The 98,198-nt window shown below is 37.6% G+C and carries 100 protein-coding genes, 1 tRNA gene, 1 other RNA gene, 3 pseudogenes and 2 riboswitches (1 of these 107 cut by a window edge); of the genes and pseudogenes, 84 read left to right on the top strand and 21 right to left on the bottom strand.

What is annotated here, in order from left to right:
• The 10 genes from BLS02_RS12940 to BLS02_RS12985 all read left to right on the top strand — a co-directional run.
• A protein-coding gene (locus BLS02_RS12940) for a hypothetical protein (protein WP_092493450.1) crosses the window boundary here: on the top strand, nucleotides 1-56 show its final stretch. The gene continues 301 nt to the left of window position 1, outside the view; the window shows 56 of its 357 coding nt (coding positions 302-357); the start codon falls outside the window, past its left edge; its stop codon occupies nucleotides 54-56.
• Nucleotides 57-597: 541 nt separating this feature from the next.
• Complete coding sequence (locus tag BLS02_RS12945; RefSeq protein ID WP_092493451.1) at nucleotides 598-1,293, top strand: VOC family protein; 696 nt, start codon at nucleotides 598-600, stop codon at nucleotides 1,291-1,293.
• Nucleotides 1,294-1,630: 337 nt separating this feature from the next.
• A complete protein-coding gene (locus tag BLS02_RS12950) occupies nucleotides 1,631-2,113 on the top strand; it encodes a DUF2975 domain-containing protein (protein ID WP_092493452.1) in 483 nt (160 codons plus the stop codon).
• 10 nt (nucleotides 2,114-2,123) lie between these two features.
• Nucleotides 2,124-2,345, top strand: coding sequence for a helix-turn-helix domain-containing protein (locus tag BLS02_RS12955; RefSeq protein WP_092493453.1), 222 nt, complete (start codon nucleotides 2,124-2,126; stop codon nucleotides 2,343-2,345).
• A gap of 95 nt (nucleotides 2,346-2,440) precedes the next feature.
• Nucleotides 2,441-2,863 (top strand): VOC family protein, encoded by a 423-nt coding sequence (locus BLS02_RS12960; RefSeq protein WP_092493454.1) that lies wholly within the window; start codon nucleotides 2,441-2,443, stop codon nucleotides 2,861-2,863.
• Nucleotides 2,864-3,095: 232 nt separating this feature from the next.
• Nucleotides 3,096-3,620: a hypothetical protein gene (locus tag BLS02_RS12965; protein WP_092493455.1), complete on the top strand. Its 525-nt coding sequence runs from the start codon at nucleotides 3,096-3,098 to the stop codon at nucleotides 3,618-3,620.
• 168 nt (nucleotides 3,621-3,788) lie between these two features.
• Nucleotides 3,789-4,100, top strand: a complete 312-nt coding sequence (locus BLS02_RS12970; protein ID WP_092493456.1) for a hypothetical protein — start codon at nucleotides 3,789-3,791, stop codon at nucleotides 4,098-4,100.
• A 102-nt stretch (nucleotides 4,101-4,202) separates the two neighbouring features.
• On the top strand, nucleotides 4,203-4,760 hold the full coding sequence (locus BLS02_RS12975) for an isochorismatase family protein (RefSeq protein ID WP_092493457.1): 558 nt from the start codon (nucleotides 4,203-4,205) through the stop codon (nucleotides 4,758-4,760).
• Between the two features lie 21 nt (nucleotides 4,761-4,781).
• Nucleotides 4,782-5,075 carry a DUF5316 domain-containing protein gene (locus BLS02_RS12980; protein WP_092493458.1) on the top strand — a complete coding sequence of 98 codons (294 nt, stop codon included), beginning with the start codon at nucleotides 4,782-4,784 and terminating at the stop codon, nucleotides 5,073-5,075.
• Nucleotides 5,076-5,393: 318 nt separating this feature from the next.
• Nucleotides 5,394-5,951 (top strand): hypothetical protein, encoded by a 558-nt coding sequence (locus BLS02_RS12985; protein ID WP_092493459.1) that lies wholly within the window; start codon nucleotides 5,394-5,396, stop codon nucleotides 5,949-5,951.
• 46 nt (nucleotides 5,952-5,997) lie between these two features.
• Here the strand turns inward: BLS02_RS12985 and BLS02_RS12990 are convergent, their stop codons facing one another.
• Together BLS02_RS12990 and BLS02_RS12995 are read right to left on the bottom strand one after the other, a co-directional pair.
• The gene (locus BLS02_RS12990) at nucleotides 5,998-7,191 is read right to left on the bottom strand and encodes an aminotransferase class I/II-fold pyridoxal phosphate-dependent enzyme (RefSeq protein ID WP_092493460.1); all 1,194 of its coding nucleotides are present in this window, start codon (nucleotides 7,189-7,191) and stop codon (nucleotides 5,998-6,000) included.
• A complete protein-coding gene (locus BLS02_RS12995; RefSeq protein WP_092493461.1) occupies nucleotides 7,188-8,309 on the bottom strand; it encodes a methionine biosynthesis PLP-dependent protein in 1,122 nt (373 codons plus the stop codon). Before BLS02_RS12995 ends, BLS02_RS12990 begins: the two co-directional genes overlap by 4 nt.
• Nucleotides 8,310-8,383: 74 nt before the next feature.
• Nucleotides 8,384-8,489, bottom strand: a riboswitch (SAM riboswitch).
• Nucleotides 8,490-8,689: 200 nt separating this feature from the next.
• Here BLS02_RS12995 and BLS02_RS13000 point away from each other — a divergent pair.
• The 3 genes from BLS02_RS13000 (at nucleotide 8,690) to BLS02_RS13010 (ending at nucleotide 10,837) form a co-directional block, all read left to right on the top strand.
• Nucleotides 8,690-9,481 (top strand): helix-turn-helix domain-containing protein, encoded by a 792-nt coding sequence (locus tag BLS02_RS13000; protein ID WP_092493462.1) that lies wholly within the window; start codon nucleotides 8,690-8,692, stop codon nucleotides 9,479-9,481.
• A 92-nt stretch (nucleotides 9,482-9,573) separates the two neighbouring features.
• The gene (locus BLS02_RS13005) at nucleotides 9,574-10,125 is read left to right on the top strand and encodes an alpha/beta fold hydrolase (RefSeq protein ID WP_092493463.1); all 552 of its coding nucleotides are present in this window, start codon (nucleotides 9,574-9,576) and stop codon (nucleotides 10,123-10,125) included.
• Between the two features lie 274 nt (nucleotides 10,126-10,399).
• Nucleotides 10,400-10,837 carry an RDD family protein gene (locus BLS02_RS13010; RefSeq protein WP_092493464.1) on the top strand — a complete coding sequence of 146 codons (438 nt, stop codon included), beginning with the start codon at nucleotides 10,400-10,402 and terminating at the stop codon, nucleotides 10,835-10,837.
• Here BLS02_RS13010 and BLS02_RS13015 read toward each other — a convergent pair.
• On the bottom strand, nucleotides 10,834-11,205 hold the full coding sequence (locus BLS02_RS13015) for a YuzC family spore coat inner layer protein (RefSeq protein ID WP_092493465.1): 372 nt from the start codon (nucleotides 11,203-11,205) through the stop codon (nucleotides 10,834-10,836). The genes BLS02_RS13010 and BLS02_RS13015 overlap by 4 nt on opposite strands.
• Nucleotides 11,206-11,301: 96 nt before the next feature.
• Between BLS02_RS13015 and BLS02_RS13020 the strand changes: the two genes are divergently transcribed.
• The 12 genes and pseudogenes from BLS02_RS13020 (at nucleotide 11,302) to BLS02_RS13080 (ending at nucleotide 21,474) form a co-directional block, all read left to right on the top strand.
• Nucleotides 11,302-12,081, top strand: coding sequence for an HAD family hydrolase (locus tag BLS02_RS13020; protein WP_092493466.1), 780 nt, complete (start codon nucleotides 11,302-11,304; stop codon nucleotides 12,079-12,081).
• 93 nt (nucleotides 12,082-12,174) lie between these two features.
• Nucleotides 12,175-12,375 (top strand): annotated as a pseudogene (locus BLS02_RS19210) (YnfA family protein); the annotation flags it as partial.
• 152 nt (nucleotides 12,376-12,527) lie between these two features.
• Entirely contained in the window at nucleotides 12,528-13,136 is a 609-nt protein-coding gene (locus BLS02_RS13030; protein ID WP_092493468.1) for a class I SAM-dependent methyltransferase, read from the top strand.
• A 396-nt stretch (nucleotides 13,137-13,532) separates the two neighbouring features.
• On the top strand, nucleotides 13,533-14,414 hold the full coding sequence (locus BLS02_RS13035) for a phosphotransferase (RefSeq protein ID WP_092493469.1): 882 nt from the start codon (nucleotides 13,533-13,535) through the stop codon (nucleotides 14,412-14,414).
• A 163-nt stretch (nucleotides 14,415-14,577) separates the two neighbouring features.
• Nucleotides 14,578-15,249: a 5'-methylthioadenosine/S-adenosylhomocysteine nucleosidase family protein gene (locus tag BLS02_RS13040; protein ID WP_092493470.1), complete on the top strand. Its 672-nt coding sequence runs from the start codon at nucleotides 14,578-14,580 to the stop codon at nucleotides 15,247-15,249.
• A gap of 193 nt (nucleotides 15,250-15,442) precedes the next feature.
• Nucleotides 15,443-15,976, top strand: a pseudogene (locus BLS02_RS13045) (GNAT family N-acetyltransferase).
• A 450-nt stretch (nucleotides 15,977-16,426) separates the two neighbouring features.
• Nucleotides 16,427-16,969 carry a GNAT family N-acetyltransferase gene (locus tag BLS02_RS13050; RefSeq protein WP_092493471.1) on the top strand — a complete coding sequence of 181 codons (543 nt, stop codon included), beginning with the start codon at nucleotides 16,427-16,429 and terminating at the stop codon, nucleotides 16,967-16,969.
• Nucleotides 16,970-16,999: 30 nt separating this feature from the next.
• Nucleotides 17,000-17,536, top strand: a complete 537-nt coding sequence (locus tag BLS02_RS13055; RefSeq protein WP_254788774.1) for a fructose-bisphosphate aldolase — start codon at nucleotides 17,000-17,002, stop codon at nucleotides 17,534-17,536.
• 418 nt (nucleotides 17,537-17,954) lie between these two features.
• Entirely contained in the window at nucleotides 17,955-18,143 is a 189-nt protein-coding gene (locus tag BLS02_RS13060) for a hypothetical protein (RefSeq protein ID WP_092493473.1), read from the top strand.
• A 52-nt stretch (nucleotides 18,144-18,195) separates the two neighbouring features.
• Nucleotides 18,196-18,615, top strand: a complete 420-nt coding sequence (locus tag BLS02_RS13065) for a hypothetical protein (protein WP_092493474.1) — start codon at nucleotides 18,196-18,198, stop codon at nucleotides 18,613-18,615.
• A gap of 608 nt (nucleotides 18,616-19,223) precedes the next feature.
• Complete coding sequence (locus BLS02_RS13075) at nucleotides 19,224-20,000, top strand: DUF899 family protein (RefSeq protein WP_092493476.1); 777 nt, start codon at nucleotides 19,224-19,226, stop codon at nucleotides 19,998-20,000.
• Nucleotides 20,001-20,655: 655 nt separating this feature from the next.
• Nucleotides 20,656-21,474, top strand: coding sequence for a cupin domain-containing protein (locus tag BLS02_RS13080; protein WP_439144723.1), 819 nt, complete (start codon nucleotides 20,656-20,658; stop codon nucleotides 21,472-21,474).
• Nucleotides 21,475-21,933: 459 nt separating this feature from the next.
• Here BLS02_RS13080 and serA read toward each other — a convergent pair whose 3' ends face one another.
• The 4 genes from serA to BLS02_RS13100 form a co-directional block, all read right to left on the bottom strand.
• Complete coding sequence (gene serA / locus BLS02_RS13085; protein ID WP_092493477.1) at nucleotides 21,934-23,520, bottom strand: phosphoglycerate dehydrogenase; 1,587 nt, start codon at nucleotides 23,518-23,520, stop codon at nucleotides 21,934-21,936.
• Nucleotides 23,521-23,530: 10 nt separating this feature from the next.
• Nucleotides 23,531-24,676, bottom strand: coding sequence for a pyridoxal-phosphate-dependent aminotransferase family protein (locus tag BLS02_RS13090; protein WP_092493478.1), 1,146 nt, complete (start codon nucleotides 24,674-24,676; stop codon nucleotides 23,531-23,533).
• Nucleotides 24,676-25,452, bottom strand: coding sequence for an NRDE family protein (locus BLS02_RS13095; protein ID WP_092493479.1), 777 nt, complete (start codon nucleotides 25,450-25,452; stop codon nucleotides 24,676-24,678). The genes BLS02_RS13090 and BLS02_RS13095 overlap by 1 nt, the downstream gene beginning before the upstream one ends.
• A 102-nt stretch (nucleotides 25,453-25,554) precedes the next feature.
• Entirely contained in the window at nucleotides 25,555-25,974 is a 420-nt protein-coding gene (locus BLS02_RS13100; RefSeq protein WP_092493480.1) for a general stress protein, read from the bottom strand.
• Between the two features lie 262 nt (nucleotides 25,975-26,236).
• Between BLS02_RS13100 and BLS02_RS13105 the strand changes: the two are divergent.
• From BLS02_RS13105 to BLS02_RS13120, 4 genes and pseudogenes are all read left to right on the top strand, one after another.
• Nucleotides 26,237-26,698 (top strand): annotated as a pseudogene (locus BLS02_RS13105) (GNAT family N-acetyltransferase).
• A gap of 26 nt (nucleotides 26,699-26,724) precedes the next feature.
• On the top strand, nucleotides 26,725-27,141 hold the full coding sequence (locus BLS02_RS13110) for a GNAT family N-acetyltransferase (RefSeq protein WP_092493481.1): 417 nt from the start codon (nucleotides 26,725-26,727) through the stop codon (nucleotides 27,139-27,141).
• A gap of 14 nt (nucleotides 27,142-27,155) precedes the next feature.
• Nucleotides 27,156-27,728, top strand: coding sequence for an NUDIX hydrolase (locus tag BLS02_RS13115; RefSeq protein WP_092493482.1), 573 nt, complete (start codon nucleotides 27,156-27,158; stop codon nucleotides 27,726-27,728).
• Nucleotides 27,729-27,760: 32 nt separating this feature from the next.
• Nucleotides 27,761-28,603 carry a DNA alkylation repair protein gene (locus tag BLS02_RS13120; RefSeq protein ID WP_092493483.1) on the top strand — a complete coding sequence of 281 codons (843 nt, stop codon included), beginning with the start codon at nucleotides 27,761-27,763 and terminating at the stop codon, nucleotides 28,601-28,603.
• A 9-nt stretch (nucleotides 28,604-28,612) separates the two neighbouring features.
• Here the strand turns inward: BLS02_RS13120 and BLS02_RS13125 are convergent, their stop codons facing one another.
• Nucleotides 28,613-29,212 carry a class I SAM-dependent methyltransferase gene (locus BLS02_RS13125; protein ID WP_092493484.1) on the bottom strand — a complete coding sequence of 200 codons (600 nt, stop codon included), beginning with the start codon at nucleotides 29,210-29,212 and terminating at the stop codon, nucleotides 28,613-28,615.
• 364 nt (nucleotides 29,213-29,576) lie between these two features.
• On the opposite strand from BLS02_RS13125, the gene BLS02_RS13130 reads away from it, so the two are divergent.
• Nucleotides 29,577-30,224: a transcriptional regulator gene (locus BLS02_RS13130; protein ID WP_092493485.1), complete on the top strand. Its 648-nt coding sequence runs from the start codon at nucleotides 29,577-29,579 to the stop codon at nucleotides 30,222-30,224.
• Between the two features lie 358 nt (nucleotides 30,225-30,582).
• Here BLS02_RS13130 and BLS02_RS13135 read toward each other — a convergent pair whose 3' ends face one another.
• The gene (locus tag BLS02_RS13135; RefSeq protein WP_092493486.1) at nucleotides 30,583-31,563 is read right to left on the bottom strand and encodes a S8 family peptidase; all 981 of its coding nucleotides are present in this window, start codon (nucleotides 31,561-31,563) and stop codon (nucleotides 30,583-30,585) included.
• 220 nt (nucleotides 31,564-31,783) lie between these two features.
• On the opposite strand from BLS02_RS13135, the gene BLS02_RS13140 reads away from it, so the two are divergent.
• The gene (locus tag BLS02_RS13140; RefSeq protein ID WP_092493487.1) at nucleotides 31,784-33,199 is read left to right on the top strand and encodes an MDR family MFS transporter; all 1,416 of its coding nucleotides are present in this window, start codon (nucleotides 31,784-31,786) and stop codon (nucleotides 33,197-33,199) included.
• A gap of 705 nt (nucleotides 33,200-33,904) precedes the next feature.
• Here the strand turns inward: BLS02_RS13140 and BLS02_RS13150 are convergent.
• Entirely contained in the window at nucleotides 33,905-34,471 is a 567-nt protein-coding gene (locus BLS02_RS13150) for a TetR/AcrR family transcriptional regulator (RefSeq protein WP_092493489.1), read from the bottom strand.
• Between the two features lie 305 nt (nucleotides 34,472-34,776).
• Here BLS02_RS13150 and BLS02_RS13155 point away from each other — a divergent pair, with 305 nt between their 5' ends.
• The 15 genes from BLS02_RS13155 (at nucleotide 34,777) to BLS02_RS13220 (ending at nucleotide 47,995) form a co-directional block, all read left to right on the top strand.
• On the top strand, nucleotides 34,777-36,723 hold the full coding sequence (locus tag BLS02_RS13155) for an efflux RND transporter permease subunit (protein WP_092493944.1): 1,947 nt from the start codon (nucleotides 34,777-34,779) through the stop codon (nucleotides 36,721-36,723).
• Between the two features lie 2 nt (nucleotides 36,724-36,725).
• The gene (locus tag BLS02_RS13160; RefSeq protein ID WP_092493945.1) at nucleotides 36,726-38,528 is read left to right on the top strand and encodes a hypothetical protein; all 1,803 of its coding nucleotides are present in this window, start codon (nucleotides 36,726-36,728) and stop codon (nucleotides 38,526-38,528) included.
• Nucleotides 38,529-38,879: 351 nt separating this feature from the next.
• Complete coding sequence (locus BLS02_RS13165; protein WP_092493490.1) at nucleotides 38,880-39,833, top strand: alpha/beta hydrolase; 954 nt, start codon at nucleotides 38,880-38,882, stop codon at nucleotides 39,831-39,833.
• A gap of 122 nt (nucleotides 39,834-39,955) precedes the next feature.
• Nucleotides 39,956-40,711, top strand: a complete 756-nt coding sequence (locus tag BLS02_RS13170; RefSeq protein ID WP_092493491.1) for an aminoglycoside phosphotransferase family protein — start codon at nucleotides 39,956-39,958, stop codon at nucleotides 40,709-40,711.
• Nucleotides 40,712-40,756: 45 nt separating this feature from the next.
• Nucleotides 40,757-41,221, top strand: coding sequence for an NUDIX hydrolase (locus tag BLS02_RS13175; RefSeq protein WP_092493492.1), 465 nt, complete (start codon nucleotides 40,757-40,759; stop codon nucleotides 41,219-41,221).
• A gap of 42 nt (nucleotides 41,222-41,263) precedes the next feature.
• Nucleotides 41,264-41,389, top strand: coding sequence for a hypothetical protein (locus BLS02_RS19340; protein ID WP_302846743.1), 126 nt, complete (start codon nucleotides 41,264-41,266; stop codon nucleotides 41,387-41,389).
• Nucleotides 41,390-42,103: 714 nt separating this feature from the next.
• Complete coding sequence (locus BLS02_RS13185; RefSeq protein ID WP_092493494.1) at nucleotides 42,104-42,646, top strand: DinB family protein; 543 nt, start codon at nucleotides 42,104-42,106, stop codon at nucleotides 42,644-42,646.
• Between the two features lie 82 nt (nucleotides 42,647-42,728).
• Nucleotides 42,729-43,259, top strand: a complete 531-nt coding sequence (locus tag BLS02_RS13190) for a 2'-5' RNA ligase family protein (RefSeq protein WP_175559495.1) — start codon at nucleotides 42,729-42,731, stop codon at nucleotides 43,257-43,259.
• Between the two features lie 38 nt (nucleotides 43,260-43,297).
• Nucleotides 43,298-43,831 (top strand): AAA family ATPase, encoded by a 534-nt coding sequence (locus BLS02_RS13195; protein ID WP_092493495.1) that lies wholly within the window; start codon nucleotides 43,298-43,300, stop codon nucleotides 43,829-43,831.
• 24 nt (nucleotides 43,832-43,855) lie between these two features.
• Complete coding sequence (locus BLS02_RS19345) at nucleotides 43,856-43,984, top strand: hypothetical protein (RefSeq protein WP_281243687.1); 129 nt, start codon at nucleotides 43,856-43,858, stop codon at nucleotides 43,982-43,984.
• 43 nt (nucleotides 43,985-44,027) lie between these two features.
• The gene (locus BLS02_RS13200; RefSeq protein ID WP_175559496.1) at nucleotides 44,028-44,468 is read left to right on the top strand and encodes a pyridoxamine 5'-phosphate oxidase family protein; all 441 of its coding nucleotides are present in this window, start codon (nucleotides 44,028-44,030) and stop codon (nucleotides 44,466-44,468) included.
• Between the two features lie 53 nt (nucleotides 44,469-44,521).
• A complete protein-coding gene (locus BLS02_RS13205) occupies nucleotides 44,522-45,784 on the top strand; it encodes a S41 family peptidase (RefSeq protein WP_092493496.1) in 1,263 nt (420 codons plus the stop codon).
• A 17-nt stretch (nucleotides 45,785-45,801) separates the two neighbouring features.
• The gene (locus BLS02_RS13210; protein WP_092493497.1) at nucleotides 45,802-46,467 is read left to right on the top strand and encodes a Type 1 glutamine amidotransferase-like domain-containing protein; all 666 of its coding nucleotides are present in this window, start codon (nucleotides 45,802-45,804) and stop codon (nucleotides 46,465-46,467) included.
• A gap of 42 nt (nucleotides 46,468-46,509) precedes the next feature.
• Nucleotides 46,510-47,262 carry a metallophosphoesterase family protein gene (locus tag BLS02_RS13215; protein ID WP_092493498.1) on the top strand — a complete coding sequence of 251 codons (753 nt, stop codon included), beginning with the start codon at nucleotides 46,510-46,512 and terminating at the stop codon, nucleotides 47,260-47,262.
• 511 nt (nucleotides 47,263-47,773) lie between these two features.
• The gene (locus BLS02_RS13220; protein WP_092493499.1) at nucleotides 47,774-47,995 is read left to right on the top strand and encodes a hypothetical protein; all 222 of its coding nucleotides are present in this window, start codon (nucleotides 47,774-47,776) and stop codon (nucleotides 47,993-47,995) included.
• Between the two features lie 138 nt (nucleotides 47,996-48,133).
• Here BLS02_RS13220 and BLS02_RS13225 read toward each other — a convergent pair whose 3' ends face one another.
• Both BLS02_RS13225 and BLS02_RS13230 read right to left on the bottom strand, forming a co-directional pair.
• Nucleotides 48,134-49,252, bottom strand: a complete 1,119-nt coding sequence (locus BLS02_RS13225) for a 5-methyltetrahydropteroyltriglutamate--homocysteine S-methyltransferase (protein ID WP_092493500.1) — start codon at nucleotides 49,250-49,252, stop codon at nucleotides 48,134-48,136.
• A 45-nt stretch (nucleotides 49,253-49,297) separates the two neighbouring features.
• A complete protein-coding gene (locus tag BLS02_RS13230) occupies nucleotides 49,298-50,347 on the bottom strand; it encodes a homocysteine S-methyltransferase family protein (protein WP_092493501.1) in 1,050 nt (349 codons plus the stop codon).
• A gap of 79 nt (nucleotides 50,348-50,426) precedes the next feature.
• Nucleotides 50,427-50,533: riboswitch (SAM riboswitch) on the bottom strand.
• A 541-nt stretch (nucleotides 50,534-51,074) separates the two neighbouring features.
• On the opposite strand from BLS02_RS13230, the gene BLS02_RS13235 reads away from it, so the two are divergent.
• The 21 genes from BLS02_RS13235 (at nucleotide 51,075) to BLS02_RS13335 (ending at nucleotide 68,832) form a co-directional block, all read left to right on the top strand.
• Nucleotides 51,075-51,686: a 3'-5' exonuclease gene (locus BLS02_RS13235; protein WP_092493502.1), complete on the top strand. Its 612-nt coding sequence runs from the start codon at nucleotides 51,075-51,077 to the stop codon at nucleotides 51,684-51,686.
• A 27-nt stretch (nucleotides 51,687-51,713) separates the two neighbouring features.
• Entirely contained in the window at nucleotides 51,714-52,313 is a 600-nt protein-coding gene (locus tag BLS02_RS13240; protein WP_092493503.1) for a short chain dehydrogenase, read from the top strand.
• 12 nt (nucleotides 52,314-52,325) lie between these two features.
• The gene (locus BLS02_RS13245) at nucleotides 52,326-52,544 is read left to right on the top strand and encodes a YdbC family protein (protein WP_092493504.1); all 219 of its coding nucleotides are present in this window, start codon (nucleotides 52,326-52,328) and stop codon (nucleotides 52,542-52,544) included.
• A gap of 157 nt (nucleotides 52,545-52,701) precedes the next feature.
• Nucleotides 52,702-53,700 (top strand): signal peptide peptidase SppA, encoded by a 999-nt coding sequence (sppA, locus tag BLS02_RS13250; protein WP_092493505.1) that lies wholly within the window; start codon nucleotides 52,702-52,704, stop codon nucleotides 53,698-53,700.
• A gap of 12 nt (nucleotides 53,701-53,712) precedes the next feature.
• Nucleotides 53,713-54,171, top strand: a complete 459-nt coding sequence (locus BLS02_RS13255) for an RDD family protein (protein WP_092493506.1) — start codon at nucleotides 53,713-53,715, stop codon at nucleotides 54,169-54,171.
• A 73-nt stretch (nucleotides 54,172-54,244) separates the two neighbouring features.
• On the top strand, nucleotides 54,245-54,730 hold the full coding sequence (locus BLS02_RS13260) for a hypothetical protein (protein ID WP_092493507.1): 486 nt from the start codon (nucleotides 54,245-54,247) through the stop codon (nucleotides 54,728-54,730).
• Between the two features lie 182 nt (nucleotides 54,731-54,912).
• Complete coding sequence (locus tag BLS02_RS13265) at nucleotides 54,913-55,407, top strand: PTS sugar transporter subunit IIA (protein ID WP_092493508.1); 495 nt, start codon at nucleotides 54,913-54,915, stop codon at nucleotides 55,405-55,407.
• A 41-nt stretch (nucleotides 55,408-55,448) separates the two neighbouring features.
• A complete protein-coding gene (locus BLS02_RS13270) occupies nucleotides 55,449-56,267 on the top strand; it encodes a PRD domain-containing protein (protein WP_092493509.1) in 819 nt (272 codons plus the stop codon).
• A gap of 112 nt (nucleotides 56,268-56,379) precedes the next feature.
• Nucleotides 56,380-57,846: an N-acetylglucosamine-specific PTS transporter subunit IIBC gene (gene nagE, locus BLS02_RS13275; RefSeq protein WP_092493510.1), complete on the top strand. Its 1,467-nt coding sequence runs from the start codon at nucleotides 56,380-56,382 to the stop codon at nucleotides 57,844-57,846.
• Between the two features lie 367 nt (nucleotides 57,847-58,213).
• On the top strand, nucleotides 58,214-59,200 hold the full coding sequence (locus BLS02_RS13280; RefSeq protein WP_092493511.1) for a LacI family DNA-binding transcriptional regulator: 987 nt from the start codon (nucleotides 58,214-58,216) through the stop codon (nucleotides 59,198-59,200).
• 4 nt (nucleotides 59,201-59,204) lie between these two features.
• Nucleotides 59,205-60,101 (top strand): ribokinase, encoded by an 897-nt coding sequence (gene rbsK, locus BLS02_RS13285; protein ID WP_092493512.1) that lies wholly within the window; start codon nucleotides 59,205-59,207, stop codon nucleotides 60,099-60,101.
• The gene (gene rbsD, locus BLS02_RS13290) at nucleotides 60,098-60,493 is read left to right on the top strand and encodes a D-ribose pyranase (RefSeq protein WP_092493513.1); all 396 of its coding nucleotides are present in this window, start codon (nucleotides 60,098-60,100) and stop codon (nucleotides 60,491-60,493) included. Before rbsK ends, rbsD begins: the two co-directional genes overlap by 4 nt.
• Nucleotides 60,494-60,511: 18 nt before the next feature.
• Nucleotides 60,512-62,014, top strand: coding sequence for a sugar ABC transporter ATP-binding protein (locus BLS02_RS13295; RefSeq protein WP_092493514.1), 1,503 nt, complete (start codon nucleotides 60,512-60,514; stop codon nucleotides 62,012-62,014).
• Entirely contained in the window at nucleotides 62,011-62,949 is a 939-nt protein-coding gene (locus BLS02_RS13300; protein WP_425445150.1) for an ABC transporter permease subunit, read from the top strand. Before BLS02_RS13295 ends, BLS02_RS13300 begins: the two co-directional genes overlap by 4 nt.
• A gap of 26 nt (nucleotides 62,950-62,975) precedes the next feature.
• Nucleotides 62,976-63,926, top strand: a complete 951-nt coding sequence (gene rbsB, locus BLS02_RS13305) for a ribose ABC transporter substrate-binding protein RbsB (RefSeq protein WP_092493515.1) — start codon at nucleotides 62,976-62,978, stop codon at nucleotides 63,924-63,926.
• A gap of 271 nt (nucleotides 63,927-64,197) precedes the next feature.
• Nucleotides 64,198-65,802 (top strand): acyl-CoA synthetase, encoded by a 1,605-nt coding sequence (locus tag BLS02_RS13310; RefSeq protein WP_254788775.1) that lies wholly within the window; start codon nucleotides 64,198-64,200, stop codon nucleotides 65,800-65,802.
• Nucleotides 65,803-65,992: 190 nt separating this feature from the next.
• Nucleotides 65,993-66,130 (top strand): small, acid-soluble spore protein L, encoded by a 138-nt coding sequence (sspL, locus tag BLS02_RS13315; protein WP_092493516.1) that lies wholly within the window; start codon nucleotides 65,993-65,995, stop codon nucleotides 66,128-66,130.
• A gap of 4 nt (nucleotides 66,131-66,134) precedes the next feature.
• Nucleotides 66,135-66,392, top strand: coding sequence for a sporulation protein (locus tag BLS02_RS13320; protein ID WP_439144721.1), 258 nt, complete (start codon nucleotides 66,135-66,137; stop codon nucleotides 66,390-66,392).
• Nucleotides 66,393-66,456: 64 nt separating this feature from the next.
• A non-coding RNA gene (gene ssrS, locus BLS02_RS13325) (6S RNA) lies at nucleotides 66,457-66,637 on the top strand.
• A gap of 220 nt (nucleotides 66,638-66,857) precedes the next feature.
• Entirely contained in the window at nucleotides 66,858-68,261 is a 1,404-nt protein-coding gene (locus BLS02_RS13330; protein ID WP_092493518.1) for a S8 family serine peptidase, read from the top strand.
• Nucleotides 68,262-68,460: 199 nt separating this feature from the next.
• Complete coding sequence (locus BLS02_RS13335; protein WP_092493519.1) at nucleotides 68,461-68,832, top strand: VOC family protein; 372 nt, start codon at nucleotides 68,461-68,463, stop codon at nucleotides 68,830-68,832.
• 61 nt (nucleotides 68,833-68,893) lie between these two features.
• Here BLS02_RS13335 and BLS02_RS13340 read toward each other — a convergent pair whose 3' ends face one another.
• Together BLS02_RS13340 and BLS02_RS13345 are read right to left on the bottom strand one after the other, a co-directional pair.
• On the bottom strand, nucleotides 68,894-70,309 hold the full coding sequence (locus BLS02_RS13340) for a DUF4179 domain-containing protein (RefSeq protein WP_092493520.1): 1,416 nt from the start codon (nucleotides 70,307-70,309) through the stop codon (nucleotides 68,894-68,896).
• Complete coding sequence (locus BLS02_RS13345; protein ID WP_092493521.1) at nucleotides 70,287-70,826, bottom strand: sigma-70 family RNA polymerase sigma factor; 540 nt, start codon at nucleotides 70,824-70,826, stop codon at nucleotides 70,287-70,289. Before BLS02_RS13345 ends, BLS02_RS13340 begins: the two co-directional genes overlap by 23 nt.
• Nucleotides 70,827-70,967: 141 nt before the next feature.
• On the opposite strand from BLS02_RS13345, the gene BLS02_RS13350 reads away from it, so the two are divergent.
• Nucleotides 70,968-72,116, top strand: coding sequence for an AI-2E family transporter (locus tag BLS02_RS13350; protein ID WP_092493522.1), 1,149 nt, complete (start codon nucleotides 70,968-70,970; stop codon nucleotides 72,114-72,116).
• 368 nt (nucleotides 72,117-72,484) lie between these two features.
• Here BLS02_RS13350 and BLS02_RS13355 read toward each other — a convergent pair whose 3' ends face one another.
• Nucleotides 72,485-73,051: a nucleotidyltransferase family protein gene (locus BLS02_RS13355; protein WP_439144724.1), complete on the bottom strand. Its 567-nt coding sequence runs from the start codon at nucleotides 73,049-73,051 to the stop codon at nucleotides 72,485-72,487.
• Nucleotides 73,052-73,159: 108 nt separating this feature from the next.
• On the opposite strand from BLS02_RS13355, the gene BLS02_RS13360 reads away from it, so the two are divergent.
• Nucleotides 73,160-74,605, top strand: coding sequence for an MDR family MFS transporter (locus tag BLS02_RS13360; RefSeq protein ID WP_092493524.1), 1,446 nt, complete (start codon nucleotides 73,160-73,162; stop codon nucleotides 74,603-74,605).
• 94 nt (nucleotides 74,606-74,699) lie between these two features.
• Here the strand turns inward: BLS02_RS13360 and BLS02_RS13365 are convergent, their stop codons facing one another.
• A complete protein-coding gene (locus tag BLS02_RS13365) occupies nucleotides 74,700-75,647 on the bottom strand; it encodes a DMT family transporter (RefSeq protein WP_092493525.1) in 948 nt (315 codons plus the stop codon).
• A 383-nt stretch (nucleotides 75,648-76,030) separates the two neighbouring features.
• Between BLS02_RS13365 and BLS02_RS13375 the strand changes: the two genes are divergently transcribed.
• The 3 genes from BLS02_RS13375 to BLS02_RS13385 are packed head-to-tail and all read left to right on the top strand — an operon-like array spanning nucleotide 76,031 to nucleotide 77,869.
• A complete protein-coding gene (locus BLS02_RS13375) occupies nucleotides 76,031-76,531 on the top strand; it encodes a GNAT family N-acetyltransferase (RefSeq protein ID WP_092493527.1) in 501 nt (166 codons plus the stop codon).
• 49 nt (nucleotides 76,532-76,580) lie between these two features.
• Complete coding sequence (locus tag BLS02_RS13380; protein ID WP_175559497.1) at nucleotides 76,581-77,543, top strand: phosphotransferase enzyme family protein; 963 nt, start codon at nucleotides 76,581-76,583, stop codon at nucleotides 77,541-77,543.
• Nucleotides 77,540-77,869 (top strand): hypothetical protein, encoded by a 330-nt coding sequence (locus tag BLS02_RS13385; protein WP_092493529.1) that lies wholly within the window; start codon nucleotides 77,540-77,542, stop codon nucleotides 77,867-77,869. Before BLS02_RS13380 ends, BLS02_RS13385 begins: the two co-directional genes overlap by 4 nt.
• A gap of 123 nt (nucleotides 77,870-77,992) precedes the next feature.
• Here BLS02_RS13385 and BLS02_RS13390 read toward each other — a convergent pair whose 3' ends face one another.
• Nucleotides 77,993-78,403: an RDD family protein gene (locus BLS02_RS13390; RefSeq protein ID WP_245736082.1), complete on the bottom strand. Its 411-nt coding sequence runs from the start codon at nucleotides 78,401-78,403 to the stop codon at nucleotides 77,993-77,995.
• 355 nt (nucleotides 78,404-78,758) lie between these two features.
• Nucleotides 78,759-79,694 carry an NADP-dependent oxidoreductase gene (locus tag BLS02_RS13395; protein WP_092493531.1) on the bottom strand — a complete coding sequence of 312 codons (936 nt, stop codon included), beginning with the start codon at nucleotides 79,692-79,694 and terminating at the stop codon, nucleotides 78,759-78,761.
• Between the two features lie 125 nt (nucleotides 79,695-79,819).
• On the opposite strand from BLS02_RS13395, the gene BLS02_RS13400 reads away from it, so the two are divergent.
• On the top strand, nucleotides 79,820-80,314 hold the full coding sequence (locus BLS02_RS13400) for a DNA-deoxyinosine glycosylase (RefSeq protein WP_092493532.1): 495 nt from the start codon (nucleotides 79,820-79,822) through the stop codon (nucleotides 80,312-80,314).
• A gap of 581 nt (nucleotides 80,315-80,895) precedes the next feature.
• On the opposite strand, the gene BLS02_RS13405 is transcribed toward BLS02_RS13400, so the two are convergent.
• Nucleotides 80,896-81,996, bottom strand: a complete 1,101-nt coding sequence (locus BLS02_RS13405; RefSeq protein WP_092493533.1) for an SDR family oxidoreductase — start codon at nucleotides 81,994-81,996, stop codon at nucleotides 80,896-80,898.
• Between the two features lie 218 nt (nucleotides 81,997-82,214).
• Between BLS02_RS13405 and BLS02_RS13410 the strand changes: the two genes are divergently transcribed.
• Nucleotides 82,215-82,709 carry a DinB family protein gene (locus BLS02_RS13410; protein ID WP_245736083.1) on the top strand — a complete coding sequence of 165 codons (495 nt, stop codon included), beginning with the start codon at nucleotides 82,215-82,217 and terminating at the stop codon, nucleotides 82,707-82,709.
• Between the two features lie 126 nt (nucleotides 82,710-82,835).
• Nucleotides 82,836-83,795: an alpha/beta hydrolase gene (locus tag BLS02_RS13415; protein WP_092493535.1), complete on the top strand. Its 960-nt coding sequence runs from the start codon at nucleotides 82,836-82,838 to the stop codon at nucleotides 83,793-83,795.
• Nucleotides 83,796-83,888: 93 nt separating this feature from the next.
• Here BLS02_RS13415 and BLS02_RS13420 read toward each other — a convergent pair whose 3' ends face one another.
• Nucleotides 83,889-85,886 carry a S9 family peptidase gene (locus BLS02_RS13420; protein WP_092493536.1) on the bottom strand — a complete coding sequence of 666 codons (1,998 nt, stop codon included), beginning with the start codon at nucleotides 85,884-85,886 and terminating at the stop codon, nucleotides 83,889-83,891.
• A gap of 60 nt (nucleotides 85,887-85,946) precedes the next feature.
• A complete protein-coding gene (gene dat / locus BLS02_RS13425) occupies nucleotides 85,947-86,810 on the bottom strand; it encodes a D-amino-acid transaminase (RefSeq protein ID WP_092493537.1) in 864 nt (287 codons plus the stop codon).
• A gap of 159 nt (nucleotides 86,811-86,969) precedes the next feature.
• Between dat and BLS02_RS13430 the strand changes: the two genes are divergently transcribed.
• From BLS02_RS13430 to odhB, 9 genes are all read left to right on the top strand, one after another.
• Nucleotides 86,970-87,650, top strand: coding sequence for a Crp/Fnr family transcriptional regulator (locus BLS02_RS13430; RefSeq protein ID WP_254788792.1), 681 nt, complete (start codon nucleotides 86,970-86,972; stop codon nucleotides 87,648-87,650).
• 447 nt (nucleotides 87,651-88,097) lie between these two features.
• Nucleotides 88,098-88,171: transfer RNA gene (locus tag BLS02_RS13435), tRNA-Gly, on the top strand.
• 130 nt (nucleotides 88,172-88,301) lie between these two features.
• Nucleotides 88,302-90,005 (top strand): ABC-ATPase domain-containing protein, encoded by a 1,704-nt coding sequence (locus tag BLS02_RS13440; RefSeq protein ID WP_092493539.1) that lies wholly within the window; start codon nucleotides 88,302-88,304, stop codon nucleotides 90,003-90,005.
• A 15-nt stretch (nucleotides 90,006-90,020) separates the two neighbouring features.
• Nucleotides 90,021-91,166 carry a tRNA epoxyqueuosine(34) reductase QueG gene (gene queG / locus BLS02_RS13445; protein WP_092493540.1) on the top strand — a complete coding sequence of 382 codons (1,146 nt, stop codon included), beginning with the start codon at nucleotides 90,021-90,023 and terminating at the stop codon, nucleotides 91,164-91,166.
• 258 nt (nucleotides 91,167-91,424) lie between these two features.
• Nucleotides 91,425-91,931, top strand: coding sequence for a methylated-DNA--[protein]-cysteine S-methyltransferase (locus BLS02_RS13450; protein ID WP_092493541.1), 507 nt, complete (start codon nucleotides 91,425-91,427; stop codon nucleotides 91,929-91,931).
• Nucleotides 91,932-91,995: 64 nt separating this feature from the next.
• The gene (locus tag BLS02_RS13455) at nucleotides 91,996-92,841 is read left to right on the top strand and encodes an amidase domain-containing protein (protein WP_092493542.1); all 846 of its coding nucleotides are present in this window, start codon (nucleotides 91,996-91,998) and stop codon (nucleotides 92,839-92,841) included.
• Between the two features lie 42 nt (nucleotides 92,842-92,883).
• The gene (gene trmL / locus BLS02_RS13460) at nucleotides 92,884-93,357 is read left to right on the top strand and encodes a tRNA (uridine(34)/cytosine(34)/5-carboxymethylaminomethyluridine(34)-2'-O)-methyltransferase TrmL (protein WP_092493543.1); all 474 of its coding nucleotides are present in this window, start codon (nucleotides 92,884-92,886) and stop codon (nucleotides 93,355-93,357) included.
• Nucleotides 93,358-93,824: 467 nt separating this feature from the next.
• On the top strand, nucleotides 93,825-96,689 hold the full coding sequence (locus BLS02_RS13465) for a 2-oxoglutarate dehydrogenase E1 component (RefSeq protein ID WP_092493544.1): 2,865 nt from the start codon (nucleotides 93,825-93,827) through the stop codon (nucleotides 96,687-96,689).
• The gene (gene odhB, locus BLS02_RS13470) at nucleotides 96,676-97,926 is read left to right on the top strand and encodes a 2-oxoglutarate dehydrogenase complex dihydrolipoyllysine-residue succinyltransferase (protein ID WP_092493545.1); all 1,251 of its coding nucleotides are present in this window, start codon (nucleotides 96,676-96,678) and stop codon (nucleotides 97,924-97,926) included. The genes BLS02_RS13465 and odhB overlap by 14 nt, the downstream gene beginning before the upstream one ends.
• Nucleotides 97,927-98,198: the final 272 nt, after the last annotated feature.

The following is a 98,198-nucleotide window of genomic DNA, read 5'->3' on the forward strand; positions in this document are numbered from 1 at the left end:
TCGAAGTTATTGACCTTGATCAAGGAATGGTTTTCAAAGGTGTCATAGCAGATTGAACTTTGAGATGCCACAAATAAATGTAATGTAAAAAGACCATCGAATTAAAGCTGATTTGATGGTCTTTTTGTATTCTGCTAAGGGAGTTTAGTAAAATGAGACGAATAATTTTTTGACTGTTAGTATACTAAATACTGGTATGCTAAACATGAGAGAAAATACTATAACAAACAATTGTTGACCATTTCAGTTAATATGGATCGTAAAAAGGTGTTATGGAAGTTGTAAGCTGAAAAAATTGAGTTTGAACAGCAACTGTAAGTAATTTGCTTGGAAGGATGGAGAGAGGCGAATCTACAAAAATTTATCAGGAAAAGAGAAAGGTGGTTAATTGAGATACATTTAACCGAAAAGGGTAAATCTATTTTAGATGAAGCATCATTCAGTCTTAAATTGAAATTATCTAAAAGAAAATAATAGTAATGATATAACTATTTATTATATTTTGTGATTAAAACTCAGTATTTTATTTATTAGCATAAATGTATTACATTGCATATACAGGTCATTAAAAATTTATTAAAGGAGTTTGATAAAATAATGGAAATTAAATCAGTAACTTTACATACGGAGAGTATTAAAGAAATGAGAAAGTTCTATGTTGACAGTTTCGGGTTCCCTTTAATTAATGAAGATGAAAACAGCTTTCGAATTGTAATTGGTTCAAATGAATTAGAGTTTACATCAGAGGACGTAAAAGGTAAACCCTATTACCACTTTGCTTTTAATATTCCGTCTAATAAATTTGATGAAGCGAAATCATGGGTCAAAGAAAGAGTTAGTTTAAATGTAGAAGATGGCGAAGATGAAGCAGATTTCTCCCATCTTCCTGCACATGCCCTATACTTTTATGACCCTGCAGGTAATATAGTTGAATTCATTTCAAGGCATTCTATATCTGAAGAAATGGTGGAACCTTTCTCAGCTGATAAGGGCGTGTTAAACATTAGTGAAATAGGGCTGACTGTTGATGATGCAATAGATGCAGGTGAGAGGCTAATTGATATTGGAATTCATGAAAGAGACAATTCACCTCTAACCTCGACAACACTTAATTTTATGGGAGATAGCTCAAAGGGAATATTTATTATACTTACTCAACCAGAAAGAAAATGGATTTTCTCTGATAAATTATCTGCCATATATCCCCTTGAAATTATAACAACTAATAACGATAGAATTGCAATTAACTCTAATAATTTGTTAGAAGTTAACAAGAATGACGACAAAAAATAGTATTATACTTAAACAAATATCCACGAATATTTGAAATAGCACTGAAACAGTCATTACTGCTTGAAGTGGAAGAGAGAGTAATAAGCTTATTGGACCAAATGGGTACAAGACTGGTATTTATTTTTGGGCAGTTGGAGAAGATAATATTTCTTTGAGATATCCAAGGCACATTTGAATAGCTTAAAGTTGTGGAGCATTTCTTAGTAATAAGAAATGCTTTTTTTAGTTAAGATAAGGTAATACGATAATAATATATTAATAAATATTAATTTTTTATTGAAATTCAATAAATAATGTATTAAAATCAAATTACTAATAATTTAATGAGGTGCTTTTTATGAAACGAGGATCAACACTCTTTTTAAAGATAGCTGTTTTTCTTATTGGAACTCCAGTTCTTACTGTGTGTATAGTTGGGTTGTCCAGGTTTGACCCAAATTCCCCATATTGGCAGCTTCCTGAGCTGACTAATTTGCAATATCCAATATTAATCGGAATGTATGCAGCAATGATACCGTTTTTCTTTGCTTTGTATCAGACTTTAAAACTTTTAGGCTATATTGACAAGAACGAGGCTTTCTCGGAATTATCTGTTAAGGCTTTAAAAAATATAAAATACTGCGCAATCATAATCATTGTTCTGTATGTTGTAGAAATGCCATTCTTATATCTTCTTACAAAGGCAGACGACGCACCAGGTATATTAATGGGAATGGTCATTATCTTTGCTTCAATGGTGATTGCAGTTTTTGCTGCTGTGCTCCAAAGACTTTTGCAAACAGCTATTAATCTAAAATCAGAAAATGATTTAACGGTCTGAGGTGAATACCATGGGAATAATAATTAATATTGATGTGATGCTGGCTAAAAGGAAAATGAGCGTAACAGAACTTTCGGAGAGGGTTGGAATAACAATGGCTAACCTTTCTATTTTAAAAAATGGAAAGGCAAAAGCAATCAGGCTTTCAACTTTAGAGGCAATTTGTAAGGCTTTAGAATGTCAGCCTGGAGACATTTTAGAATACAAAAGTGACGACGACATTCAAGGATAACAGCCTAATAAGATAGCAAATCTGAAGAAATCAAATCATTATTATTATGCTATTATAAAAAAAGAATAATTAATAAATTAAGGAGTTGACTGTTGATGACATTACGAGCTATCCCTCATTTGATGTTCGATGGAAATGCAAAGGAAGCGATCCAATTTTATGAAAAAGTATTGGATGCAAAAGTCCTTTCTATCCAAACATATGGAGAGATTCCAGAGTTTCCCGGAATGTCATTCCCAGAAAAAATCTTGGGCCTTGTGGCCCATGCAAGGTTAAAAATTGGTGAAACAGATATTGCTATTTACGATTCTCCGGGGTTTTCTCGTCAAATAGGAAATCAAGCAGCTATCTATGTGACAACGAATGATGTGGAAAAAACCAAACAAATTTTTGAAGCCTTGCAACAGGACGGAAAAGTCATCGGTCCTTTGGAGGAAACCTCCTTCACCCCTGCCCAGGGTTATTTAACGGACAAGTTTGGCGTAACATTCACAATTGTAACTGATGATCAAAACTAAACAGAAATGGAGTGTAGCATTAAGTTCTATACTCCATTATCAATCAAAGAAAAGGCGCAATTCTTGCACTAGGGATTGCGCCTGATTAACTGCTTCTTATTATTATCTTAACCTAGTAAGTCATTGTAGTTTTGTTGGTTTAGTACGTACTCATCTTATGGATTGTCTGATTACATTATTTCCGAAACTTATAAACGTTAGTGATCGTATTACTCATAAAGGAGGTGGATATATGAAGAAACGGACGTACAAATTTTTTGTAACCGCTTTATTTGTTATACTACTTTTAATATTAGTTAGCTGTACCGAAAAAACAGAAACGAAAACTCATGATGAAAATATACAGACAATTGAAGCTGTATTACAGAACAACCTTACAGGTCCGGATGATGAGTTGAAACAAATATTAAAAGGCGAGGGGAAACTTGAGGCTTTAGGACAATATGAAGAAAACCTGTATAAAGATTATTTTGCAGATGAAACATCCTACCAAGAATACATTTCCAGCTACGGTTCAGTATTATGGATTGAACCGATAAGAAATGAATACAAACTAGAGGTGAAAAACATCGAATACGAAAAATCAGATTCTAAAGAAATAATTTATAATTTCTCCATTGAATTACAGTACCGAAAAAATGGCAGTGAATCATCAGAAGTTGAAACGGTGAACGGGCAAGCTAACTTAAATGAAGAACATAAAATAGAAGATATGTTAATTCGTATTGAAGAACCTTGGAGTACATTTGGCGGTTAAAATAATTAACATTAATGGGTGCAATGTGATGTTGGCGGCCTCGCACTTTATTATGACTTGACGGTCTTATTGCATTGGTAAGTCCGATCCGTTTTTAAAGAAAATTCTGTTTACTTGAAACTTTCGTTCTTGTGACTTCGTAAGAAATAAGAGAAGGAGGGGGTATGTGTGAAGAAGGTTATTGGTTTTTCATTATTGTCTTCAATCGTTATCGGCATAATTATATGGGCTGCTAGTGTAATCATTTCTTTTTCATATAGTGAGTGGAGTTTTTTAATTGGTCTGGCGATATCTATTGTAATTTACTTCTTTAACAGTAGTGGGGGAGCGTTATCAAAAGCAGCAACTTTTGAAGCAAGTGAATCAAGCTGGAAAATTCAAAAAAACGATGAAATGAAAATAGACGTGGGTGTCGTGTTTTATGGGTCTCTTTTATATACTATTTTCAGTTTAGTCTTGATGATTATTAAGTATTTTTAGCAGTTAGGATAGCAAAATTCACTTGCATGAGATTCCCTTTAACGAATGACAAGTATACTAAAAATTTATTATAAGGTAGTAGCCTTAAGGAGGAGAACACTATTGAAGCAATCTTTACTGGTAATCGATGCACAACAGGATTTGATGGAAGGCAGTAGTGAGGAACGGGAAGTTTCTGAGAAGGAAAAAGTCGTAAGTAACATTAATACTGTTATTGAAAAGGCCATAGAAGAAGGTATTTCCGTTGTGTTCATTAGAGATTTAGATGTTTCGAATGGAGAAGGTCCTGGATTTCAAATACATAACAATATTAGAGTGCCATCCACTGCTGTCGTATTTGATAAAGCTGCTACAAATTCATTTCATGGTACTCCATTACTCAAACATTTAAATGAAAACAACGTAGAGCATCTTGTAATAATGGGATGTAAGACGGAACATTGTATTGATACGGCTGTCAGGACAGCGACGGTCAATCATTTTGACGTTACTTTAGTTGGAGATGGACATTCTACTTCTGACTCCGATAACTTAACTGCACAACAAATAATCCTTCATCACAATGAAACGCTTCATGGTCATGATAATGTAGACAATTTCTCAATTGTTAGAAATACAGAAGAGGATTTATTTAACCCTACTCACGATAAATATCGGTAACTAAACAAAGGGGGGATTACGTTGTTAAAATATCTGGGTATTGGTGTAATCTTTACTATTATTGCCCTGTTGATCGGCACTTTCACTGGTGACTGGAACTTATTTTTTAAGATTATAGCTGCAGCGGCAGTTATTCCCTTAGTATTATCAGGTTTGTTAACAGGTGCTTTTGTTGATGGTGACAGAAACAGAGCTAATTATCATACGGAGACCAAAAAAGACAGACAGGACAAAAACAAATGGGTTACAAGATTACTAATAATTGGTGTCCCCAACTTTAGCTTATTAATCATTTTAATTATACTAAATATATAGTCGCCCACTGCCATCTGGGCCAATTATTTTTTACAAGGAAACAGCACGTTGAGGGTACATATGGAGGGGTACAATGGTTAAATCTGTGAAGGGGCAATTTATCATATCAATATTAGTTGCCATATAATGAGTTTACTAGCGAAGGGAATTTATGTTTAATAGGAGACTCTTTTACTTCGCTATGATTCTATCGTTTTTTAATGCAGGGTTATGGACACAAAAGTATATCAAAAAACGGAAAAATAAATATTAATCCATGCCATGAAAGAGGAACATACAGGTGTTTAGCATGAAAGTGTAGGCAAAGGAGAGAGTTCTATGAGTAATTTCCGTATTGTTTCGCCTGTTTGTTCGAAGTGCGAATCAAAAGATACATATGACATTGGCCAGGAATACAAGCAGATGGAACCTGCACCATTTCGACCGATCACTATTGGTAATGCTAAATATCATTGCAAGGATTGCGATCATGAATGGAAGAAGTACAGAGGACGAAAAATTTATGAGCGGATTCGGTTTATTGATATACAAAGTGGTGGATATATGGATTATGGTTCTGTTCAGAGGGTGAGGATTGACCTGAAGGGTAGGCGTGTTCGTAGTGCGCTTGTGTTTGGAGAATTTAACGAATCTGATCAGATAGCCACTATGAGTGAGGAAAGTATTGAATGGCTTCTAGCTGAATTATATAAATGTGATTTTGTTAACTGGGCGGAGGAGTACAACCATGATGGTGTTATGGACGGTTCATATTGGCGGTTAGATATAGAATATGATACACATTGTGAAATTAAAATTGGCAGTAACCATTATCCAAAGAAGTGGACAAAGTTTTGTAAAGCTGTTTCAAAGGTTAGTGGGGAGGAGTTTTATTAAGATAGGCGCAATTCCTGTAATAAAGAATCACGCCTACTGTTAATTTTTATCCAACAACATGTGGGTCCTTTACTTGTTGCGACGCAGCCTGTAATGCATAATCCAGATCTGAAATTAAATCATCCACATGTTCGAGTCCGACTGAAAATCGGAATAATCCATCGGTAATCCCTCGTTTATCTCTTTCTTGCTTTGGCATTGCAGCATGAGACATAGTAGCTGGATACGAAAGAATAGTTTCTACTGCTCCAAGACTTACAGCGAATACTGGCAGGCGAATTTGTTCAACAAATGTTTTCGCTTTAACTGAATCTTTTATTTCGAACGAAAGGACTGCCCCTGAACCTTTTGATTGGCTGTTATGGAGGTCATGTCCTGGATGGTTAGGTAATCCAGGATAAAATACGTTCTTAATTAATGGATGATTAGTTAAATAGGCAGCTATTTTCAGTGCTGATTCAGATGATTGCTTAAGACGGGAACCTAACGTTTTGATGCCTTGAATTAACTGATAGGAATCCTGTGCGCCAAGTATGGAGCCGAAGGAATTTTGAATAAAGGCCAACCTTTCCCCAAGCTCTTCTGTGTTTGTAACAGCCAGACCTGCAATAATGTCACTATGGCCAGACAAAAACTTAGTCGCACTATGGAGCACAATATCCACACCAAGGTTAATTGGCTTCTGGTAAAGTGGGCTCATGAAAGTATTGTCGAGAAAAGTTAGGCAGTCATTCGCTTTGGCAATTTTAACAATTCCATTAATGTCAGTAATGTTTAGACATGGGTTTGACGGTGTTTCGATATAGATGACTTTTGTATTGGGTTTAATTGCATCGTTAACCTCAGTTAGGTCTGTCATATCTACAAAGGTGTGATCAATTTTAAATTTAGTAAGTACTTCAGTTACAAATCGGTAAGTACCTCCGTACACATCCGTTGATACTAGAACATGGTCACCAGCTGAAAGCAGCATAAAGGATGACGAGATGGCAGACATTCCAGAAGCAAATGCTAAGCCACGGGCACCTTCCTCTAATTGGGCTATCTTTTCTTCCAGCGCTTGCCTTGTCGGATTTCCCGAACGGCTATAATCAAATGGCCCAAACGCATCAAAGGATTCCTGGTGATAGGTTGATGACAGATAAATCGGCACATTTACGGCACCTGTTCTCTGTTCAACGTCCAAATTTGATGGAGCATGAATTAGTTCTGTTTCCAATTGATCCTTGTTATTACTCATTCCTTGTCTTCCCCCTTTTTCAATGATGAAAATACGTTCTTCAAATCTGTAATTAGATCTTCAGCTTGTTCAATGCCAATAGAAAACCGTAATAACCGGTTATCGATTCCTCGGAGTGCTCGTTCTTCTTCCGGTATCTCTGCGTGGGTCTGTGTTGCAGGATACGTAATAAAACTTTCAACCCCGCCAAGGCTTTCTGCAAAAGTAATCAATTTAAGGCGTTCTAAAAAGGGCTCAACCCAATCTGCCTTCTGAAGGCGGAACGAAAGCATTCCACCTTTCCCCGGATACAGTACGTCAGTAACTCCTTGTTCATTTGCTAAGTATTCCGCTATTTTCCGTGTGTTTTCATCGTGCTGCTTCATCCTTAGTGCAAGTGTCTTGAGGCCTCTAATAATCAGCCATGAATCAAAAGGGGACAAAACAGCACCTGAAGCATTATGGATAGTAGCCAATTTGTCGCAGATTGCCTCTCCTTTCGCAACGACTAAGCCTGCGAGAACATCATTGTGTCCGCCAATAAATTTAGTTGCACTATGAACTACGATATCAGCGCCAAGTTCAAGCGGCTGCTGGAAATAAGGAGTCAGGAATGTGTTGTCAACTATGAGTAACAGGTCATGTCTATCAGCAAGTGCTGCATATTCCTTAATATCTATTTCCTGCATTAACGGGTTTGTTGGGGTTTCAATGAATAATGCTCTCGTTTTTGGTGTGATTAATTTCTCAGTCACGGCAACATCTTTAAACTCCGAATAGGTTGTCTTTATATCATAGACATCATCGTAATGCTGAAGTAAACGGTATGTACCACCATAAATGTCTTCTGGAACAATGATTTCATCACCTGAACGGAAAATGGAAAGAACTAACTGGATGGCTGCCATTCCGGAACTGCAGGCATAGCCGCTATCACCGATTTCCAGCTTTGCAATTCCTTCTTCCAAGATAGCTCGCGTTGGATTTTTTGTACGTGTGTAGTCGTATCCAGTAGATTTGCCAATCCCTTCATGCTGGAATGCTGTTGATAAATAGATAGGCGGATTGACTGCACCTGTCGTTTTATCACTATTATTGCCTAGTTGTGCTAAGTTGGTTTGGATACTTTTATCTGACATATTAATCATCCTTTTCATGAAAAAAATTAGAGACCCTCTAGATAAGAAGAAGGTCCCTAATAGCGCAAACAATCTTCTCATCTTCAGGTAACTTGTTACCTTTTGGATTTAGCACCGGACCAGTTATGGCGGGTTGCTGAGACATCACAGGGCCAATCCCTCCGTCTCTCTTGATAAGAAATATATGTAATTGTTAAATACTTGATTTTTCTTACTTTAATACAAATGATTGGATAATGCAATAGATAATTGCAATTTATTTGGTTTATTCAGCCATTTCCGTTTTTCTGTTAGAAAAATATCATGGGAATTATTTTCGAAAATAGAGAAGGAATTTTTATAGAGAATATTGAATACTTTACCATGGAGGTGTAGAAACAATGACTGACCAATATGCTGTAGAAATTGATGCAGTGATTGAGTACATTCGTGAAAATATCCAAGAGCCCCTGCCCCTTTCTCATCTAGCTAAGTATGTAGCTTATAGCCCGTATCATTTTTCCCGTATATTTAAGCAAAAAACTGGCCTTCCGCCACATTATTATGTTTCTTCCCTCCGTTTGCAAAAAGCAAAAGACTTATTGTTACATACGAATTTAAGTGTTCGTGATATAGGAATGGAGATTGGACAACAAAGCTTAGGAACCTTTACAACTAGATTTACTGAACGTATAGGCGTAACACCGGCTGAATTTCGGAATTCAGCGGTTCATGCAGACTATCGATTACGCAGGTTAAAGGGGCTAAATGATTGGACTGATAGTTTACTATTAACTTCAAATACACATGCAAAGGTCGAGGGGACCGTTCATGCGGATGCTTCTTTTGAAGGGGTTATTCTTATCGGCTTATTTGCAAAACCGATTCCAGAAGGCCTTCCTTTATATGGGACGCTACTTTCTTCATTGGGTACTTTTTGTTTTACAGGTGTCAAACCTGGCAAGTATTACTTGATGGCTACATCTGTATCCTGGGAAATGCAGGCAAGGGATATACTGCTCCCGTACTCAACATTACGCGCCAGGTTGAAGGCCCCGATAATTATTAAGAGAAACACAATTGTTCCGCATCAACATGTGACACTTCGTGAACCACAACTTGATGATCCTCCGATCCTAGTGTCGATCCCTCTCTTAATGAATAATTTTCTAAATCGAGTATTAAAGAATTAGCAATCTCATAATCCAATATTTACAGGATATGTTGTTCTTGCATTTCACAAGGATGTTCTTTAATAAAAATTTTAATTATAAGGAGGAGCAACGTGAAAAAACAAATACTATTCATTCATAGTGCTGGACCACAAGGTGAACACGAAGGAAGCTCTGATTTTATAGTGTATTTGCAAGATAAACTAAATGCTGAATATAATTTGATAATTCCTGAAATGCCTAACCCGGAAAACCCGGAATATACAGCATGGAAGGAGCAGCTTAACAAAGAGTTTGCGGCATTAGAAGGTGAAGTTATTTTGATTGGGCATTCTTTGGGTGGATCGGTATTATTAAAATATCTATCTGAAGAAGATTGCCAAGTTAAGATATCCAGTTTACACAGTGTCGCAGCACCATACTGGGGTAAAAATGGTTTTTGGGAGAGTGAAGAATTTACGCTCTCCGAAAATTTTGTTGCAATGCTTCCCCCTATACCACAAGTGTTTTTCTATCACAGTCGCGATGATGAAGTAGTTTCATTTGATCATTTTAAGGATTATACAAAAAAACTTTTAACTGCAACTCCACGAGCAATTGAAAGCAGGGGACATTTATTTTATAATGGATTGCCTGAACTTGTGAATGATATTAAAGGTCTGTAGATTGATAAGTTAATAATAAATATGGATGGGAGATACTCTGAGGGGTTCTCCCTCTTATATTTCATTTCTTTAATTTTTAGGGCAGGAATTTAGGCTTGGTTACTATTTAAACGTTGGGGCAAATTCTATTTAGATTTAATAATTAAAGGGTTTTTTATGTTAAAGTAATCAATAGTGAATAATATACTTTAGCAGCGTAGTTTACATACACTTTATCTGAACAGTGGGTATGTACTAGGTGATGACTATTTATGGATAAAAGGAGTAGATTTTTATGGAAAAATATAAACCAGCTGGGTTCTGGATCAGATTCCTGGCAAACATAATTGATGGAATTTTGATATATATAATAGGAGCAATTATAGCTATTTTAATTAATGACGAACGTTTTTTCAGTTCACCAGGTAACGAAGCAAATACTTGGTATTCATCGCCATCCGAAGACATATCAAATCTAATTTATGTCGTTGTTTTTATAATTGTTTTCACTGCAAGCAAGTATAAAGGATCACCAGGGAAATTAGCATGCAGGATCCAAGTGCTTAATGTAGAGATGACCCAAATTAGCATGCTGAAATCAATTGGAAGATTTTTTGCGTATTTTCTCTCAGCACTTCCACTTGGTATTGGCTTTCTGATGGCAGGATGGAATGAAGAAAAGAAAGGATTGCATGATATCATTTGCAGTACGAGAGTTGTTTATCGAATTTAACGCCAGCGTAATGCAATTCGCAGCTTACAGCAATCCATGTCAGCAACTTGTGATTTGAATTCCAGTCGTAAGCCATCAGGATTGTAATTAATATCAACGTCTGATGTAATGCCTGTAGAGAGAATTAATTGCTCAACCTTTGCGGTATCTGAAACTTGAGCAGCTTTCATTAGTTCTGCATCATATTCTTGTGATTCTGCAAGTTTATTAAGAACAATGCTCGCGTCATCCATTAGTTTTTTCGTTTCATTTGCTGATTGATTTAACAGGTTGGCGTCAACAGGCGGATATTGCTGGCGACCTGGCCAATATGTGGCATTGGGATAATATGGTACATAATAATAACCTGGATAATTGACGTAATACATAAAAAAACCCTCCTTGTAAAATACATCCATTTAATTATATGCAGAAGAACTTGTTTGCGGGAATGAGCGGGGATTTATGGAAAGGATGCTGATTAAATGATCAAAGCACTCTTATTTGATCTTGACGATACCTTGCTTTGGGACAAAAAAAGTGTAAAAGAGGCTTTTAAAGCCACTTGTGAACTCGCAAAGCAAAAATATGATATTGATCCTGTTAAGCTAGAAGAGAAAGTTCGTGAAAATGCACGGGAGTTGTATGCATCCTATGATACATATGATTTTACAAAGATGATTGGAATAAATCCGTTTGAAGGACTATGGGGTGATTTTCGGGATGAGGGGGAGTCTTTTCACAAATTGAAAGAAATTGTTCCAGAATATCGTAAAGAAGCCTGGACGAGAGGACTGCATGATTTAGGAGTTGATGATCCGGATTTCGGTTATCAGCTGGCAGAAACTTTTCCTGCGATGCGAAAGAAAAATGCTTTTGTATATGAGGATAGTTTTGAGGTGCTTGATCAGTTAAAAGAGGAGTACCAACTGCTGATGCTAACGAACGGATCCCCCGAATTACAACAGACTAAGCTTGATATCACACCAAAACTCATGACCTATTTTGAGCACATTGTTGTTTCTGGGGCTTTTGGAAAAGGAAAACCAGACCCAGCAATTTTTGAACATGCACTTGAGCTTCTTGCTGTGCAGAAGGATGAGGTATTAATGGTTGGGGATAATTTAAGTACAGATATACTTGGAGCTAAGCGTGCTGGAATAGATTCCGTCTGGGTTAACCGTCATGACAAAGAATGTATTGAAGTGAAGCCAACATATGAGATTGGAGCATTGAAAGAGCTATTGCCGTTGCTGGAACGGTAAATCATGGATAATGAAGTACACTGGAGGATTAAGCGGTTATCTTTAGGTATCAATGGCATACACCTTTGGCTTTAGGATGTGATTATGCAATGTGTTGGTGGTGGGATTGCACTAGCTTTATATGGCGTAATAGCTACATTTCAAACCTTCACATCGTTCGGTAGAGTTTATGCAGCGTACGGTGGCGTTTTTATTGTCCTATCCGTTTTATGGGGATGAGGCATTGATAAGAAAACTCCTTATTTATATGATTTAGTTGGTGTTGCAGTGATGTTATTTGGACCTCGCCAGTAAAGGAAAATACTTCAAGACAATTTACTTGACCGTGTACCCCTAAGTACGCGGTTTATTATTACTCTAGGAGTTATGAATAATATTGAAATTATCTTATATATATGGTAAAGCCCAGATGAAAAATCTAAGTCAACCCTTCAGGAAGTGAGCAAATGAAGAAAGAAAAACTGATTAGAAAATATGATAAACAAGTAAAAATATATGAAAATAAACGCGCTAATCCAAAGTTTGCCGGATTGAGAAATAAAATAATAAAAAACGCATACGGAAAGGTCTTAGAAGTTGGAATTGGAGCTGGAGCGAACTTTTCTTATTATGATCGGAATAACGTTGAGATAACAGGAATTGATTTTAGTTCAGAGATGATTATGAGTGCCAAAAGAGCAGCATCAATTTCTCAGGTGAAAGCAAAATTTATACAAGAAGATATTGATGAGTTAATTTTAGAACCCAACTCTTTTGATAGCATCGTATCAACGCTTTCACTTTGCAGTTATCCTGACCCAATTGCAACATTAAGTAAATTCAACAGTTGGTGCCGTAAGGATGGGATTATATTGTTAATGGAACATGGTCTGAGCTCTAATCCATTACTTTCCTTCACCCAAAAAATGATCGACCCACTACATACTAAAATATCTGGATGTCATTGTAACAGAAATATCGATAAAATAATTGGAAAATCTAGTCTTCAGGTTGATCAAATCGAACGTTATTGGTCAGATATCATTTATTTAATTCGGGCAAAACCTACAAAGTAACAGTTCGAATTAGCTAATGGCAGTTTAATAAGGAATATAATTTTGCATATAACGTTCAGATCTAACGCGTTCATTTCAGAGGTGCAAACATTAAAAACACAATATAACACACGGGATTTCACAAGCGAAATCTCGTGTGTATTTTTATTGCTATATCAAAATTCGAAAGAGTTTTTAATGTCTATTAACAAAATAATTCACAAGAGAAAAATGAGATTTATGGTGTGAATTTAAATGTAAATTGTAATTTTCAGTAAATTTATATAAGGGAATATGGGTATTTATGTTAAAATAAATACAGAAATTGTGAAGAATTACACTTAAACTAACGCAGCAGAATAGTTTAAGAAACACGAGCAATGTTATAGGACTATTACAAAAAAGAGGAACTAATTTATGGATTTGAATTTTTTGTTTGAAGAAAAGGTTATAGAAGTTCAAGAGTTAAGTCCAGGATATGAAGACCACGCTAGCGACGTATGGTTGGTTAAAACAGAAAAAAAAGAGGTAGTTGTACGTACTTCTCGAATGACTGAAGAACCTAATAATGATTTTTGGTGGGGATGCAAAAACATATTTGGTATTGACCAAAGACGAGTTTTTGAATTGGAAAACATAAATAATACACTAAGTAATATAACTTCTATGCCAGTACCTAGAGTATTAAATAAAGGGAAAAGTTTTTCAAGGGAATTTGTGGTTGTAGAAAAGTTAACAGGTGAGGTTGTCCAATCATTTGTTGAGCAACCATCTTCTGTTGTGCAAAGTTTAGGAGAGGGATTAGCAAAAATACATAAGTATAGAAAAAATTATGTTGGGTCCCCATCTGGAATGTTTAAAATTGGATTGGAAGAATTCAATCAACATTTAAAGGATACAATGACTGAATTAGTTTCTAGATATTACAAAGAAGAAAAGGATATTAAGGATAAGCTAATTGAGATTAAGAACTTATTAGAAGATATTCCAAGTCCTGAATATTCTACATTTGTGCTAGTTGATATAGACCCTACACAGTTTTTATCTGATGGTAAAGTAATATCTGGACTGGTCGATACAGAAGCATATGTTATCGCTCCTAGAGAATTTGATTTTATTGGTCTTGAATATGTTTTAGATGAGAAATCAGCTATCGATTTTAAAATTGGTTATGAAAAAGTATTAGAATTACCAAATTTATCAAAGGTTAGAACACCTTATCGGTACTTGTATCGATTATTATCTGTTCAGGGTGATGAGGATTTAAAAGAATGGTTAAACCACAAGGAGCTATTTTAGTCGTTCTTTTCAACTATTGGGTGCTTTCCTTTAATAAGGAATTGCATTCTTGTTCAATTATAGAAGCAGGTTAGCTTAAAAAACCTATATAATTATGGATTTGCAAGAAGTCGGTATTAGTGGATTATATTTCTTTAATTACAAAAAGTAGGGTGATAAGTCAATGATAGGAATAAGTATAGCGACGAAGTGGGAATATGAAGCGACATTGGAATACTTTAGCATAAAAGATAACGAACGTTTCGGTTATCCTTATGGCGAGTATTTCATGAGAACAATTAATAATACTGAGCTTGTTTTTTATAGTACCGGTGTAAGAAAAGTAAATGGTGTTGGTGGTAATCAGTATATGATTTCTAATTTAAATTTAACTAAAGTAATCGTTGCTGGAACATGTGCAGGAATAGATGATAAGTTCAGTAATTTGGATATTTTTGTACCCGATAAAGCCGTTCAATATGATTGCACAGTAAAAGAAATTGAGCCTTTTATTAAACAATCCTTCATAGTCGATATTGATTTATCAAAATATGGAAATGATTTTTATACCGGAACAATTGGCACCGCTGATAAAGCAGTAGTTATGCGGAAGGACTATTTAGAACTTAAAGAAAACAAAATAATAATAGCCGATACAGAAGCGAGTGCAATTGCTTATATATGTAAGAAGAATGATGTTGAGTGCATTATTATAAAAGGAATATCTGATTTTCCAATAGAAGAAAGTAACTCTGATAAATTCGAATCGAACATTGAACAAATTAATATTTATTTAGAAAACACCCCCAAAGTTATGAACAAAATATTTGGCGAATATTTAAAGAGATTTATTTAAATAAATTTGAAGTTAATAGAAAGATTGTGATTGGTGATGAAACTTCTCCTCTAATGGAGTCTCCTTTGTTCTACTTTTAATAGCAAGATTGTGAAAAAATGCACTTATACTAACGGGTGCGATTGTTTAATAAGAGATGACTTATTGCACTAACTAGCAGGATAGTATAAGAAGAAAAAGTTAGGGTGGTTTTATGCTGAAAGGTAAAAGATTAACACTCCGACCAGTTGTTGAAGAAGATTGGGAACTTCGGTTTAAATGGTTATCAGACCCTGAAATCAACTCAACTTTACCATCTGGGAATGGGATCCCTTTAACTCCTAATACAGTCAGAGAACGGACACGAAAGTATGCTGAATCAAATGATAAAAGTGTCTACTTTACAATTATTAATAAAGAGGATAAGTCCATTGGAAACGCACAATTGTATAAGATTAATCCGTGAAATCGCAATGCTGAGCTAGGATTGTGGATTGGAGAAAAATCAGAATGGGGAAAGGGTTATGGAACTGAGGTAGTCGAAATTCTTGTTAACTTTGCATTTAGTCGTTTAAATTTACACAAAGTTTATCTTACTGTTGACTCAGACAATATAGGAGCGATTCGTTGTTATGAAAAGGTAGGTTTTTATAAAGATGGTGTACTACGGGATGAGGTCTTTAAAAACGGAAAATATGTAAACCGAATTTATATGAGTATCCTTAAAACTGATATAATAAAAACTTAAGAGAACTTAAAGCCGATTTAATTTTAGTGTTTAAGGGTTGATTTCTACCAGGATTTTATTTCACTATCGGGTGCGTTGATTCATTAAGAGTAATAAGCCATTTCCTTTTTGTTTAGGAAGTAATTAGCAATATTAAAAAAAGGGTGTTTAATTATGAGGTATTTATTCTACGGTACAATTAGCTTAGTTGTAATATTTATTGTTTTAACCTCACTCAATTATAATGGGTTTGGAATTATTGTTAGCTTATTTGAGTGGACAACTCGATTTATATTACCTTGGATAGCGTTATATTGGTTTATTCATCTCGTAAAAAGCAAAAAGGTGTAGGCGTTCGCTATTCAAGTAACAAGTGCTTATTTTCAAGAAGGATCAAGCACCTTACTTATTGAACCAATGGCAGCTTAGTAGAAAAAAGTTATTAGAAGTGAGGGGATATTAATCGAACACATTAAGGTTTCTCTTTCGAATGAAAGGCTATTATTAAGGGAATTCACTAAAAATGATTGGATTGATGTACATAAATACGCATCACAAGATATAGTTTGTCAATATCAACCTTGGGGACCTAATACAGAAGAAGACTCAAAAGGGTTTATTAATAAGGTGATTAAAGATGGAACCCAAGAACCGAGAACAAGGCTAGTTTTTGCAATTGTATATAATAAAAATATGATTGGAGCTGGGGAGTTTAACATTAGAGATTTCACTAACAAAGTTGGAGAAGTCGCCTATATTGTGAATCCAGATTATTGGGGAAGAGGCATTGCAACAGATGTTGCTAAGCTATTGATTAATTTTGGTTTTGAAGAACTTAAACTTCATCGTATTTATGCTACTTGTGACCCTAGAAACATTGGTTCATCAAAAGTAATGGAAAAAGTTGGTATGACACAAGAAGGAAGAATTCGTGAAGATTTGTTAATAAAAGATAGTTGGCGAGATTCTTTACTATATAGCGTTTTGGAACACGAATGGAAAGAAATAACATAACAATTTTTTTCAACTAAAGGGTGTTTTTTCTTGAATAAGGAGTTAATTTTAATGAAAAAATTGTGGTTTTTATTTTGGTTATTAGTCTTAGTTCTGTTCGTTGCTGCCTGTAGTCATACCCAGGAACCAAAAACTACTACCGAAGCAGTGATTTCACAATTGAGTAAAGAGGAATTCGATAATGTTGGAACTACTGGATTAAACAATCCTAAAAAAGATGACTTTCTCAAATTTACTTTCAACTTTGAAGTTGAACACGCTGCAAACATTACACGAAAAGTTGAATTTCCTAAACGGAAAAGTTGGAAGGAAGCTGTAAACTCGATAGATGATAAAGATAGGTTTTGGTTTGGAGAAGGTTATGAAGAGAATTCCGATGGTGAAAATTTTGCAAGATATAAGAGTGAATTTGTTTTTTACTCCAAAGGGTTGAATGAGGAAGAAATCAGGAAGGCTTTTAACTCAATCACTTTAAAACTTTATTTAGACATTGAAGAAGGAGAGACCTTTGAAAAGGAATATCAAGTTAGTGATCTAGTTAAATTTAATAACAACCAAAGTTCTTAAAGCGATGGGTGCGATTGTTTAATAAGAGATGGCTAATTGCACTAACTAGCAGGATAGTGTAGCAAGTAATGCAGATAAAAATAATATATTTTAAATCTATATGTGGGGTGAATTATGGTTTACATATTCATAGGGCTAATAATATTTGTTGTAATTTCTACAACCTATAAAATAATTAGGAAGAAAAAAGTACCCAATAACGACTTTACTCCTTATGATGATATCACTAGTGGTAAAAAATAAATTCACGTTCAACAAACAGGTGCAATAGTTAAATAAGCAGACTGACGTTAAAGTCGGTCTTTTCTTTTGTCTTTTTGTTCAGAAATTTTCGATTACGAATTGGAATATTATGTTAACATTAAATATATAGATATTGAACTAACTGGCATTTAAAGTTCAATAGGAGGCTGTTTAAATGTGGTTAAATATTATTGGTTCAATTATCATCCTTTTCATTATTGTCTTGACTATTAGAGGAATTATGAGAGACAAAAATAGTAGTAAATCAAAACACACTATCCAAAAAAATAAAGAAAAAAGTAATTCTAAAATTAAAAAAGAAATTGAAGAGGTAAAAAGAAAACAACGTCCACCCGAGATGTGAAGGAAAATAAGCTAGCGGGTGCAATCCGTCAAGAAGAAATAAGGGGGTTCTTATGAGATTTTATCTTGGGATGATTATGGTTATAGCCTTGTTGTTAACTGGGTGTGCAAACAATCAGACTGTGTCTGTAGTAGGTAAAATACACGGGGTAAACCACGAGAATAATACGGTAGTAGTCTATGTAGGGGATACATTGACAGAAAACCAAATGGAAACAATGGATTTTGACGAAAACGAAAAAAACATTGAGGCATTTCTAGTGCAAGCAGAGGAAGATACAGTGGTAAAGGGTGAAGTAGATTCTTTTAATGATTTAAAAATGGAACAGAAGGTATCCATCGAGATTAAAGGGAATTATGAAAAAGAACTGGTTACGATTGGAGAGGAGGAATTTAATGCTTACAAAAAAACTCCACTTTTTAATTGCTCTTATTTCGTATCCTATAACAATTCTTCATTTTATCTTGGGTGATTACACAAACGAAAAACTATTATCAGGTATATCATTTTTTTCAATTACTACCGTTATTTATGTAGGGTTTGTTTATTTATACTTTAAAAGTGACATAGGTAAGAAATTAGTAATGTGTGGATTACTTGTAATTGGTATGACTTCGATGTTCTTAGCCATTACAGCAGCATAAATCAAACTTCTTATTGGGATCCCATGAAAAAATTAAAACCGTTGTTATTTCTGAACAAGTAGCAAAAATTATTAAAATTAACGATAGATTTAAAGTTTGGTATAAGAATTTTAATAACTGGAACCAATTAGATGATGACAAGGTAAGTATTCAAGCATTTGATAGTAATAGTTCAGAATATGGCATTATAACAAAAAAATTAGTAAACTTAATAAATTATTTCAGTTAAGTTTTTTTATTAACGGGTGCGATAGTTCAATATCTTATGTTAAAGCAGCAGGATAGCTAAAGAGTGGTATTTATTTTTTGTTCCACAATACGATCCGGCCATTATGTTGAATAAGAAGATTTTTAGCAATTGAGAAGAAGTTCTTTGTATTTATGTTTGATAAACTATCAGGTGTGTAGGTAAATAATAGTGAAAGGAGATATTTCCATGAATCATAATTACAAAACCTCTGCGCTGCCAACCGTGGTCGACCGAACCACCTGGCAGTCCAAACTAGATGAGTTGCGGATTCGGGAGAAGGCACACACACGAGAAGGTGACGCGATCGCAGCGGCCCGACGGCGGTTGCCGATGGTCGAGGTGGACTCGACCATCCCGCTGATCGGCCCAGATGGCCCGGTCACGCTGCTGGAGACGTTTGAGGGCCGGCGCCAGCTAATCGCGTACTACCACATGTGGCACACCGGCAGACCCGCCGCGGAGCAGTGCGAGGGCTGCACCTTCTCCACGACCCACATCAACGAGCTGTCTTATCTGAACTCGCGAGACGTGAGCTACGCGACTTTCTGTCAGGGGCCGTACGAGGAGAGCTCGCGGTATCGTGACTTCATGGGCTGGACGGTTCCCTGGTACTCGGTGCCCCAGGACGCCGTGGACCGGTTGATCGCAGACCGGCATTTCGGGGTCCTGGCCAGTTATCTTCGGGACGGTGACAAGGTCTACGAGACTTACTGGACCACCGGCCGCGGCAACGAACTGATGGCACCGTCGTACGGACTGCTGGACCTGACTGTCTACGGCCGGCAGGAGTTCTGGGAGGATTCGCCCGAGGGCTGGCCTCAGCGTTGGGGCTCCAAAGGTGGTCAGTTTAGGCTGGACGGCCGCCCGACCGCCCAATGGTCTCGGCTTGAGGCCGGACACTCCGACGACCTTAACACCACGGCCACCGCCGCCGATCGACACTGCTGCCAAGACAAGCCGTGACCTAGGGGTTCCTTCGGGATAACTGAAAAATAAAATATAGCGTGATGAAAGTCCTCAAGATAGTTGTTTCAGGCACAATAAGCTATACAACACAATTGTATCAAAAGCAATCTACTTAATTTTACTTTATTTAATCATCGGGCGCGATTGTTTAATTAGCGTCTCTTTGCTTCCTCAACTAACGGGGGCTTTAATAACAAGAGATATAGAAAGAAAAATGGCTTGGAGAAATATCCAAGTCATTTTTTACTGTAAGATTAATAGTGGATATTACTTGATTATAGATGAGATGTAACTTGTGCATCACTGATTTGTACTTCACAAGTGACCTATTAAGAATTCATCTAGCGGGTTCGGTTTCCTATCACAAAACTTATAATTACATTTTATGATGTAACTAAATTATCAGTGCTATGGTAATGCAATAATGAATTATTAATTTGAGTGGTTGTTATTTAGAGTGCAAGCCTTTAGGCGAGTTGCCTTAATTGCACTTATGCAGTTAGCAAAATTGGCTTTCATAAGAATCCCTTTAACGAATGCAAAGTCTAAGTTGGTACTGTTATCATTACTTAAAAAAGTACCCTTGAATCTAAGTACATTATTTTAACAGATGCATAGGATAATTTTATAAATTGTGAAGGGATTGAGAAAAATTTATTATCCATATATGTATCCGTATCAACATCCTTACTATGTTGTTAATGTACCAATGTATAACTATGGAAGACAGTCTATTAACGGCACTTTGCCTAATGGGTTAGAACATGCTGACAGATTTGGATCGTTCTACGCTCACAAAGGTGATAACGGTGCCAAATTGCAAGATTATGGTTCGAATCCTTTTGTCATTAATATTAATGAAGCAACGAGACAAAACAATACGTTTCGTACTGCTTTATGGACGGGGACACATTTGCAGGTTACTTTAATGAGTATCAATGTCGGTGAGGATATCGGTTTGGAAATGCATCCTGACGTTGATCAATTTTTACGTGTAGAACAAGGTCAAGGAATTGTCAGGATGGGTAACAGTAGAGATAATTTAACCTTTGAACGAAATGTCTATGATGATTCTGCAATACTAATACCTGCTGGATCATGGCATAACCTGACCAATACTGGTAATATCCCTCTAAGACTTTACTCAATATATGCTCCTCCTAACCATCCGTTTGGCACAGTTCATGTTACCAAAGCAGAAGCTATGGCAGCTGAAGAAGAGCATGAGAATGGAAATACAGTTATTTCAGGAAAGACGCCAGATGAATGGGTGCAGCATACAGAATATCTGGTGGAGGAAGGATTAGAAGATGTACGAAGGGGAATAAATGCAACTCATATTCTCCAGGAATTTATTTTGATGGGAGTTCTTGTAGGGAAGGGATATTCTCCTGAAACAGCATATGAAACTGTAGAAGAATGGGAACGAACAGGAGAATCCAAACTTCTTCAGCAAAGTAAAAATATGTAGTAATATATTTATTTTCAACAGTAAGGGGGTTGTAACATTGGCACCCCTTTTATTTGTATTAGAAAACCTGGCTTATCTCCAACGAGTAAATGTAGCAGGTTAAGGACTGCTCAATTGTAATCTTTCTTCTAATGATACGGTCGTGATAATCGGCAAATGAATCCTCATTCCGTTAAATGCCTAAAAACAGTTAATTGTGAGGCCGAAAAGTGCAAATAACGGAACCAGGAACCGAAACAAGCTCAAATCAAGGAGTTTTGGGCGAATAGCGGAATGAGGATTCATATCAATCAGCACACGGATCCTCATTCCGCTAAATGACAGAGAAAATAGGAGTAGCGGGTTCATGATGAGCCAGGTAATTTTGATAAACAAAATGCACCGTAACATTACGGTGCATTTGAATGAGCCTCAATCTTTATGATAGGGAACGAAATCAAGCTTTTTCTATTTGCAACCCTATAAATCTATTGCTGTAACTTCATGAATTTCTTCCAGGGATTTTAACTCGTCTAATTCTTTTTGTTCCATATGCCGGTCAACTTTAAGCATCATAATTGCTTCTCCGCCGATGTCTACTCGATCCACTTGCATTGTTGCAATATTGATATGATGCTGGGCTAGGATACTTCCCATTCTACCGATAACACCTGGTTGGTCCTGGTGATAAATGACAACAATATGATCCTCTGGTGTTACATCGACACTGTATTTATCCACCTTTACAATTCTTGGTCCTAAGCCATTTAATAGAGTTCCTGCCACACTTCTTGTTTCTGTTGCTGTCTTCACTTCTACTGTCAGCAGGTTTGTGAAGCCTCTGGTCCGGGATGTTTTATTTTCGTTGATGTTAATTCCTTTTCTTTTAGCAAGGTAGAGGGCATTCACATCGTTTACATGGTCGCCGAGATGTCGGGTCAGTAGCCCTTTTACTGTATTTCGCGTTAATGGTGCAACTTCCACTTCAGATAAATCGCCAGCGTAATAGATGTTTACTTCTTCAACAACCTCGTCAGTTAAGTGAATGAGGAATGAGCCAAGTTTTTCTGCTAAGTTGAAGTAAGGCTCGATTTTGCTCATGATTTCATTTGGAACGGATGGCAGGTTAACTGGGTTTCTGACTAAATCTCCCATTAAAAAGCCGATAACGTCCTGGCAGACATCGATTGCAACATTTTCCTGTGCTTCGATTGTGCTAGCCCCAAGGTGTGGTGTAGCAAATACTTCCGGTAACTCTAGTAGCTTATTGTCATGGAACGGTTCTTCTTCAAACACGTCCAGTGCGGCACCGGCTACTTTTTTATCAACAATAGCGTTATATAAAGCTTCTTCATCAATAATTCCACCGCGGGCACAGTTAACAATTTGCACTCCAGGCTTCATTTGCTGGAACGCTTCAGCATTAATTAAATGCTTTGTCTCCTTTAATAAAGGTGTATGCACCGTGATAAAGTCTGCTTCTTTTAAAACATCTTCAATTGATCCGTAGCGAATTCCCATTTTATCTGCTTTCTCCTCAGTTAAAAATGGGTCATATGCCATAACGTCCATCCGTTGCCCTTTGGCTCTGGAAGCAACTTCTGTACCAATCCTGCCAAGCCCGACGATCCCTAGTGTTTTATTCTTTAGCTCGACACCGACATATTTTTTCCGGTCCCATTGATGATTTTTAAGTGCATAATAGGCTTGAGGGATTTTTCTGGATAACGACATTATCATGGCCATCGTATGCTCTGCAGCAGAATTCGTATTCCCGTTTGGAGCGTTGACAACGATAATGCCATTTTCGGTTGCTGCATCAAGATCAATATTATCAACGCCGACACCTGCACGTCCGATGATTTTAAGATTTTTGGCTTTCTGGATGATATTGCGTGTTACTTGTGTTTGACTTCTTACTAGTAAGCCATCGAAATCGCCAATTTTGCTCTCTAATTCTTCTGGCGATAGATTCGTTTCGATTACAAGATTCATATTTTCCGCATCTTGTAGAGGCTGTAAACCTTCCTCGCTTAGCGGATCTGCAATTAATATATTAAATGACATGTTAATACCCCTAACCTAAGTATATTTCTTGCGCAGCTTGTGTTCCTTTACCTAGTTCAATGTCTTTACCTATTTTTCGTAAGCTAATTTCTACTATACTAATTGTTTGCAGTACATCTGCTGGAGAGCAGTAGCCCATATGGCCAATCCGAAAGATTTCACCTTTCATATGCTGCTGGCCACCTGCAACAGCTAAACCGAATTCTTCTTTAAGGACTCTTCGCAATGCCTCCGCTTCAAAATCAGCGGGTTTAATCGCTGTTACGGTAGGGGAGGCGGCGATATCACTCGTTAATAGAGGAATATCCAGGGCGCGAAAAGCGGCTCTGGTCATTTCCATCATTAACCGGTGTCGCTCGTGAATTTGTTCCAGGCCTTCTTCATTCATGAGTGTTAAAACCTGTTCCAGCCCTAATAAAAGTGATAAGGCAGGGGTGAATGGTGTTGAATCTTTTTCCAGGTTATCACGGTACTTTTTCAGGCCTAAGTAAAAGCGTGGCTGCTCATTCTGCTCGATCGTTTTCCATGCACGATCACTTGCAGCTATAAATGTTAGACCAGCGGGAAGCATCATTGCTTTCTGAGAACCTGTAACCAATAGGTCGATACCCCATTCATCCATTTTGCATTCAACACCGCCAATGCAGGACACCCCATCGACAATAAATAATGCATCTGAATGTGAATGTACTACTTTGGCAAGTTCCTGTACTGGATTAAGGACACCTGTGGATGTCTCGCAAAACGTGGCAAACACAGCTTTTATCGCTGGATATTTTGTAAGGTATTCCTTAATAGCGCCAGGTGTAACGGCTTCTCCCCATTCAACATCATAACGATGCGTTTTTATTTGATATGCGTCAGCTATTTTGACGAAACGTTCACCAAAAGCACCTGTTGCGATGACTAGCACTTCATCCCCGGGGGTAACCGTATTGACAACTGCTGCTTCCAAACCCGCTGTTCCACTTCCGGTGATAATCGCAACATCTTGTTCGGTTCCGAAAATGGGTTTTAGTTTTGGTTTAATGCTTTTAAGTAATTCCTTTGTTTCCTGACCCCGATGTCCAATCATTGGCTGGCTCATGGCGCGCTGTACGCTTGGGGGAATTGGAGTTGGTCCGGGAATTCTTAGTAATTGCTGGTCTGATAACATCAATTTTCTCCTTTCTGTAGTTGGAAATTATATTGATTTTCTTTTGCAAACTTTCCTTTATCGTATGTACGTTCAACAAAGGTCACTTCATTATTATTGTCTACTAGCAAAACAGTGGAGGAGCGGGTGCCATATTCAGGTGTCTTGATGAATAACGGTGAGAGCTTTCGTTCAAGGTCTAATCCAACACCTGTTTCCGGTAAGTTTTCATCCTTAGCTTCTTCGGCATCAGAAATGATTTGAAATAACTTATCTGTTTGGACTTTTTCTTGGGTCATTGTATATTTATGTAAATTCATCTTTCCTTTCGTGACTTTCGGCCATGGTGTATTTAAAAAATGATTGCTAAGTCCGTGTGTACCTGCATTGATTTCTGTGACTTTATCTTGTATGTTATTGTAATACAAAATTTGCTCTGTGTCTCCAATAATTATATTAAATCCTGCATATTTATGCTTGTTTACTTTTAATGATTCAAGAAAATTTTGTGGTGTTGCATCTTCTGCTAAATAGCTCCTGACTATATCACCACGTGATTGTTGACCAGTCGCTGGTTGCCCAGGGTCACGGTAATTTGTTAATGCTGCAAATCTTCCTTGTTTTGTGATGCCAAGCCAGGTCCCATGCTGGACTAAATCACGTCCAGCCAGAATGTTCGGTTCATCATCCCAAAAGCGAGCTTGCGCCGTTGGTCTCCCGTAAAACTCATCCCGATTTGCAGCAACTATTAATTTATAGTTTGGATGCTCGTGAAACTGAAAATTGATTAAGCACATCGTAGGATCGCTCCTTTTTTTATTCATTATACGTAAAAAAGAAGGTTTAGCAATAAAAAAAGTTTAAGCGAACAGCACCTGATGCTGTTCGCTTAAACATTGTTAACTATTACGATGAATGACCTCTTCCTCTAATGTGACTGTGTCACTGGTTGGGTCATTGCCCATTTTTAATTCATCATCAGCTATCACCAAGATCTCACCGGATTCAATAGCATCCACATACATTGATGCTTGTTTGTCAGATACACCGAGTTGAACTAATTTTTCATGAATATTAAGGCCTGAATATTGAGAATTAAGCATTACTTTTTTAATTTTATCTATGAAAGAATCCTTCCCATCATCTTCTATTGCATTGTTTTCCACGTCGACATCCGTACGATCTTCCAACTCAGCCGTATTTTCCTTATTAGTAAAGATGGTAATATTTTCTGCCTTAAGACCTTTCAGTTCCAATACCGACACCTTCTTGATAGCATCCTCTTTCGAGTGAAATGGTCCAAAAATTTCGTTAGCCATTACCAAAGCCTCCTATTAGAAAATATAATCCTTTTTAGTCTATACCCATGAGATAAAACTTCGAAACTGGATGAATTTTATAAAAGTGATAGAATAGTAAGATGTTAACGTTTAGAATAGCTGCATCAAGGAGGATTTAATTGCGTACTGCTTTAGAATTAATTGGCAAAATATTTAGTTATATAGTGAAAAAGAAACATAGCGACGAAGATAAATTTAAGTATAAATGAATTGGAGTGTCACTATTTGAGGGGAGATAATTATGGATTATACGTTTGAATTTATGACGCAGGAGCAGGCAGAAGATATTGCATATAACTGGCACTATGATGGGATATATTCTTTTTATGATATGGAAGATGATGAGGAAGATCTCGTTGAGTTTTTAGACTCCAACAAACGAAATTCTACTTATGTTGTCACAAAAGACAGTGATCTTGTTGGCTTTTTTAGTTTTAATAGAACTGGAAACAACACCATAGATATTGGGCTGGGGATGAGGCCAGACTTAACTGGTAGCGGAAATGGGTCGGAATTTATCAAGGCTGGAATGGAATTTGCTAAATCAAACTATTCACCTGATGAAATAACATTATCTGTAGCAACATTTAATTAAAGAGCAATTAAAGTCTACCGGAAAATTGGGTTTGAAGATGTCGAAACATTTATGCAGGATACAAATGGGAGCAGTTTTGAATTCTTGAAAATGGTTTATTACTGCTGATATTTTGCGTGGAAAAGGGGATATATATGGAACTACTATTAAGGAACGGAAAGTCAGTTAATGTTCGAGAATACTCTGAAAGTGATTTTGTAAATATTCAAAGGTTAAATATAAAAGAAGGCTGGACAAATCTAGTAGAGAAAAAAGATGATACAAAGCAAGCATGGGACCATTCTAATATTGCATTTGTTGTAATGGATGAAGGGGGATTTGTCGGGTATATTCGAGGAATCACAGATAAGTTTATTACTCTATTTATTGGTGAACTAGTGGTTAGTACCGACTATCGCGGGTTAGGAGTTGGACAGGGACTACTTAAATATGTGCATAGCCTATATCCCAAAACAAGAATAGAGATGCTTGCAACAAGTACATCTCGTACTTATTATGAAGAGCAAGGTTATCGGGCTTTCTATGGTTTTAGGAAAACGTTTGAAGAATGAACGGAGGATTACATATGAAAAAGTGGAAAACCATAGATTCAGTTTATTTGTTTGAGACACCATTTGGAAATTTGAGAAAAGATAAATGTGAGCTGCCAAATGGAATTGTGATAGATGACTATTATGTTAATGAATACGTTGATTGGGTTAATGCGATTGTTATTACGAAAGAAAATCAAATTGTACTTGTTGAACAATACAGACATGCTGGAGAGGATTTCTATTTGGAGGTTCCTGCCGGTAAAATAGAAGAAAATGAGTCATACGAGGAAGGAATACTTAGGGAGATTATAGAAGAAACGGGGTTCACTTCAAAGAGGAAACCTATTAAATTAGGAGAGTTTATGGTTAATCCTGCTACGCAAAACAATAAGGTGAAAACCTATCTGATAATGGATGCCGTTAGAGAATTCAATCAAGATTTAGATGATACCGAAGAGATAATTATTAGATTGATTGATTTTGAGGAAATGGGACATTTAATTAAAACAAATCTGATAAAAACACAGCTGTTCACAGCAAATGCTTATTTTATGGCAAAATTGTTTTTAACAGGAGATAAAATTGCAACTGATCTATCAAAATAACTTGTTCTAATGAATTTGGAGGGATATTAGACATGGTCGAAACAAGGAAAACTTTAGAATCATTTGTTTATCAGCTTGGAGATGAGAATTTCAGAGGGGCCATTGAAACTCTAAAAGAGCTCGGAACTGGGGCACGTAATACACCAAAATCACCTGTAAAAAATAAAGCAATAGAATACGTTATTTCTACTGTTCAAGATAAATCACGATTAAAGGACATGGCTATTAAACTTGCAGAGTTTGAAGACGCTACTGCAAAGGAAATCGCCGCCCATTTACTTATGTCTGTTTATGATGAATATCCTCGTCAAGTTTCAAATGTTTTAAGATCACTTGCTAATGATGAAAATTGGGAAGTCAGAGAGTGGGTTGCTGGTGCTTGCGGAGAAATACTTACGAATCATTTTGAATTATTCTATGAAGATATAAAAAGTTGGACTCGTGACAACTCAGAGAATGTCCGACGTGCTGCCTCTATAGCTGCGATGTATGCAGGTAAAAAACGTAAAGAGGAATATGGAGAGCCACTGCTTGATATCGTGGAGTTATTGTTAACTGATAGTAATCCGTATGTAAAGAAAAATTTAGGACAATTTGCAATTGGGGATGGTTTGCTAAGGTATTATCCATCAAAAGTTTTGGCAAGGTTAGATAAATGGATAGAGATAAGTGATGAAAATGCACGGTGGAATATAGCAAAGATTTTTTCATCCGCTGAGGGTATGAAATATATATGTGAAGCAGAAAGTATAATAAAAATACTTTTACACGATGAGCGGTATAAAGTAAAGAAGGCCATTGATTCAACATTAAATAAGGCTATAAAGAAAAACCCTGAATTAGTTAATGGATTAACTATAAAAGTAAAACAATAACTATCTGATTTACTTTTGGATAACCACCTGAATGACATGACCCAATCCTGTATGACGGCTTCCTTCGTTCCGTGTTGCTTCTCCATAATAAAAATGAATGCACTTATACGGTTTGATCCAGCTGAGAATATCTGACGGATTATACAGATTATCTACAGTAGGAGGACCACCGGATTTATAGTTAATTTGATTTTCTGAGTACACTTCAAACATAATTTGTCCGCCAGTTTTAACGGATTGAATTATATTTTCGATTAAAAATTGCTGACCTTGCTTTGGGACATGTCCAAATACCATAATAGCAGAATCGTATTGGTTGGGACCCACACTCTCTTTTGTTAAATCCTTAGTAGCAGTTTCGATGGATACATGATGCTGTTCTGCCAGTTTCTTGGCCTTCTTAATGCCGGCTGTTGACTGATCGTACATTGTTACATGATGCCCTAGGCTTGCCAAATAAACAGCATTACGACCCTCACCTTCTGCAAAGCAACCAACATTTGAGTGGGGCGGAATCTGCTCGCTCATTTTTCCAATGAATTCATTTACAGCTGTCCCGTAAACATAACCCTCTTCTGAAAACCTGCTTTCCCATTTGTCCTTTGACATTTTGTGAAAACTCCTTATTGTTTCGGTTTATAAGTAATGTACCATTTAAATCGTTGAATTCATAAGGATAAGTCTGGTGGGGAGCACGTCGGTATTTTGAGAGAGTGTGGCTCATAATCGAACTTTTCTAATGCGGGTTCGAACAAAAGAATAGTTTCCTATAATCTAATAATACAGTATAATTAAGTAGCCTATTAAACTGACACATTACCACGATTTTCCACGTAAAGCCTGCTGTAAGAGAACCTATTATTCACCTCGAAAGCTAGTTACAATGGAGTAAATAGCCCCCCTGTCACTGAAAAAACTTCTACCACCTTTTATCTAATCAAAAAAAATATAATATCAGAAAGGAAAGTGAACGATGCCAGGATTCGAACAAAAATATGAAGAATGGATTCAAGTACAAATTACCGAAGAGAAGAACCATAGGAGACGTGAACTTCTGAAAAAGGGGTTAGGTCACGGTACGGTTCGATTTCTTCGTTCAATTTGGTTTCCAACTGTGGGAAATTTTAATCATTTATACCCTGAATGGGAAGTGCGGGATTTCAACAATGGTTACCGTTACCTTGACCTCGCTTACAGACCAGGACATGATGCGAAGGGATGTATTGAAATACAAGGGTACGGCCCTCATGCGAGAGACCTCGATGTTAGGCGATTTAAGGATTTATGCTGGCGACACTCATTATTAGCACTCGATGGATGGACCCTCTTACCAATCGCATATTTATCGATTCAGGACGAACCTCAACGCTGCCAACAGCTTGTTCTTGCTTTTATTGGCAAATTCACCTCCACTGAAGTATCAACTGAATTATCTTGGCTCGAGGCAGAAGTGGTGCGTTATGCACGTCGGTTGTTAAGACCGTTTACCCCTCATGAGATTGTTGAACATTTAAAGATAAGTGACCGCCATACAAGACGCATATTACATAGTTTAGTTGACTCACAATTTTTAAGTGTGGCAAGCGGTAGTAAGCGTGTTCGAACATATAAGCTTAGGTAATGTTTTGTATTAATTTTAAGCGGACACAGAATACCTTATTTCTATAAAAAATAGTTCTTTCGTGTTTTTACCGGACACAGGGGACGCTATTTACTAAAAATCAACCCATAATAGTGATTTTGTACCCTAATAAGGTCTCTGGTGTCCGCAAACCCCTAATTTACACCCAAATTGTCACAGATAAGGGCCACAGTGTCCGCAAACATCTAATACATCAAATAACGACACTATCCCAATATTCAGAAGACAGTGTCGTTGTCAACAACTATAGAGCATAGCAGTCTCGAACTACTGACCCTCGAACTGCCAGCACGATGCTCTCCCACGCCGTGCGAATGCACCGATGAATCCGATTTACCTAGTTGCTAGCATAATGTCTGTTGAAGGTTTGGAAAAGCTGTTCGAACTGCTGCAGGATTGCTAGTGCTATAAGTCCGTTTCCTTCTGCTGATTTTGGATAGCCTAGAGGTACTGTACGTCTAACAAGCTGGGCATAAAGTTCTGTTTCGGATAAACGTCGATCAAATTGCTTTTCTGCAATGTTGATAACTAAGGCCAGTGCGCCAGATATATGTGGTGTAGCCATGGATGTGCCTGATAACCGGGCGTACTTACTATCAGTATAAGTAGATAATATTTTCACCCCTGGAGCGACAAGGTCGATTTCATCATTGGTATTGCTGAATGGTGCAATTTTTTTGTCAAAGTTAATAGCTCCAACTTGAGTTACTTCATTGTAGGCACCAGGGTATGCAAATTCATCAGTCACAGGTCGGCCATCACCTTCATTCCCGGCGGCACATACTACTGGGATGCCGGAATCAACTGCTTTTTTAACAGATTTATAAAGTTCCGGTACATCCTCCGGACCGCCGAGCGACATGGATATCACCCTTACCTTTTCGCCGTTAGGTCCTTCCCAATTCACGGCATAATTTATCCCATCGATAATCCATTGATAATCCCCGCTACCATCTTCGCTTAAAACTTTTAAAATCAAAAGCTTGGCATTTGGAGCGACACCAGAAATTCCTTCTTCCTGATTAGATGAAGCGGCAATTGTTCCTGCTACATGTGTACCATGACCGTTGTTATCACCGTAATTATCTTTATCCCCGCTGTAATCAGAAGTGAAGTTCCTTCCATCAATTATTCGTTCTTTCAAGTCTGGGTGATCTACTTGGCATCCGGTATCAATTATTGCGACGACATTTCCGTGGCCTTTCTCTGCTTCCTCCCAGGCATAAGGCGCTTGAATCATAGAAACTCCTTCTGGGATATCAGTCGCTGTATCCTGAATTTCTTCGATCTGATAAGGAATCAAGTGAATTTTTCCCATCGTCTATCCCCTCCTTGTCTTATCTAATATATATACCTCTTGTAAATAATCTAAAACGATTAAATAGACCTATATTGATTTATGCTATAAGTATGAAACCAGGATAAGTATTGTATATTCCTTTTTGTCTATCCTTAGTTGTGTTAGAGTGTAATGTTGTTGTGTTAAATTTTGATGGTAAATAACGATCTTAATATAAAAGAAAGAAGGAAGAAAGATTATGGCAGAAAGTCAGGGACCATCACAATCAGGGGAAAAAATAAATAAAGTACCACTCATGCTAGTATTAATATCAGGGGCTTTTGCTGCCATTCTGAACCAAACGCTATTAGCTACAGCGTTACCGCATATAATGAGGGACTTGTCTTTAGATGAGAATACTGCACAGTGGCTGCAGTCTATTTTTATGTTAGTTAACGGAATCATGATACCAATAACAGCTTTTCTAATTCAGCGCTATACTACAAGAGGACTGTTTTTAACAGCGATGGGAATATTTGGTGTAGGTACAGTAATTTGTGCTATAGCACCGAACTTTGCAGTATTAATGGTTGGGCGAATTGCCCAGGCAGGTGGTGCTGGTATAATAATGCCACTCATGCAGACGATCCTATTTCTTATTTTTCCTGTTGAAAAACGAGGAACAGCGATGGGTATGTTCGGTTTAGTAATATCTTTTGCACCAGCAATAGGTCCGACACTATCTGGTTATTTAGTAGAGCATTTCCCATGGAGAAGCTTGTTTTATGTAATCTTACCAATCATTATTATCGATATTATTGTTGCTTATTTCATTCTTAAAAATGTGACGAAGCAGACGTTTCCAAAGGTTGATACGTTATCAATTATCCTTTCAACATTAGGATTTGGCGGATTGCTATTTGGATTTAGTACGGCTGGGAGTGGAGGCTGGACAAGTAACGAGGTAATTATCTCGATGGTTGTTGGTGCTATTGCCCTTACGCTGTTTATTCAAAGACAGTTCAAACTAGAACAGCCAATACTTGAATTCAGGATATTTAAATACAAAATATTCACATTAACTACTATACTTGGCATGATCGTATTCATGGCGATGATTGGTGCAGCCGTTGTGTTGCCATTACTGATGCAGAATATGCTAGGCTTTACAGCTTTTGAATCAGGGTTAATGCTCCTGCCAGGGGCTCTGTTGATGGGGGCAATGAACCCAATTACCGGTCGTTTATTTGATAAATTTGGCGCGAGATGGTTGGCTATAATTGGATTATTCATCTTAACAGTTACGACGTTTATGTTTACCAATCTAACCACCGAGACAACATTTACGTATTTGGCAGTGGTAAATGCTGTCCGAATGCTTGGGGTGGCAATGGTTATGATGCCAGTAACAACAGCTGGCTTAAATCAGATTCCAACGGACGTAATACCACATGGAACGGCAATGAATAATACAATGCGACAAATAGCAGGTGCGGTTGGAACAGCCCTGCTTGTGTCGGTTATGACCAATAATGCTATTCCGGATGAAGGAATACCTGGACTTGTTCATGGTGTTAATGTGTCCTTTATTGTCGCTGGATTTATCTCTTTAGTTGGCTTAGCTTTATCATTCTTTGTTAAAAATCCACAGCGTGACGTTGGAGATGCTGGCTAACGCACATTTATCACAAATTAATAATGTAAGCAAATTGACCATCAAATGTACGCTGATTTGATGGTCTTTTTTAATTTGTTTTATAAATCTCTTACTAGTGTGCATGGAATTCAGAATATTTGTGTTAAAATATATCCAGAGATTGTGAGTGGATGTACTCATAGGATACTTAGTGAGTTGCAGCTCGAAATGCAGGTCAGCGGTGTGGATCCTGGTTCCGATAAAGGGGCGAATGATTTATCAGTTTTCCTCAATTTCATATATGTCTAATAAGAAAAGAACCATAGAACTCCATTTATTGAAGAGCAGAAAGGGTGATATTATTGCCATTTGAGGCTGAGATTCCAATAATTTTTTCTTATACTGTTTTTCCACTGGGATTGGCTTTGTTAATTATTTCTTTAACAGGACTTAGGAAGGCGAAAAGAAATGGTTTTCTAGCAATAGGAACTATTTTCTTTCTGATAAGTATGTACCTCTTGAGGTCATTACTTTTCCAAATACCTGATGTGGATAACGTTATGGTTTCAGAGCATAACACTTTTGACTTTTATCTTTTCTTGATCCCTTTCTGTTTGTTTATAATTTCCTATATTTTATATATACTGACAGACGTTATATTAGGGTACAGAAATAAATATAATAGTTAATGTTCTTATGTGCTCCAATACATTCAGCACAAATATAGTAGCAGAATTAGTTAATTTAATCTAAATAAGACATCCCATAGTTTGCAAAATTATTAATTATAACAGCCATTTCTTTCGGGGATTGGTCCATTTCATTTTCAATCCAATCCTTAATGACATTTATAGATCCACTTACAACGAATGTACTCAAGTACCTTGATTCTACCTCATCTATATGATTGACAGCCATCCAATTCTTCATCGTAAAACGTTGAGCGATGTTCATCAGTCGCTGCTCAAAAGTGGGGTCACCATTTTTCATTAATAATGTTTGGAACATAAATTTATTATTTGTAATGTATTCTAATAATTTTTGAGTCATCTTTTGTGACTCTTCTTCGATTGTAAAGCTATAACTGCTTAGATACTTAATCATATCCTCCGAAATTTCCGCTTCTATTTTATCCAGTAAATCGTAATGATCTGCATAATGTGTGTAAAAAGTTGAACGATTAATATCTGCTATTTCACAGATTTCCTTTACGGTTATGGCAGATATGGGTTTTTCGGCCAGTAATATAATAAGACTTTCCTTTAATATTTTGCGGGTGTATTTTTTACGTCGGTCTAATTTCTGACTCAATTTAAAAATCCTCCTTAAAAGTATAACTACTACTTTCATACGATCACTAAGTTTTTCTAATGAAATCCAACACAATTTAATAATATGTTGAATAGCTGACGATATTTATAAAACTGTTTGTTGATTATCCAACACAGTGTCTATTACAATAATAAAGTGTATTAAGGTACTATTGCAAGAAAGGGTGAAGTCTTATTGACCAATCAGCAAGAATTATCAAACATAAAAAACCCATTGTGATAACATTTATCATCATTGCGCTAATTAGTACAATTGCGCAATTTGCTGTTTCAGTCAATTACAATATGGTTGATTATCTGCCAGATGATGCACCATCAATAGTGGCCATGGATTTAATGGAAAAAGAATTCGATGAGCCGATTGCGAATGCGAGGGTGATGGTTCGGGATGTCTCTATTACCGAAGCCTCAGCATACAAAGATAAATTAGCAGCAATCGGTGGTGTAACTTCAGTGACTTGGTTAGATGATGTTATGGATATAAAAACGCCAGTCGAAATGGCTAATCAAGATACTGTAGAATCTTATTATCAGGATGAATCAGCCTTATTTTCAATAAATATTCGTGAAGGTGATGAAGTCGAAGTTACGGATAAAATTTATGATTTGATTGGTGAGGAAAATGCCATTTCAGGTGAGGCAGTAGACACCGCGACATCACAAAAAATGGCTGGTAAAGAGTCTTTAAATGCAGCCTTATTATTGGTTCCAATCATTATCATCATTTTAATTCTATCCACTAGCTCCTGGATGGAACCGTTATTCTTTTTAACGGCTATAGGGGTTTCTGTAATCATTAATTTAGGTACAAATATTTTTATCGGCGAAATATCGTATGTTACTCAATCGGTGGCACCGATACTACAGCTGGCAGTATCGCTGGATTATGCCATCTTTTTACTTCATAGTTTCTCCGATTATCGAAAGCAAGTTTCAGATCCTAAAGAAGCAATGCAACTGGCTATTAAACGATCATTCCCAGCTATCGCGGCGAGTGCATCAACAACGTTTTTCGGTTTTATGGCACTCACGTTTATGGACTTTGGCATTGGGGCTGACTTAGGTCTTAACCTTGTGAAAGGAATTGTTCTGAGCTTTATTAGTGTCATCGTCTTTTTACCTGCTTTAACACTGATGTTTTACAAGTGGATTGATTGTACACAACACAGACCACTTGTCCCGAGTATTAAGAATATCGGGAAGCACGTTATGAAATTTAGGATTCCAAGTTTACTACTAGTCTTCCTATTAATCGTGCCGGCATTTTTAGCACAAAGTGAAACATCCTTCATATATGGTACTGGGGAACAGCCGGAGACAACACGTGCTGGTGCAGATGCAGCAGCTATACAGGAAGAATATGGGGAAAATACGCCAATGGCTTTACTTGTTCCTAATGGTGATATGGCTAAGGAAGAAGAGCTCGTTCAACAGTTAGAGAATCTGCCTAATGTATCGAGTGTAATTTCCTATGTGAATATCGTCAGTTCGGCCATTCCCCCTGATTATTTAGAGGAATCGACGACGGAACAATTTTATTCAGAAAACTACACGCGGATCACACTGAACACTGAAACAGGTTCGGAAGGGGAAGCGGCTTTTTCATTAATTGAGGATGTTCGAGATACTGCTGAAACCTATTATGATGACACCCATCTACTTGGTGAGAGTGTAACGTTGTATGATATGAAAAGAATCGTTGAAGAAGATAACACAGTCGTGAATTTGCTAACGGTAATTGCAATTGCGATCGTGCTTTTAATTACATTCCGATCAATCTCCATACCTGCTGTCTTATTATTGACGATTCAATCTGCAGTTTGGTTCAACTTATCGGTACCATACTTTATGGATTCGTCGTTGGTATATGTTGGTTATTTAATTATCAGTACGGTACAACTTGCCGCAACAGTTGATTACGGCATCTTATTTACGGAGACATACCAAAACCTTCGTAAAGAAATGCCAGCAATGGAGGCAATTAAGAAAACGATTGATGATAAGATTTTTGCGATATTTATTTCCGCTTCGATCTTATCGAGTGTTGGATTTATTTTATCATTAACATCTTCAAATCCAATTGTGTCTTCGATCGGTTTATTACTAGGCAGAGGTGCGTTACTAGCATTTGTTATGGTCGTATTTGTCTTGCCGGCTATGCTGGTTATATTCGATCGAATAATTGAAAAAACAACACTAAGAGCAAACTTCTATAAAGGGAAAGGGAAATGATAATGAGATTTAAACGGATAACCGCGGTATTCATGGCATGTCTTCTTATAATACCAACACATTTAGTATCAGCGGCGACTAATGAATCTTCATCAGATGGAACGTATTCTGAGAAGAGTGAAGTCGTATATGCCACACTAAATGCCAATGGTGATCAGGAAGAGATGTATGTCGTCAACAGTTTTACGGTTGATAAGCCTGGGAAAATGGTAGACTTTGGACCATATACCAGTGTTGGAAATTTAACTAATTTAACAGATATGAAACTAAAAGATAATCAAGTTACGTTTACAGCAACAGAAGATGAGTTTTATTATCAGGGAAATATAGAGAACAAACCATTACCATGGGACATCAATGTTTCCTACAAATTAAACGGCAAAACAGTATCACCTGATGAACTGTTAGGCAAAGATGGCCGGTTTGAAGTTCATATCGATACAAAGGCAAACCAAAAGGCCAATTCCAACTTTTTCGAAAATTACATGTTACAGATATCACTCCCTTTAAACTCGGAAATCTATCAAAATATCGAAACTGAAAATGGAACGATTGCCAATGCAGGGAAAAACAAACAGGTTACCTTTACTGTTATGCCGGAAAAAGAAGAAAGCTTTGTGGTAAAGGCTGATGTAAAAGATTTAGAAATGGAAAGTATTGAAATATCGGCAGTAACATCTTCTATGTCGATTGACTCACCAGACTCTGAAGACATGACCGAAGATATGAAGTCCCTGTCAGATGCAACAGAAGAAATAAATGATGGCGTTGGTGAACTGAATGAAGGGATAGCCGAATTAAATAATGGCGCCGCAAGCATACAGGAAGGTTCTGCATCGTATAAAAATGGAATTAATAAACTCGCTAATCGGTCCTCTGAACTAATTAAAGGATCTAAGGAAATTGATAAAGCCCTGGAAGAAATGAGTCAGTCAGTAGGAAGTGGTTCTAATGAGACGAATGTGGGTGAATTAAAGAAATTACAAAAAGGGCTTACTGAAATTGCAAATGGCTTAGGGGAAACGAAGAAAGGTTTGTCTGATTTAAAGAAACAATATACGAAAGCTTATGATGCACTGGATAAATCGATGGCAGCGATTCCTGTGGGCGATATTTCTGACGATGAAATAAAGAAATTAAAAGCTAGCAATGCAGATCCTGAGGTTATTGAAAAACTGATTAAAACTCATAAAGCAGCAGGTGCAGCGAAAGGCACTTACTCCAGTGTCAAAAAAGCCTTTCAAGCTGTGAACCCAACATTAGATGGAGTTATAGGATCACTGCAAAAAATGAAAACGAATGTTGAAACGATGGCTGATAATCTGGGCAAGAGCTTAGATAATATGAATGTCGATGAATCGATGAAAAAATTACAGCAAGGCTTAAGCACGCTATCTTCCAATTATCAATCGTTCCATTCTGGTTTGGTTGATTATACTGGTGGCGTTTCAGAAGTATCAAGATCATACGGTAATCTGCATGGAGGCATCACCGACCTAACAGATGGAACTAGTGAATTGGAAAATGGCGTGAATGATCTTCATGAAGGTACAACTGAGTTAGCTGAGTCAACAAATGATTTACCTGATCAAATGCAAACTGAAATCGACCAAATGATTAATGAATACGATAAATCCGATTTCAATCCCGTTTCATTTGTTTCATCGAAAAATAAAAAGGTTAATTCCGTACAATTTGTCATTAAAACAGAAAGTATAAAAAAAGATGATGACAAGCAAGAAAGTAAAGAACAGGAAAAAGAGAAAAAAGGATTCTGGGACCGGTTATTCGATTTGTTTAGATAAGAGCATCTGGGAAAGTACCAGGTGAAAGTGTGAAGAAGATTTACGGGTTCCGTTACCTATCGCAAATATTAAAAATGTAATGTGAAGTGACCATCAATTTTGTATGCTAATTTGATGGTCACTTTTATTGGTATAATAGGATTTAAAAACCCTTTGATATTGTAGTGTAATTTGTGCACCAGTTTATTAGATAACGATAGCTAGTGTAAGTCTACATTGTGTCCTACAAAATTCATATACAAATTTGTATACATAAATTTACTAATAAGCTTGTGAGTTGTTTTAGTTTTCGCTTGATTATACAAGGTATTCTGAATATTTGTGTTAAAATAAATACGGGAGGGATTTTTTATGGGAGCCACAAAACCAAATAATGGGTTTACAAAAATTCAACAAAAAGCAGTTAACCTGGTGCAAGAGGAGAATTTTACAGAAGCGGCTTTGCTTTTAGAAGAAGCTAAGGAGCAATTTCCAGAAAAACTAGATCGACTAGGGCATTGGAAAGCTGGTATTTGTATGTTGCAAGGAAACAACGATAAAGCAATATCAGAACTATCCGAAGTATTAGATCGAGGATATTGGTGGAATCCAGAACTGCTAACGAATGACACTGAGTTACAACCACTCAAAGAAAAGGTAGAATTTCAAAAAATTTTAGAACTGTGCAACGAGAAATATGAAGCAGAAAAGAAGAATGCTAAAGCTTCATTGCAAGTGGTGGGTAATCCTAAAGCTATCACTTCTATTTTTGCATTACACTGGAAAGGTTCAAACGCTAAAGATTTCACTGAACAGTGGAGTGAATCAGCCATTTTATCAAAATATTTATTGGGATTTCCCCAATCTTCTCAGTTGTTTAGTCATGAGTGTTATTCCTGGGATAATCAAGATGTTGCAGAAAAAGATGTTACTGATACATTCAATCAATTTAAGAGAAAATACGACCTTGCAGCAAAAGAGAATATAATAGCAGGAGCATCGCAGGGAGGTAAGACAGCAATTGAGCTAAGTTTTAAGAATAATTTAGCAAAATTTGATGGATTTATAGCAATAGTTCCTTCATTTGAAAATACAGAAGAAATAGAAGAAATCCTGCAATTAAATAGTGAAATAAATGTAAGAGGTTGTGTTATCACAGGAGATAAAGATCCGTTTTATGATAAGACTCTAAAAACAGTGGATATCTTAAGAGAAAATGGGGTTCCTTGTAAGTTAATTGTTAAAAAAGGTATGGGACATAGTTTGCCTGATGACTTAACTAATCAACTTATTGAAGGAGTAGAATTTATTTCAGAAAAGCAATAAAACTATATTGGGTTGTGTGCCTAACCGATTTTCTCCATCAATAATTGGAATATTATGCTAATATTGATATATGTGAAAATTAGTTGTTATTTAGTCAGAAGCAGATCAGGGAGAGATTACAATTGGATTTAGGTAAACCAATAGCAAAAGGGAATACAGCAATTATATACCTTTGGGAAAATAAGATTATCAAAATATTTAACGACTATTTACCGAAATCTGAATCTCTTTATGAAGCAAATAAGCAGAAATTTGCTTATTCGTGCGGACTGTTTGTGCCTGAAATATTCGATGTCACACAAATTGATGGGAAGCAAGCCATCATTATGGAATATATTAAAGGGAGTACAATAGGTGATATCCTATTTAAGAATAGGCAGGAAGCAGAGTATTACATGAAACTATCCATTGAAATACAACAAAAAATTCATATGATTACTGCTGATGGTCCGCTTGAGCCGATGGCTGGAAAATTAAGGCGTCAAATTGATTTGGCTCCAGAATTAGACGAAAGACATAAGTCTACATTAATACATAAATTGGATTCAATAGCATATGAGAAGAGGCTTTGTCATGGAGACTTCCATCTTTTTAATTTGATTATGTCAGATCATAAAGTGGCAATTATAGACTGGGTTGATTCCAGTGCAGGAGACATTCGTGCGGACATATATCGTACGTATCTTTTGTACTCACAGTTTTCAATGGAGTTAGCGGAAATGTATTTGCGACTGTATTGTGAGAAAAGCGATTTGTCAAAAGAAGAAATCTTCCAGTGGGCTTCAATTATTGCCGGAGCAAGATTATCTGAAAACTTGTCTTCAGAAGAATCGGAACAGCTTATGGATATAATCAGTTATTACTGTCCTTTTCAATAACGGAACAGAACATGAAATAAAAATATGGTTGGGGGTAATTTGTATATGGATGCAGTATTTGAAACGGACATTGGGGTATTTAATTATCGTGTAGCTGGTGTCTGGATCCAGGATGGTCATGTTCTTTTACATAAAAGTGTTATTGATAATCATTGGGCCCTTCCTGGTGGGAGAGTGGAAATCACAGAAGAATCTCAGAAAGGTCTGAATAGGGAATTCCAAGAGGAACTGGGGATTGATGTTAAAGTAGAAAGGTTGCTTTGGTCAGTTGAGAATTTTTTTAACTTTAATGGAAATGACTTTCATGAAATAGGATTTTACTATCAGGTGTCATTTAAAGACGATTATAAATTTAGTACTGAAGAATTCTACGGAATGGAGGTTGATCATTTAATATATAAATGGTTTCCAATATGTGATCTTGATGAACTCTCATTACAACCCGAATTCTTAAAGGAAGAAATAAAAGATATCCCAATGAACCCTAAACATATTGTGGTTAAAGGGTGAAGCTAATACAGGCTATTTAATAGAAATAATGGGGGTGGTTCCATGAGTTTGTCAGCAATTTTTGCAATGGTATTAGGTAGTATTATTGCGTGGGGTTTACCAATTGCGGTTATCATTTCGATTATTATTTTATTTAAGAAAGTTAATCGTTTAGAGAAGAACAGATAAGATAATTGAGGAGTGGTGAACATCAGAAAAGTTTCGGTAGTTTTGGGAATAACAGCCGGTATCTCCAGTATTGTCCTATGGTTTGTCCTAAACTTTTACAACCCTTATTCGAATCCAACTGAATTAGCTCCTGTAGTAAACACATTCTTCATGTTGTTCCTTCCAGCTTGTTTAGCGATAGTTGCTTCTTTTATGTCAAAACAACTCCTATTGTTAATCGCATTTTTGTGGTCATTACCAGTAAGTTTATACTTAGTCTTTTCACCTGGAATTTTTGCCTTATTTGGGATCACGAGCATTGCTTATTTGATTAGTTATCTATTGGTGCGATTAGCCAATCCGACCAGTTTATTTAAGAAATCTTACTAAATTAGCAGGTACAAGAAGAACTTTAAGTAGCTGTTACATGATTCTCTTATTTTAGAAGTAACTATATAGCTTAAATAGAAGTCAAAATGAATTGATAGATGTTGGGAGAATGAGTATGTTAGAAACCTTATCCATTATCAGTGACAGCATTGTGGAGTTAGTGGTTTACTTCTACTTAATTTTCATAATTTAATTAGTAAACCACTTAAGGTGATAGAAAAGGTAATAAATACAGGTACTTGGTTAAACAAGACGCCTTTATTGAAGCAATTAATTGAAATAGTAATTGATAATTTTCCAGTTAATTTGAATTAATAGGATTAGCTGGGTAAAAGGAGATTAAAAATGAAATCAACAGAAGACAAAAGATTTATCATTGAGAAAAAATCAGGCTATAACTCAATAATAGGAAGATTATTATCCATGATGGATTACACACGAATGACTACGCTAGAAGCAGTAAATAATTTAACAGCTAAAGAGCTTGATTATCGTATAGATGTGAAAGGAAATTCAATAGGTTGTCTTTTATACCATATGGCATGTGTAGAAGAAGTTTATCAAATTATCACATTTGAGGAAAGGGATCCTACTGATAAGGAATTACAAAAGCTTGAGGTAGGCTTGAATCTTGGTGAAAAGGCACATCAAATAATCCATAATAAAGAAATTGAATTCTACAGAGAGCAGTTAAACCGTGTCCGGGAACACACGTTAGAAAGGTTCAGGGAAAAAGAGGATAGTTGGTTAGATGAAGTATCACCCTTCGGCCCTAATAATGTAGCTAATAACTATTTCCGCTGGTTTCATGTATTTGAGGATGAACTGAATCATCGCGGGCAAATCAGGCTAATTCGTCAGCATATGAAGAGAAAGCAGGAAGGTTAAAGTTTAGGCGGAAAGGGCTAATTCTTAGAAAGATTAGTCTTTTATTAATAATTAATATTAAATAGACAGGTGGAGTTATTAATTGCAATTTTTTATTGGAATTGTACCTTCAGATGAATACAAAATGAAAATAATAGATTTTCAGCATAAATGGAAAAATAATCGGCTACCTGATGTTGTTGAACCACATATAACTCTGAAGGCACAAGGTGGATTAACCTCAGATGAAAAGTGGTTACAGAAAGTTAAAGAAGTATGTTATAACTTTCACCCTTTTGAAATAACACTTGATAAACCAAAGTTCTTTGGTAATGAAATTCTTTACTTAAGTGCTACCTCAGGTGAGTTATATAAATTACATAACAGTATAGTTCGAGTAATTTCACCCTCCAGTGATTTAATAAAGAAGTACTTTGAACTTAAGGACTATGTACCGCATATGACCTTAGGTAAAACGAATCATGGTTTATCACAAAAGGAACTTAGAAACATGAAAAGGACGGCAGTAACTGAACTTAGTCCATTTCGAACCTTTGAGGTTAGATTCGTAAGGGTTTATCAAGAAATTGAACCAAATAAATATATAAAGTATTTAGATATACCTTTAAATTAGTTTCTGCTTCAAAGGTCGGAAATGGGGAATAAATTCTAATGATTATAATGATAAACGGAGCATTTGGTGTAGGGAAAACCACTATCTCTAATGAACTTCTTAATGAGGTCGAAGGTAGTATGATATTTGATCCTGAAGAGGTTGGATCTATGTTGCGGAATGTCATTCCCGAGGAAGTAAAACAACTTGAAGCTGTGACAGGTGATTTTCAAGACTTGCATTTATGGAAGGAGTTAACTGTAAATGTAGCAGAATTATTAATTAGTACATATAAAGTTAATCTTATAGTGCCTATGACGATTCAAAAACCAGAATACTTAAATTACATTATAAATGGATTTAAAGGTATAGATCGACAAACTTACCATTTTTGTTTGACAGCAAGTAAGGATACTATTTCTAAAAGACTAAGAGAGCGGGGAGAGGAAGATGGGAATTGGTGTTTCCAGCAAACTGATCAATGCTTAAAGTCCTTTAAGGAAAACAATTTTGAGGAGTACATCGATACTGAAAATATTAAAGTCTCCGATATTATTGAAAATATAAAAGATAAGCTGATAATGGAAAGTTAATTAAACTAGCGGGAGAGGTCGCATATGAGTTTTTTGATAGTTGCAATCTTATTAATATATTTATTTGATTTCACGAAACTAAGAAAGCAAAATCAGACGATGATTGAACAGAATGAAGAGGTTATTTCTCTTTTAAAAGATATTAAAAAATAACAGACACCTTAGTAATGATAAACAATAAAAGGGAGTTCATATTATGAAGATAATTACTAATGGAGATAGAAGTTTTGATTTAGAAAAGTTACTCGCTAAGCCTCTATTTGCTCATTTAGCCACGGTCGATAAGGATGCTCCGAGTGATACACCAGTTTGGTTTCACTGGGAGAAACAGCAGCTTTGGATAATTGGTACACCTTCAGATACCTTCCCAAAGCGGATAAAAAATAATCCGAAATGTGCAATAGGGATTGCGGACTTTAACCCTAAAGCTGGACTGGTTTTACATGCTGGGTTTAGAGGAACTGCAGCAGTTCTGCCGTTTGATAGTACAATTGCAAATCGGCTGCTGTCACGTTATTTGGGCCTGGATGAAAACAAATGGGATCCACGTTTTAAAAACCTAGATAAAAGTAATGTCTTGATTCGTTTTACACCTGAAACAGTAGTTGTTCGGGATCAGTCATATTTAGCAACCTGAAGATGTTTATCTTAGACGTCTAACGAATTATTAGTAGAAAAAAGGAGATTAAAATGTACTTAAAAATATTCGAGGATGTTATTAGTATTTTACATAACGATTATGCGGGTTGTTTGGATAAAAAGGGTTGCGATAATCCTAATTTTTATCGTGAGAAAATACAGGATTCGGGCAATATGAACGATGAAAAGTTTGTGGGAATTGTTCAGGATTATTTACTGGATTTTAAAGATTTACATATGGCGTTTAAATATACCGCACAATCAACTGAAATGGAAGACGATGTTGGGTTTGCCGTTAGGAGGTATGACGATTTACTTTATGTTGTATCCAATGAAAAGGAAGATAGAGTGAAAAAAGGTTATGCTATTACAGCGTTAGATGGCTCAACAGTTCCAGAATTAGTAAATATTCATAAAAGGAGATTGATGGAAACGGAAGCGGAGCGGGAAAATTGGAGTGCGATTCTTCCACAATACAAAAGTGCTGATGTTGTTAGTGGATCAGGAAATTCTTTTACTATTGAACTTAAAAAGTATCCAAAAGAAATCTTCCAGCCAGAGTATTCAATAAAAGAAATCTCGGAGGATACATTATTTTTAACATTAACAGACTTTATGAATCATAATGCGATCTCAAAGTTAATCGATGAAAATCGTTCATTCTTAACTACACGTAAAAATCTAATCATTGATGTTCGTGTAAACAGAGGTGGAAGTGACTTAGCTTATTTTGATTTACTTCCTTTTCTTTTTGAAGGAGAAGGAGAAGAAATAGATTTAAATGGATTTGATGAGGGTTCTATGTTAACCAACTGTACAAGTCGAAATGTAGAACTGAGAACACAATTGCTTAAAAGTGCTCTTTCTTCTATTGAAGACGAGGTAACACGAAATCAAATAAATGCTTTCATTAGACAACTAGAAGAGAACAAGGATAACGGCTTTGTAGAACTTGATTTTGGAGAAGTGGATGATAGTTTTTTAATCAAAACTAAACCCGGTCCAGAACAAGTTATTCTTTTGACTGATGTCTATTGCGGAAGTTCAGGCGATTCATTTGTTGAGCTTTGCAAAAATTCTTCAAAGGTCACTGTAATTGGAAGACCAACATTAGGTTTAAATGATTATTCTAATCTTGCCATTATGAGTTGGGAGAACAAATTCAAACTATCGTATCCTACGTCAAAATTATCCACCGTTGATGAAGGAAAGGGTATGAGCGGAGTTGGAATCCAACCTGATATTTATATTCCTTGGACACCAGATCATATAGACGTTGATTTGGATGTTAAAAAGGCACTTGAGTTTATTTAATTGTGGGGAGGGACTTAATGGGACATTTAATTCTTTCTGGTGGTGGAGATAAGGAGCAATCGAAGGAAATTGACCAATATTTTATAGAACACATTAATCCGAGCAAACCATTGCTATATATTCCTATTGCAATGAATGGAATTATTCCCTATGAAGAATGTTTTAAGTGGGCGTACAGTGTTTTTAACCCATTAGGGATAGAAGTCACTATGTGGACCAATATAGATAACAAATCTTTTGATGATCTTAAAGAGTTCTCGGCAATTTATATCGGTGGCGGAAATACATTTAACTTATTAAGGGAGTTTAGGATATCTCAATTTGATAGCCTTTTAAAGGAGTACATAGAGAACGACGGTATTGTCTATGGAGGGAGTGCCGGAGCAATAATATTGGGTTCAAACATCATGACCTGTGCTCACATGGACCCAAACAACACAGATTTACAAAGCATTAATGGGCTTAATCTTATAAGTGACTATTCCATTTGGTGTCATTTTGAAGCTGATAATGAAAGTTTGATATCGAGCTTTATCAAAGATTATAAGAAGTCTGTTATTGCATTAAGAGAAGGAACTGGTGTCACTGTTAGTGATGAAGGTATAAGAGTAATAGGGAATTCATCAGCCATTTCTTTTACAAATAAGGGAAAAGTATTGACTCATCCAGGTTCCTTTATTTAAAGTACTTCTTTTTGAAATTAACCAGATTAAGCGGGGGATATAATGAATGCAGGAGAGAAAGTAGCAATCATTGCGGATATTCATGGAAATAGTGCGGCTTTGAAGGCTGTTATGGATGATATTGATAAAGATGAACAAATAGAACACATTTATTGTCTTGGGGATTTAATCGGTATTGGTCATGAAACAAATGAAGTTCTTGAGTTGTTATTTTCCCGTAACAATATATCTTTTGTGATGGGAAATCATGATGAAGCAGTTTTAAAAATACTTGATGGAAATGAGCCAGGGAGTGTTGGAGATGAAAGGGAGCACCATAAATGGATTGCCTCACGGCTGGATGAGAAACTTATCTCTAAGCTCAAAAGTATTCCAATGAGACAAAATGCAAGAATAAACGGAAAGGACTTTTTGTTTGTACATTATCACTTGAATGGACGAGATGAATTTTTGCCAATTGATAATCAACCAACTTCACAAAGACTTGATGACATTTATGAATTAACTGATGTGGATGTTATTTGTTTTGGACACCATCATACAGTTCACCATTTTAAGTCTAAAGAAAGACTTTACCTTAACCCGAGTTCATTAGGTTGTACCTCTAAACCCCTTGCACCATATGCTAAATTGCGGGTTGGGGATTTTGGTCAAATTGACGTTTCCTTTATTGAAGTATCCTATGATAACAAGGAATTTTTACTTGGATATGAAAAGCTGAATGTTCCAGCTGGAGATGATATTCTCAAAATCTTCCACGGCAATCAACATTTAAACTATATCCAGAATCTATAATTGGAATGGATATAACTCAGGATTTGAATACCAGTAAGGAGTTACTATAAATGAGTTTCAAAAAACGATTATTAATTGCTATTTGTTTTTTTGGGGTATCATTAACTTTCATATTTTGGAGTTTAAAACCAAGTGTATTTCAATCTTTTTTACTTATTATTACAGCTATGTGTGCAAGTTTTATTTTAAAGTGGAGAAGAAAGGATAATGAAAACAGATAATCTAATAATGCTAAATGTCTCTACTATGCATTACTCATGGGGGTTATTGTTGCTTTAGATGGCACAGTAAGAGTTGTTACCAAATCCGGCGGTGTTAAGCTATATGCCTTTTGTGATATTTATCGGTTTAATAGGTTCAAAGATCCAAAAGTAAAGGAGTTAACATCGTATGTAATGGAAGTAAATGAATAGCGAAAAAAATTTTATAAAAAAGTCTCCCTTTTTATGACTTTTTCTGTTAGTATATGCTAAGTGGAATTTGACGCAATCAAAAATGGGGGGACAGAGTGATGAGAAATACGTTAATTACAATTATTTGGATTACTGGCATTTATTGTTTTTGTCATATTTTATTTGATTTAAATACGAACCAATCATTAATATTGTTAGGTAAGGATATGCAGATTACGATTAGTCTATTAACTAAGGTAATTGAGTTACTATTTTTGGTTAGTCTGTTCATCTATACATTTAAGTACACGGAGAAAAGTCCAGCAAAAAATTGTCAGTAGATTAAAAGAAGCTTGCAGAGAAATCGTATTCTCTGCAAGCTTCTTTATTTAGCAGTTAAGAAAGTATAACTACTTTCTTACTGCATAAGTGCAACTATGGCATTCACCAAAAGGTTTGGCGAATGCCAAGTTTTCTAATTACTTGTTAGAAATGCCCCAAACCTCTTCAGTCAGGTCAACAATATATTTCAGTTTATTCCATTGTTGCTCTTCCGTTAATTTATTGCCATGATGTGTTGAAGCAAAGCCGCACTGTGGGCTTAAAGATAGTTGTTCGAGTGGCACATATTGTGATGCTTCTTTAATACGTGCTTTAATTGTTTCTTTGTCTTCAAGTTCTCCGTTCTTCGATGTTATAAGACCTAATACGACTTGTGCACCGCCGTTTGGAATATGTTCAAGTGGTTTGAAATCCCCTGAGCGATCGTCATCATATTCCAGGAAGAAGCCGTCTACTTTTTCTTTTGCCAATAATGTAGGAGCGATAAGAGCATAGCTTCCTTCAAATGCCCAGGTAGACTGGTAGTTTCCTCGGCATAAGTGTGTTGTTACAATTAAGTCCTCAGGCTTATTCTTTAAAGCGCCATTAACTACTCGTAACGCCAGGTCAATTAAATCTTCTCTTGAATATTTTCCCTCATTAAATGGGATATCTGGAGCGGATAGTCCAGCGATGTATACATCATCTAATTGCAAGTACCGTACACCAGCATCGTAAAATGCTTTGATTGCATCCTGGTAGGTTTTAATAATATCACTTGCATAGTCTTCGATGTTTGGATAGATATCTGTATTGTGAATGCCGGCGTTAAATAGCTGGTTAGGACTAGGAATAGCTTGCTTTACGAGTGCCCGGCCATCAACAATATCGTTTAAATCAGTGAAATCTTTTAGGAATGGATGGTCAGGGTTAAATGAAATCTTTCCAGTATTCCGTACGTCATATTTCTCTGTTTCCAATCCCTCGAATTGATATCCTTGCTCAGGTACATATCCTTCAATTCCGTTTAGATGCTCCAGAAAGTCCAAGTGAAACCATGTACGGCGAAACTCCCCATCTGTAACAACTTCTAAGCCAAGTTCAATTTGCTTATCAACCACACGCTTGATTTCTTTTGTCTCGACCTCGCGTAATTGTTCTGCTGTAAGTTTGCCTTCCTTGTAATCTAGTCTTGCTTTGTGTAAATTATCCGGGCGTAGTAAACTTCCAACGTGCTCTGCTCTGAATGGTGGTGCTTTTGTTAACGATACTGACATATATATTCCTTCTTTCTGTTTTTAGTTTTGTAGAATTGTATTTTTTTAAGCTTTTAACCGGTAGCTCTGATTATGTTCTTGAAGTGTTTTGTCTGTCCCAAACAAGAAATGCTTCTCCATGTCTGGGGAATATTTTGAGTTTACTGTTTTAACTCCAACAGCTTCAGCTACTGAACGCAGCATTGCTGGTGATGCTCCGCAACATAGGCCGATATAATTTATCCCGATGTCGTTTGCCTCTTTTGCCCAGGCTGCCAGTTCGTATCGGTTATGGTAAAGCGGATCAAGCGCAGTCGGAAAAGTTGTTTCTAAAGGCAGATGGCAGCTGCATCCTCCATCCGGTAAATTAAAGAATGTCGGGTTTTCCTCTGAAGTACGGTATGGGATAGGGAGTCCACCCACATAGCCATCTACATTGTTACGTATGTCAGCAAGGTAAGGTTGCATCGTTTCAGGACCACGGAAACAATTCATGCCCACAACCAGTGCGCCACTTTCAGAAAGTATTTTACAGGATTCTTCAACAGTGTAGCCATCCCTCAATACATTCTCTCCCATTAGTCCAAACGTGATGACTGCTGGTAAATCCTGTTTCAGAATTTCTTCCAGGGCTATTTGTGCCTCTTCATGGTAATAGAACGTTTCCCCATTAATGAAATCGACGCCCTCTTCCTTACACCATTTTATCATTTCGGCAAAAATACCTCTGACCTTAGTCTTGGATTCAGGGTCTTCGGGATCGAAAATATTAGTATTTGAGATATTTCCAGCCACCAACGCTTCTTCGCTGGGATGTTCTTTAGCAACCTCTTTTGCTAAGCGAACCGCATTTCGGTTTAATGGTTCTAATAGATCTTCTTTGCCAATAATGCGCATTTTTTCCCTGTGTGCATTATACGTAAAGGCTAATACAACGTCTGAGCCTGCGTACATATAATCCCTATATGCCTGTTTCAGTGCTTCGGGGTTATCAAGTGCAACCTCTGGAACAAATGATCCTGCTTGCAAATACCCTCTACGTTCTAATTCAAATAAATACCCTTCACCAACAATAACAGTTCCATCTTTTAAACGTTCTTCTAAACTGCGCTTCAATCGTTTTCCTCCTCTTAAATAAAATAAAAAAACCCACTTCTGAAAATAGAAGAGGGTTTGAAACCGTTAAGTATCACTCTCCTTATCTTCAAGCTTTAAGCATTTCAGCTTCTGGAATTAGCACAGTATTTAAAATCTGTTGCTGAGGTTTCAATGGGCCAGTCCCTCCACCTCTCTGGATAAGAAAATTATTCAATTTTGTATTATTGAATACAATACAACTCTTGCAAATGAATGTCAAGAATATTTTTAGCATTTGAAACACTTTGATTTACTAAACAAGCTTAAGCCACTGATTTGCCGGATCCTCATTCCGCTATTCACCCTTTTTACCCATTTTTTTCATTGATATTGGGTAAATAACGGAACGAGGATCCGTTTCAAACCTTACAGAGCGGATTTTTACCCATTTAGCGGAACCACGATCCGCTCCATTACTTTGAGATTCACATTCCGATCCTCTCGCCACTCATTTTTGCTATTGTGTCATTAATATTCATCATAACAGCGTTAAACTTTCTTGCTTTAATTAAACTATACTGCTTAATTAGGTGTAATCGTTCGGGCGAACAGCATCGGAAGTGGATTAGATAGCCCGGAATCAGCAGAATTCGCCTGGGAACCAGCGAAGATAAACACCATCAAAATTTAAATCCTTTTTCAGGGTTGTTTGAACGAGGGATATGTTAAAATTACGTTAGAGTATTGTTGTAGAGGAGGCCAATCCATGAATGTCGTATCCATTGACTTTGAGACGGCGAATGAAAAGAGAAACAGTCCATGTGCTATTGGTGTTGTTGTCGCCAATGAAAATGGAATTGTTGATGAATTTTATAGTTTAATAAATCCAATGATGCATTTCAGTTCGTTTAATACGCGTATTCATGGGATACGAGAGGAAGATGTGGCAGATGCGCCGACGTTCTCAGAATTGTGGCCGACACTTAATGATTATTTATCTCATAACATAGTTATTGCACATAACGCCAGTTTTGATATGAGTGTGATTCGAAATACATTGGACTACTTTAACCTTACATATCCTGAAATGGATTATCTTTGTACGGTGAATATTTCTAAAAGAGTTTGGCCCGAGTTAGAGAATCATAAGTTAAATACGGTAGCTGGTTATCACGGTATTTCCTTCGAGCATCACCATGCACTTGAGGATGCTAGGGTTGCTGCCAAAATTTTAATGAAGGCTTTTGAGACATACGAGACGGATGAGATGGATATATTTCTAAAGAGGTGCAGTATTTCGAAAGGGAGAATTTATGAACGGGGATATTTTCCGCCGAAAGTGAAGCGGGCGAAACGGAGTAGAAAGCTTTATTTCTAAAAAATATCAAGGGGAGTTGGATTGCATATGAGGATACTTGTTGTAGGTGCAGCTGGGACAATTGGCAAAGAGATTGTAAGAGAGTTAGGAGAGAATCACTCAATAATTCGCGCTGGACGAAATGGGGCAGATGTTTCTGTTGATATTACTTCCGAGGATAGCATCAGAGAAATGTATAAACAAATTGGTAAAGTAGAAGCTGTAGTCAATGCATCTGGTGGTGCGAATTTTAAAGCTGTTTCTGAATTAACACCGGAACTAAATGAAAAAGGAATTGAAAGTAAACTTAAAGGGCAAATAAATCTTGTCCTGCTAGGTATGGAATATGTAAATGACGGTGGCAGTTTCACGTTAACAACAGGTGTGATGATGGATGATCCGATTCCACTGGGTGCGTCTGCAGCAATGGCAAATGGTGGCGTCAAGGCATTCGTTAAAGCATCATCAATTGAAATGCCTAGAGGTATTCGCATAAATAGTGTAAGTCCTAATATTGTACAGGAGTCATGGGAAAAGCTTGGTAAATTCTTTGCAGGGTTTGATCCTGTTCCTGCAGGTCGTGTGGCTCGTGCTTTTGTTAAAAGTGTTGATGGTATGCAAACTGGTAATAACTATGAAGTCTATTAAGGAGGAATCAATGTGGCAGATCTTAAATATGAGATAATCGAAACAGTAGCTGTGCTATCAGAGTCGCCAAAAGGATGGACGAAAGAGCTTAACCTGGTAAGCTGGAATGGGCGTGATCCCAAATATGACCTTAGAGACTGGGCACCGGACAAAGAGAAAATGGGAAAAGGGGTTACATTGACTGAAGAGGAATTATATAAATTGAAAGCGGCATTATCTGAACTTGATTAACTTCACATAGAAATCGTGTATGGCGCTGGGTCCAAAGCAATTTTTGTGTTTTGGACTCGCTATTTTGTAACAAACGTACAAGTTTTCTGCATAAATGTTAACAATAATGTAAAATAGCGGTAATACATAAAACAGGAATGAATTGGAGGACATGAAATTGAATACAAAACGTTGGATTGCACTTGGTGTAGCGGTTGTTTTATTTGTCGTTTCACTAGGTTTTCAAGCTGTAACGAGTGTAGTAACAGCTGATTTTGAAAAAATGTTTAACTTCCCGGATTCATCGCAGAAATTTCAAGAAGAGGTTGTCGAGGAAGGATCAGGCAATAAGATTGCAGTACTTGAACTGGATGGAGTAATTCAAAATGCATCTACAGCATCCTTGCTTAATACAGGAGGATATAATCATGAGCGATTCCTGGAAATGCTTGAAGCAGCTGGGGAAGACTCAACTGTTAACGGCATTATTTTACGTGTAAATACACCTGGCGGGGGCGTTGTAGAAAGCGATGAAATACATGACAAGATTGTTAAGATAAAAGAAGAGCATGACAAGCCTGTATATGTATCAATGGGGAATACAGCAGCATCAGGGGGATATTATATCTCTGCTCCTGCCGATAAAATCGTTGCGCATTCTGCAACATTGACAGGTTCAATTGGTGTTATTATGGAGAGCTTTAATTTTGCGGAATTTGCGAATGAACATGGTATTAAATTTAATACGATTAAGAGTGGCGAGTTCAAGGATATTATGTCGCAGTCACGTCAAATGACCGATGAAGAACGAGAAATTTTGCAGACGATGATTGATAATTTATACGGAGATTTTGTGGATGTGATCGTGGAAGGCCGTGACATGTCAGAGTCGAAAGTCCGTGAGCTTGGCGATGGCCGTGTGTATACCGGAGAACAAGCTGCAAATAATGGTCTTGTTGATGAGCTTGGGTCTCTCACTGATACGATTGCCATTATGAAAGAAGATAATGGCTGGGATAATGCCAAAGTGATTGAATATAAAAAGGGTCTTGAAATTAACGAATTTTTAGGTGGTACATTACAAGGAATGTTTAAAGGACAAACAGAATTATTCGGTATCAAGGAATTGTTGCGTAAATCCAATGGACCACGTGCTATGTACTTGTATTCTAAATAAGGGGGTGCCGTCATGAGTGAAAATGAAGTGGAATATACTGAGAGTGTTGATTACAGATTTGCTGGGTTCTGGATGCGGTTTTGGGCATATCTAGCTGATTTGCTTATTGTATTTAGTATTAACGGCATCCTGCTTAGTCCATCTAAATTTATCAATGATGGGGCTGGAATTGATATTGGTTTCTGGACAATGGCTGGTATCGTTGGTGTGATTGTGTTGTATTTGTACTTTCTGCTAATGACTAAATATTTTGGTCAGACGTTAGGAAAAATGATATTTGGATTGCGCGTTATTCGAGAAGATGCTCATTCGCTCGAGTGGAAGGATCTTATTTTTAGAGAAGTAGTTGGTCGATTTATTCACCGTGTGTTTTTCTTTACCGGATTGTTATACTTGTTCGTTGCATTTAGTGGGGAAAAACAAGGTTTACATGACATGATTGGTAATACGCGGGTTGTGTTTGATAAATAATAATAGGTCCGGGTGCACTGGTGCCTGGACTTTTTGGCATAAAGCTAAGTTTTTTTAAAAATGGAGGGATTAAATGAATAGTGATGAAGGTTTGTTTCTTTTTCTTGCCGGATTTTTGTTTCTGATTCTCTTTTTACTAGTAGTTGCAATCGTTTTTCATATTCTAATGGCTATTGGATTATTTAAAATAGCTAAAAGGGAAGGCAAAAGTGACCTGGCGTGGATGGCATGGGTACCGATTGTTAATACATTTTTAATCACGCAGCTTGTTGAGGATGATGTGCATGAATCGCTGCGTGGTAAATTTACATTGGTTTATGGCGTAACAATGGCATGTGCATTTTTCCTATCCTGGTTCATTCCATTTGTAGGTCTTGCCTCAAACGTTCTATTAGTTTATGGATTTTACTTTATCATTAAAAGATATTCTAAAAATGAGACGCTTCACCTTGTATTGGTTATTGTCACATTTATGATTACGATGCCAATTCAATTCTTTTTATTTAGAAATAGAGAACGAATTGATAATCAGGATGAGATAATTTTTAAAAGTGAATGATTGATTTTTCCATTTGAATGATGATACGATAGATTTAGAAAAAATATATATGGATCACATGTTACTGATGCGATTAGGCATGGTGGTGTTATGAGAAGGGCATAGGTTCTTCTCTAAACCGCCATGTCTTTTTTAGTTTCAGTAACTTTTGCACATACTTACCTTAAAGGAGGAATGTTGTTATGTTTAAAAATCTTTTTAAAAAGGAAAGCTCAATCACGAAAATATATGCACCAATTAATGGCGAGATTGTTTCGTTAGAAGAAGTTCCGGATCCGGTTTTTAGTCAAAAGATGATGGGAGACGGAATTGCGATTAAGCCAAATAAAGGACAGGTTTATTCTCCGGTTGAAGGTGAAGTTGTTCAAATACCTGATACCAAGCATGCTATTGGGCTGCGCACAGGAGACGGAATCGAAATCCTCATTCACATAGGACTTGAAACAGTCTCGCTGGAAGGAAAGGGCTTTACCATCAATGTCAGTACTGGCGATAAAGTGTCAGTAGGTGAAAAGCTGATGGAATTTGATCTGGAATATGTTCGGAATAATGCTTCGAGTGATATATCTCCAATTGTTATTACAAATGGACAGGATACCGGCAAGAAGTTCAGTATGACTGAAGAAAAAGAAAGCACGGCTGGAGAAACAGTAATAATCACAACTTCTGAGCAGTGATCATTGAATGAAAAACGTGCTATGAAGGATGTGGGCTTCAGGTGAAAATAAAACAAATATTAAATAACAATGCGGCAATTGTTATCGATGAACAGGAAGAAAAAATTGCTATTGGGGCTGGTGTGGGTTTTGGTAAGCAAAAAAATGACATTGTGATTTCTAGCAGGGTAGAGAAATTGTTCGTTCTAAAGGAGAATGAAAAACTGCAGCAGCTATTACTCAGGATACCAGAGGAGCATTTTACCATATCAGAAGAAATTATTACCTATACGGAAAAGCGCTTGGGAACAGAATTAAGCGAGCATATCCGTGTGCAGCTGGCAGACCATATTTCCTTTGCAATTGAACGGGAACAGAGTGGTATCAAGCTAAAAAATAAACTATTGCAGGAAATTAAGATTTTGTACAGGGAAGAATTTGAAATCGGTTTATGGGCCATTCAGCACATTAAGGAAAAATTTCAGATCACGATGCCTGCTGATGAAGCAGCGTTTATTGCACTGTATATTCATACAATGAAACTTCAAGGGGGTGATATTCACGAAACGGTTAAGCAAACGACAATAATTCAGGATATGGTGCAGACTATTAAAAAGTATTTAAATATCGAGGTTCATGAAGCTGACATATCCTATGAACGGTTAGTAACACATTTGCAGTTCGCTTTAAGCAGAGCAAAATGGTATGAGAGTCATGTGATGGATAATGAGATGTTTGAAATGATTAAGAAAAAGTATACTTATTCATTTCAATGTGCACAAAAAGTAGCTCAGGAAATATATGCTTCCTATCAAATTGAGCTTCCTGAGGAAGAGTTGGGATACATCACGCTTCATATCGAAAGGTTAAGAACACATTAAAAGTGCAGAAATAAATTATGAACTCATTCTTTGAAAACGAATTCACAGTTTGAGCAAATGTATCAGAATTCATATTTTATGAAACATTAATCTATGTTAGGAGGAATTTATAATGATGAAGTATTTGCAGAATCTTGGCCGCTCATTAATGCTCCCGGTTGCGGTATTACCGGCTGCGGCAATTCTGATTGGTATTGGAAACTGGATTCTTAACTTTGCAGCCGACAGTACAATTGCAACATTTCTGACCAATGGCGGGTTAGCCATTATTGGAAATCTTGGTATATTATTTGCTGTTGGTGTTGCAATTGGAATGTCGAAAGAGCAAGATGGCGCCGCTGGATTAAGCGGACTTGTAGCCTTTTTGGTTGTAACAAATCTATTAAATGTAGGTGGAGTTGCTGGTCTGCAAGGGATTGAGGAAAGTTCTGTCAATCCAGCTTTTGAAAGTATTGAAAACGTGTTTATAGGTATTTTATCCGGAATTGTAGCCTCGATGATGTATAACCGGTTTAGTGAAGTCAGGCTGCCGGATGCTCTAGCTTTCTTCAGTGGTAAGCGGCTTGTGCCAATTATGAGTGCTGCAGCCATGATGGTTGTATCAGCTGCTCTCTTCTTCGTTTGGCCGGTTGTCTATTCAGGACTGGTTTCATTTGGTACAGGTATAAGTGATTTAGGAGCATTTGGAGCTGGTTTGTATGGGTTCTTTAACAGATTGCTCATTCCAACAGGGTTGCATCATGCACTAAATTCTGTTTTCTGGTTTAATGTTGCAGGAATTGATGATATTGCTAATTTCTGGGCGAGTGAAGGAGAAAAGGGAATTACTGGACGCTACTTAGCTGGGTACTTCCCGATCATGATGTTTGGTCTGCCCGCAGCAGCATTGGCAATGTATCACACAGCAAAAACGAAACGTAAAAAACAAACTGCATCACTAATGATGGCTGCCGGATTCGCCTCATTCTTCACCGGTGTAACCGAGCCACTTGAATTCTCATTCATGTTCTTGGCGCCATTACTATATGTTGTTCACGCGGCACTTACAGGACTTTCGATGGCTATTGCTGCAATGTTTGAATGGACTGCTGGATTTAGTTTCAGTGCTGGGTTAGTTGACTATACGCTAAGCTTAGGAGTACCAATTGCCAATCAGCCACTCATGCTTGTTGTACAAGGCCTTGTTTTTGGCGTAATATATTACTTCTTGTTCCGTTTCCTAATTGTCAAATTTGACTTGAAGACACCAGGTCGTGAAGACGATGCTGACGAGCAAGGAGAAGAAGTAGGCGAAGCGGAAAGCTTGGATGCCACCGATGGGGCTAAGAAAGACGAAACAGCTGAAATGGCTGAAAAGATTTATGAAGGTTTAGGTGGAGATGAAAACGTGACAACAGTTGATAACTGCGTATCCCGCTTAAGACTTGAAGTGAATGACATGGATAAGGTCGATCAGGACAAAATTAAATCAACAGGTGTGCCAGGCATCAATGTTGTCGGCAAGCATAATATACAGGTTGTTGTCGGTACACAGGTGCAATTTGTTGCAGATGAAATAAGAAAGCTTCGAAAAAAATAATCGGATGGTTGCGAGCAGTGCTGGATGCACTGCTCGTTTATTTTGAGCAACGAAAAATTTATATAATTCAGGCATTGACATCTTAATGAAAACGCTTTAACATAATGTGTAACGGGTTACATGAGGGACGTCGTTTTTATTTTAACGCGTATGTAACGGGTTACATGTAAGGCATGTCAACAGAAGAGGCGCGAGTATCAACAGAAGAGTCGCGAGTGTCAACAGAAGAGGCGCGAGTATCAACAGAAGAGTCGCGAGTATCGACAGAAGAATCGCGAGTATCAACAGAAGAGCCGGAACATCAACAGAAGAGCTGCGAATATCGACAGAAGTATTAAATACTAAATTATGAGAGTGGTTATTGTATATGACAACTATAAAGGATGTCGCTAAGCTTGCCAATGTGTCGACTGCTACTGTATCACGTGTTTTGAACAGTAATGGATATGTGAATTCTGCGACAAAAGAGCGGGTGAAGCAGGCGATTGAGCAATTGAATTATTTGCCGAATGATGTGGCGCGAAGTCTTTTTAAGGGACGTTCAAAAATGATTGCGTTATTTGTGCCGGATATTATGAACCCTTATTTCCCGGAGCTTGCGCGAGCCGTGGAAGATGTAACGAATCGTTATGAATATACATTTGTGCTTTGTAATACAGATGATGACATTGAAAAAGAATTAACCTATTTGAGTGCTTTACAGCAGAAGTCGGTGGATGGTTTTATTATTGTTTCGAGTACAATTTCGGAAGAGCATATAAGTAAGATAAATGCCCCAATTGTCGCGTTAGACCGAATCTTGAGTTCTAAGCTTTCATCGGTGACAGTGAATAATCGTGAAGGTGCGAGACAAGCTGTACAGTTCTTAAAATCAATTGGGTGCAAGCGCATCGCTCATATTTGCGGACCTGAACATGCAGGTAACACAAAAACACGCCTGCAAGGTTATTTGGATGAGGTACAAGATGAAGATTGGTTCATTTCCAGCTATATTTTACCTGGTGAATTTAATTTCGAAATTGCCAAGCAATCCACGATGAAATTATTAAAGGATCATCCTGAAATTGATGGGATTTTTGCTGGAAATGACTTGATGGGTGCTGGGGCATTGAGTGCAGCAGCTAATCTAGGAATCAGTGTTCCAGCTGATTTGTCGGTTATCGGGTTTGATGGAATTGCTCTTGGTGAGACAACAACACCTTCACTTACGACGATGGCTCAGCCTATTTACGACATAGGATCTAAAGCGGCAGAAATGCTTGTTCAACAAATTGACGACAATCAAATAAGTATCAGGTCAGAGGAATTTAAAGTTGTATTAACAGAACGACAATCAACAATATCAAGGAGGTAAGGAGATGGCTATTAAACCAAGTGTATGTGTTGTTGGAAGCATCAATATGGATCTAATCGTAACGACTAAAGCAATGCCAAAGCAAGGTGAGACCGTTCTTGGCGATGATTTTTTCACCTATCCTGGTGGAAAAGGTGCGAACCAAGCAGTTGCTGCAGCAAGAATTGGTTCGAATGTTAATTTCATAGGCGCTGTTGGGGATGACCCTTTCGGTAAAACCCTTTTAGAACACCTTGAAAGTGAGAGCATTAACATAGATGGTGTTGCAACCGTTTCAAGTGCAGCAACAGGTATTGCAAATATAATTTTATCTGAAAATGATAACCGGATTATTGTTGCTTCCGGAGCAAACTTACTTGTTACACCAGAGTTAGTAGAGCACAATCTTGACCAAATAAAACATAGTGACGTGGTGTTGCTTCAATTGGAAGTCCCTATGGAAACCGTTCTCTATACACTGAAAGCTGCAAGTACGTATAACATTCCAGTAATTGTGAACCCTGCACCATACCAACCATTACCAGATGGACTGCTTGAGAAGGCATCCTATTTAACACCTAATGAATTAGAAGTTGAATCGATAAAAAACGACCCGTTATTTGAAGGTATCCATGAAAAAGTGATTGTTACCCAAGGTGATCAAGGCGTTCAATTTTTCGAAGGTGGTGTGAAAAAGCATGTACCGAGTTACCCCGTTGATGTAGAGGATACAACAGGTGCGGGAGATACATTTAATGGTGTCTTTGCAACAGAACTTGCACGAGGCTCAGCTGTTGGCGAAGCGATTCAGTTGGCCAATGCCGCTTCAGCATTATCTGTCACAAAAGTTGGTGCACAAGGTGGTATGCCGACAAAAGAAGATGTAGAGAAGTTCTTGCTAGAAAGGAAGATTTCGGAATGAAAAAGTCAGGCATTTTAAATCGAGATATTGCAACAGCACTTGCAAGATTAGGACATACAGACACAATCGTTATCGGTGATTGCGGGCTACCAATTCCAAATGAAGTCCCTTGTATCGATTTATCGCTAGAGTTTGGCACACCAAAATTTACATCAGTTCTTAAAGCTGTGTCAGCAGATATGATGATCGAGGAAATGACGTTCGCAAGTGAAATAAAAGACAATAATAAAGCTTTATACGATGAAATTTCTGAGGAATATAAAGATATCCCTAAAAACTATATAACACATGAGAATTTAAAAAAGGAAACTGGCAATTCACAGGTTATTATTCGTACAGGGGAAGCGACTCCTTTTGCAAACGTAATATTGAAGTCAGGCGTCATTTTTTAACCAAAGGAGGTGAAAATCATGGTACAAACACCTTTTGTGGAAATGGATGGAATTGATAAATCCTTTTCTGGAAATCAAGTGTTGAATGGAGTCCATTTTAACGTCCAGAAGGGTGAGGTTCACGCATTAATGGGCGAAAATGGTGCTGGAAAATCTACGTTGATTAAAGTGTTAACGGGGATTCATAAACGTGATAATGGTGTAATTAAAGTGAATGGTAAAGAAGTGGATTTCTCGAACCCGAAACAGGCAGAGAAGGAAGGGATCCTTGTTATTCACCAGGAGCTTAACATTATTCCGCACCTTACAGTTACAGAAAACATGTTTCTTGGTAAAGACATCACTTATCCGAAAACCGGTATTTTAAACACAAAAGAAATGAAAAAACAAACTCAAGCAAGTTTACAAGCGTTAGGTGTAACAAACATTCATCCGGACGATACTGCAGGTGATTTGTCAGTTGGCAAACAGCAGATGGTGGAGATCGCACGGGCGTTATCGACTAATGCAGAGATGATTGTGATGGATGAGCCGACCGCTGCTTTAACTGAGCGTGAGATTGATAATCTGTTTCGCGTTGTCGAATCACTGCAAAATCGTGGTGTTGCAATTATTTATATTTCACACCGGATGGAGGAAATTTTTAAGATTTGTGACCGGGTCACAGTACTACGTGATGGGACGTATATCGGAACGGAGAATATTTCGGATACCAGTTTTGAAGCAATTGTGAAAATGATGGTTGGACGCGAGCTTGGTGAGCGTTTTCCGGAACGGTCGAACGCAGTTGGCGATGTTATTTTTGAAGTGAATAACCTTGAACGAAAAGGATTATTTAACGATATTAGCTTTCATGTAAATAAGGGTGAAATTCTTGGTGTATCAGGATTAATGGGAGCAGGCAGAACCGAAATTATGGAAGCAATATTTGGCTATGAAAAGAAAAATAATGGGACTGTCTTACTGGATGGGAAGAAGTTGTCTATTAAACACCCGCGTGACGCCGTGAAAGCTGGGATTGGTTTTATATCAGAGGATCGTAAAGCAAAAGGGTTGGTGATTAATACATCAATTCGCGAAAATATTTCCCTTCCCAATATGAAAACAGTATCAAAAAATGGAGTTGTGTCAGCCAAAAAAGAACGTGATCTTGTAACGGATTTAATTAAGCGGTTACATGTTAAAACGACCGGTGGAGAACAGGAAGTTAAGTCATTAAGTGGCGGTAATCAGCAAAAAATTGTTATCGCAAAATGGCTCGGAATAAATCCGAAACTGCTTATCCTGGATGAGCCAACACGCGGTGTTGATGTTGGGGCGAAAAAAGAAATCTATAACATTATGAATGAGCTTACCAAAAATGGTGTTGCAATTATCATGATTTCGTCTGAACTGCCGGAAATTTTAGGTGTAAGCGACCGCATAATGGTTATTCACGAAGGAAAGATCACACAAACCATGGACAGGCATGAGGCCGATCAGGAAAAAATAATGACGGCAGCTACAGGAGGGGAGTCATGATGAATAAATTATTGGTTACTAATTTTGCGAAAATCGGCCCATTGATTGGACTTATTCTAATAATGATAATATTAGGATTTATGAGTGAGAATTTCTTCACATTGGATAACATTCTTAATCTGCTTCGCCAAATTTCCGTAAATGCGCTAATTGCATTTGGGATGACATTTGTTATCCTGACTGCTGGTATTGACTTATCAGTAGGGTCGATGCTGGCCTTAGGCAGTGCGTTGACAGCTGGAATGTTAACGACCGGGATGGATCCGCTATTTGCTATATTGGTTGGTTTATTGATCGGGCTAGCATTGGGTGCAATGAATGGGCTTATTATTACGAAAGGTAAAGTAGCTCCGTTTATTGCAACACTTGCAACCATGACCATTTTCCGTGGTGCCACGCTCGTTTATACGGATGGTAAACCAGTTACAGGGCTTTCTGATAGTTTCACATTTGAAATGATTGGTCGAGGTTATGTATTTGGTATTCCATTTCCAGTTATTTTGATGCTGGGCGTATTCCTTATCTTATACTTTGTGCTTCGTAAAACAGTTTTTGGCCGACAAGTCTATGCTGTGGGCGGAAACGAAGAAGCATCTACATTATCAGGAATTAAAGCAGATCGTGTGAAGATCTGGGTTTATGCGTTAACTGGGATGTTATCTGTATTGGCTGGAATTATTTTGACAAGCCGATTAAATTCAGCGCAGCCAACAGCAGGGTCCATGTTTGAACTGGATGCAATCGCTGCAGTTGTTATTGGTGGTACAAGTCTTATGGGTGGACGCGGCCGTATTTTTGGAACATTGGTTGGCGCATTAATTATTGGTGTTATCGATAATGGCTTAAACTTGTTGAATGTTTCATCATTCTATCAGCAAATTGTTAAAGGTGGTGTTATATTACTCGCCGTATTACTTGATAGAAGATCAAAATAATTAATAAAATTTTGGGAGGAATTAAAATGAGTAAATGGATTAAAAGATTAGGGCTATTAACATTATTGCTGGTTGTAATCAGCGCATGTTCTACAGAAAAACCAGGATCTTCAGATGAAAACGAAGGTAATTCTTCAGAAGGCAGTTCAGATGATTCCATTAAAATCGGACTATCTGTCTCAACATTGAACAACCCATTCTTCGTATCTTTACGTGATGGTGCTGAAGCTGCAGCAGAAGAGGCTGGGTATGAAATCGTAACAGCGGATGCACAGAACGATGCATCAACACAGTTAAGTGATATTGAAGATTTACTGCAGCAGGATATTGATGTTCTTTTAGTGAATCCAACCGATTCAGAGGCAGTAGTTTCAGCAATTGAATCAGCCAATGATTCAGGAGTTCCAGTTATAACTGTTGACCGCAGTGCTGATGGCGGTGAAGTTGTTACACATATCGCCTCTGATAACGTAGCAGGTGGTGAAATGGCTGGTGAGTTTATTGCTGAGCAGTTAGGTGAAAGCGGCAACTTAGTAGAGCTTGAAGGTATCCCAGGCGCATCAGCTACACGTGAGCGTGGTAAAGGATTCCATAATATTGTTGATGGTATTGACGGTTTGGAAGTCGTTGCGAATCAATCAGCAAACTTTGACCGTTCAGAAGGCTTAACAGTAATGGAAAACATTATTCAGAGTACCGATCAGATTGATGCCGTATTCGCTCATAATGACGAAATGGCATTAGGTGCAGTACAAGCGCTCGAGTCAAATGGCATGTTGGAAGATGCTGTCGTTGTAGGATTCGACGCAACCGATGATGCCCGTGCAGCAGTAGAAGAAGGCCGTATGGATGCAACAGTTGCTCAACAACCAGAATTAATCGGACAAAAAGCTATTGATGCTGCAGGAAAAGTAGCTGCAGATGAATCAGTTGAAGAATTTATTCCAGTAGAATTACAACTAGTAACAGCAGAATAAATTATTGAAGGAATCAGGTCATCGCAGGATGACCTGTTTTTTACTGTCTTAGTGTAACTAAGGCTTGGCGATTAGCCAAGTTTTCTAAGTTTAGTGAGGTGAGGTAAAACTTATGATTCGATCATATTATCTAAAATAATCTGTTTATCGAGTTATTTTGGCAAAAGAAGTGATAACACGTTACTTGTCATTATTAGTTTTCTGAATTAAAATAAAACAAAGAATATTCAGCACATAAGTCATCGAAAAAAATCATTTGAGGAGTGGAAATATGAACACAGAAACAAATGTACATGATGAACTTGACAAGATGTTGCAGCGGGCTCGACGAAATACACTGGGCGATTTGTTGGCACGGACTCGTGATCGAATGCCTGAGAAATTAGCAATTACGTATGAGGGACAACGGCTGAATTATGCGGAACTGGATAACTTGGTGAACCAAACGGCACATGCCTTTTTGGCTGACGGAATGAAAAAAGGTGATATGGTGACGGTAATGTCCAAAAATAGTTTGGACTTTGTCATAGCAAATTTTGCTTTAGCCAGAATTGGGGCAGTAATGATTCCGATTAACTACATGCTTTCCATTGAGGACGTGGCGTATATTTTGGAACATGCGGAGGTTAGTGCATTTATTGCCTCAGAGGAATATGCACCAGTGTTGGATAAATCATCAGGAAGGCTAGAAATCAGGCAGCGTTATTTAATGGATACGCTTGGAGCCTATGAAGGAGAACTCTCTTCGTGGGTATCGTTGTCTGATGCACGTGATGGTCGTTCAAATGACTTTGTGGATACCGATATTGCTGATGATGATCTTGCACATGTGTTGTATACAAGCGGGACGGAATCAAGGCCAAAGGGAGTTATGCTTTCCCATAAAAGCTTGGTAAGTGAATATGTAAGCTCCATTGTAGATGGAAAAATGGCGGCTGAAGATGTGGCTATTCACGCATTACCGCTGTATCATAGTGCACAGTTACATGTATTTTTAGGACCAAGTATTTATGTTGGATCAAGCGGAATCATCCTTGGTGCGGCTAGTCCTGAGGTTATTTTACAAACAATTGAAGAGGAAGGTGCAACACAGTTATTTGCTCCACCAACTGTCTGGATTGCATTACTGCGGCATCCAGATTTTGATAAACGTGATTTATCAACGCTGGAAAAATGCTATTATGGTGCAGCAATTATGCCGCGGGAAATTTTAAAAGAACTTGCCGAGCGTTTACCGAATGCGAAGTTCTGGAACTTTTACGGACAAACTGAAGTGGCGCCACTTGCAACAGCATTACAGCCAGAGGATCAATTGCGGAAACTAGGCTCAGCTGGTGTGGCAACCTTAAATGTACAGACGAAAATCGTGGATGATGACGATAAAGAAGTTGCTCGCGGTGAGACGGGTGAGATTGTTCATCGGACACCACATACGATGAAAGGTTATTTACATGATCCAGAGAAAACAGCTGAAGCATTTCGTGGAGGCTGGTTTCACAGTGGAGATTTGGGCGTAATGGACGAAGAAGGCTACATTACGATTGTTGACCGCAAAAAAGATATGATTAATACAGGCGGTGTCAATGTGTCGAGTCGGGAAGTAGAGGAGACGATTTATCAAATGGACGGTGTTTCTGAAGTCGCTGTTGTAAGTATTCCTGACCCGTATTGGATCGAAGCAGTGACTGCGATAATTGTTCCGAAAAAAGGCGCTAATCTTACGGAAGAAGGAGTTGCTGAATTCTGCAGAGAGAGACTTTCAAAATTTAAAGTTCCAAAGTATGTAGATTTCGCTGATGAATTGCCAAAGAACCCAAGTGGAAAGGTACTGAAACGGTCATTACGTGATAAGTATGAAGAACTTGGCGAAAAGTAGAGCTGGAACGGGTGAACTTCAGTTGTATATGCAGCTAAAAACTGACGAATAGATAAAGTTCGACATTATATCGATAAACATCGACAAAAAAACGATAAAGTTTTTAAAAGGTGTCCTGTCCTCAGGGCACCTTATTTAAGCATAAAATGGCTCATAGTTTGAAATAATACCAAATGGAGGTGTTTATGTTATGAGTGAAAAAGAGAATAACAGGAGTAAACGCAGAGTGAATTCAAGTGTTAATCAACAGGGTTTAACCGAGGATGCAGCTGATCAGCGGCCAAAATCGCAGCTCGAACAACGTGCCAAGAAGAAGAACACGAAATAAAAGGGTGAGGATCATCGATAATACATTGAATTATTTGCGTGAATCATTAGCGAATTATAGTGGAAATGATATGTGTCAAAAGATTGATAAAAAGCTTGAAACAGAAGTATACAAAAATGAAGTCGAGTTTGTCAGAGATTTGGATGAAGAAGAAATGGCTTATCTGGATTCTGTATTGAAAAACGAATTGGCCTATGCCAGGAATGTTGAAAATGATATTCGTGTTAAGGAATTAACGGAAGTATATGAGTTATTATTTTGAAACCGTTTTCAAAATAGGTTAAAATTCCCATTGAATTTGGGTGGGTCTTCGTGTAATATATATTTAGAAGCTGCAATGTGCGTATTAATTTTAGTTTAACCTCTAACATATGAATAGGGAGTTTTACATCGAAACTATAATGTCGTGCCTCGAATGTGTGGAAGACAGGAAAGTTTCTGCAAACACCCACTTTGCGAAGTGGTGGTTTAAACTTTTTATGAAAATACGGCAATTGTGGCTGATAACCTTTTAAATGACAGGTCAGTTTCCTAGATAGGAAACTGACCTTTTGTGTGGGAAAAATTATTTATATGATTTAATTTATATGACTTAAGATGTATGACTTTTGTATGAATAAGTTGGAACTTTCCCAACTATAATCTATCATTTGTACGGTAGTAAACGAGACTTTTCTCATTCATAATGAATTTGAAAGAAAATTCTATCAAATGGGAGATGAAGTTTATGAAAAAGGTTATTTATTTAACACTACTATCATTTTTTCTATTTTCACTACTAATTTTGGGACAACCTAAGGCAGACGCTAAAACGAATTCGGTTGCAATTGATCCCCTTTTGGAAGAGAAGATTGCAGATGGTATAGGAAGTTTTCAAGTGATTGTTACCTTCGATGGTGATGAAGAGCCAACCTTAGCCAATTTGAACTTATTAGAAAGAATAGGAATTACAGATGGGATTTCGCTTAAGTCTCTGCCAATGGTAGCTACGATTGCTACTGCAGATCAAATAGAGGACTTAAGAAATAAAGATGGTGTTCGTTCTGTTTATTTAAATCAAAAACTAGAATATTTGAATGCTGACGCTACAGAATTAACTGGTGTTGATCAAGTTCGTTCTGATGAACAAATGACAGAACAAAATAATGGAATACCTGTTACTGGTGAAGGAGTAGGTGTTGTCGTGAATGATAGTGGAATTGATGGAACGCACCAGGATTTACTGTTTGGTGAGAATTTAGTACAAAACGTTATGGCGAGTTTAAATTTGAGCAATTTGGTACCAGGGTTATTGCCTGCTACTTATCTAGAAAATGTACCAAATACGGATAGTAACTCAGGCCATGGCACTCACGTAGCTGGAACTGTCGGCGGTACTGGGGAAATGTCTGATGGGAAGCATGAAGGTGTAGCACCAGGTGCCGATTTAATTGGCTATGGATCAGGTGCAGCACTATCTATCTTAGATGCTCTTGGTGGATTCGATTATGCCATGGAACACCAGGAAGAATATGGAGTTCGTGTAATCACAAATTCATGGGGATCAACTGGAGATTTTGATCCTAATGATCCAATAAATATTGCTAGTAAGGAAGCCTATGATAATGGCATAACGGTATTATTTGCAGCTGGAAATGAAGGGCCTGCTGAAGATACACATAATCCGTATGCAAAGGCACCATGGGTCATTTCTGTTGCAGCTGGAACAAAAAGCGGTGAACTCGCAGACTTTTCATCGCGTGGAACAACTGATGGTGGTGGAACTTTTGAGATTGATGGGGAAACATGGACATGGAAAGATCAACCATCAATTACAGCACCAGGAGTAGATATTATTTCCTCAAGAGTTATTGCGCCGGTATCATCATTAGCCTTGGATAAAGATCTGCAATACATTGAGACGCAATATCTTCCATATTATACAACAATGAGTGGAACATCGATGGCTACACCACACGTTGCAGGAATAGTTGCTTTAATGCTTGATGCTAATCCAGAATTGACACCTGAAGAGGTAAAAAATATCATCCAACAAACAGCAACCCCAATGTCAGACTATGAAGCTTGGGAAGTTGGGGCAGGTTATGTGAATGCTTATGATGCAGTTAATTTGGCGTTTAATGAAAACTAATTAGTTGAAAAATTTGTTAGACCAGTTTCTTATGAAGCTGGTCTTTCTTACTGCATAAATAGGGCCATAAAGGATTGAATTCCAGAGTATAAGGCGCTTATAAATGTTATATAAGCATAGCTTTTCAAAAGTGATATGTAATTACTATTATTCATGTTGCGTAATAGCGGTTAATATGGAGAGAGGGGAGAGTGAGCATATGTCATTTAACTATGAAAAGATTGATCATGTCCAATTAGCAGCTCCTATTAAAGGAGAAAATCAGGCCCGTGAATTTTATAAGGATAAATTAGGCTTTGTAGAGGTCGAAAAACCAGTACTATTAAAGAAGAATGGTGGCGTTTGGTTTCAGGCTGGAAATATTCATATACATATTGGGGTGGAAGAGCCATTTGTTCCAGCTAAAAAAGCGCATCCAGCTTTCCAGGTGAAAAATATAGAAGCGATGAAGCAATATCTGGCTGAGAAAGATGTTGCATTTAAAGCGGATGACCGGCTTCCAGGAGCAAATCGTTTTTATGTGTCTGATCCATTTGGAAATAGGCTGGAGTTCTTGGAGTGGGAGGAATAGCAATCCAGACCTAAGAAGGCTTCGGGAAGGTATTCCCGAAGCCTATTGCTACGAACAATTACTATTCTTTTAAGTCAATTTTTATTGGGTCCATTTTGATATGGTTATCATTTGCGCTTAGCGTGCCAAATGGAACCATTATTGAGTAGTCTCTGATATTGAATTGACCAGGGTTCTCTATTGTATAAGTTGATTTAAAATGTAATCTTTCTTCGTCTTTTAATTTCGCCGTATTACTTCTAATCCTGTTTTCGAGCATCTTTACCATTTCCAGGTCGCCATTTTTGTCTCGATAAATATTGTCGGACTTAATTAACATAATAAAATTAGCAAAGCCTTGAACAATATCCTTTCTAATGGTATCTGTGTCTACATTTTGTATATTGTAATCCAAAACAAGTTTATTTCCGTTTTGCTCTACTTTATTAACCCTAATGCTATATTCAAATCTGTCGCTTTCCACCACAAATGGGGTAGTCTGATCGAGTGATGTCACGGTATCTTCTTCGTTTTGTACTATTTCAGGATAAACAGTTAGGTATTCTGCTTTGTCACTGATCTTGCTATCAAATAACTCTCGTGTTTCTTTCTCAACTAACTCACCATTCTGTTCGGTTTCTAAGACTGATGCGTGTCTTGGTGAAAGTTCATTTCCCTCATTATCAACAACTTTTAGTCGTATATCGTCATTTTTACCAGCTAAGGGAAATGAGGTCTTATAATTCAGCAATGTTGTTGCTTTCCCTTTTTCAACTGACTCCATTTTAATTGAATAGTCTTTAAGTGTACTTTCTGCTTGGGTATAAATTGTTTCTGAAGGAATTTGCTGGACCGGTACATTGAATGTCCAATTTCCCTTCACTCCTGCAATGGAGGTGAATGTTAAAGGCAGATTATAATCTTCAGGTAAATTAGCATCAGGATTTTCAAACTCCATAGCAGCAACGTAACCATCTTCGGTTTCTTCCAGCCCAGTCATAGATGAGGACCATTGTTCCCGTTCATCGCCACCAAACAGATGAAAACCATATCCATTTTCAGGTCCTTTATTTCCACCAACATTATCTAAAGATAACCGGTCACCTTGAGCCTTAAATGTAATACCTATAATGTTCCCATCATAGTAAGCGCTTGTTATTGTAATATCTACATTATTACTTGTTGCATTTTGGTTTAGTTCTGTAACTAAACCACTTTTCGATAATTGCGATCCAATCTGCATGCTGAAGTTCTCATATATTGATCCTATTAAAGGCACAGATGCTAACACATTTGTGATCGGTGCAAAAACCAAACCGGATGCTAAGAATGTACTGGCAGCAACTGATGCAATAGCCCCGAAAATCTTAGCCTTTGATTTTCTTTTTGGCGTTTTTTTATTTCGTCCCTTTTCGATTCCCTTGTCAATTGCATCGAAAATTTCAATCTTTTCAACATTTATTTCATTAATTTCTTTATTGAATTGCTCTTTGAACATTGTTATCCACTCCCCCAATTATCTTTTTTAATTCAATCTTTGCCCGGCGCAGATAAGTCTTAATTGTGTTTTCTGGTTTTTCCATTGTTTCCGAGATTTGATAAATAGTCAGATCATGATAATAAAATAGGATAATTACTGTTTGATAGTCCTTATTTAATCTGGTTACTGCGTTTAATGTGTCCAGCCTGTCCTCAATATTTGTACAGGGTTTTTCTGGCATATTATCAATAATATTTTCATCTAATACAACTTTTTTTCGCTTTCTTATAAAGTCGTATGCTGTACGAATTAATATTTTAGTTAGCCATGTGTGAAAATACTGAGGCTGTTTCACTTGCTTTATAGATACAAAAGCTTTATAAATCGTTTCTTGCAGAACGTCTAATGCATCTTCTTTGTTTCGTACATAAAGAAAAGCTGTTTTGTACAATTTCTCACTTTCATTTTTTACTAGGGTTTCAAAAGCTTGTCCGTCTCCATTTATTGCTTTGTCAACAAGGTCCAAATTTTCCAAGTTATAACCTCCTTTCACACGTTAGAGCAATTACCGTATAAAAAAGTTTCAAAAAATATATTATTCCTAAGTTACATAGCCCCTCAATTATGGAATTTTTCTACAATATAATTTATAATTTGTGTATCGAGGAGGGTCGCTATGAAAACAGAGAGTCGGTTTATGAATTTTATTGGTGGACGAGATCTCTTTTTTGGATTAATTCTATTGATTCTAATTGGTATCGCAGTATTAATTTATACCAAAGTTTCATTCATTTTTAATCCAATACTTATCGTTTTTTCAACTGTTTTACCGCCAGTTATATTGGCCTTTATAGCTTACTATTTGTTAAATCCAATTGTAAATATTCTGCAGCGTTTACATATTAAGCGAATTTGGGGAATTGTCATCATTATCCTTGGTATTAGTGGTTTGCTTACGGGTGTGATTTTACTTACGGCACCTGCTATTGAAGCCCAGGTTAAAGATTTGGCTACGAACTTTCCAAAATACTTACAGCAAATGGGAGAAGGCATTAAATTATCGATACAAAATTCATTTTTGGCACCTTATTATGATCAGGGATACAATTGGCTTGTATCAAATCTCAGTAATCTGACTAGCAGAATTGGTGAATATCTTGGTGGGGCTCTAGAAAGCGTCCAGAATGTTGCCAGTACGCTTACTAGTGTAATTGTTTCTATTATTACATTTCCATTCATCCTATTCTTTTTGTTGAAAGACGGGAATCGATTTAAGGAATTTTGTATAAAACTCTTGCCACCTAGATACAGAGGTGATGCGAATCAAATCCTTAAAAATATGGATGTTCAGGTCGGTTCGTATATCCAGGGGCAAATTATTGTGGCTTCATGTATAGGAATTCTTTTATTTATCGGTTACTTAATTATTGGTTTGGACTATGCTATAACGCTGGCGATTATCGCAGCTGTAACAAGTGTTGTCCCATATCTTGGACCAATGATTGCTATATCGCCGGCTATCATAATTGCGTTAGTCGCTTCGCCATTCATGTTTTTAAAATTAGCTATTGTTTGGGTTGCTGTCCAATTTCTGGAAGGAAATTTCATATCACCAAATGTTATGGGAAAAACAATGAGTGTTCATCCGCTCACAATTATTATCGTGTTATTAGTTGCGGGAAACCTATTTGGAATCGTTGGTGTGATCCTTGGAATTCCGGGTTATGCTATTTTAAAAGTCATGGTCCAGTATTCATATACTAAATTTAAGCAACGGTATAACCGATATTATGGTGAAGAATATGGTGCCTATGAGCATGAATAAATTACGGGGGAAGTACCTGAATTGACCAGGTACTTCTTTTTTATAGTATATTATGTAACCTTTTTATAAAACATTGTGTTTCACAGACTGAAAGATGGAATATTTGATTGATGCATGTAAATTATATGGCAAGAAAATTGATCACTATAGTTCAACAGTGCGGCCTCAACTCAAGCGAAAAATCGGGAAATCGAGCGACAGCGGCCACAACTCAAGCGAAAAATCGGGAAATCGAGCGACAGCGGCCACAACTCGAGCGACAAACCGGAAACTCGAGCGACAACGGCCACAACTCGAGCGAAAAATCGGGAACTCGAGTGACAGCGGCCTCAAGTCGAGCGACAAACCGGAAACTCGAGCGACAAAATCTATATATCCACCTTAACCTCACCCCATCTCCTCGACCAATTTTTCTTCACAACTCGATGCTTATAAATTTTAAGAAGTTCAGCAGACTCCGTAAAATATGGTGTCGGGCGAACTACCATGTTGAGCACATCATCAACGCCATGCGGTGCTGTTAAAATCAAATCACCATCCAAATTGAGTTTCACTCCCAGGGCGGTTGCTGTTTCTGGGAATTTCCCTATCGCATCTTCTGTACTGCTATAAGGATCCATGTTATTACGCACGTGCATGCGCGCTTCATTCTTTACGGACCAAGGCACCTGAGGCATAATCTCGTGCAATACTTTTTCTAATCGTTTTTCCTCAGCCTCATCAATAGTGCCCTCATCAAAATATACTACATCAATATCAGGAATAACAGTCCGTTCATCGAAGCCATGCAGGACATCCCAAACTTTCGACCGTACAAATCCTGCGCATATCCACCAATCCGGCAGCTGTAATTGTTGCGCTGCTTTTAAGATATTCATCATCCATTCGTCAGCTTCGATAGACTGGATGATATCCTCAATACTATTCATCGAAATACTTCCTTTTAGTTTTTAACTTTCATTATACATCATTATTGACCTTACCTGTTATTTTCCATATAATTCAATAGTGTACAAAAACAGCAGCTGAAGGAGATGAGTTGTATGGGAAACAATCAGCAGGAAAATGTCCAACAGTTAAATAAGTTTCCGATTGTTGCTGTACTGCTATCAGGTGCTTTTTTGGCGATTTTAAATCAGACGTTATTGGCTACGGCTATTCCGCCGATTATGGCCGACTTTAATTTAACGGAAAGCACTGCACAGTGGTTAACGACTATTTTTATGCTGGTGAATGGGATTATGATTCCTATCACAGCTTTTTTAATAGAGACATTTACGGCTAGAAAATTATTACTTACGGCAATGTCTACTTTCGCAGTTGGAACGCTGATTTGTGGTATTGCACCAACTTTCTTTATCTTAATGATTGGGAGAGTTGTTCAGGCAGCTGGGGCAGGGATAATGCTGCCATTAATGATGACTATATTTCTTCTGATTTTTCCAATTGAAAAACGTGGTTCTGCTATGGGGACTGTTGGATTGGTTATATCGTTTGCCCCGGCAATCGGACCAACGCTTTCCGGATGGGTAGTAGAGAACTACCCATGGCGTGTAATGTTTTTCATTATTTTACCACTGGCGATTATTGATATTATTGTTGCTTATTTTGTTATGAAAAATGTGACCACACAGACATATCCAAAAGTCGATATACTCTCCATCATTTTATCAACGCTTGGATTTGGTGGGTTGTTGTATGGATTCAGCAGTGCTGGAAATTACGGCTGGTTTGACCAGGTCGTGCTTGCATCCCTTGCTATTGGAGCGGTAACGCTGACAGCATTCATTCTGCGGCAATTCAAACTTACTCAACCTATATTGGAATTCCGTGTGTTGAAATATCCAACATTCACCATTGCAACAGCGATTGGGATGATTGTGTTTATGGCGCTGATTGGTGCGGAAACAATACTTCCAATTTATATGCAAAACATGGCTGGATTTACTCCGCTTGAATCTGGAATGATGATTATGCCTGGAGCATTACTGATGGGTTTTATGTCACCGATTACTGGTAGGATTTTTGACAGAGTGGGTGCCAGGTGGCTGGTGATTATCGGACTATCTATTTTGACTATCACTACCTTCATGTTTACAAATTTATCGACTGAGACGTCATTAACTTATCTCACCGTCGTGTTTGCGATTCGCATGTTTGGTATTTCCATGGTGATGATGCCCGTTACTACTGCAGGTCTTAACCAATTACCAACCCGGTTAATACCTCACGGAACGGCGATGAATAATACGATGCGCCAGGTTGCAGCATCAATTGGTACCGCCATCCTAGTTACAGTGATGACTGCTGCTGCAGTGGATATGAGTGCGGATGCTGACCCAAGTGAAATGATACATGGTGTTAATGTGGCCTTCTACGTTGCGACAGGGTTGTCATTGGCAGGGCTGGTACTTGCATTCTTTATCAAACGGTCGACGCCAGCTGAAGATCGTGCTGCAATGGAACTTGCCGAAGAAAATGAAGAATAAGAAACTGCTATACTATGTGGTGTAGCAGTTTTTTTAGCAGTTAAGACAGTATTAATCCTTTCTTACTGCATAAGTGCAACTAAGGCACTCGCCATTAGGCCTGGCGAATGCCAAGTTTTCTAAATTTACGATCTCCCAATGCTGAAATGACACTATGCAAAATCATTCCAACAATAACAAGTGCCATACCGATAAATGATATAAAGCTTGGTAATGGCGCACTTAACAGGAACAGTTCACCAAATAAAGCGAAGACAACTTCACCTGATTGTGTTGCTTCCACTGCAGCTAACTTATGGTTGTCGTGATTGACCAGTTCAGTTGCATAGAAAAATAATACAGTAGCAATGATCCCGGATGAAACCGCAACAATAAATGTCTGCAGCACTTGGCTTGTGTTTGGTGTGTCATGCACTATAATTCCATAAATGGATAAAACAATCCAAAATGGCATCGATGCAATTGTCATCCCGAGGATTCGTTGGAATGTATTTAAATTTCCGTTTACAAGCTGCATCATTTTACGATTTCCAAGTGGGTACGCAAATGCAGATATGATCAAGGGGATGACACATAGCAAAACACTGGTTAACGAGACAGATGACGCATGTTCGAGTTGCATGACAAACACACCAGAAAGGATAATAAGCGAAATAATTACACTCTGAATAGGAATCCTCTGTTTTGCTTGTCTATTTAAGAATGGAACTAAAAGTGAACCCGCAATAATTGTTATCTGAAATGTTGCTGCGACAAGCCACCCAGGTCCATATATAGTAGCAAATGTAATCGGTGCATAGAATAAGCCAAATCCAATTGTGCTCCAAGCAACCCATGAGAGTGGTTGTTCACTTAAATGCTGGATAACTGGTCTGACGTTCTTTTTGTATCCAACTATGACTAACAGGATCGGAAGCATAAACATAAATCGGAGTGATGCACTCCAAACCCAGCTTCCACCCTCTAGCTCCATCGATCGATTTAAAATAAATGTTACCGAAAAAAATATAGCAGATAAAACTCCAATTAATATAGCTTTCATCATGACACCCCGTAAACAAATGTCTTTAGTTTTAATCATATCAGAAACAGACGAGGTTTAAGACTCTTTTTCTGATTTTAGAATTTAATCATGAATACTATGATACGATACATATATTAATATCGACTGTTATATTTGGAGAGGGGTTAGGTAATGGGAGATGAACTGATAAAGTCACTTGTTGCTTGTTTATCCGGTATTATTTCCTATTGCATTAGAAAACTTGGCTTATCGTCAAGCATTAGTTACAGTTATGCAGTAAGAAAGGATTTGTACTTTCTTAACTGCCAAAAATGGTTTGGAAAAACGTTTCCTTATGGGGGAGGCGTTTTTGATTTAAGAAATATAGTATAAACTGTAAAAATTAAGGGGAGTTGGTTAAAATGGATATACGTATATTGGAGCCAGAAGATGCTGAAGCCTATCGAAAGCTAAGATTGGAAGCGTTGCTTAATAGTCCAGAAGCCTTTATTTCGAGTTACGACGAAGTAAAAAATAATTCGGCGGATGTATATAAGGTTAGGTTTCAATCAGATAACGCATATAATTTTGGTGCGTTTGAGGATAATCAATTGATTGGAGTTGTAACGTTGGTCAGGGAAACGAAGGTTAAAATAGACCATCGTACAACTGTTTATGCCGTATATGTTACACCCTATAAACGAGGCAGGGGTGTCAGCAAACAGTTATTGCAGACAGCAATTAACCATGCAAACTCGATTGATGGGGTTGAGCAGGTGTGCATATCTGTCGTAACCAAGAACGACACAGCTAAAAGCCTTTATTATGCATTGGGATTTGTTCCGTTTGGCACACATAAACGCGCGGTAAAACTGGGAGACACTTACTATGATGAAGAACATATGGTGTTGTTTTTTCAGTAAGAAGTTATAGAATTATAAAGTAGAATTTATTTTTTGGAGGAATGGGATTTTGGATATTCAGGTAAGACATTCATTAATTCACAAAGATTCAATCCTACAAATTATCGATGAACATGATATAGAAGCTCTCCAATGTGATTTTTTAGCACGTGGACTGAATGACACATATCTAATTACGACTGAAAAAGAGACCTATATCTACAGACTTTATCGTACTGGCTGGCGGGATAGGGAAGCTATCTTGTTTGAGCTGGATGCTATTAATCATTTGCAAGGTGATAGGGTTTCTTTTCCGATTAAAAAGAAAGATGGCAACTATTTGACTGAGGTAAAAGCTCCCGAGGGAGTTCGGTATGGGGTGTTATTTTCCTATTCAAAAGGAGAGCGTCCGCAGATTAACGTTGAAAATTCAAAAATTATTGGTGAAACACTTGGTAGGCTACATAACAAATCGGACAAGCTTACTACTCAACATGAGCGAGGTTTTGAGTTGGATACTGAACATTTGCTAGATGAACAGGTAGCTGTCATCTCACCGATATTGAAAAAATGCCTTGGAAATGAGGCAGAGGAAACTCTGCATATAGTTGTTGAAAATATCAAAACTGATCTAACTGAACTTAATTTAGAGACAGGGTTTTGCCATGGTGATTTTCATAATCACAACATGCATATCCATGATGGTGTAATTGAGGTTTTTGACTTTGATTGTTGTGCCATGGGATATCGGGCATATGATGTTGCCGTTTCATGGTGGAATCTGAAAAATAATTATAAAAACATAGAAACTGAGTGCTGGGATGCATTTTTACAGGGATATTTAGAAGAACGGAAGCTAGCTGACGATGATTTGAAAAGCTTGCCACTGTTCATTACTGCAAGAAGAATATGGCTGTTAGGTACGATGCTTCGAAACGATGATGTATGGGGTACGAACTGGATTAACTCCAGATCACTAGAGCTTTTTATCTGGCAATTGAAGACAGATAGACTTGGGGATGAGGATATATGACAGAAACAAAAATATATTGTGACAGGTGTACAAGACCTATTGAAATTAGAGATGATGTAATTACAGCCAAAATTCTACTAGATGTTAAAGCATATCATGAGGAATGTTATGCCAAAGATTTAAAAGGGATGAAGTCATTCTTCCTGGATAATACGCCAATCAATGGAACTGCCGGTAATATTACCACAGTTCTAACTGCTATACTTGGGATTATCTGGTTGTTTGTAACGGATGGCTCGATGAGGTTCATAGCATTGGCAGCTCTATTTCCAGTAGGTTACCGCCTGTATTCCTATTTGGCTATTGAGCGTTATCTAGCAAAGTGAACTCAAATTATACTTAGTCGTGATATTCTATGTATGTTGCTTATGTTCTGCTTGGTAGAAAACTTGGCACATTCTTATTTTGCTTTCTTAGAACAACAATGTTAATTGGATTTAAGTAAGTTTTTAATTTTCACTTACATATGTTCCACCTATTATATCGTGAATTGCTCTTTTATCTTCCCGAAATATGACCATAAAAATACTTACTACTAAGGATATTCCAAGCGTGACAATACCTATAAGGTGAAAACCTACAAACTCTCTCAAAATAGTATTTGAAAGTTTAACATTGTCACCATCTGTTCGTTTTAATTTGATATTACAGATTCGTTTACCGATAATATATCCAGCCCATAATACAGGGATGACAATTAAGTATAATGTGTAAAATAAATCCCAAATCAATCCTTTGTTCAAAGCAATACTGTATTCACCTGTAAAAATATAAAATAAACCACCAATTAAAATTGAAAAGATGGTAACATCTAAAAACCTTGCTATTAATCTTTTACCAAATCCAGCGTAACTTTCCAAAATAGTTTTCCCCTTTGTCGTATAGTATCTTTCGGTTTAACACAACTATCCTGCCAATTAGTTTAAGTTTTATCGTTCACAATATTTGTGTATATTTTAACATAAATATTCAGAATACCTAGTAAAATCAAGCGAAAGTTAAACAATCTCCAGGGCAAAATGTAGACTTACACTGGCTATTGTTACCCAATAAATTGGGGTGCAAATTACACTGCAATTTTAATGGATATTAAGCCGAGAATACTATAATATCAACAATAAATGACCATCAATTTAGCATACAAATTGATGGTCATTTTATATTACATTTTTAATGTTTGCCATAGGTAACGGAACCCGTTAGTTTTTATAACCTCTACTTAATTTTTATTACGATTTTTCCTTTTGCATGGTGTGTCTCACTTAGTTTATGGGCTTCGCGCATTTTTTCTTCGGAAAGTGGGAACGTTTGACCAATATGTGCTTTCATTTCTCCTTTTTCCATCAATTCACCGAGCTTGGCCAGCTGCTTGCCGTCAGGCTCTAGCCAATGAAAGATTGCTTTAACTCCTTTTGATTCAGCGAGCTTTTCGTCTGGAGGTTCTGCAATTGACACTAATTTCCCACCTTCTTTTAAGACGTCATAGCTTTTCTCTTGAATGCCTCCCCCCATCGCATCGAGCACAATGTCATAATCACCTAGCTCTTCTTCAAAATTCTCCAACTGATAATTAATGAATTGATCCACTCCTAATTCTTTGACGAATCCTTCATTTTTACCGCTGGCAGTTGATGCTACATATGCACCGAAGCTTTTTGCGATCTGGATGGCAAAGCTCCCGACACCTCCTGAGCCAGCATGTATTAAGACTTTGTCATCTGGTTTTATTTCACAAATATCGACTAGACATTGCCATGCAGTAAGACCTGTAAGTGGAACTGCAGCAGCCTCTTCAAACGATATATCCTCTGGTATTTTTGCTAACAGATCTTTATCAACAGCGGTATATTCAGCATATGTTCCATTTTTTGTTGTAGCGGGTCGTGCAAAAACTCGATCACCAACTGAAAAGTTTGATACACTATGACCAACTTCGCTAACAACTCCCGCAGCATCCCAACCTAAAATAATAGGGAAATCAAATGGGAATTTCTCTTTTAAATAACCCTCACGCAGCTTCCAATCGATTGGATTTATTGATGTTGCATGAAGTTCCACTAATACTTGGTCTTCGTTTATAATAGGTTTTGGGATATCTTCCTCAACTAGTTGATTAGCGGCTCCATATTCATTTATTACAATTGCCTTCATCTTGATACCTTCTTTCTAAAAATATCTTCATAGGTTAATTGTTCCCCGTTTAGTTTAATCTAAATCATAAGATGATTAGAGTTGATTAAAAAAGGTAATATAAACTGTAAAGGAGAATCCGAATAGTGGCTGAAAAATTAACTTCATTCGCACCAGTGCTGGCAGCAAAACCAAAAGTTCTTATCCTCGGTTCAATGCCAGGAGGGATATCATTGGAAAAAGACGAGTATTACGGGAATCCTCGCAATCATTTTTGGGATATACTTTTTGAACTTTTTGGACAAGAGCCAACTTCAGATTACAAAAAAAAAATCGCATTTGTAAAACGTAACCAGCTTGCTTTATGGGATACGATAGGTCTCTGTTATCGGGAAGGGAGTCTTGATGCTAATATTGTGGATGAGGAGCCTAATAATATTATTGGGTTATTGAATGGATACCCTAGCATTCGCTTGATAGCATGTAATGGAGGAAGGTCATATGAAACATTCAGGAAAAATTTTAATGTAAATGGAGTGGATGTAATAAAATTACCTTCGACCAGCCCAATTCCAGGACGTTATACGAAGAACTTTAAAGGGAAGGTAGAAGAGTGGAAGAAAATTTTGGAATATTTGTAATGACCTACAAAATATAATATGATACTATTTAATTAAGACGAAAGTATGAGTTTGTTTTTGGAAGTTAAGAAAGTACAAATACTTTCCATAACAACTTTTATCCTAGCTGGAAATTTTTTTAGTGCTATTTTAGAAAAAATGAATAATTTTAATTGGAATGCAATATTATTAAATTGGTTGTTTTTTCGGAGGATTTAGTGAGCCGCAAGCTGCAACTTGCGGCTCTGACAGTTATCCGCAAGGCACGGCGACTCCGTTTAGGGATGAAAAAAGTAATTATCCCAAGTTCACGTAGACGACAGGGTGATTACTTTTTTCCGTGGCTACTATTGACGATCAGTAATACGAGTGTGGCAAACATCAACATTAGCTCAAGAGCACTGTCAACTGGTATCACTCGCTCAACCCCTTTCATTAGGGGATTTGAAGTCGCCAAGTAATAAGAGAAAACTCTTCCACTACTTCATAATTGAAGCCACCCTGCATAACCTGTCCCAAATATTATACTACAATTGGGACCGGAAATGTGGTAATTTTTAGGAAATGGTACAATATTCTCATAACTCTGTAAATTAAAGAATTTAGTTAATTTGTATGTGTTTGCTGCGGTCATGCTTGTATTTTCGATAAAAATTAACCATTGGTTCAACAGTGTCCTTTAAGTCAGGACATACAATTCCTGAACCTTTTAAATCCGTTACTGCAGTTGAACAGTCGAAAGATGCATCAATAGAGAAGTAATCTAGCGCTTCTAACTCGACTTGAAGCCACTTCCGGACTGGAGCAGATGACAAAGAGCTTCTCACCCAAGATAAAGGAACTTTACCTTTTGGCGTTTTCCCTAAGTAAGCCTTGGTTAGTATTTTCTGTAAGTCATGCATACTGTAAGGATTTGGATCAGTCAGATGATATGTTTTTCCTTTGCCGACAGGTGCAATTGCCAGATAGCTTGTCGCACGTAATACATAATCAGATGGCACAAAGTTTCCTTCTGGTTTACCATCTCCCATATATGGTGTGATTGGAAGAAAACTTATGTGATCAAGTAAATTTAACATAAAATATATACCGTCAAACTTGATGGTCTCCCCAGTCTTTGAGTTACCTTTAACAATACCAGGTCTAATAATAGTTGTCGGAACTGACTGCTTGAGGTCCTCGACTAAAACTTCTGCATGATATTTCGTTTCCTCATAATGATTCTTAAATGTCTGGCCTGCAGCTAATTCATTTTCAAATATCTTTCCTTCACGCATCCCCGCTACGAACGCTGTGCTAAAATAAGTATAACGTTCGAGATTTCCTAACGTTTTTACCCAATTGTTCATATTCTTCGTTCCATCGACATTAACCTTAAATGCAATATTCTTGGGCACTGCCAGGTCGTAAATGGCTGCAAGGTGAAAAACGTGGGTAACTGATTCCTGTATCTCGCGGTTTATATCATGGTCAAGTGCCAGAGTCGGTTCTGTGATGTCACCGGTTACAATGGAAAATATGCCTGGATCATGTCCAGTTTTTTTTGCTAGGCTGTTAATCTCTTGAGTTGCTTTATCTTGGAGGGAAGGTAACACTAGTAAGTAGATATGCTTGATGTCTTTTTGGTGATCATGGAGAAGTTGCTTAATTAAGCTTGATGCAAGGAAACCAGGGTAGCCTGTGAGAAAATACGTATGCTTCATATAATCGCTCCTTTTTTATAAATTACTATTATTATAGTATAAGATACACTATTAAAGAAGTTATTTCCATATTAATATAATACTGCCGGATACTGCCGATAGAAAATCGTTCCTATTACGTATGGAATAGGCGCTCACTTAATGAAAAAAGGCATGTGTGACCGGCTATTACTTTCAAAAAATTATATCACTGATAGAATAAAAGTATGTGAGGAGTGATGGGATTGGAAATCAATAATCAGGCACGTGAAGAACTTTTAGCAGAAGTAAACGGTATTTCAGACGAGGATTTAAACAGAAAACCTTCAGAAGACAGATGGTCGATAAAACAGGTGCTTGAGCACTTGTATCTAATGGAGGGAGCAATCACAAATAACATCCGAAGTCAGCTGGTTTATGGTGAAGTAGTTAATATAGCTGATAAACCAATCGAGTTGTCTGTTGATCGGAGCAGAAAAGTGGATGCACCAAAATTTGTGGAGCCTAGTGAAGTTTTTGCTACGCTTGAAGAATTAAAACAGAAGCTAGAAGCGACACATAATGGACTGTCGGAGTTAGCTGGCACATCGGATGAAAGACAACTGGCGGAAAAAGGATCTCCACATCCGGTATTCGGACAAATGAGTTTAAAACAGTGGATACCATTCGTTGGCTACCATGAAAAGCGGCACACGGAACAGATAAAAGAAGTGAAAGAAGAATTAGGGCTGTGAAGGATGAGGCGAGCAACATAATGTTGCTCGCTTTTCCATTGTAAAGAAGTACCAGACTGTATAGGGCGAAATTGTTATTAATTTTTAGTATAATAGAGTTAGAGTATTATAGAAAGGAGAGCTGTTGTGAAAAAGAAAAAATGGCTAAAAATTTCTGTAGGAATCTTAAGTATTCTACTTATTATAGATATTATTGCAAGCTTTTATTTTTATAATTTAGCAATCGACCGTAATCAAAAGGATTTTTTACAAGGAAATGAAGATTTGGAAGTTTCCGCTGAAGCAATGGATGTATTCCTTGAAGGTGACTGGCGCAAATGGGTTGGTGATCAGGACTTTGATGAATGGACAATGACTTCCTATGACGGATTGAAGCTGCGAGGATATTTTTTAGAGGCAAAACAACCTACGAATAAAATTGTCGTTATGGCACATGGTTACCTGGGCAATGCGATGGACATGGGATTGTACGGTCAATATTATTATGAAAAGCTTGGCTATAACATTTTCATGGCAGACGCCAGAGGCCATGGTGCAAGTGAAGGTGAGTACATTGGATTTGGCTGGCATGATCGAAAAGACTATATTGATTGGGTCAATCGGATTGTAAAAGAATATGGACAAGATACGGAAATTGTCCTTCATGGTGTTTCGATGGGGGCTGCAACAATGTTAATGGCAAGCGGGGAAGAGCTTCCTGATAACGTCAAGGCAATTGTGGCTGATAGTCCCTATACAAGTGTAGAGGATATGTTTTCCTATCAGATGAATCGAATGTATAACATTCCGGCATTCCCTGTATTGCCAAGTACAAGTCTAGTATCTAAAGCGAAAGCGGGTTATTCCTTTACCGAAGCATCTTCATTAGAACAAGTGAAGAAAGCTAACGTGCCAATCCTGTATATCCATGGTAATGCCGACTCGTTTGTTCCAACTAAAATGGCATATAAATTATATGAAAATACGAAAAGTGAAGCGGAGATTATGACGATAGATGATGCAGGTCATGGAGAAGCTTTTGCTACAAAAAAAGAGAAATATATTAATAAATTGAATTCATTTCTGCAACAATATATTGGCGAATGATAGTAAAAAGGTTTTCCTCCTTATTTGGGGGAAAACCTTTTTACTGGGGTTTTATCTACCTGAAATGCAAATGTGGTATATTAATCGAGAACATCACAAATATTTTTCAAACCAGCCTGCTATGTGGTCTAACCTGGCAATTCGCATTTCCGGTTTTCCGCTTCTGCTTAATTCGTGGTTGGCTCCTGGAAAACGGACAAATTCAACTTCTTTACGTAAATGCTTCAATGTTGTGTACATTTGTTCACTTTGCTCGATTGGGCAACGCAAGTCCTGCTCACCATGAACGATAAGCAGTGGTGTTTCCACATTTTCAGCATACTTCAATGGTGAGAAATTCCATAGTTTAGTAGGATCATCCATTAAATTTTTACCGAGTTCCCACTTTGTAAAGAAATAGCCAATATCGCTTACTCCGTAAAAACTTAGCCAATTACTAATGCAGCGCTGGGTAACTGCAGCTTTAAACCGATTTGTATGGCCGACGATCCAGTTTGTCATAAAGCCGCCATAGCTGCCACCAGTTACACCAAGCCGCTGTTCATCGATAAAGTTATATTCTTTTAATGCATAGTCAACTGCATTCATCAGATCGGTGTAGTCTTTTCCACCATAATCTTCTCTGCAGGCATCAACGAACGACTGCCCATACCCGTGACTGCCACGCGGATTAGTATACAAAACGACATAGCCTTTTGCTGCCAGTAATTGTAACTCATGGAAATATGTCTGGCCGTACATTGCGTGTGGACCACCATGAATTTCTAGTACGAATGGGTATTTTTTGCCCACTTCAAAGTCATATGGACGTAATAGCCAGCCTTGTATTTCCCAACCATCTTCGGCGTTGAAAGTTAGTGTTTCTGGTTCGCTTAATGATACGTCGCTCAGAAATTTCTGATTCGCGTTAGTTAATCGTGTTAGCTTCCCGTCGTTATTCAATTGATAGAAATTGCACGGGTTTGTTGGAGTGCTAATACCAAGGATGAATGTGCCAGCCTTGTATGAAAAGCCAAAAACATGGTTGTCGTCTTTATACAGCACTTTTAGGTCACCATTCAGGTTCACTTGATATAGTCCAGTTGCGCCAAAATCAGTTCCCAGGAAAAATAATTGCTTTTCTTCTTCGTCCCAAATTGGGCCTGTTGTTGACTGACCAAGCCTGGTATCACCAATCAATGCATCACCCAATTGGATATCCCACTCTTTGCTTAGACATGTCCTTTCACCTGTAGCTGTATCAAACACATACAGGTCATTTAGTGTTGCACCCTGGTACGCATATTCATGGCCAAAGCTGGCAATTTTTGCACCACTTGGTGAAAATTGTGCACTGCTGTATACACCATGGCCATTCGTTAATTTTCTTGTTTCTTTTGTTGAAAGATTAAGAAGGTAGAGGTCGTTTGTCAGTTCATAATCTGCATCATTATTCAAGTTGGCAGTGAACAAAACCTGTCTTCCATCAGGTGATATATCCTCAAAGTTATGATTCGCATCTGCTATTGTCAATTGCTCGAATGTTTCGTTTTCGATGTCGAACAAAACAAGCTGTGTTCGCTTATTATCATAAAATCCTTGCGCGTCTGATTTGTAATCCAAGCGGTTGATTACGATTGGTTTCTGGTTTTTTTCTTCCTTTAACTTTTGACGTTCGTCTTTTGATTGCTCACTTTGGACTGTAACGTCATCATCTTTTTCTAGTGATGCACTGAAAATAATATACTTGCCATCCTTAGACCAGGCAGGGTTAGTAGCACCGTTCTTAAATGTTGTAATCTGCCTTGCTTCACCTCCATCTGTATGTATCATCCATAACTGTGGAAGACTACTTCTAGTTGATTGAAAAATGATTTTCTTTCCATCAGGTGAGAAGGCAGGGTTGTTATTTTTTGCTTTGTCAAAGGTCCACTGGATAGGTTTAGTCTCAGTTAATTTTTGAAAAAACAACTGTGATGTATATTCATTGTCGTTGTTGGCTATTGTGGAAACAAATGTATAGGCGTCTCCCATTGGTGTGAACTGGGGGTCACTGTACACATCAATATTAAGTAGATCTTCAGCTGTTAGTGGACGTTTCGTTGTATTCATGAATTGACCTCCTTGTAGATATCTACTATTAAAAAGAAAAGCCTTTTGATTAACAAAAGACTAGACTTTATGTTTGATTAGGTTGGCATCCAGCTCGTACGCTTCCTGAAGTCTTGTTGTAATCTTTCCCGGACGGCCATTGCCTATCGTATCGTTATCTACTTTAACAATCGGCAAGACTTCTGAAGTACTACTGGATAAGAATAATTCATCAGCTGCTGATATATCACTGATAGAAAAAGCCTCTTCTATTAGTGGTATATTATAATCGCGCGTGAACTTTTCTATACGCATGCGTACACAGCCATGTAGAATATTATTTGTGGTTGGGTGAGTATAAACTTTTCCATCTTTTACTAAATAAACATTGGAGGAACTGCATTCAGTTATAACTCCATCTTTATGAAGGATAGCTTCATAGCTGCCATTCTCTTTTGCCTCTTGTTTTGCGATAACATTAGGCAATAGATTTAAACTCTTAATATAACAATTTTCCCAACGAACATCACGCTGCGTAATCGTAGAAACCCCATCGGATAAATTTTTAAGATTACGAGGAAAGTCCTCCATATATGCATAAACGTTTGCTGGAACATCGGCTGGAAAAGTGTGTTCACGTGGTGCAGAACCGCGTGATGCCTGTAAGTATAGCTTTCCATCTGTTGTCATAGAATTTTTTTCTAATAATTTCTGCAGCAAGTTTGTTATTTCCTTTCTGGTGAAAGGTAACTCAATTTTAATTGCTTCCGCAGATCGAAACAGCCTGTTTACATGCTCATTAAGCAGATAATACTTGCCATTATAGATGCGGATTACTTCATATACACCATCACCAAATTGTAATCCACGCTCTTCATATGGATATGTAAGGTCATCACGGTGTACAAAATTTGTTTGTGACATGATCACTGGATAGACAGACATACTATTCCCCTCCTTGAAACTTATGACTATTTTATATCTTCTTTCACTTTATGTAAATGTTTTGTTGAATAGTGACAAGTATCACGGAATTTGTTTTGTTTTCCTTTTATAATGGGTATAGTAAGTTAGTGAAAGGAGGCACGACCATAATTGGAACCAATGTTGGAACGACTCACTAAACATGAATACGGTGTTCTAATGGAAAATTCAAAACAAATAAACGTTAAGAAAGGTGAATTTATTTTTGAAGAGGGAAGTCCTGCTAATCATTTGTATTTTATACAACAGGGTGAGATAAGAATCTTTAAAAACCTTGGTTCAAATAAAGATATTACTATTTTCACACGCAGCAAAAATGATGGATTCGGTGAAATAGGCATTTTTAGTGGAGATAATTATTCCAATTCAGCACAAGCTGTTCAGGATAGTAAGCTGTATTCGATTACACGTCATGAAATTGAAGAGATCTTAGCACAGAATGGAAGAATAGGTCTTCACTTTACGCGCTGGGTAGCTGAAAATCTGGAAGCTAGTAAAGCAAAAATGCGTGATTACATCGCATTTGGCTCAGAAGGTGCTGTTGCATCTGTGTTTGTCCGGTATTCTAACATATGTGGTGTCGTAACTCCGGAAGGGATACAGCTAACTAATCCAATTATGATTCAGGATATTAGCAAACATATTGCTGTATCAAGAGAAACAGTCAGCCGTATTGTGAATAAATGGAAAGAACAAGGGATTATAGACAATCAAAATAAACACTTTATACTTAAAGATATGAGCTATTTTAGGAGATTGCTTGTTTGTGACCAATGTGGTGTACAGAATTGTGCAATATAATTTAATCTGTTATTTCTTATAATTACAATCGAACGTGGATGAAGAAAAGTGGCATTATTTATAAAAATGTTCATTCATGTTCGATTGTCGATAAGCTAAGTTTAAAAAATAAAAAAAACTATTGATTCGATTTGATAGAGTTGGTATAATGTGTAGTGTTCCTTAGAAAACTTGGCTTGTCGCCAAGCCCTAATGGCGAAAGCCTTAGTTGCACTTATGCAGTAAGAAAGGATTTATACTTTCTTAACTGCCCGAAAAGGGAGCATCCATCGTACATAATATACGGGTGAAATGCGGGTGTAGTTTAGTGGTAAAACTTCAGCCACGAGCAATGCTTCTACCGAATAAGCTACGAGTTGCCTCGAAGATGATACTTCCCTGAATAAGCTTGCAGATGCAGAGGCATGACTTGTGTGAGTATCATTAAGTAAGTAATTAAATATATATGCGGGTGTAGTTTAGTGGTAAAACTTCAGCCTTCCAAGCTGATATCGTGGGTTCGATTCCCATCACCCGCTCCATACATAAGTCATAACGCAGTGTTTCGTAACATATCCTACGAAGCATTGCGTTTTTTCATTGTAGAACTTGAACTTATATCAATTTACGTTGTATTCTTAAGATAAATACGATAATTTGAGGGATTTTTATATGAAAAAATTAATGCAAAACTTGAAACATATTGATGGTAAGGGCTATAAAGCATATAAAAGTGTTCAGGGTCACTACACATTTGATGATTTTGATTTATATATAGATTATGTGCAGGGAGATCCATTCGCTACACCATCCAAAATACGTGTTGTCATTCCAGCTCAAAAGCGGCAGGTCAAAAGGGAGTGGCTCGAATCTCAGGCACGCAAAATTGCTGCAGAGGATGTGTTTGCTCGCAAAGTTGGTACAGCCGTGGCAAAGGGTGGACAGTTTATCAAGGGGTCTGGAAAGAGTGGACAGATTCTTTTTGATAAGCCTGGACAGGAAGTTCTAGAGCGGAGCGCTGTTCAAATTGATTCAGCATCAATAACGGTATGTATATCTATTGGCTTACCGGCGAATGGACGAAAAATTAATGGAAGAGAGGCGGAGAAGTTATTTTCAAATGCCATTCCGACGATAATTAAAGATTCCATTCTTACCATAACTGATGAAGAAATTAATAAGGTTATCGAGCTTGCCGATCAGCAGGAAGCTATTCGCAGCGAAATGCATAATAATGATTGGATTTCATTTATTGCAAATGGCTCGATTTTGCCAAGGGAAAGCGGTATTAGTAACCGACCACTAAAAGATGCAGTTCCTTTTAAAAGTCCTGCTGCAGATGAAGTAGAAATTCAGTTGCCGCACCAATCCCAACCAGTTAAAGGAATGGCAATCAAAAAAGGTATCTCACTCATTGTTGGTGGTGGTTATCATGGTAAAAGCACGATTTTACAGGCGATAGAGCGAGGTGTATATTCACATACAAAAGGTGATGGACGTGAGTACGTACTTACTGATTCTGATGCTGTGAAAATTCGTGCAGAAGATGGGCGGCAAGTTACTGGTGTTAACATTTCACCATTTATCAATAATTTACCACACAAACAGGATACACAATTCTTCTCGACTGAAAATGCCAGCGGAAGTACCTCGCAGGCAGCGAATGTAATGGAAGCATTAGAAGCAGGAGCTACTACATTGCTAATCGATGAGGATACCAGCGCAACGAACTTTATGATCCGTGATCATCGAATGCAGCAGCTTGTGAAAAAGGATAAAGAGCCAATCACACCGTTTATTGACAAAATAAAACAATTGCGTGATCAGCTTGATGTATCAACAATTCTCGTTATGGGAGGTTCCGGTGATTACTTTGCTGTAGCGGATTCGATTATTATGATGGAAGCATATGTCCCTTATAATGTAACGAATGATGCAAAGGAAATAATGGAAAAATACCCATTAGACCGCGATACCTTATCGGACGAAGCTTTTGGTGATGTAGCTAAGCGTTACTTTCAGCAGGGTTCCTTGCAGACCAAAAAAGGAAGTCGTCCGAAAACACAGGCAAAAGGCTTAACTAAAATTATTATGGGTCGGACGGATATTTCATTTGATGATACCGAGCAACTAGTGGATTCTTCACAAACACGCATGATTGCAGAAGTTATTCAATTCTTGGATCGAACCAACGGGCTTGGTGCTAAATCGTTAAATAAACTACTGGATGATCTGGAAGAACAGATGGATAAAAGCGGATTAGCATCATTTACGACATTTAAAAATCAGCATCCAGGTGATATCGCACGACCACGCCGGTATGAAATCGCTGCTGTGTTGAATAGAATTCGTACAGCAAAAGTTACGCAAAAATAGAAGGGAGGTTTACCGTTGAATACAGACCATTTGAAGCAGGAGATTATTGACTACAGCAAGGATATAGGCATCGATAAAATAGGGTTTGCATCTGCTGATGTGTTTGGTGAATTGAAAGAACGATTACGGCGTCAGCAGTCGCTTGGCTATCAATCAGGCTTCGAAAAAGGGTCTGTAGACGAGAGAACGGAACCAGAGCGGTTATTACCAGAGTCGAAGTCGATTCTTTCAATTGCAATCGCCTACCCTTCACGAATTAAGGATTCACCAAAAAGCACGAAAGATGAACGTCGCGGGATATTTTGCCGTGCCTCATGGGGTGTTGACTACCATGTTGTTTTACGGGAAAAGCTTGAGAAGCTTTCTGCCTTCATTGAGGAAAAATTCCCTGATGCAGTAAATAAGGTGATGGTCGACACAGGTGAATTATCAGATCGTGCGGTGGCAGAACGTGCTGGTATTGGATTCAGCGGGAAAAACACTTCTATTATTACACCTGAATTCGGATCATATGTTTATCTTGGTGAACTGATTACGAATATACCTTTTGTCCCTGATAAGCCGCTTGCAGATGGGTGCGGTTCCTGTACAAAATGCCTGGATGCTTGTCCAACCGGAGCTCTCGTTCAAGGCGGACAGTTAAATGCACAGCGCTGCCTTGCTTTCTTAACTCAGACAAAAGACTTTATGCCAGATGAATTCCGTTCACAAATTGGTAATTTCATTTATGGGTTTGACACGTGTCAGGTTGTTTGTCCGTATAACCAAAAGGTAGACTTTCATAATCATCCAGAGCTTGAACCGGAGTCAGATGTTGCAAAACCAAAATTAAAACCAATGCTACGGATATCCAACCGAGAATTTAAGGAAACGTTTGGTCATATAGCGGGTTCCTGGCGAGGGAAGAAACCGTTACAGCGAAATGCTCTCATTGCCCTTGGCCACTATAAGGACGTGACGGCTGTTGAGGAAATGATTGCAGTTATGAAAAATGATGTTCGTCCGGTGATACGCGGTACCGCTGCATGGTCACTTGGTAAAATCGGCACCAATGAAGCATTTGAAGCAATTACTGAAGCAATAGAAAAAGAAACAGATGAACAGGTTTTATTTGAAATGAAAAAAGGATTGAACTTTCAACAGGAATTTTCCACTACGTAATACGCTTTGCTGTTCTCTAAAAGGTGTTGCTTATTTTAAGGAATGAATTTTCACAAGTAGTTGATATAAACTTAGATATAGATTAAGGGGTAACCGTTTCGTAGTATTTAGTGGGGCTCACCAGTCGCCTGCGAAAAACGAAGTGTATTTCCGGAGCGGTATCATAGCACTCAAGTATTTTCCACATTATGTCACTGATAAATAGCAGCAAACTTCCATTAAACTTACTAAATAATAATAAGGAAAGAGGATTTGGATATGGAACTATACTATGATGAGATGGAATCACCAGTTGGTCCGTTGACAATTATTAGTGATGGTGAACACATTGTTCGAATAGAATATGGATCGTTTAATCAAATGGAAGCGAAAATGGGAAAGTGGAGCGAACGTTATTTTGACAATCCGATATTTATCCATAAACCAGGGAAAGTTGATTATGTCAAAATTGAACTTCAAGACTACTTTAACGGAAATCGCAGTGTTTTCTCATTTGACTTTTCTTTCCATGGCACACCTTTTCAGCATAAAGTTTGGCAAGCTTTGTACGACACTATTTCGTATGGTGAAACGAAAACATATAAAGATATTGCGGCTGCAATTGGTAATCCTAAAGCGGTTCGTGCAGTTGGTGGTGCAGTAAATAAGAATCCATTTTCTATTGTTGTCCCATGCCATCGTGTTATTGGCGCAAATGGTAAAATGGTTGGTTATAATGGTGGGCTTGATAAAAAAGAATATTTACTTGCCCATGAAGCTAGATAAAAGCTCTTATAATTGCATTTAATCATATGTCCTCTCCATATACTCAAAGTGGAGGGGATTTTTTATGGAGAAAATTAAGGATATATGGCTAAATTTTTTTCAAGGAAAAGAGGTTGATGAGGGTTGGTGGGAACGAAAGAAAATGGTATGTAATGATAGGGATGCAGAAATTATTCGAATTAGTGGGAAGGGGCAATTTTTTGAAGAACTTCGCTACTCCAATAAAGTAAGCTATCAATATTTATTGCATTTATCTTTTTTAATGAAACAAGAAGATCAATTCATCAGGGAAGAACAGGTTATTCCGTTTCAGTTTCGGATAGAAGAAGGGGAGATTAAAGATCATAAAGTAGTAGAACCAAAAGTTTTAACAATCGATACACCATCAATGGAAACAGATGAAATTCGCAATCTAGCTGATGAACGCTTTACTTATGATCGGCGTGCTGCAGTACAATATGCCGAACACTGGTGGAATAGTTATAATCCCGCTTACCGTAAGTTCGATGTAGATTGCACGAATTATATATCACAATGTTTACGTGCTGGAGGCGCTCCAATGCGTGGCTTTCCTAACCGTGGAAGTGGTTGGTGGTATCAAGCGGATAACTGGAGTTTCAGTTGGGCGGTAGCACACTCCATGCGCTGGTATTTAAGTGGGTCAACAGCAGGGTTAAAAGGAAAAGAAATGGAATCAGCACGGGACCTAATACTTGGTGATGTGATCTGCTATGATTTCCAAGGAAATGGTAAGTGGGATCATAATACAATTGTTGTGGCAAAAGACGCAAACGGGATGCCACTGGTAAACGCGCATACTGATAATAGTCGGAACCGTTATTGGTCGTATGAGGATTCAACAGCATGGACTTCAAATATTCAATATAAGTTTTTTCGAATTGGTGAGTAGTGTATAATGGTGTAGGTATTAATCGAATAAGGAGAATGAACAGTGAGTATAAATATTGTATTATATCAGCCAGAAATACCTGCAAATACGGGAAATATTGCAAGAACATGTTTAGCAACAGATGCAACGCTGCATTTGATCCATCCACTTGGGTTTTCTACCGATGATAAAATGGTGAAGCGCGCTGGGCTTGATTATTGGGAAAACGTCGATATTCGCGAATATGATTCAATCCAAGACTTATATGCTACATATACAGAAGGAACGTTTTATTATATTGAAAACTTTGGTACAAAGTATTATACGGAATATGATTACAGTAATAGTGATGAAGACCTGTTCTTTGTATTTGGCCGCGAGACGGACGGAATTCCGAAAAGCCTTTTAGAGGGAAAAGAAGACAGGTGCTTGCGAATTCATATGAGTGATAAAGTACGGTCGTTAAATTTGTCCAACACTTCAGCGATTATTATCTATGAAGCATTAAGACAGCGGGACTTTTCAGGGCTGGAATAGATTGGTATTTTAGAAGACTCAGCTTATCTCCGAGCCATTGCACTTATGCAATGAGAAAATACTGCTAAAAAAGCCGTCATGTGTGAACATGGCGGCTTTTATTATTACTGGTCCTTTTTAGGAACTCCTGGTTTTGCATCGTAACCTGAAGTGAAGCAAGATGTTACAAATGTTACAATAACGCCCATTAATAGTGCTAATTTCATGACGTTTCCTCCTTCTATTCTATATGTAAAGTACGCATTAACATATTTATGCCCTTATTATACCGAATAATTAACCCTATGTGAACCAGGAGATATGTCATGTTCATGAAAATATTTGAAATGACTTGATTGTATGTTGTTTCTATTTGCAAAATAGGGTATATTAGTTGATGAAATCATAGTAGAGTTCTATAATGAAACTTGAGTGTAAAAGACCGTTTTGCAACGGGGTAAAGTTAACTTCTAATGGGGGTATAAGACGTGGCACAGAATGAAGAATCTAACGAAAGATTCTGGGGTACTTTTCATGGTCCAAATATGGGGTATATTGAAGAGCAATATGATTTATACAAAGAAAATCATGAAGCTGTTGACCCATCACTGAGAGAAATCTTTGATGAGCATGGGGCTCCTGAATGGCTGAACCAATCAAAAGGTACCATACAAGCAACATCTGAATCAGCGCCGTCTATAGATAATGTTAAAAAGCTAACCTCAGCAATGAAACTTGTTGAGGCTATTCGTCGTTTTGGGCATTTGGAAGCGGACATCTATCCAGTAGGACGTAAAAAGCGTGATACAGAATTAGTTAATCCAAAAACCTATGGATTATCAGAACAAGATTTAAGAAATATGCCTGCATCTTGGTTATGGGAGCAATCTCCTAGCGGTGTAGAAGATGGATTCGACGTCATACAAAACTTAAAAAAGCTCTATTCTGGAACTATTACATTTGAATATGATCATGTCAATAATGATGATGAACGAACATGGCTTTTGGAACGTATTGAGTCTGGAGAGTTTCATTTAAAACTTTCCAATGAGGAACAAAGGCAATTACTTGAACGTCTTGCTCATGTAGAAGGTTTTGAAGGTTTTTTGCAGAAAACTTTTGTGGGGCAGAAGCGCTTCTCGATTGAAGGCTTGGAAGCGATGGTCCCAATGCTTGATCGTATTGTTAAGTATGCGACAGAAGACAAAGTTGAACATATAATGATGGGAATGGCCCATCGTGGACGTTTAAGCGTTTTAGCGCATGTATTAGGAAAACCTTACGATAGAATATTTTCTGAATTTCACCATTCACCAGATAAAGAGTTAATACCCTCAGAAGGATCTACAGGTATTAATTATGGATGGACTGGAGATGTGAAGTATCACTTTGGTGCAACAAAAGAAGTGAAGGATGGCGATGAAATCGAAACGCGAATCACGCTTGCACATAATCCATCACATCTAGAATTTGTAAACCCGGTTGTTGAAGGATTTGCCCGTGCTGCTCAAGATAATCGATCAGAAAGTGGCTATCCAGAACAGGATATTAATAAAGCTGTAGGTGTATTAATCCATGGAGACGCAGCGTTTATTGGTGAAGGTGTTGTTGCAGAAACATTGAACTTAAGTGGATTGCCTGGCTACAAGACAGGTGGAACACTCCATATTATCGCAAATAACCTTGTTGGTTACACAACAAATCAAGAAGATGGACGATCAACTCGTTATGCTAGTGATTTGGCAAAAGGGTTTGAAATACCAATTATTCATGTCAATGCTGATGATCCAATTGCATGCGTTTCTGCAATCAAAATTGCCTATGAATATCGTCAAAAATTTCATAAAGATTTTCTGATTGACCTGGTAGGCTATCGTCGCTATGGACATAATGAAATGGACGAACCGCGTACAACTCAGCCATATTTATATCAGGATATTGATGAGCACTCAACAGCGGCAAAAGTTTTTGCCGATAGGCTGAAGGTTGACGGTGTTGTAGATACGGATGAATTTGAAAAAATTAAAGATCAAGTAGAATCTAGTCTGCGTGGTATTTATGACGGTATGAAAGAAAATAAGACAGGCGAGGCCGAAGCTAAAAATATGCCAAAAGCATTAGCAAATGGTTTGGATCGCTTTGAAACAGCAGTTGCGCTTGAGGATTTGAAAGCTCTTAATGCTGGTATATTGAAACGTCCTGAAGGATTTACCGGGTTTAAGAAACTCGAAAAAATTCTGAAGCGTCGCGAGAATGTTCTAGAAGAAGGAAACAAAGCAGATTGGGGAGCAGGAGAAGCTTTAACATACGCATCTATATTAAATGATGGTATTCCGATCCGACTAACAGGTCAGGATACGGAACGTGGAACATTTGCACATAGACATATGGTGTTACACGATGTTAAAACTGCTGAAACCTATTGTCCAATGCATGGCTTAGATCAAGCTAAAGCATCTTTTGATATTCGTAATAGTCCGCTTTCTGAAGCAGGTGTATTAGGATTTGAATACGGGTACAGTGTACAATCCAAAAACACTCTAGTGATCTGGGAAGCTCAATTCGGTGATTTTGCGAATGCTGGTCAGGTTATCTTTGATCAGTTCATCGCAGCAAGTCGTGCGAAATGGGGCGAAAAGTCCAACATGGTAATGCTGTTGCCACATGGCTATGAAGGTCAGGGTCCAGAACATTCCAGTGCACGTTTAGAGCGGTATTTGCAGATGGCCGCAGAGAAAAACTGGATAGTAGCAAATGTGACATCAGCAGCGCAATTTTTCCATTTAATTCGTCGTCAGGCAGCACTACGTGATAAAGAGGAAGCACGACCATTAGTGTTAATGACTCCAAAGAGCTTATTGCGTAATCAGCGCGTTGCATCCACTGCGGAAGAGTTTACAGAAGGAAAATTTGAACCTTTGAGACAACAACCTAACTTGAAGGTAAGTAAGAAAAATGCAAAGCGTTTATTAATTGGTAGCGGTAAAGTAATGGTGGATGTTGAAGATGCAATTGATAATTCAGAAGAGAATTTTGATTGGCTTCGTGCATTTCGATTAGAACAAATTTATCCGTTTCCGAAAAAAGAACTAGAAAAGGCATTAAAAGAACTTCCTAACCTAGAGGAGATTGTCTGGGTACAAGAAGAACCGAAAAACATGGGCAGCTGGGATTTCGTGGATGATTACTTAAGAGAATTGTTGAACGAGGGTCAATCGCTACGTTATATTGGCCGTCCAGACCGTTCCTCTCCAGCAGTTGGTGAGCCGAACATACACAAAACAGAACAGAACCAAATAGTACGAGAAGCGATTAATCCGTCAAAAGGAGGAGATTCCAGTGAACGAAATTAAAATTCCAGAGCTTGCAGAGTCCATTACAGAAGGTACAATTGCCGAGTGGCTAGTGAAAAAAGGCGACAAGATAGAAAAAGGTGATCCAGTTGTAGAACTGGAAACAGACAAAGTTAATGTCGAAGTTAACTCCGATTTTGCCGGCGTAATTACTGAAATTGTCAGTGAAGAAGGCGAAGACGTTGAAGTTGGAGACGTAATTGCTAAAATAGATGAAAATGGTGAAGCTGGCGGAGATGCTTCAGCTGAAGAGCCAAAAGAAGAAAAGAAAGAGGAAGCACCTAAAAAAGAGGAACCAAAAGAACCAGCGAAAGAAGATGCTTCTAATAATAAGCAAGATGTAATTGCATCACCTGCTGCTCGTAAACGTGCTCGCGAACTGGGAATCGATTTAAGTAGTGTTCAAGCACGTGATCCATTAGGTCGTATCCGTCCTGAAGATGTTGATTCTGCAGCAAAGGGCGGCAGTGATAAGAAAGAATCCAAGCCAGCTAAAAAAGAAGAACCTAAGAAATCCGAGAAAACAGAGTTCGATAAACCTGTTGAACGCGTGAAAATGAGCCGTCGCCGCCAAACGATTGCAAATCGGCTTGTTGAAGTTCAGCAAGAAGCAGCGATGCTGACAACTTTTAACGAAGTGGACATGACAAACGTTATGAAGCTTCGCAGTGAGCGCAAAGAAAACTTTATTAAGAAACACGATGTTAAACTTGGCTTTATGTCATTCTTTACCAAAGCAGTAATCGGAGCATTGAAAGAGTTCCCACTGTTAAATGCAGAAATACAGGGCAACGAGATTGTAATGAAGAAATTCTATGACATCGGAATTGCTGTATCTACTGAGGAAGGCCTTGTAGTACCAGTTGTTCGCGACGCAGATCGTCTTGACTTTGCTGGTGTTGAACGTGAAATTGGTAACTTAGGCAAGAAAGCTATTAATAAAGAATTAGGATTGAACGACTTACAAGGTGGAACATTCACCATCACAAATGGTGGTACTTTTGGATCCATGATGTCAACTCCTATTTTAAACGCACCACAAGTAGGTATTCTTGGTATGCATAACATTCAAAAACGTCCAATGGTAATGCCAGACGATTCCATTGAAGTACGTCCGATGATGTATCTTGCAGTGTCTTATGATCACCGTATTGTTGACGGGAAAGATGCGGTGCAATTCTTAGTTAGAATTAAAGAATTGCTTGAAGACCCATATGATCTATTGTTAGAAGGATAATTAATTAATTAATTAAAAGCTGTATATGAACCTCGCTTTGATGTATGTCGAAGCGGGGTTTTTTGTATGTTGTGATGTCTTCGGTGGGTGCGAATGGGCAGGATGGCTGTGAATCAGCAGAAGGAGAGGTTGTGGAGGGTTGCGAATGAGGGGAAGAGGGGTGTGAATCGACAGAAGAGGGTGCGAATCAACAGAAGAGGGTGCGAATCAACAGAAGAGGGTGCTGAATCGACAGAAGGAGGAGCTGAATCGACAGAAGGAGGAGCTGAATC

Origin of the sequence: Virgibacillus salinus, from assembly GCF_900102415.1 — a bacterium.
Taxonomy (GTDB): domain Bacteria; phylum Bacillota; class Bacilli; order Bacillales; family Amphibacillaceae; genus Lentibacillus; species Lentibacillus subterraneus.

What these genes read in the sequence shown, in the direction of transcription:
- BLS02_RS13020 (WP_092493466.1), top strand. Translation starts at nt 11,302, where the DNA reads ATGATCAAAGCACTCTTATTTGATCTTGACGATACCTTGCTTTGGGAC.
- dat (WP_092493537.1), bottom strand. Translation starts at nt 86,810, where the DNA reads ATGTCTGTCTATCCAGTGATCATGTCACAAACAAATTTTGTACACCGT.
- BLS02_RS12990 (WP_092493460.1), bottom strand. Translation starts at nt 7,191, where the DNA reads ATGAGTAATAACAAGGATCAATTGGAAACAGAACTAATTCATGCTCCA.
- BLS02_RS13395 (WP_092493531.1), bottom strand. Translation starts at nt 79,694, where the DNA reads ATGAAGGCAATTGTAATAAATGAATATGGAGCCGCTAATCAACTAGTT.
- BLS02_RS13430 (WP_254788792.1), top strand. Translation starts at nt 86,970, where the DNA reads ATGTTGGAACGACTCACTAAACATGAATACGGTGTTCTAATGGAAAAT.
- BLS02_RS13420 (WP_092493536.1), bottom strand. Translation starts at nt 85,886, where the DNA reads ATGAATACAACGAAACGTCCACTAACAGCTGAAGATCTACTTAATATT.
- BLS02_RS13035 (WP_092493469.1), top strand. Translation starts at nt 13,533, where the DNA reads ATGGATTTGAATTTTTTGTTTGAAGAAAAGGTTATAGAAGTTCAAGAG.
- BLS02_RS13155 (WP_092493944.1), top strand. Translation starts at nt 34,777, where the DNA reads ATGGTTGATTATCTGCCAGATGATGCACCATCAATAGTGGCCATGGAT.
- BLS02_RS13300 (WP_425445150.1), top strand. Translation starts at nt 62,011, where the DNA reads ATGATGAATAAATTATTGGTTACTAATTTTGCGAAAATCGGCCCATTG.
- BLS02_RS12965 (WP_092493455.1), top strand. Translation starts at nt 3,096, where the DNA reads ATGAAGAAACGGACGTACAAATTTTTTGTAACCGCTTTATTTGTTATA.
- BLS02_RS13075 (WP_092493476.1), top strand. Translation starts at nt 19,224, where the DNA reads ATGAATCATAATTACAAAACCTCTGCGCTGCCAACCGTGGTCGACCGA.
- BLS02_RS13280 (WP_092493511.1), top strand. Translation starts at nt 58,214, where the DNA reads ATGACAACTATAAAGGATGTCGCTAAGCTTGCCAATGTGTCGACTGCT.
- nagE (WP_092493510.1), top strand. Translation starts at nt 56,380, where the DNA reads ATGATGAAGTATTTGCAGAATCTTGGCCGCTCATTAATGCTCCCGGTT.
- serA (WP_092493477.1), bottom strand. Translation starts at nt 23,520, where the DNA reads ATGTCATTTAATATATTAATTGCAGATCCGCTAAGCGAGGAAGGTTTA.
- BLS02_RS13240 (WP_092493503.1), top strand. Translation starts at nt 51,714, where the DNA reads ATGAGGATACTTGTTGTAGGTGCAGCTGGGACAATTGGCAAAGAGATT.
- BLS02_RS13360 (WP_092493524.1), top strand. Translation starts at nt 73,160, where the DNA reads ATGGGAAACAATCAGCAGGAAAATGTCCAACAGTTAAATAAGTTTCCG.
- BLS02_RS13410 (WP_245736083.1), top strand. Translation starts at nt 82,215, where the DNA reads ATGGGATTGGAAATCAATAATCAGGCACGTGAAGAACTTTTAGCAGAA.
- BLS02_RS12950 (WP_092493452.1), top strand. Translation starts at nt 1,631, where the DNA reads ATGAAACGAGGATCAACACTCTTTTTAAAGATAGCTGTTTTTCTTATT.
- BLS02_RS12945 (WP_092493451.1), top strand. Translation starts at nt 598, where the DNA reads ATGGAAATTAAATCAGTAACTTTACATACGGAGAGTATTAAAGAAATG.
- BLS02_RS13260 (WP_092493507.1), top strand. Translation starts at nt 54,245, where the DNA reads ATGAATAGTGATGAAGGTTTGTTTCTTTTTCTTGCCGGATTTTTGTTT.
- BLS02_RS13040 (WP_092493470.1), top strand. Translation starts at nt 14,578, where the DNA reads ATGATAGGAATAAGTATAGCGACGAAGTGGGAATATGAAGCGACATTG.
- BLS02_RS13120 (WP_092493483.1), top strand. Translation starts at nt 27,761, where the DNA reads ATGGTCGAAACAAGGAAAACTTTAGAATCATTTGTTTATCAGCTTGGA.
- BLS02_RS13165 (WP_092493490.1), top strand. Translation starts at nt 38,880, where the DNA reads ATGGGAGCCACAAAACCAAATAATGGGTTTACAAAAATTCAACAAAAA.
- BLS02_RS13440 (WP_092493539.1), top strand. Translation starts at nt 88,302, where the DNA reads ATGAAAAAATTAATGCAAAACTTGAAACATATTGATGGTAAGGGCTAT.
- BLS02_RS13010 (WP_092493464.1), top strand. Translation starts at nt 10,400, where the DNA reads ATGGAAAAATATAAACCAGCTGGGTTCTGGATCAGATTCCTGGCAAAC.
- BLS02_RS13160 (WP_092493945.1), top strand. Translation starts at nt 36,726, where the DNA reads ATGAGATTTAAACGGATAACCGCGGTATTCATGGCATGTCTTCTTATA.
- BLS02_RS13365 (WP_092493525.1), bottom strand. Translation starts at nt 75,647, where the DNA reads ATGAAAGCTATATTAATTGGAGTTTTATCTGCTATATTTTTTTCGGTA.
- rbsD (WP_092493513.1), top strand. Translation starts at nt 60,098, where the DNA reads ATGAAAAAGTCAGGCATTTTAAATCGAGATATTGCAACAGCACTTGCA.
- BLS02_RS13215 (WP_092493498.1), top strand. Translation starts at nt 46,510, where the DNA reads ATGAATGCAGGAGAGAAAGTAGCAATCATTGCGGATATTCATGGAAAT.
- rbsB (WP_092493515.1), top strand. Translation starts at nt 62,976, where the DNA reads ATGAGTAAATGGATTAAAAGATTAGGGCTATTAACATTATTGCTGGTT.
- BLS02_RS13185 (WP_092493494.1), top strand. Translation starts at nt 42,104, where the DNA reads ATGAAATCAACAGAAGACAAAAGATTTATCATTGAGAAAAAATCAGGC.
- BLS02_RS12985 (WP_092493459.1), top strand. Translation starts at nt 5,394, where the DNA reads ATGAGTAATTTCCGTATTGTTTCGCCTGTTTGTTCGAAGTGCGAATCA.
- BLS02_RS12960 (WP_092493454.1), top strand. Translation starts at nt 2,441, where the DNA reads ATGACATTACGAGCTATCCCTCATTTGATGTTCGATGGAAATGCAAAG.
- BLS02_RS13100 (WP_092493480.1), bottom strand. Translation starts at nt 25,974, where the DNA reads ATGGCTAACGAAATTTTTGGACCATTTCACTCGAAAGAGGATGCTATC.
- BLS02_RS13310 (WP_254788775.1), top strand. Translation starts at nt 64,198, where the DNA reads ATGAACACAGAAACAAATGTACATGATGAACTTGACAAGATGTTGCAG.
- BLS02_RS13090 (WP_092493478.1), bottom strand. Translation starts at nt 24,676, where the DNA reads ATGTTATCAGACCAGCAATTACTAAGAATTCCCGGACCAACTCCAATT.
- BLS02_RS13060 (WP_092493473.1), top strand. Translation starts at nt 17,955, where the DNA reads ATGTGGTTAAATATTATTGGTTCAATTATCATCCTTTTCATTATTGTC.
- BLS02_RS13205 (WP_092493496.1), top strand. Translation starts at nt 44,522, where the DNA reads ATGTACTTAAAAATATTCGAGGATGTTATTAGTATTTTACATAACGAT.
- BLS02_RS13110 (WP_092493481.1), top strand. Translation starts at nt 26,725, where the DNA reads ATGGAACTACTATTAAGGAACGGAAAGTCAGTTAATGTTCGAGAATAC.
- BLS02_RS13330 (WP_092493518.1), top strand. Translation starts at nt 66,858, where the DNA reads ATGAAAAAGGTTATTTATTTAACACTACTATCATTTTTTCTATTTTCA.
- BLS02_RS13235 (WP_092493502.1), top strand. Translation starts at nt 51,075, where the DNA reads ATGAATGTCGTATCCATTGACTTTGAGACGGCGAATGAAAAGAGAAAC.
- BLS02_RS13095 (WP_092493479.1), bottom strand. Translation starts at nt 25,452, where the DNA reads ATGTGCTTAATCAATTTTCAGTTTCACGAGCATCCAAACTATAAATTA.
- BLS02_RS13130 (WP_092493485.1), top strand. Translation starts at nt 29,577, where the DNA reads ATGCCAGGATTCGAACAAAAATATGAAGAATGGATTCAAGTACAAATT.
- BLS02_RS13385 (WP_092493529.1), top strand. Translation starts at nt 77,540, where the DNA reads ATGACAGAAACAAAAATATATTGTGACAGGTGTACAAGACCTATTGAA.
- rbsK (WP_092493512.1), top strand. Translation starts at nt 59,205, where the DNA reads ATGGCTATTAAACCAAGTGTATGTGTTGTTGGAAGCATCAATATGGAT.
- BLS02_RS13065 (WP_092493474.1), top strand. Translation starts at nt 18,196, where the DNA reads ATGAGATTTTATCTTGGGATGATTATGGTTATAGCCTTGTTGTTAACT.
- BLS02_RS13335 (WP_092493519.1), top strand. Translation starts at nt 68,461, where the DNA reads ATGTCATTTAACTATGAAAAGATTGATCATGTCCAATTAGCAGCTCCT.
- BLS02_RS13000 (WP_092493462.1), top strand. Translation starts at nt 8,690, where the DNA reads ATGACTGACCAATATGCTGTAGAAATTGATGCAGTGATTGAGTACATT.
- BLS02_RS13175 (WP_092493492.1), top strand. Translation starts at nt 40,757, where the DNA reads ATGGATGCAGTATTTGAAACGGACATTGGGGTATTTAATTATCGTGTA.
- BLS02_RS13265 (WP_092493508.1), top strand. Translation starts at nt 54,913, where the DNA reads ATGTTTAAAAATCTTTTTAAAAAGGAAAGCTCAATCACGAAAATATAT.
- BLS02_RS19345 (WP_281243687.1), top strand. Translation starts at nt 43,856, where the DNA reads ATGAGTTTTTTGATAGTTGCAATCTTATTAATATATTTATTTGATTTC.
- BLS02_RS13195 (WP_092493495.1), top strand. Translation starts at nt 43,298, where the DNA reads ATGATTATAATGATAAACGGAGCATTTGGTGTAGGGAAAACCACTATC.
- BLS02_RS13030 (WP_092493468.1), top strand. Translation starts at nt 12,528, where the DNA reads ATGAAGAAAGAAAAACTGATTAGAAAATATGATAAACAAGTAAAAATA.
- BLS02_RS13015 (WP_092493465.1), bottom strand. Translation starts at nt 11,205, where the DNA reads ATGTATTACGTCAATTATCCAGGTTATTATTATGTACCATATTATCCC.
- BLS02_RS13200 (WP_175559496.1), top strand. Translation starts at nt 44,028, where the DNA reads ATGAAGATAATTACTAATGGAGATAGAAGTTTTGATTTAGAAAAGTTA.
- BLS02_RS13295 (WP_092493514.1), top strand. Translation starts at nt 60,512, where the DNA reads ATGGTACAAACACCTTTTGTGGAAATGGATGGAATTGATAAATCCTTT.
- BLS02_RS13455 (WP_092493542.1), top strand. Translation starts at nt 91,996, where the DNA reads ATGGAGAAAATTAAGGATATATGGCTAAATTTTTTTCAAGGAAAAGAG.
- BLS02_RS13350 (WP_092493522.1), top strand. Translation starts at nt 70,968, where the DNA reads ATGAAAACAGAGAGTCGGTTTATGAATTTTATTGGTGGACGAGATCTC.
- BLS02_RS12955 (WP_092493453.1), top strand. Translation starts at nt 2,124, where the DNA reads ATGGGAATAATAATTAATATTGATGTGATGCTGGCTAAAAGGAAAATG.
- BLS02_RS13340 (WP_092493520.1), bottom strand. Translation starts at nt 70,309, where the DNA reads ATGTTCAAAGAGCAATTCAATAAAGAAATTAATGAAATAAATGTTGAA.
- sspL (WP_092493516.1), top strand. Translation starts at nt 65,993, where the DNA reads ATGAGTGAAAAAGAGAATAACAGGAGTAAACGCAGAGTGAATTCAAGT.
- BLS02_RS13255 (WP_092493506.1), top strand. Translation starts at nt 53,713, where the DNA reads ATGAGTGAAAATGAAGTGGAATATACTGAGAGTGTTGATTACAGATTT.
- BLS02_RS13125 (WP_092493484.1), bottom strand. Translation starts at nt 29,212, where the DNA reads ATGTCAAAGGACAAATGGGAAAGCAGGTTTTCAGAAGAGGGTTATGTT.
- BLS02_RS13115 (WP_092493482.1), top strand. Translation starts at nt 27,156, where the DNA reads ATGAAAAAGTGGAAAACCATAGATTCAGTTTATTTGTTTGAGACACCA.
- BLS02_RS12995 (WP_092493461.1), bottom strand. Translation starts at nt 8,309, where the DNA reads ATGTCAGATAAAAGTATCCAAACCAACTTAGCACAACTAGGCAATAAT.
- BLS02_RS13375 (WP_092493527.1), top strand. Translation starts at nt 76,031, where the DNA reads ATGGATATACGTATATTGGAGCCAGAAGATGCTGAAGCCTATCGAAAG.
- BLS02_RS13405 (WP_092493533.1), bottom strand. Translation starts at nt 81,996, where the DNA reads ATGAAGCATACGTATTTTCTCACAGGCTACCCTGGTTTCCTTGCATCA.
- BLS02_RS13135 (WP_092493486.1), bottom strand. Translation starts at nt 31,563, where the DNA reads ATGGGAAAAATTCACTTGATTCCTTATCAGATCGAAGAAATTCAGGAT.
- BLS02_RS13220 (WP_092493499.1), top strand. Translation starts at nt 47,774, where the DNA reads ATGAGAAATACGTTAATTACAATTATTTGGATTACTGGCATTTATTGT.
- BLS02_RS13140 (WP_092493487.1), top strand. Translation starts at nt 31,784, where the DNA reads ATGGCAGAAAGTCAGGGACCATCACAATCAGGGGAAAAAATAAATAAA.
- BLS02_RS13450 (WP_092493541.1), top strand. Translation starts at nt 91,425, where the DNA reads ATGGAACTATACTATGATGAGATGGAATCACCAGTTGGTCCGTTGACA.
- BLS02_RS19340 (WP_302846743.1), top strand. Translation starts at nt 41,264, where the DNA reads ATGAGTTTGTCAGCAATTTTTGCAATGGTATTAGGTAGTATTATTGCG.
- BLS02_RS13225 (WP_092493500.1), bottom strand. Translation starts at nt 49,252, where the DNA reads ATGTCAGTATCGTTAACAAAAGCACCACCATTCAGAGCAGAGCACGTT.
- BLS02_RS13210 (WP_092493497.1), top strand. Translation starts at nt 45,802, where the DNA reads ATGGGACATTTAATTCTTTCTGGTGGTGGAGATAAGGAGCAATCGAAG.